Raw genomic sequence first — 113,547 nt, forward strand, 5'->3', positions numbered from 1 at the left:
CTCGATCAGCACGCGGTCGCGCATCGACACCATGACCTGGTCGCGCAGCGCCGGGGACAGCTCCCGCAGCCCGAACAACGCGACGACGAACACCGCGAGCGCCGCGATGCCCGAGTAGGTCAGCTCGTCCTGCCAGGTGGAGCTGTCGAGGGTGTGGCTGGTCACGGTGGTGACGACGAGGCTGCCGATGACCGGGCCCATCGTCCAGTAGCCCATGGCGGTGGCGCGGCCGAGCTGGGGGGAGAAGTCGCGGATCAGCGCGGGGGTGGCGACGAGCACGATGCCCTCGATGAGGCTGAGCACCGCGAACAGCACCAGGTACACGCCCTTGTTGGGGGAGTGCGGCAGCACGAGCACGATCACGCCCGCGATCAGCAGGCCGTACACGACCAGGTTCGCGCGCCCCCACCGGTCGGCGAGGCCGGCGAACAGCGACGCGAACGCGCCGATCGCGTTGCCGATCACCGACAGCATGATGAAGTAGCCGAAGGTCATGCGGTAGTGCTCCATGATGGAGGTCGCCACCGCGTACTGGATGTAGAGCAGGTAGTACAGGACGATCGTGGTGAGCACCACGATGCCGAGGTAGAGGTAGCGGCGCCCCGTCTCCGGGTAGTGCGGCAGGTCGCGCCGCCACAGCCGTGCCGCGAGGCCGGGCGGTGCCGCCGCGCCGCCGGGCGCGACGCCGTCGTTGGTGGACGATGAAACGGACATGTAAGGAACTCCTCCGGGCGCTGGTCTCCCCCGAGAACCGGTCCTAGAAAGGGAGCGGGCGGGCCGCGGATCCGCCGGCCAGGGCCGGGCCGTGTCCGCGTCCGTGACCGCTCCCGCCGTGGGCGATGGCGGGTGCCGCGTCGCCGCCGTCATGGCGGACGGCGGCACCTACGGGGCCGATGACCTCCTCCTGCTCGATGACCTGGAGGGCGCCGGCGGCCGACGACCGGGCGCCGCCGGCGCACGGCCGGCCGCGGGTGTGCTCGGGTTCGGTCGTCGTCATCGGTCGGTCCCTCGGCCACGGTGGCGAAGCTCACACCGCTTCGCGTCGTGCGGCAAAAGTAATGCCGCCGACCGAGAATGGCAATGGGATTCGGCTATTGCATACCAACTGGTCGGTATGGTGTCATCGGCGCACCGATGCCTGCCTGGTGGGGGCGCAGACCGGGAGCCTCCGGCTCATCGCGGTGAGCGTTCCCATCTCGTTATCTTGCGCCATACCGACCGGACGGTACAAGTGCTTCGATCGGCCAAGGAGGGCGCATTGCGGGTATTCGAAGACGGGGACGTCCCGGGCCTGCCGCTCGACCGGTTCCGCCGCCACCTGGAGCGGTCCGCGACCGGCGCGCCGTGGCCGGCGGACGCGGGCCCGCTGCGCGCCCGCGTCGTCGCCGGCGGGCGCTCGAACCTGACCTACGAGGTCACCGACGGGACCCGCTCCTGGATCGTCCGGCGCCCGCCGCTCGGCCACGTCCTGGCGACGGCGCACGACATGTCCCGCGAGTACCGGGTGATGACGGCGCTGGCCGGCACCGCGGTCCCGGTTCCCGAGACCTACGCGCTCTGCGAGGACCCGGACGTGCTCGGCGCCCCGTTCTACGTGATGGAGATGGTCGAGGGCACCCCGTACCGCACCGCGTCCGAGCTGGTCCCGCTGGGCGCCGAGCGGGTGGCGGCGATCGCCGGGCGCATGGTCGACACTCTCGTCGACCTCCACCGCGTCGACCCGGCCGAAGTGGGACTGGCCGATTTCGGACGGCCGGCCGGTTTCCTCGAACGCCAGGTGCGCCGGTGGAAGAAGCAGCTCGACGCGTCCCGCAGCCGCGAGCTCGACGGCGCCGACGAGCTGCACGCCCTGCTGGAGGCGAACATCCCGCCCGAGTCGCCCCCGGCGATCGTGCACGGCGACTACCGGCTCGACAACCTCCTCGTCGGCGCGGACGACCGGATCGCGGCCGTCCTGGACTGGGAGATGGCGACGCTCGGCGACCCGCTCACGGACCTGGCGCTCCTGCTGGTCTACATGCGGCGGACGACGCCGTCCTCCGCCGAGGCCGACGCGACGCGGGCCCCCGGGTTCCCGTCGCCCGAGGAAGTGGTGGCCCGCTACGCCGAGCGCAGCGGCCGCGACCTGTCGGCGATCGGGTTCTACGTGGCGCTGGCCTGCTTCAAGCTGGCGGTGATCTCCGAGGGCATCCACTACCGCTACCTGCACGGCCAGACCGTGGGGGAGGGGTTCGACGCCATCGGCGACGCCGTCGAGCCGCTGCTGCGCTCCGGCATCGGCGCGCTCAAGGGCGTCTGAGCCCTCCGGGCGCCCGCTCCCGACGTTGCATACCAACCGGTCGGTATGTTGTCATCATGGCGTCCACGGAGCGGGCGCGCGCCCGGCGGAGGAGGTAACGCGGTGAGGACGTTCAAGGGCATCGACGAGTACGAGAAGGCCGTCGGCACCCAGCTCGGCCACAGCGAATGGCACACGATCACGCAGGAGCAGGTGAACGGGTTCGCCGACGCGACCGGCGACCACCAGTGGATCCACGTGGACCCCGAGCGCGCGGCGAACGGCCCGTTCGGCGGCACGATCGCGCACGGCTACCTCACCCTGTCCCTCATCCCCATGCTGATGTCGGAGATCTCCCGGGTCGAGGGCCTGCGGATGGGCGTCAACTACGGCTCGGACAAGGTCCGCTTCCCCGCGCCCGTCCCGGTCGGGGCGCGGGTGCGCGCCGGCGCCGAGCTGGTCTCGCTGGAGCGCACCGCGCAGGGCGCGCGGGCCAAGGTCCGCGTCACGATCGAGCGCGAGGGCGGCGACAAGCCGGTCTGCGTCGCCGAGGTCCTGTCCGTCCTGGTCGGCTGACCGTGGCGCGGACGAGCGACCCCCGCCACCCCACCCACCCCGGAGACACCGCCATGATCCCCAGCACCATGCAGGACTTCCCGCTGTCGGTCGCCGCGATCCTGCGGCACGGCCGCCGCGTCTACGGGCGCAGCGAGTGCGTGACGTGGACGGGCGGCGGCGAGCCGCGCCGCGCCACGTTCGCTCAGGTCGCCGAGAACGCCGAGCGCCTCGCCGCCGCGCTGGAGCGGCTCGGCGTCCGGCAGGGCGGCCGCGTGGCGACCTTCTGCTGGAACAACCAGGAGCACCTGGAGGCGTACTTCGCGGTGCCCGCCATGGGCGCCGTCCTGCACACCCTCAACATCCGGCTGTTCCCCGAGCAGCTCGCGCACATCATCAACCACGCCGACGACCAGGTGATCATCGTCGACGACAGCCTCGTCCCGCTGCTGGCTCGGGTGGTGGACGAGCTGCCCGCCGTCGAGGCGTTCGTCATCGTCGGCGACGGCGACGGCGCGCCCCTCGAAGCCAACCGCAACGGCGCCCCCGTCCTGCGCTACCACGAGCTGCTCGCCGGCGAGGAGCCCGGCTACGAGTGGCCCGAGGTGGACGAGCGGTCCGCCGCGTCCATGTGCTACACCAGCGGCACCACCGGCGACCCCAAGGGCGTCGTGTACTCGCACCGCTCGACGTTCCTGCACGCCATGGCCGTGCAGTCGGCGTCGCTGGTCGGCATCACCGAGGCCGACCGGGTGCTGACGATTGTCCCGATGTTCCACGTCAACGCCTGGGGCCTGCCGTACGGGGCGTTCCTGTCCGGTGCGACGCTGCACATGCCGGGCCCGTTCATGCAGCCGCAGCACCTCACCGAGTTCATCGCCCGCGAGCGCAGCACGCTCGCCTCCGCCGTCCCGACCATCTGGAACGGCATCCTCACCCACGGCGAGCAGCACGAGCTGGACCTGTCGTCGCTGCGCGCCGGGACGTCCGGCGGCGCCGCCGCGCCCCGCTCGCTGCTGGAGGCGTTCGAGGAGCGGTACGGGCTGCGCATCATCCAGGGCTGGGGCATGACCGAGACCAGCCCGCTCGGCGGCATGGCGTTCCCGCCGCAGGAGGTGGAGCCCGGCACGCCGGAGGAGATGGACTGGCGGATGAAGTCCGGCCGCGTCGCCGCCGGCGTCGAGATGCGGATCGTCGACGACGCGGGCCGAGAGCTGCCCTGGGACGGCGAGTCCGTCGGCGAGATCGAGGTCCGCGGCCCGTGGATCACCGGCGCCTACCACCGCGACCCCGCGCCGGAGAAGTTCCACGACGGCTGGCTGCGCACCGGTGACATCGGCACCATCGACGACCGCGGCTTCTACCAGATCACCGACCGCGCCAAGGATGTCATCAAGTCGGGCGGCGAGTGGATCTCCTCCGTCGAACTGGAGAACCACCTGATGGGCCACCCGGCCGTGGCGGAGGCCGCCGTCATCGGCATCCCCGACGCCCGCTGGGACGAGCGTCCCCTCGCCTGCGTCGTCCTCCGCCCGGACGCCACCGCGTCCGCCACCGAGCTCGCCGACCACTTGGCCTCGAAGGTCGCCCGCTGGCAGGTCCCCGAGTACTGGACCTTCATGGACGAGATCCCCAAGACCACGGTCGGCAAGTTCGACAAGAAACCCCTCCGCGCCCGCCACCGAAGCGAGGACCTGAAGATCGAGCGCATCACCCGCTGACCCACCATCGGGGCGCCCGGCTGGACAACTAACGGAGGGCCAGAGCCCAGCCACGGCCACGGGCAGGCCCGCGGAGCGAGTGCAGCGAGCGCAGCGGGCCTGCCCGCCGGTCGTGAGGCTGTTTCACCGCGGAGCTCTAGCGGAGCGGTGAAACAGCCTCACGACCGTGACGGGGGTTCCAGGGGGTCGTCCCCCTGGGTAAGGGAGTCGCCCCCCTGGGTGATGCCGCGCAGGAAGAGGTCGACGTAGTGCTCGGCGATGGTGCGGGTCTTCAGGCGGCCGCCGGGCCGGTACCAGGCGCCGATCTGGTGGACGGTGCCGAAGAAGAAGTGGACGGCGATGTCGGCGGGCGTGTGGGTGCGGAAGGATCCTTCGCGCTGCCCTTCCTCGACCAGGTGGCGGAAGCGCTCGTGGTAGCGGCGGCGTTCCGCGCGGACGGCCTCGCGGCGGTCGCGGGGGAGCAGGTGGGTGGAGCGGAAGAAGACGGTGAAGTCGTCCAGGTAGAGGAACGAGGTCTCCAGGACGTCGAGGGCGGCGGCGCGCAGCCGCTCCTCGGCGCTGCCGGTCCCGTCGGCGATCTGCTCCAGCCGGCGCATCTGCAGGCCGAGCAGCCGGTGGTAGATCTCGTAGAGGAGGTCGTCCTTGGAGCCGAAGTAGTGGTACATGGCGCCCTTGGTGACGCCGGCGGCGTTGACGATCTCCTGGACCGAGGTGCTCTCGAAGCCCTTCTCGGCGAACATGCGGGTGGCCACGGCGAGCAGCCGGTCGGGCAGGGGCACGTCGTCGGACAGCCGCCCCACTGAGGTCTGCGTCAACACTCCACCTCCTCCGGGGCCGGGGCCCCGCGCCGCCACGCCGCCGCCCGTGATCAGCCGCCAGCCTACCGGGCGGGACGCGGTCCAAGAACGGCGCCGGTCGGGGCGGACGAGTCCGGCTGTTGACGGCGCCGCCCCCCGATTCTATCTTCAGTGGAATCCGACCAGTCGGTATGTGTAAATGGCCTCGGGGGAAAGTCGCGCGAGTTCTCGTCCGGCGAGGTGACGTGACATGTCCGGCGGCCCGTCGCAATCCCTGGAACTACGAGAGGTGACCGTCCGCTTCGGCGGGCTGGTCGCGCTGGAGAAGGTGTCGCTGTCGGCGCCGCCGGGCCGGGTCACGGGCGTGATCGGGCCGAACGGGGCGGGCAAGACGACCCTGTTCAACGTCGTGTGCGGGTTCGTCCGGCCGCGGTCGGGCGAGGTGCGCTGGCGCGGCCGGGCGCTCGGCCGGCACCGCCCGCACCGGCTGACCCGGCTCGGCATCGCCCGCACCCTGCAGGGGCTCGGGCTGTTCCCCGGCCTGACGGTGCTGGAGAACGTCATGGTCGGCGCCGACCGGCACGCGCGGGCCGGGTTCGCCTCCGGGCTGCTGGCGCTGCCGCGCGCCGACCGCGACGAGGCCGCGCTGCGCGAGCGGGCCCTGGCGCGGCTGGACGAGCTCGGCGTCGCCGGCGAGGCGGCGCGGCGGCCCGGCGAGCTGCCCTACGGCGCGCAGAAGCGGGTCGCGCTGGCCCGCGCGCTGGTCGCCGACCCGGACCTGCTGCTGCTCGACGAGCCCGCCGCCGGCCTGTCGGCGGCCGAGATCGAGGAGCTGGCCGCGCTGATCAGGGGCCTGCGCGGCGGTCCGGCCGTGGTGCTGGTCGAGCACCACATGGACCTGGTCATGGGCGTGTGCGACGAGGTCGTGGTGCTGGACTTCGGCAAGGTCATCGCCTCCGGCCCGCCCGCGGAGGTCCGCGACGACCCGGCGGTGCTGGACGCCTACCTCGGCGAGGAGGTCCGCGATGCTTGAGGTCGCGGGCCTCACCGCCGGGTACGGCGCCGTCCGCGCGCTCGACGGCGTGGACCTGACGGTCGAGCAGGGCTCGCTCACCGCCGTGCTCGGCGCGAACGGCGCCGGCAAGACGACGCTGCTGCGGACCGTGTCCGGCCTGGTCAGGCCGCGCGCCGGCCGGATCGCGCTGGACGGCCGCGACCTCACCCGGATGCCCGTGGAGGAGATCGTCCGGCTCGGGGTGGCGCACGTGCCGCAGAGCGGCGGCGTCATCACCGAGCTGACCGTCGCGGAGAACCTGCGGCTCGGCGGGCTCTGGCGGCGCGACCGCAGGGCGCTGGCCCGCCGGATCGCGGAGATGTACGAGCTGTTCCCGCCGCTGGCCGAGCGCCGGTCCCGCGCCGCCGCGACGCTGTCCGGCGGCGAGCGGCAGATGCTCGCGCTGGCCCGCGCGCTCGCCGGCGCGCCCCGGCTGCTGCTGGTCGACGAGCCGTCGCTCGGCCTGGCGCCGCGCGTCGTCGCCCGCCTCATGGCGGTGCTGCGCCGGCTCTGCGACGACGACGGCCGGACCGTCCTGCTCGTCGAGCAGAACGCGCGCAGCGCCCTGTCGGTCGCCGACCGCGCCGTCGTGCTCGACCTCGGCGCGGTGGTGGCGGCCGAGCCCGCCGCCGTGCTCGCCGCCGACGCCCGGCTCCGCCACGCCTACCTGGGGTTCTGATGATCCGATTCGTCAATCTCACGCTCGCCGGGATCACCCAGGGCGCGGTGTTCGCGGCGGTCGCGCTGGCGCTGGTGCTGATCTGGCGCGCCACCCGCGTGGTGAACTTCGCGCAGGGCGGCATGCTGATGTTCACCACGTTCCTGGCCTGGACGGTCGTCCACGACGGCGGCTCGTACTGGCTCGCGCTCGCGGTCGCGCTGGTGTCCGGGCTGGTCATCGGCGCGGTGGCGGAGCGGGTGCTGGTGCGGCCGGTGGAGGGCAAGCCGCCGCTGAACGCCGTGATCGTCACGCTCGGGCTGTACGTGCTGCTGCAGGCGGCCGCCGGCATGATCTGGGGCGACACCCCGCACTCCTACCCGCCCGCGTTCACGATCAAGGGGCTGTCGGCGGGCGGGACGCGGCTGCTGCTGTCGCCGTTCGACCTGTTCGTCATCGGCGCGGTCGCCCTGGTGACGGCGGTGCTGACCCTGCTGTTCGTCCGCACCGGGCTCGGGCTGAAGCTGCGGGCCGCCGCGTTCGCGCCGGAGATCGCCCGGCTGCAGGGGGTGCGGGTCGGCCGGATGCTCACCCTCGGCTGGGCCCTCGCCGCGCTCGTCGGGTCGCTCGCCGGGGTGCTGATCGCCCCGTCGGTGTTCGTCGGGCCGTCGCAGTTCGACGCGATGCTGGTGTTCGGGTTCACCGCCGCCGTGATCGGCGGGCTGGACAGCCCGGCCGGCGCCGTCGCCGGCGGGCTGCTGCTCGGCTGCGCGCTCAGCTACGTGTCCGGCTACGTCAGCTCCGACCTGGTCACCTTCGGCGCGCTCGCCGCGCTGATCACCGTGCTGATGGTCCGGCCGAACGGGCTGTTCGCCGCGCGCGCCGGACGGAGGGTGTGACATGGGCGCCTTCCGCTCCACGCTGGTGCGCCACCTCGCGGGCGCGGCGGCCGGCCTGCTCGCGCTGTACGTCCTGACGACGTCCGTCGGCCCGTACCGGGACCTGCAGATCGCCCAGGCCGCCTACCTCACCTGCGCGGTCGCCGGCCTGACCGTGCTCACCGGGCTCGGCGGCCAGATCTCCCTCGGGCACGGCGCGTTCATGGCGGTCGGCGCCTACACGGCCGCGCTGGTGTCCGCGCACTGGGGCTGGCCGCTCGCCGCGATGCTCGCCGCGGCGGCCGTGGTCACCGCCCTCGCCGGGGTGCTCGTCGGCTCGGTCGCCGCCCGGCTGCAGGGCCCCTACCTGGCCGGGGCCACCCTCGCGTTCGCCGTCGGCCTGCCCGGCCTGGCCAACTACTCCCACCTCACCGGCCTGCTCGGCGGGCAGAACGGGCTGACCGTCACCCCGCCCGTCCCGCCGGCCGCGCTCGGCGAGACGTTCCCGCTGGAGCGCTGGCAGGCGTGGATCGCCTGCATCGGCGCGGTCGTGACGCTGTTCCTGCTCGCCAACCTCACCGGCGGCCGGTTCGGGCGGACGCTGCGCGCCGGCCGCGACGACGAGATCGCCGCCGCGCTGTGCGGGCTGCGCGTCGCGCGGCTGCGGATCGCCGCGACCGTGGTGTCGGCCGCGTGCGCGGGCCTGGCCGGCGGGCTGCTGGCGGTCGTGGCGACCCTCGCCGCGCCCGGCGCGTTCCCGCTCACCCTGTCGCTGCAGCTCATCGCGGCGATCATCATCGGCGGTCTCGGCACTCTGCCGGGCGCGGTGTGGGGCGCGCTGATCCTGGTCTTCGTGCCGTCGTGGGCGTCCGACGCCGCCTCGTCGTCCGGGCTGTCGCACGACGTCGCCTCGAACCTGCCCCTCGCCATCTACGGCCTCGTCCTCATCGCGGTGACGCTGGCCTTCCCGCGCGGCCTGCAGGGCGGGCTGCGCGACATCGGCGGCGCCGTCCGGCGCCGCCTCCCGCCGCCCGTCCGGCGGTTCGCGCCGGGCGGCGGCGCACCGGGGGTACCGGCAACGCATCGAGGAGGAGCAGATGAGCCGACCACCGAGCGAACGGACGCATCGGGGCCCGCAGGGCCGGACGCGGCGCGCGGTCGCGCTGACGACGGCGGCGACGGTGCTGGCGGCCACGGCGAGCGGCTGCGGCGGTAGCGGCGGCGGGGACGGCAAGTCGTCCGCGCCCGGCGTCACCGGCACCACCGTCACGATCGGCAGCCACCAGCCGCTCACCGGCCCCGCCGCGCCCGGCTACAGCGCGAACTCCGCGGCGTCCAAGGCGTTCTTCGACTACGTCAACGCCCACGGCGGCGTGCACGGCCGCAAGATCGTCTACAAGTACGTGGACGACGCCTACAACCCGACGCAGACCGTCAGCGTGGTGCAGAAGCTCGTCCTCCAGGACAAGGTCTTCGCGATCTTCAACGGGCTGGGCACGCCCACCCACTCCAAGGTCGTCGACTACCTCAACGCCCAGCGCGTGCCGGACCTGTTCGTCGCGTCCGGATGCGGCTGCTGGGACGAGCCGAAGAAGCACCCGCAGACGTTCGGCTGGCAGGTCGACTACATCCGCGAGGGCAAGATCCTCGGCGACCACATCAAGAGGACCTATCCCGGCAAGAAGGTCGCCTACTTCTACCAGAACGACGACTTCGGCCAGGACGGCGTCAAGGGCCTCGACAAGTACATCCCGTCCGGGCAGGTCGTGTCGCGGCAGACCTACCAGCCGGGCGCCACGGACGTCAGCGCGCAGGCCCAGGCGATCGCGCAGGCCAAGGCGGACGTGGTCGTGCTGTTCAGCATCCCGACCTACACCGCGCTGTTCCGGCTGGCGTCGCTGAAGCTGAACTACAAGCCGACGTTCGCGGTCAGCAACGTCGGCTCGGACCCGATCACCCTCGACGGACTGCTGGAGAGCTTCGCCAAGTCCGGTGGGACGAAGCTGCAGGGCAGCCCGCTGATCCAGGGCATGGTCACCGACGGGTACCTGTCGTCGCCGGGGGACGCGTCCAACAGCTGGGTCCAGCTGTTCCGCAGGATCCACGACCAGTACATCCCGAAGCTGCCGTTCAACGGCAACATCGTGTACGGGATGTCGGCCGCCTACACCTTCGTCCAGGCGCTGCAGAACGCCGGGCAGAACCCGACCCGCAAGAGCCTCGTGGACGGCCTGGAGAAGACGAAGCTGACCGGCCCCGGCCTGGTCCCGTTCGCCTACAGCGCGCAGTCGCACGCCGGGTACACCGGCGCCCAGATGGGCGTGATCAAGGGCGACGCGATCGTCCCGCAGGGGCAGCCGGTCACCACCGACGACGGCGACGGCCCCATCCAGCCGTACACCGCCCCGCAGCCGCAGGCGCCCGCCAACGGCGTCCCGCCGGCGGGGTGACCGCCCCGCCGCCGTCCCGCTCGGACCGCCCCCCGGCCGCGGGACGGCGGCGGCCCCGCAGGAGTCGAACCGCCCCTGACCGGGAAGGATGCCGGGATACCAGCGTCCGGACGACCGAGGAGCGGGGATGGGCATCGTCTCGCCGGGCTTCCACGGCAGGCGGCGGTCCGACGTCGAACTGCCGCCCGGCCAGTACCTGACCGAGGACTTCCCGGTGCTGTCGGCGGGCCCGACGCCCCGGGTCGGCACCGACGAGTGGGAATTCGTCGTCACCACCGAGACGGGGGCGCGGCACCGGTGGTCGTGGGCGGAGTTCCGCGCGCTCCCGGCCGAGACGCCCACCGTCGACATCCACTGCGTGACCAAGTGGTCCAAGCTCGCGACGACATGGACGGGCGTGTCCCTGGACACCCTCCTCGCCGACGTCGAGACCACGGCCGACTACGCCCTCGCCCGCTCCTACGGCGGCTACACCACCAACCTCCCCTTGCAGGACCTGCTGGACGGTCAGGCATGGCTGGCCTACCGCTTCGACGACGAGGACCTGCATCCCGAGCACGGCGGCCCGGTACGGCTGCTGGTGCCCCATCTGTACTTCTGGAAGTCGGCCAAGTGGATACGGGGCCTCGACCTGCTCACCGAGGACCAGCCGGGCTTCTGGGAGACCGCCGGCTACCACGACTACGGGGACCCATGGCTGGAACAGCGGTACCAGGGGGACTGAAGCGGCTGAAATGGCGGGTCGCGCGGCTGGCGGAGACCCGCGACGAGACGCCCACCGCGCGGACCCTCGTGCTCGACGTCCCCGGATGGCCGGGCCATCTGGCGGGCCAGCACGTGGACGTCCGGCTCACCGCGGACGACGGGTACAGCGCCCAGCGCAGCTACTCGCTCGCCGCCCCGGCCGATGGCGACCGCATCGAGCTGACCGTGCAGAACGTCCCGGACGGCGAGGTGTCCCCGTACCTGACCGAGGTGTTCTCCACCGGCGACCCGGTCGAGGTCCGCGGCCCGGTCGGCGGCTGGTTCGTGTGGCGCCCGGACGACCCGTCGCCCGTCACGCTGATCGCGGGCGGGGCCGGTGTGGCGCCGCTGATGGCGATGGTCAGGGCCCGGCGCGCGGCGGGATCGAAGGTCCCGTTCCGGCTGGTGTACTCGGTCCGGGCGCCCGGCGAGCGGTGGTACGCCGGCGAGCTGCGGCGCCCCGACCCGGGCGTCGAGGTCTTCCCGCTGTACACGCGCGCGGCGCCGGACGGCTGGCCCCGGCCGCCGGGACGGCTGGCGAAGGCCGACCTGGCCGCGTCGGTGTGGCCGCCGGAGTTCGGCCCCGCCTGCTTCGTGTGCGGGCCGACCGGGTTCGTGGAGGCCGCGGCCGACCTGCTGGTCGCCCTGGGACACGACCCGCGCAGGATCAGGACCGAGCGCTTCGGACCGAGCGGAGGCTGACATGCAGGCGGAGGAACCGGGCCGGCAGGCCGTCGTCTACGAGGACACCGGCGCGTACCAGGACGGCAACGCGCTCGCCGGGCCGCTGAGCGAGGTGTTCGGCGTGGACGTGACCCGAGCCGCGGTGCGGTGCACGGCGTGCGGGCTGGCGGGGCCGCTGCCCGCCCTGCGCGTCTACTCCCGTGCGCCGGGCGCCGTCGCCAGGTGCCCGGGCTGCGAGAACGTGGTGCTGCGCCTGGTCATCGGCGACGGGACGGCCTGGCTCGACCTGCGCGGAACCGTCTGCCTCCGCATCCCCCTCGCGTAGCACGCGGCCGTGCGGCGGCGGCGGGGCTAGGGCTTGCGGGCGACGCCGCTGAACTCGTCCACGTCCTCGGCGCCCACGGCCGACGGGTGCGGCCGCCAGCGGTTGCACGGGACCACGCCCGGCTCCAGCAGGTCGAGGCCGTCGAAGAACCGGGTGATCTCCGCGCCGCTGCGCAGCGTCATCGGCGGCTTCACGCGCTCGTTGCGCATCCGCACGACCTCCTCGGTCGCCGCGCCGTGGACCTCGCTGGTGCTGTGCGCGATCACCAGATGGCCGCCGGAGGGCAGCGCGTCCTTCAGCGTCCGGACGATCGAGTACGCGGTGGGCGTGTCGTCGATGTAGATCAGCACGCCGAGCAGCATGATCGCGACCGGCCGGGAGAAGTCCAGCGTCCGGGCCGCCTCCTCCAGGATCCGTTCCGGGTCGTGCAGGTCCGCGTCGATGTAGGCGGTGGCGCCCTCGGGGGTGCTGGTCAGCAGCGCGCGGGCGTGCGCCAGGACGAGCGGGTCGTTGTCGACGTACACGATCCGCGACTCGGGGGCGAGCGCCTGCGCGACCTGGTGGGTGTTGTCGGCGGTCGGCAGCCCGGTGCCGATGTCGAGGAACTGCCGGACGCCCTCCTCCAGCACCAGATGCCGGACCGCGCGGCCGAGGAACTCCCGGTCGGCCCGGGCCAGCCGGACGATGCTCGGGTACATCGCGGCCATCTGGTCGCCGACGCGGCGGTCGGCGGCGTAGTTGTCCTTGCCGCCGAGCCAGTGGTTCCAGATCCGCGGGGCGGCCGGCACGGTCGGGTCGATCCCCTCCGGTGCGGTCTCCTCCGGCGGCGGGACGTCGGTCACGGCTGCGGCCCCTTCTCGGTCGCGGGCGCGGTCCGCCCGGGAACCCCAACGTAGATCATCGGCGTCCGGCGGGCCATCGACTTCACGGGAAAGGTCCTGGTCGAGGTGGTTCTGTGGGGCCGCGTCGGGGAACGGCGGCGATCGGCCGCCCCCCGCATGGTCGTCGCGATCGATCGTGGGGAGGATGATCGAAGGGGGTGGTGCGATGGCCGAGGCGGGAGGAGCGGCGTGACCCGGTGCGAGGCGGCCCCGTCCGGTGCGCGCGAGGAGGGGCGCGGGCGCGCGGCCGCCGCGGCGCGGGAGATCGCCGGCGGGCTGGTCGTGCTGGCGGTGTACCTGGCGTTCACGCACGCGTTCGCCGGGGCGCGGGCCGTCAGCGACGCCCATGGCCGGTCGCTGCTGGCCCTGGAGCGCTGGGCCCACCTGGACGTCGGGCCCGAGCTCAACGGCGTGCTGATCCGGCACGGCTGGCTCGGCGCCCTCGCCGCGTGGGAGTACGCGACCACCTACGTGCTCGCCACGTTCGGGTTCCTCGGCTACCTGTGGTGGCGGCGGAACCCCGCCTACCCGTGGGCCCGCAACCTGCTGATCTGGATCACCTTGATCGCGATCTGCTGCTTCGCGGCGTGGCCGTCGACGCCGCCGCGGCTGCTGCCCGGCGAGGGGTACACCGACATCATCGCGCTGCACCATCCGCCCGCCACCTGGGGGACCGGCGCGGTCTCGGCGGGCGCGAACCCGTACGCGGCGATGCCCAGCCTGCACATCGGCTGGGTGGCGTGGATCGGCGTCGCGGCCGTCCGGGCCCGGTGCGGGGCCGCCGTCGCCTGGCTGTGCGGGCTGCACCTGGTGGTCACCGGCCTGGTGATCGTCGCGACCGCCGCGCACTACGTCGTGGACATCCCGGGCGGGTTGCTGCTCGTCCCGGCCGCGGCCGGCGCCGAGGCACTGCGCGCCCGGTTCGTGCGCGCGTTCTCGCCGTCCGCCGAAAGCCCGGGTGCGCCGCAGGTCGTGGGAGCCGTCGCGGAGTTCGCCGGGCCGGGGCCCGCGGCCGGGCGCGTGCGGGCGCTGCTGGCCGAACGGCTGCCGGACGTGCCCGCTCTCACCCGCCTGTCCGGCCTGCGCCGCACCCGCGGGGAGGTCGACCTGGTCTGGCACGTCCGGGAGTGCGCGGTGCCTGCGCCCGGTGACCGCCGCGCTCTGGACGGCCTGGTCGCGCGGCTGGCCGCGGAACCGTTCGACCCCGTCCGTCCGCCGTGGCGGCTCCACCTGGTGCGCGGCGGCGGGGAGCTCCCGGACGCCGTGGTCGCCCTCGTCCGCCGCTCTCCTGCGGACGGCGCGCGCCTCCTCGATCTGCTGCGCAGCGTCCTCGAACGTCCGTCGGAACAGGCCGGGTCCGGTGAGGCGTCCCGTAAGGCCGTGCTGCCCGCACCCGCCCCGTCCGACCTGGCCGTCCCGGCGGCCGTCGGTGCGCCGGGCCCTGGGTACCTCTTCGGAACCGTCACGCTGCCGCTCGAACGGGTCCGCGACGTCGCCCGCGCCGCCGGCGTCCGGGTCGGTGACCTGCTGGCGGCGCTCACCGCCGAGGCCGTCGGCGGGCGGGGGACCCAACCGCCGGGCGGGCGGACGCTGCGCGTGGCCGTCCCGTCGAAATTGTGGCCGGACGGCGGGCACCCCGCGCTCGACGGATCCGCCGGTGTGCGGTGGCTGGACGTTCCCATCGACGCCAGGCCGTTCCGGGAACGACTCGAGGAGATGCGAGCCCGAGAACGCGCCGGCCCGGCACGGCCCGCAGCCCTGCGATCGGCGGGCGTGCTGCGACCCGCATCGCCTGCGAGTGCGGATGCCGGCGAGTCCGGGGATCCGCTCCCGGGCGCCATGGTCGTGAACGTGCGCGGACCGTCCGGGCCCCTGCTGGCGGCCGGGACGCCGGTCCGCGACGTGCACCTCGTCCTGCCGCCTCCCGCGGGCCTTCCGGTGGCGGTCACCGCGTTGAGCAAGGACGGGGCCCTGCACGTCTCCGTGATGGCCGAGGCCCGGGCGCTGCCCGAGCCGGACCGGTTCGCCGACGGCCTGCTGCGGGCCTTCGAGAAGCTGGCGGCGGAATTCGGTGCCGACACCGGGCCCGGCCGCAGCGGCGAGCGGACCGGAACGCCTTGATGGCATGGTCCGCCGCGTTCAGCCTGCTGGCCGCGCTGCTGTTCGCGGGGGCCGCCGCGCTGCAGTACCGGGCGGCGCGGCGCGCGGTCGGCGAGGGCAAGGGCCGGGTGCGGGCCGTGCGGCTGATCGGGGCGCTGCTGCGCGACCCGGTGTGGCTGGCCGGCTGGGCGTCGAACCTGGCCGGGTTCGTGAGCCAGGCCGCCGCTCTGCATCTGGGCTCCACCGCGCTCGTCCAGCCGCTGCTGGTCACCCAGCTGGTGTTCACCATCCTGCTCGGCACCGCCGGCACCGGCCGCCGGCCGGCCCGCGGCGACCTGGTCGGCGCGATCGCGGTCACGGCGGGCCTCGCCGTGCTGTTCACCGTGCCGGGCGCGATCCCGTCGCAGGGCGAGCCGTCCCGGCCCCGGCTGATCCTCGCCGGGCTGGTCGCCGTGCCGTTCGTGCTGGCGCTGTCGCGCGCCGCGAACATCCGCCGGGGGACGGTCCGGGCGGTGCTGCTCGGCGTCTGCTCCGGCCTGATGTTCGCGGCGACCGCGGTGCTCATCAAGCTGACCACCGCCGACCTGGTCGAGCGCGGCGTCGCCGCGACGGCCCTGGACTGGCCCGGGTACGCCCTCGCCGGGTCGACGCTGATCGGGCTCGTGCTGGAGCAGAAGGCGTTCGCGGCCGGGTCGCTGCCCGCCGCGATGACCGCGATGACGATGACCAACCCCGTCGCGTCCTACGTGCTGGCCGTCTTCGCCTTCCACACCGAGCCGCCGCGGTCGGCGTCGGCGTTCGCCGCGGTCGGGCTGAGCGCCCTCCTGCTCACCGCCGGGGTGTCCGTGCTGTCGCATTCGCAGTCCGCGCCCGGCCGCGCCGACGAGGCCGCCGCTTCCTGACCGGGCCGAGCGCCTCCGTGCGCCGAAAAGCGGCGTCGGAGGAACCTTTCCGGCTTTCCGGAGATCCAACCGGGCGTCGGATCCCTCCCGGAAGGACGTCCCGTGATCTCCAGACGCGCGCTGCTGATCGGCGGCCTCGGCGGGCTCGGCGCCTTCGCGGCGGCGGGCGGGACCGGCTATGCGCTGGTGGAGAACGACGTCCTGCCCGGCCGGGTCCGCCTCGACCGCGCGCTGGGCCGGTGCGGGGACGTGCCGGCGCCGCCCGCCGCGTCCACCGCCGTCCGGCGGCTGAGCTGGCATTCCGCGCACCGCCGCACCGACGTCACCGCGACCGTGGTGCTGCCCGCGGCGAACCGGTCACTGCGTGGCCTGCCGGTCGCCGTCGCCCTGCATGGCAGCGGCGGGGACGGCGCGTCCGCCGTCCGGTCGCTCGCCCTGGACCACTACCTTCCGGACGCCGTCGCGAACGGCGGCGTCCCGCCGTTCGCGATCGCCGCCATCGACGGCGGCCCCGACTCCTACTGGCATCCCCGGGCGGACGGCGAGGACCCCATCGGCATGATCGTGGACGAGCTGCTTCCCCGCCTGGGCAAGGAGGGCGCCGAGGCCGGGCGGATCGGCGTCATCGGCTGGTCGATGGGCGGCTACGGGGCGCTCGTGCTGGCCCGGCGGCTCGGCGCGAGCCGGACGGCCGCCGTGGTCGCCTCATCGCCCGCCCTCTTCGCCTCCTACGGGGACGCGCACCGCACCAACGCGCGGTCCTTCGACGGCGCCGCCGACTTCGCCCGCAACGACGTGTTCACCGGCCTGGACGCGCTGAAAGGCATCCCGGCCCGCGTCGACTGCGGCACGAGCGACCCGTTCGCGCCGATGGTCCGCAAGCTCCGCGACCGGATCCATCCGGAGGGCTCCATGGGCGGCGGATGCCACGACGGCGGCTTCTGGCGCCCGCGCCTCCCCGCGCAGCTGGCCTTCCTCGGCCACCACCTCGCCGGTTAGCGCGGCGGGGACGGCTCAGGCGGGCTCCTCCGCGCGCCCGGTCCGCACCAGCCAGCTCAGCATCAGCAGCACGTCGAGCCGGTCGTCGAGGCCGGAGAACCGGCCGCCGGTCAGCTCGGCGATGCGCCGCAGCCGGTACCGGACGGTCTGCTCGTGGATGTGCAGCCGCTCCGCCGCGACCACCGCGTTGTCGCCGGACTGCAGGTAGGTCAGCAGCGTCTCGGCGAGCGGCTGCCGGCGCGCCGGCGCGAGGTCCAGCAGCGGGCCGAGCACGGCCGCGGCGGTCGCGCCGACCAGCTCCTCCGCCGCCAGCGTCGCCAGCGAGGCGATGTGGTCGACGCACCGGACGGGCTCGCCTGGCGGCAGCAGCCCCCGCTCGACCAGCGTCAGCGCGTGCCGCGCCCACCGCAGCGACACCGCGCCCTGCGTCGGCGGCACGGTCGGCCCGATCGCGGCGGTGCCGAGCCTGCGCAGCGCCGGCCAGATCCGGTCCTGCCCCGGCCCCTCGGGGTCGGGGACGACCAGGAACGGCACGGGCGCGTCCCAGGCGGCCAGCACGGCCGGCGGCAGGATCCGGGCGCCCGCCGGGGCGCCGGCGGGCAGCGCGACCAGCCCGATGCTGCGCGGCGGGTCCCAGCGGGCCGCGATGGCCAGCTCGGTGATCGCCTCGTGCCCCGGCGACGGCTCCGCCACCAGCGCGTCCCGCAGCCGCTCGCGGCGCCGCTCCCGCTCGCTCGCCAGCTGCCCCAGCTCGCGCGCGTATCCCTGCGCCGCGGCGTCGGCGACCCGCGCCACCAGCATGAACAGCGAGTCGGTCAGCCGGCCCAGCGTCTCGCGGGACCAGCCGAGCCGGTAGGCGTCCTTGATGAAGCGGCGGCAGGCGATCTGGCTGCTCACCCGCATCGCGTTCTGCAGCGCCTCCAGCCCGCGCCCCTGCCGGGCCTCCTGCTCGCCGAGGTGCATGTACAGCTCGGTGAGATGGCGCGCGTCGGCGTCCGGGTGGTCGACCGAGTCGACGAAGAACGCGACCGTCTCGCTGACCGTCCGCTCCACCCGCAGCGCGTACTCGCCGTCGTCGTGGCCCGCGTACTCGGGGACCTGGTCGCGGATCTCCCGCTCCATCTCCTCGACGGCGGCCTGCAGGTGCTGGCGCAGCAGGTCGGGGAGCTCGGCGGGCATGGGTCCTGGTGCCATCCGGTGTCCGTTCGGCAGGGGACTGACCATGGGACCTCCCTCCGGGAGGGTGATCCGGCCTCACCCTAGGCAAGAAAGTGATCGCTGTCACCGTCCGGGCCGCACGCGGTGGAGGGGTGCGTCCGGACGGGAGGCATCCGGCGGGATGCCTCCGTCATGCGTATCACGTGCCCCGGCGTCTCCGGCCGTGCCCCCGGCGGCTAGGGCGCGACGGGCTCCGGCCGGGCGGCGGGCGGAAGCGGGGGCGGCCCGGCGGGCGGTTCCGGGACGGCGCTCGCCCGCCGGGACAGCCGGCGGCCGAGGCGCTGCGCGGGACGCTCGATGTAGCGGTGCGCGAGCCCGGCGGCGACGAGGACGGCGGCCACCAGCACGCCCTCCCAGGCCAGCCGCAGCCAGAGCGGCATGCTGTCGCGGTCGCCGGCGATCCGCCAGACCGTCTGGACGACCATCGGATGCAGCAGGTAGACCGAGTAGCTGACCAGTCCCAGCCACATCAGCGCGCGCGGCATGCGCCGGCGGCGCAGGGCGAGGCCGCCGAGGAAGGTCAGCCAGGCCGCGGCCACGGCGAGCGACCAGTCGACGCCCGGCGGCTGCGCGGGGCCGTACCCGGTCCAGGGGTCCGGCGAGCGCAGGCCCGCCAGCAGCGTCAGCACCGGGACGACCGCGATCATCGCGGCGGCGCGCCGGGCCGGCAGCCGGCCGTCCTGGATGCCGCGCACCGCCGTCCCGGCGAACATCGTGGCGATGATGCACAGGCTCTCGACTCCGCCGATCCGGCTGTCCAGCACGAGCAGCGTCAGGGCCAGCGCCGCCACGATCGCGACGCCCGCGCGGCGGACGGCCCGGCGGCCGCTGACCATGGCCGCGATGCCGGCCGCGAGGGCGAGCGCCGCGACCGTCGGCGTCCCGCCCGGCCACCGGGCGGCCAGCAGCCCCGACGGCAGCGACACGCCGAGGATCGCCGCGGCCACGCCGAAGCCGAGCGAGACCCGCGCGCTCGCGCCCTTCACCCCGGCGATGAACATCGCGGTGATGAGCAGGTAGAACACCATCTCGTAGGAGAGCGTCCAGAAGACGTTGACGACGTTCGGGACGCCGAGCAGGTCCTGGAGCATGGTCAGGTGCGCGACCGCCGAGATCCACGGCCGGTCGCCGAGGCCCTGCGGCAGCCCCCACGACACGCCGGTCGCGCCGAGCGCCAGCATCAGCCCGACGGCCGCCAGCCAGGCCGGGTAGAGCCGGAACAGCCGGCCGATCCAGAACGTGCGGACGCTGCCCCGCCGGATCAGCGAGAACGACACCACGTAGCCGCTGACCAGGAAGAACAGGAAGACTCCGTAGCGCCCGAAGTCGAACCACGGGCTGGCGGTCCGGCGGACCTCGGGGAGCAGCACGTCAAGGGAGTGCTCGAACACCACCGCCAGCGCGGCCACGCCCCGCAGGGCGTCCAGCCAGCCCATCCGGGGCGCCGTGGCCGGGGGCGCGCCGTTCGCCGTCTTTTCCGTCGTTTCCGTGGTGAGAGTGTTCGTCGGCATCCGGGCCACCCTAGGGGCCGTTCCTCCGTGTTCTCCACAGACCCCCTGAACATCACCTGAACGCGGTGTGACCGGCATGCGGCGTTCGGCCACGTCCCGCGCGGGCCCGCCGCGAGCCCGTCCGGGTTAGGACCGGATCCCGACGCCCGCGTACAGGACGGCGTCGCCGGGCGGCGGAGGTGCGCTCCCGTGTCCCCATTGCCCGGCCGGGACGAGGCCCGGGGGCAGCGGGGCGAACGGGCCGAACAGGCGGGCGAGCTCGGCGGCGCCGCGGGGGACCAGCGGCCCGGCGCCCGCCGCCGCGAACCGCCGTGCCGCCTCGGCGACCGCGGCGGGCGCGTGGTCGGCGGTGGCGTGCGAGACGACCAGCGCGCTGCCCGGCGCCGCCGCGGCGCCCAGCGCCGCCACCGGGACGCGCGGGTCGGGCAGGAAGTGCAGGACGCTGGAGAACACCAGCGCCACCGGCTCGGCCGGGTCGATCAGCCGCCGCACCTGCCGGGCGCCCAGGATCGCCTCCGGGTCGCGCAGGTCGGCGTGGAGCGCGGCGATGTTGCCGCCCTCGATCAGCAGCGCGCGGGCGTGCGCGATGACCAGCGGGTCGGCGTCGACGTAGACGACGCGGGTCCCGGCCGCGTGCCGGGCGGCCATCTGGTGCAGGTTGTCCGCGGCGGGCAGCCCGCAGCCGAGGTCGAGGAACTGCCGGATGCCGCGCTCGGCGCAGGCGCGGACTGCGCGGGCGAGGAACGCCCGCCCGTCGCGCGCCGCCGCGGCGGCCTGCGGCAGGACCTCCAGCACCCGCCGCGCGAGTTCGCGGTCGGCGGCGTAGTTGTCCTTGCCGCCGAGGAGGTGGTCGTGCACGCGGGCGGTGGCGGGCCGGTCCAGGGCGAGCGGCGCGTCCCCGGACACGTCCCCGGACGGCTCGGCCGTCAGCGGGGACACGGCGGCGGAGGCCCGGGTGCCCACGGCGGGAACGCTCATGTCCATGCCGTCCGGGCCCCGGGCGCACGCCGGACGGAAGCGGTGCGGCGGCGTGCGCGGGGGAGGCGGGTGCGGGACGGCGGGCGGGACGTCGTCATGGGCGGTTCACCAATCGTGGGGTGGCTACTCCTCGACGGTAGGCCGATCGGGTCGCGGCGCGGCGGCCGCGTCCGCCGGTCCGGCCGCAAACCGCCGCCGGCATGACCGCATCGGGTCAACCGCGTTTGGCGGTGTTCCCCGGTTCCCGCGAGCGCAGGTGACGGGCATCAGGGATGCTGCAAGACGACGCACCGTCGCCGGACGCGCACGCTCGCGAGCACCGCCCTCCCAGCGATGGCCGTTTCCGGTCATGACAACGGCTTAACCGCAAGTGCACACGAGTGTCGGGAGCCGGTCAGCCGCCGTCCGGGTCCCGCCACATCAGCCAGACGGGCGGGCAGCCCTTACCGGGCATGGCCAGCTCCCGCGTCACCCGGAACCCGAACCGCTCGTAGTAGGGGACGTTCTGCTCCTTGGAGGATTCGAGGTAGGCCGGGACGCCCTCGGCGTCGCAGCGGTCCAGCCGCGAGCGCAGCAGCGCGCCGCCGAGCCCGTGGCCCTGCGCGGGCGGGTCGGTGCCGAGCACCGCCAGATACCAGTGCGGTTCCTGGGGATGGTGCTTCTCGATAGCGCCGAGGGCGCGCAGCGCCGCCGGCACCCGCCGGCCGAGCGCGCGCAGCAGCGGGACCGCCTGCGCCGCCTGCGCCGTGACCGGCACGCGCCACAGGCCGGGCGGGTCCCACAGGGCGGCGGCCTCCACGCCCGGTCCGCGGCCGGCCGTCTCGGTGCCCTCGTGCCGCAGGTGCACGCGCCGCAGCAGGATGCCGAACACGCCGGTCAGCCTGCGGACCCGCGAGGCGTCGTCGGGCAGGATCCAGCGCCAGACCGGGTCGTCGTCGAACGCGCGCCCGAGCACCGCCGCGATCGCGTCGGCGTCGGTGCCGCCCGCCGCGCGGACGAGCGGGGACGGCTGGGGCTGGGACGTCATGGCGCGGCCTCCTCGGGACGCGCCGATCCTCGCCGCGCGACCGCGCCCCCGTCAAGGCGCACGGTCCTCAGGGGATGCGCGCGGTCCTCACCAGGATGCGCGCGGTGCCCGCCGGGTTCCGCGCGGTCAGCGGCGGGTGCGGCGCTCCTCGCGGGCGCGGCTCAGCTCCTCGAGCACCAGCGTGGCGCCGATCCCGGCGAGCCAGGAGTCCTTGGCGAGCGGGATGCCCTGCTGGGTGGGGCGCAGCCCCTCGCGCATGCCGGGAATCCGCACGTAGAGGCCGAGCAGCCCGCCCGCGAAAGCGGTGAGCGCGGCGCCCGCGAGCATCGTCGGCACCAGCGGGGTGATCAGCGCGGTGCCGAGCGCGACCTCAGCGGTGCCGAGCTTGCGGGTGAAGTCGTTCTTGTCCTGGGCTTCCAGGAACGGGTAGGCGGTCTTGGCGGTGCCGTGGATGTAGTCGGCCGTGCCCTCGTCGCCCTTGAGCTTGGACAGGCCCGAGTTCAGGACGAACGCGCCCACGATCAGCCGGACGGGCATCTGGTGCGCGCGAGCAAGAAAACGCATCGTTCCCCATAACGATCGGGAGATTACGGGCGCAGGGATCATTCCCCGGCGCCGCCCGCTCCACGCGAGGGACGGGTCAAGTCTCGGCATCGGCCGCCGCCCGGCACGTTCAGGAGGCCTGGCGGTCCTCCATGAAGCTTCCGGCGGCGGCCCGCAGCGCCTCCACGCACGCGTCGACGGCCGGGCCGCCGGCCACCGTGCGCCACGCCACGTAGATCTTGCGGCGGACGACCGGGCGGGTGGCCAGCATCCGGACGCCGGACGGGACCGGGTCGCGGCCGAGCCGGGGGATCAGCGCGGCGGCCAGCCCGGCTGCGACGAACGCCAGCTGGGTCGGGTAGTCGGCCACGTTGCAGGCGACCTCGGGCTCGGCGTTGTGCTCGCGCAGCGTCTGGACCAGCTGCCGCTCGCACGTCCCGCCCCGCGTCCAGCACGCCCAGCGCATGCCGCGCAGCTCGTGCAGGTCGACGGTGCGGCGCCGGGCGAGCGGGTGCGCGGCGGGCAGCGCCAGGTCGATGACGTCGGAGGACAGCAGGACGTTCGACACCGAGGCGGGGAACGGGGTCGGCATGGTGTCCCAGCTCTCCACCATCGCCACGTCGATGTCGCCGCGCGCCAGCGCGGGCAGCACGTTCTCCGCCTCGCCCTCCTCCAGGGTGGGGGACAGGCCGGGGTGCCGCTCGCGCAGCGCCGCGAGGGCGGGAGGCAGCACCGAGCGGGCGGCGGTCACGAACGCGCCGAGGCGGACCGGCCCGGTGACGTCCTCGCGCAGCCCGTCCAGTTCCGCGGCGGCGGCCGACAGCTGGGCCAGCACCCGCGCGGCGTGCCCGGCCAGGACGTGCCCGGCGCGGGTGAGCCGCACGCCGCGCCCGTGCTGTTCGAGGAGCCGGTGGCCGGTCTCCCGTTCGAGCTTGGCCAGCTGCTGCGACACCCCGGACGGCGTCACGTGCATCGCCTCGGCCGCCGCCGCGATCGTCCCGTGCACCGACACCGAGTGCAACGCCCGGAGGCGTTCGATGCTCATCGTCACGGTAGAGATGCTACCGATTTTCGCTCAAGAACATTCGCTTGTGCTACTGGAACCGGGGCGGCAGCGTGGGAGGCGTGCGAAGGATCGACCCGCGTCTGCTCGCGATCGCCGGTGCCGCGTTCATCTCGGTCTCGGCGATCCTGTTCCGCCTGTCCGGCGTCTCGTCCGGGACGGCCGCGTTCTTCCGCTGCGCGCTGGCGCTGCCGGTGCTGGCGCCGCTCGCGCTCTGGGAGCGGCGCCGGGTGGGGCCGCGGCGGCACGCGGCGGTCGATGTGGCTGCCGGGCTGCTGCTGGGAGCCGACCTGGTGCTGTGGGGAGCGTCGATCGACCGGGTCGGTGCCGGGATCGCCACCGTGCTGGTGAACGTGCAGGTCGTCGTCGTTCCGCTGCTGGCACTGGCCGTCTTCGGGGAGCGCCCGTCCCGCCGGTTCACGCTGGCGGTCCCGGTGATGCTGGGCGGCGTCGCGCTCGCCGGCGGCCTCGCGGGGCACGGGACGGGCGCGGATCCGGTCACCGGCATCGCGTTCGGCGCGGGCGCCGGCGCCGCCTACGCGGGTTACCTGTTCCTCACGCGCGTCGCCGGGCGCGGGCAGGGCCACCGGGCGCAGCCCGTCCTGCTGGCGACCTGCGGCGCCGGAGCCATGGCCGTCGTGCTCGGCGGACCGTGGCAGGGCGTCGACCTCACACCCGGCTGGGCGGCGCTCGGCTGGCTGGCCGCGCTCGCGCTGACGGGCCAGGTCTGCGGCTGGATGCTGATCGGCGCCGCGCTGCCGCGGCTGCGCGCCGAGGAGGGCGGGACGCTGCTGCTCCTCCAGCCGGTCCTGGCCGTCGCCTTCGGCGCGGCGGTGCTCGGCGAGCGTCCCGGGGCGTGGCAGATCGCGGGCTGTGCGCTGGTCCTCGTGGCGGTCCGCCTGGCCGGACGCGCTCACGGCGGGCGGCGGGCGTCGCGGCCGGGTACCGTTCCGGGGCGTGACGACTCCGCCGCAGGGACCGCCGCCCGCCCCCGAATGGGCGCCCGAACATGAGGTCACCGCGGACGCGGCGGCCGGGCTGATCGGCACGAGGTTCCCCGAGCTGGCGGGCGCGCCGGTGGAGCCGCTCGCCGTCGGATGGGACAACACGGTCTTCCTGGTCGGCGGCGCATGGGTGTTCCGCTTCCCGCGCAGGCGGATCGCCGTCCCGGGCGTCGAACGCGAGATGGCGGTGCTCCCCGCCATCGCCCCGCGCCTGCCGCTGCCGGTCCCCGTGCCGCGGTTCGCGGCCGGGCCCTCGGAGGAGTTCCCCTGGCCGTTCTGGGGCGCGCGGATGATCCCCGGCCGCGAGCTCGCCGACGTAGCCCCCCGTGATGAGGACCGGACGGACCTCGCCGCGCAGATCGGCGCCTTCCTGCGGGCCCTGCACGACCCGGCGCTCGCCGCGGAGGTCGGTGGCGGGCTGCCGCACGACCCGATGGCGCGGGCGGACCCCGCCGCCCGCGCCGCGCGGACGCCGCCCCGGCTGGACTCGCTGGTCCGGCTCGGCGTCTGGGCGCGCGATCCCGCCGTGACGGGCTTCCTCGCCGAGGCCGGCGAACGGCGCCCGCCCGCCGGCGACCCGGTGATCGTCCACGGCGACCTGCACGTCCGGCACCTGCTGCTCGACCCCGCCGGACGGGCCGCCGGGGTGATCGACTGGGGCGACGTGTGCCTGGCGGACCCGGCGCTCGACCTGTCCATCGCCTACGCCGGGTTCTCCGGCGCCGCCCGGGCGGCGCTGCTGGCCGCGTACGGTCCCGTCCCGCCGGACCGGGAGGCCGCCGCGCGCGTGCTGGCGCTGAACCTCAGCGCGACGCTCGCCGAATGGGCCGCCTCCACCGGACGCGGGGCGCTGCTGGCCGAGGCGCTCGCCGGCATCGGCCGCGCCCTCGCCGGCTGAGCGGCGCGTCAGACCCGCTTGTAGATCCGGATGGCGGTGCCGTCCGGCCCGGTGTGCATGCGGACGAGGTCCGCGAGGTGGTTGACCAGCAGGATCCCGCGCCCGCCGGACGGGCTCATCTCCACCGGGCGCCGCCCGGCGAGCGGGTCGGCGATGGTGCCGGCGTCGCTGATCTCGCAGACCACGTGGCCGTCCTCGGACCAGATCCGCGCCGTCCCCGACCCGCCGCCGTGCAGGCAGGAGTTGGCGGCCAGCTCGTGCACGGCGATCTCGAGGTCGCCCGCCCGGTCGGCGTCGAGGCCGAGGTGCCGCGCCCACCGGCAGGTGAAGTCGCGGACGCGGGGGAGCGCGTCCAGGTCGAAGCTCATCCGGGCGGCGCGGGGCGGCTCGGGCAGCGGCCGGTTGTAGGAGCCGATCACGCGCTCCGGCGCGTAGTCGTCGCTGGCGCGCTCGCCGTCCCGGTCGATGACGACCGGATGGGTGGCGTAGGCGTCGGAGATCGCGGCCGAGTCCAGCCCGCCCACGTCGTAGGGGCACAGGATCGATACCTCGCGGCCGGCGAACGCCAGGTTGATCAGCGCCTCGTGCTGGGCGCAGGCGGGGTACTCGGTGTCGGTGCGGCCGGGCCAGATCGGCTCGCCGATGATCCGCACCCGCCCGTCCCGGTGCCGGTCGGCGAACGCGCGCAGCACCCCGGGGATGATCCGGCCCGGGTTGCGGCCCGCCTCGGCCATGTCCAGCCACCGCACGTCCCCGGCGGCGTCGCCGAGCGCCTCGCGCAGCACGCCGAGCCGCGGCCCCGGGACCGCGACGGCGACGGGCTCGGCCGCGTCCAGGCCGGCGCGGACGAACGGCACCGTGCCGTCGAGGTACTCCTCGTCGCCCTTGTAGAAGAGGGCCGGATGGACGAACGGATCCCCCGTTGACGCGTCGTCCGGATCCATGTCCTTATGGCCCCCAAGCGGTCAAGCGGTCGGTAAACGCGGTTCACCTCGACGGTTACCCGCAAACGAGCAGGTAAAAACGGGGTGAACTATGTCATTGCGCTCACACAGTGTGCCCTGCTTCACGACCGCAGGAGCGCGGCGTCCACCACGTCGGTGAGCCGCCCCCTCCTGCGGTAGGCGGTGCGCTGCCGCTCCGCGCCCGTCCCGCCGGTGATGAGCCGCCGCACGCCCGCCGCGACCCGGTCCAGGTCGCCGCTGTCGCGCAGCGCGGGCAGCACATGGGCGAGCAGGTCCCCGGCCAGCCCGCGGAACGTCGCCGGGCGGCCCGTGCACACGTCGACGCCGTCGCCCGCCAGGCCGTTGCGGGCCGCCAGCCAGTACGCCGCGCGCAGCATCTCCTGGGGCGGCTCCGGGGCCGGTTCCCCGGCCTCCACCGCGCGCACCGACATCTCCACCAGCGCGCGGACCAGCGCCGCGAACGCCGACGCGTCCGCCGCGGTCGGCGCGACGTCACCCAGCCGCACCTCGATCGTGGGCAGCCGCGCCGACGGCCGGACGTCCCAGAAGATCGTCCCGGCGTCCATCAGCGCGCCGCAGCCCAGCAGCGTGCCGACCAGGTCCTCGTAGTGCGCGTACGACGCGAAGTGCGGCGGCGGCCCCGCCACCGGCCAGCGCGCCCACGTCATGACCCGCCAGCAGGCGTGCCCGGTGTCGCGTCCGGCCCAGTACGGCGAGTTGGCGGCCAGCGCCAGCAGCGTCGGCAGCCAGGGCCGCAGGTGGTTGCTGACCGCGACGGCGCGTTCCCGGTCGGGCATCTCGACGTGGACGTGGCAGGAGCAGATGCTCTGCTCGTCGTCCAGCGCCCGGTACGTCGCCAGGCTCTCGGCGTAGCGGGCGCCCTCGCTGATCGGGGCGGGCACGAGCTCGCCGAGCACGGGCGTGCCGGTCGCGGCCAGCCGCACCCCCTCGGCCGCCGCGGCGTCCGCCATCGCGGCGCGCATCGACCCGACCTGCTCCTCCAGCTTGTCGAGGTCGTCGCAGGGCGGGGTCTTCGCCTCGGCCAGGAAGTCGACGAGTTCGGTGGAGGCGCGCTCGCCGAGCGCCCGCTCCGCGCGCCGCACCACGGCGGCGGCACGGGGGACGACCTCCCGGGAACCGGGATCGACGACGAAGTACTCCTCCTCGATTCCCATTCGCAGGGCCATCCCACCACCTCGGGGTCGGGGGCTCGCAGGCGGCCGCGTCACTTAGACGGTACGTTCTCGCGGCCCGCTTCGCATCCGCCGGGCGCGGCCCCGGCCCCGGAAAGAGATCTTCTTGACGCTCTTTTGACCCGCCGCTCAGCGGGCAGCGTTGACAGGGGACGCGCGCGACGGCGAAGGCGGAAACGACAGAGGAAGGTGATCCGGATGCCGGGATCGGCTCCGATCGGCATGCTCGCGCTCGTGGTGGCGATCGCGGTGCTCGTGCTCGTCGGCCTCATCTACTTCGGCGGCCGGCGGCAGGGACCGCCCGACGGGATGAACAGGGACCGCCGCTGACCGGCCCGGCGGCGGGCGGTCCGCGGCGGGCTGCAGCGGTGCCGGGGTGCTACTGGCGCGGCTCGTCGACCACGACGTCGGTCATGATGTCGACCGCGAGGGCGATGATCCCGCCGATCACGGCGACCGCGGCGCCCGCCCCGAACACGATCCAGTCGGGGCCCATGGCGATGCCCACGCCGCCGATGACGAAACCGACGAAGATGATGGCCACGGCGACCCAGGACTTGGGACGCCCGGCGTGGCTGCCAGTCGACATGCGCAGTCTTCTCTTTCCGCGTTCGGTGGGGGACGGCGGCCCGCGTGATCGGGCCTCCGACGCCGAACTCTAGCAACGCCCGCCCCGCACGGCCGCGCCGGGTGCCGCGGCGGCGCGGCGTGCCCGCGCGGGTGCCTGCGTATCAGACGAAGGCGCCCTGCCCCGTCGCCGCGCGCCCGACGATCAGCGTGTTGATCTCCCGGGTGCCCTCGTAGGAGTAGAGCGCCTCGGCGTCGGCGACGAACCGTCCGATGTCGTAGTCGAGGACGATCCCGTTGCCGGCCATCAGCTCGCGTCCCCAGCCGACCGCCTCGCGCATGCGGCTGGTGCAGTACGCCTTGGCGAGCGCCGAGTGCTCGTCGCGGTAGAGCCCCTCGTCCTGCAGCTGCGCCAGCCGCACCACCATGCCGAGCGAGGCCGTCGCGTTCCCGAGCATCTTCACCAGCAGGTCCTGGACGAGCTGGAACTTGGCGATCGGGCGGCCGAACTGCTCGCGCTGCACCGCGTACTCGCGGGCGATCTCGTAGGCGGCGAGCATCACCCCGACCGCCTGCCACGCGACGCCGCTGCGGGTGCGGCGCAGGATCGCGGCGGTGTCCTTGAAGCCGCGCGCGCCGGGCAGCCGGTCGGACTCGGGCACCGGGCAGTCCTCGAACCGCAGGTCGGCGTTCTGCACCGTCCGCAAGGCGATCTTGTTCTCGATCCGGGTCGCGGTGAAGCCCGGCGCGTCCTTGTGCACCACGAACCCCTTCACCTGGTCGTCGGCCTCGTCCCGGGCCCACACCACGATCAGGTCGGCGAACGTGCCGTTGCCGATCCACCGCTTGGCGCCGTTCAGCACCCAGTGGTCGCCGTCGCGGCGCGCGGTGGTCCGCAGCCCCAGCGCGACGTCGGACCCGCCCTCGGGCTCGGTCAGCGCGAACGCGCCGACCTTCTCCATCCGCGCCATCGCGGGCAGCCACCGCTCGCGCTGCTCCGGGGACCCGCACCGGCCGATGCTGCCCATCGCCAGCCCGGTGTGCACGCCGAAGAACGTGGCCATGGACGGGTCGACGCGCGCCATGTCCATCGCCAGGAACCCGGCGAGCAGGCTGCTGGGCTTCTCGCCCGGGCACTCGTCGTAGGCCAGCCCGGCGACGCCCAGCTCGCCGTACTGCGGGACGAGGTCGAAGGGGAACTCCGCGCGCGCCCAGCAGTCGTTCGCGATCGGCGCGACCTTCGACTCCAGGAAGGCGCGCACCCGCCCGAGGACCTCCTTCTCGCGCTCGTCGAGGAGCTCTTGCATGTGGTACAGGTCACCGGGCAGCGCATCCAACGTCATGCGGTGGCCTTTTCCCCGAGGCCGGACCGCTAACCGGTGCCGCATTCCGGGCGAATCGGGTTCTGGTGAACGGGACCCGGTCTCGGACGGGATGTAGGCGTGCGCTTACCATCCAGGGCATGACGGTGCCGCCTGAAGAACTCGAACTGGCCGCCGCCTTCCCCTCCGCCGAGCGGGACCGGTGGCGGGAGATGGTGAAGGGGGTGCTGCGCAAGTCCGGCGCGGCGACCGAGGAGACCCCCCTCGGCGAGATCGAGAGCCTGCTCACCCGCGAGTCCTACGACGGAGTGCCGATCGCCGCGCTCTACACCCGCGACGACGCCCCGCCGGGACGGCCCGGGCTGGCGCCGCTCGTCCGCGAGGTGCGGCCCGACGGCGAGGGCCTGGCCGGATGGGACGTCCGGCAGCGGCACACGCACCCGGACCCGGCCGTCACGCGCGCGGCGGTCCTCGCCGACCTGGAGAACGGCGCCACCTCCGTGTGGCTGCGGCTCGGCGACGCCGGGACGCCCGTCGACGCGCTCCCCGAGGCGCTGCGCGGCGTGCTGCTCGACCTCGCGCCCGTCGTGCTGGACGCGGGCGACCGCACGGCCGAGGCCGCCGAGGCGTTCCTGGCGCTGGTCACCGAGCGCGGGAACGGGCCGGCCGCGTCCGGCAACCTGGGCGCCGACCCGCTCGGCCGGCAGGCTCGCACCGGGACCGCCGGATCCCTGGACGAGGCGGCGGCGCTGGCCGTCCGGTGCGTCCGGGAGTTCCCGCGGCTGCGCGCGATCGTCGCCGACGGCATCCCCTACCACGACGCCGGGGGCAGCGACGCGGAGGAACTGGGCGCCGCGGTCGCCGCCGGCGTCGCCTACCTGCGCGCCCTCACCGGCGCCGGGCTGAGCGTCGACGAGGCGTTCGGGCAGATCGAGTTCCGGGTCGCGGTCAATGCCGACCAGTTCTCCTCGATCGCCAAGCTGCGCGCGCTGCGCCGGCTGTGGACCCGCGTCGCCGAGGTCAGCGGCGCCGCCGAGGGGACGGCCGCGCGGATCCACGCGGTCACCTCGTCGGCGATGATGACGCGCCGCGACCCGTGGGTGAACATGCTGCGCACCACCGTCGCCGCGTTCGCCGCCGGGGTCGGCGGCGCCGACGCCGTCACCGTGCAACCGTTCGACGCCCGTCTCGGCCTGCCCGACGACTTCGCCCGCCGCATCGCCCGCAACACCCAGACGCTGCTGCTGGAGGAGTCGAGCCTCGCCCGCGTCGTCGACCCGGCCGGCGGCTCCTGGTACGCCGAGAGCCTCACCGAGGGCCTCGCCCAGGCCGCCTGGACCTGGTTCACCGAGATCGAGAAGGCCGGCGGCCTCGCCGCCGCCCTCGGGTCCGGGCTGGTCGCCGACCGGATCGCCGCGACCTGGGCGCGCCGCCGCAAGGACATCGCCCGGCGCAAGGCCCCGCTCACCGGCGTCAGCGAGTTCCCGAACCTCACCGAGAAGCTGCCCGAGCGCGAGCCCGCGCCCATTCGGCCCGGCGGCGGGCTGCCCGTCGTGACGTACGCGCAGGACTTCGAGGAGCTTCGCGCCCGGTCCGACGCCCACGCCGAGGCCACCGGCGCCCGCCCGAAGGTGTTCCTCGCCACGCTCGGCCCCATCGCCGTGCACACCGCGCGCGCGTCGTTCGCCGCCAACCTGTTCCAGGCGGGCGGCATCGAGACGGTGACCGGCGCGCCCGAGGAGTTCGCGGCGTCCGGCACGTCCGTCGCCTGCATCTGCTCCAGCGACAAGGTGTACGAGGAGCGGGCCGCCGAAGCGGCGCGCGTCCTGAAGGACGCCGGTGCCGTGAAGGTCTGGCTGGCGGGTAAGGGAACCTACGAGGGGGTCGACGCCCGCGTGCACGCCGGATGCGACGCGATCGAGGCGCTGGAGACCACCCTCCGCGATCTGGGAGTGAACGAATGATCCCCGACTTCACCGAGATCGAGCTCGGGACGGCGCCCCCCGCCGGCGAGGCGGCCGAGCGGTGGCGCGCCGCCGTGGCCGACGGCACCGGCAAGGACCCCGAGGCCTACACCTGGGACACCCCGGAGGGCATCGGCGTCCCGCCGCTCTACACCGCCGACGACCTCGCCGGCCTGGACTTCCTCGGCACCCTGCCGGGCATCGCCCCGTACCTGCGCGGCCCGTACCCGGCGATGTACGCCACCCAGCCGTGGACGATCCGCCAGTACGCCGGGTTCTCCACCGCCGAGGAGTCCAACGCCTTCTACCGGCGCAACCTCGCCGCCGGGCAGAAGGGCCTGTCGGTCGCGTTCGACCTGGCCACCCACCGCGGCTACGACTCCGACCACCCGCGCGTGGCCGGCGACGTCGGCATGGCGGGCGTGGCGATCGACTCCATCTACGACATGCGGCAGCTCTTCGACGGCATCCCGCTGGACAGGATGAGCGTGTCGATGACCATGAACGGCGCGGTGCTGCCCGTCCTGGCGCTGTACATCGCCGCGGCCGAGGAGCAGGGGGTGAAGCCGGAGGGCCTGGCGGGGACCATCCAGAACGACATCCTCAAGGAGTTCATGGTCCGCAACACCTACATCTACCCGCCGACGCCGTCGATGCGGATCATCTCCGACATCTTCGCGTACACCTCGCAGCGGATGCCGAAGTACAACTCCATCTCGATCTCCGGCTACCACATCCAGGAGGCCGGGGCCACCGCCGACCTGGAGCTGGCCTACACCCTCGCCGACGGCGTGGAGTACATCCGCGCGGGCCGGGAGGCGGGCCTGGACATCGACGCGTTCGCGCCGCGCCTGTCGTTCTTCTGGGCGATCGGGATGAACTTCTTCATGGAGGTCGCCAAGCTGCGCGCCGCCCGCCTGCTGTGGGCGAAGCTGGTGAAGCAGTTCGACCCGAAGAACCCCAAGTCGCTGTCGCTGCGGACGCACTCCCAGACGTCCGGCTGGTCGCTGACCGCGCAGGACGTGTTCAACAACGTCGCCCGCACCTGCATCGAGGCGATGGCCGCCACGCAGGGCCACACCCAGTCGCTGCACACCAACGCGCTGGACGAGGCGCTCGCCCTGCCGACCGACTTCTCCGCCCGCATCGCCCGCAACACCCAGCTGCTGCTCCAGCAGGAGTCCGGCACGATCCGGACGATCGACCCGTGGGGCGGCAGCAACTACGTCGAGCGCCTCACCTACGACCTGGCCCGCCGCGCCTGGGGCCACATCACCGAGGTCGAGAAGGCCGGCGGCATGGCCAGGGCGATCGACGAGGGGCTGCCGAAGCTGCGCATCGAGGAGGCCGCGGCCCGCACCCAGGCCCGCATCGACTCCGGCCGCCAGCCCGTCATCGGCGTCAACAAGTACCGCCCGGACGTCGAGGAGCGGATCGAGGTCCTCAAGGTCGACAACGCCTCCGTGCGGGCGCAGCAGATCGAGAAGCTGCGGCGGCTGCGCGAGGAGCGCGACGACACCGCGACGCAGGCCGCGCTCGGCGCGATCACCGCCGCCGCGGAGGCCGCCGAGAACGGCACCCGCCCGTCCGACCTCGGCCACAACCTGCTCGCCCTCGCCATCGACGCCGCCCGCGCCAAGGCGACCGTCGGCGAGATCTCCGACGCGCTGGAGAAGGCGTACGGGCGGCACGCCGCGCAGATCCGTACGATCTCCGGTGTGTACCGGGAAGAGGCGGAGGCGGGTTCGGGCGGTGTAATGAGTAGGGTGTCGAGCATCGAGAAGGCGCGCGCCGCGACCGCCGCGTTCGAGCAGCAGGAGGGCCGCCGGCCCCGCATCCTGGTCGCCAAGATGGGCCAGGACGGCCACGACCGCGGCCAGAAGGTGATCGCGACCGGGTTCGCCGACCTCGGCTTCGACGTCGACGTGGGCCCGCTGTTCCAGACGCCGGGCGAGGTCGCCCGGCAGGCGGTCGAGGCCGACGTGCACATCGTCGGCGTCAACTCCCTCGCCGCCGGCCACCTCACCCTGGTCCCGGCGCTGCGCGAGGAGCTGGCCGCGCTCGGCCGCGACGACATCATGATCGTCGTCGGCGGGGTCATCCCGCCGCAGGACTTCGACGAGCTGCGCGCCGCCGGCGCCGCCGCGATCTTCCCGCCCGGCACCGTGCTCGCCGACGCGGCGATCGGCCTGCTGGACGAGCTGACCGCCGCACTGGGGCATTCCGGGCGGTGAAACCGGAGCTCCAGGACTACGTCTCCGGGGTCCGGGACGGGTCGCGGGCGTGGATCGCGCGGGCGATCACGCTGGTCGAGTCGGCCCGTCCCGACCACCGGGAGCTGGCGCAGCGGCTGCTGGTCGAGCTGACCCCGCACGCCGGGAACGCCCGCCGCGTCGGGATCACCGGCGTGCCGGGCGTCGGCAAGTCCACCTTCATCGACGCGCTCGGCACGAGGCTGACGGGGGAGGGGCACAAGGTCGCGGTGCTGGCCGTCGACCCGTCCTCCACCCGCACCGGCGGCAGCATCCTCGGCGACAAGACGCGCATGCAGCGCCTCGCCGCCGACCCGGACGCCTTCATCCGCCCCTCGCCGACCGCCGGGACGCTCGGCGGCGTCGCCAAGGCCACCCGCGAGGCGATGGTCGTCATGGAGGCCGCCGGGTACGACGTCGTCCTCGTCGAGACGGTCGGGGTCGGGCAGTCGGAGACGACCGTCGCCGAAATGGTCGACTCGTTCCTGTTCCTCACCCTCGCCCGCACCGGCGACCAGCTCCAGGGCATCAAGAAGGGCGTCCTCGAACTGGCCGACGTCATCGCGGTCAACAAGGCCGACGGCGACCACGCGATGGAGGCCAGGCGCGCCGCCCGCGAGCTGTCGGGCGCGCTGCGGCTGCTGCGCAGCGACGAGCGCGTCCGCGACACCCGCGTCCTGACCTGCAGCGCGCGCGAGGGCACCGGCCTCGACGAGGTGTGGGACGAGATCGTCGGGCATCAGGAGCGGCTGCGCGAGTCCGGCGAGCTGGAGGCGCGGCGGCGCCGCCAGCAGGTCGGCTGGACGTGGGCGATGGTGCGCGAGCGGCTGCTCGGCGAGCTGCACGCCCACCCGGCCGTCCGCGACCTCGCGCCCGGCCTGGAGAAGAGCGTCGCGGACGGCGCCCTCACCCCGGCGCTCGCCGCCGAACGCATCCTGGAGGCGTTCTCGCGCGGCCGCTGATCGGCCTTCCAGACGTCCGAAACCACGGGTTGCCGGGGTGCCCGGTCGCGGCGGACGGGGATCAGGTACAACAGTCGGATGGACGTCATCGCGCTCGATGATCCGACGGACGCGCAGATCCGGGAGTGGCACGGCGTGCTGTCGGCCGTGCACGCCGCCCACCCGGCGGGCGAGCCCGCGCCCGAGCCGGAGCAGACGGCCGAGCGGCTCCTCGGCGCCGAGCCCGGGTCCCGGCAGCGGCTGTGGGCGGTCCCCGCCGGCGGCCGGCTGGCCGCCGTCGCCGCGCTGCGGCTGCCCGGCGAGCCGGGCGCGGACCGTCCCGCCGAGATCGACATCCAGGTCCGGCCGGGGCACCGCCGCCGCGGGCTCGGCCGCCGGCTGCTCGCCGCCGCCGCCGAGGGCCTGCGCGCCGACGGCCGCACCAGCGTGATCGCCCAGGTCCACGCGGGCACCCCCGCCGTCCCGTTCCTGGAGTCGCACGGCTTCGAGTGCGTGCTCACCCTGCGCGGCATGCTGCTGCGGCTCGACGAGGTCCCCCCGGACCGGATCGCCCGGCTGGTCGCGGACGGCCCCGAGGGCTACCGGCTGATCCGCTGGCAGGGCGTCGTGCCCGACGAGCACGCCACCGCCCTCGCGCACGCCAAGCACGCCATGGCCGACCTCGCCGAGTACGAGGGCGCCCCCTGGGACGCGCACCGCGTCCGCGAGACGGCCGAGGTGGTCGCCAAGCGCGGCGACGACCTCTACACCGTCGCCGCCCTCGACGCCTCCGGCGCGGTCGTCGCCGGCTTCACCGAGATCGTCGTCCCGCACGACGCCGCCGGCCGCGCCGCCCAGTACGACACGGCCGTCGCCCCCGAGCACCGCGGGCGCCGCCTCGGCATCTGGGTGAAGGCCGCCATGCTCCAGTGGCTCGCCGGCGAGCGCCCCGAGGTGCGCGAGATCGAGACCGACAACCTGGGCGACAACGAGCACATGCTCGCGGTCAACGAGGAGCTCGGCTTCCGGGTGGAGCGCGAGTCCCTGGAGTACCAGGCCCCCGTGTCCGCCCTCCCCTGACCCCTCGGCCGGACTTTTCCACAGAACCCCGTTCCAGTTCCGTCCGCCTGCGCCCGCGGCCACGCTGAAACCCTCAGATGCGGCGAGCGGGGAAGGCGGCCTATGGGCGGGCGGTTCGAGCTGGAGGTCCCGGAGACGGTGACCACGCGGTTCCTGGTGGCGACGCAGTCCAGGACGCTCCCCGGGCCCGGTCGCCTCCCGGACGCCATCGGCGACGGCGCCCTCGCGCGCGAGGCCGCCGCGATGCTGGAATCGGCCCGCCTCGTCGTCGAACCCGTCACGCGTCCGTCCGGTGAGCTGAAGACCCGGTTCCACCGGCTCGCCGCGCCGCCCGGCCGGCTGGGGACGGTCGTCGGCGCCCGCCGGCACATCGCGGTCACCGCCGCCGGCCCGCCCGCCGGTCAGCCGCGGTCCGCGCAAGCCGCCCGGCTGGCCGCCCGCGCCCTTGCCACCGCAGTGGACGGCACCGTCGCCGACCTGGACTCCCGGCAGATCCTGCCCGGCTCCGCCTCGCCCGCCGAGCCGGAGGGGTTCGCCCTCGGCCGCGCGTGGGTGTCGGTCTTCGTCACCCTCGACCCGGACGACGGCGCCCGCGCCCGCGTCGACACCGCCGGCCTGCACCGCTTCGGCCTGCCGGAGGTCGCCGCGCGGCACGTCCCGTACGCGAGCATGCTCACCGCCGCCAACCTCGTCCGCGGGCTGACCTGGCAGCTCGTCGCCGAGCAGGCCGCCTGGCTCGGCTGTGGCCACCGCGACCGCACCCGCGCCACCCGTTGCGAACGCGCCGTGTCCGCCGCCGACGTCCTGCGCTTCTGGGGCGCCGGCCCGCCGGGCCGCGCTCCCGGCGACTCCGGGTCCGCCACCGTCCGCCTCGGCTGGACCGGCACCGACTGCCCCGACTGCCCCGCCGCCATCGAACTCATCCCACCCGCCCGCCTCCCACCGGCACCCCGCGCATCACCCCCACCCGCTGCCCCCGCAGAGGACCGGTGGTGGCGCAAGGTAGCCGAAGCGATGCCCCAGATATCCCGCCCCACCCCACCCCCCTAGCCACCACACGCGAAGCGGGTGGGAAAAAGCGTTGCCTTTGCGGGGGGTGCGTCGGCATTCTGATGGGGGCTTCCGGGAAATGCCCGGAAACCGGAGAATTTCCGTACCATTGTCTCGTAGTTCAACGGCAGAACGCCGCACTGTTAATGCGGATATCCAGGTTCGAATCCTGGCGGGACAGCGGCCCGGGGTGGGAGGTGACCCGGTGAACGTGCTCGTCCTGAACGCGTCGTACGAGCCTTTACAAAAGGTGGACCTGCGGCACGCCATCCGCATGCTGGTCCGCGAGGTGGCCGTCGTGGAGGAGGCCGAGGAGGGCCGGACGATCGGCCGCTTCCCGGTGCCGCGGGTCCTCAGGCTCGTCCGGTACGTCGCGATGCGCTGGCGGCACGGGCGCCGTCCGCCCTGGAGCAAGCGCGGCGTCTACCTGCGCGACCGGGGCCGGTGCGGATACTGCGGGCAGCGCGGCAACACGATCGACCACGTGCACCCGCAGTCGCGCGGCGGCGGGAACACCTGGGAGAACACCATCCTGGCGTGCGGCCGGTGCAACAACCGCAAGGGGGACCGGACGCCCCGCGAGGCCGGGCTGCGGCTGCGCTGGGAGCCGCGGGTCCCGCGCTGGGAGGACCTCGTCGGGATCTGAGGGGACCCGCCGGCCCGGGGGAGGGGCCGGACCGCCAGTGGGCGGTCCGGCCCTTTCATGGTTTGAGTGATGATTGAGTGACGTTGTGTGATCAGCCGAATGTCTGATGGTTTCTGGTGATTGTGGTAGCGTGCCCGCCAATCTTGGCGTCTGTTATACGGGAGTGATCTGTGGCGGCCCTCGGTCCCTTCGGCAGGACGGCGCGCCCCGCCGGCGGGCGCCGGACGGCGCGGCGGCTGGCGGTGCTGGTCCTCGCGGTGGGGATGTCGGCGGCGCTGCCCCCGGCGGCGGGCGGAGCCGCCCGCGTCCCGGCCGAGCCGAAGAAGGACCTCAAGAAGGAGTACGCGAAGCTCAAGAAGCGCTCGGAGACGCTGTCCAAGCAGTACCGCGGCGAGCTGATCTCCCTGGAGGAGGCGAAGAAGGCCGCCGAGCGGGCGGACGCCGACGCCGAGCGCGCCGACAAGGAGTACGGCGCGGCGCGGCTGTCGGTCGCCCGGATCGCCTCCACCAGCTACATGACCGGACGGCTCGACGTGATCCCGATCGTCACCTCCGGCGACCCGGTCTCGGCGCTGCGCGACGCTTCGGTGATCGAGCACATCAGCCGCGACAACGGCCGCCGCGTCGAGGGCCTGGAGGCGCTGAACGCCAAGGCGGCGCAGTCGCACCGGGCGGCGCAGGCCAAGCTGGACGGGGTGCGCAAGGAGATCGACGACCTGGAGGGCCAGCGCGCCCGCGTCAAGAAGCTGCTCGCCAAGTACAAGCCCGAGGCGCCGAAGGCCCCGGCGGGCGGCGGGAAGCCCGACGGCGTGTCCGGCACCAAGTCGCCGATCGTCGGCAACTCGATGACCGCGCGGATGCGGACGGCCCTGCAGGAGATCGACGGGAAGTTCGGGCCGTTCCCCACGATCGGCTGCTCGCGCCCCGGCGACCCGCAGGACCACGGCTCCGGCACCGCCTGCGACTTCATGGAGAGCACCGGCGGCAAGATGCCGAGCGCGTCGGCGCAGGCGCACGGCGACCGCGTCGCCCAGTACGTGATCGACAACGCGTCCCGGCTCGGCATCAAGTACGTGATCTGGCGGCAACGCATCTACGACATGCGCGGCAGCGGCGGATGGCGCCAGATGGAGGACCGCGGCAGCGTCACCCAGAACCACTACGACCACGTCCACGTCTCCGTCCTGTGATGCGCGGTGGCATGCTCCCGGCATGGTTTATGACATCGCGGAGCCGTACGGGCCGCTGATCGGGACGACCTGCCGGGTGGCGACCTGGAACGTCTGGGACCGCTACGGCCCCCACCGGGAGCGTGAGGCGGCGATCATCGCGACGCTCCGCGGCGCGGCGCCCGACGTCCTCGTCCTGGTGGAGGCGTGGGAGGACGACGACGACTCGCTGGCGGCCCGGCTCGGCGAGGCGCTCGGCCTCCCGCACCGCGTCTTCGGCGGGTCCGCCTACGGAGCGGCGGCCGGCGGCCGCTCCGGGATCGCGGTCCTGTCGCGCTGGCAGCAGGACCGGACCGGCGAGCGGCGGCTCGGCGACCCGGCCGGTACCGACGGCGGCCTGGCCGTGTCCGCCACGGTCCGCGGCCCGCGCGGCCCCCTTCACGTGTTCGGTGTCGCGCTGGGCTACAAGCTGGGCCACAGCGGGCAGCGGCAGGAGCAGGTCCGCGACCTCACCGCCTACGTGCGCGAGACCGCGGCACGGGACGCGCCGGTCGTGGTGGCGGGCGACTTCAACGCGGGGCCGGACTCAGACGAGATCCGCATGCTCACCGGGCAGGCCGCCGTGGGTGCGCCCGGCGTCGTCTTCTACGACGCATGGGAGATGGCGGGCGACGGGACGCCGGGCCACACCTGGAGCAACGCGAACCCTTGGGCGAGGCCCGTCCTGTGGCCGGACCGCCGCATCGACCACATCTTCTCCGCGTGGCCCCGCCCGGGCGGCGCCGGGCATCCCGTCCACTGCGAACTACTGGGCGTCGAGCCGGTGGACGGCGTCGTCGCGTCCGACCACTACGGCGTGCTGGCCGATCTCCGCTACTGACCGGCGCGCTCGCGGACGGCCCGGGGGCGGGTCATTTCGGACGCGTGTCGACGACGGCGCCCTCGCGGGCGGAGCGGAGAGCGGCCTCGATGACCTCCAGGCCCGCGATCGCGTCGGCGAGCGTGACCGGAGGCGGCGCCTCGCCGCGCAGCGTGCGCGCCACCGCCGCGTAGAACTCGTGGTAGGCGCCGGGGGCGGTGGCCTCGACGCAGTCGTCGCCCGGCGTGCCGACCCGCCCGTACGACTCGGGCGGCGCGATGCCGTAGCCAGGGTCCTTCGGGGTGAGGCCGGCGCGCAGCGCGTCCTCCTGCCCGTCCATGCCGCTCACCGTGTAGGAGGCGCGGCTGCCGAGGACGCGGAAGCGCGGGCCGAGCTGCGCGGCGGTCGCGCTCGCCCACAGGTGGGAGCGGACCCCGCCGCGGTGCTCCAGCGCGACGAACGCGTCGTCGGGCGCCGCGGCGCCCCGGCGGCGCGTGTCGATCTCGGCGTAGACCCGCTCGGGGCGGCCGAACAGCGCGATCGCCTGGTCGATCAGGTGGGATCCGAGGTCGTAGAGGATGCCGCCGGCGTCCCGCGGGTCCGCGCTCTCCTTCCAGCCCGCCTTCACCTCGGGCCGCCACCGCTCGAACCGGGACTCGAACCGCAGCACGTCCCCGAGCGCCCCGGACCCGGCGAGCCGCCACACGGTCCGGTAGTCGCCGTCCCAGCGCCGGTTGTGGAACGGGATCACCGGCAGCCCCCGGACGGCGCTCAGCGCCGCCAGCGACCGGGCGTCGGCCGCCGTCGCCGCGACCGGCTTGTCCACGACGACCGGCAGGCCCGAGGTCAGCGCCGTGCGGGCCAGCGGAACGTGCTGCCGGTTCGGCGCGGCGACCACCACCAGGTCATAGCCCCCGGAGGCCTCCCAGAGCCGGTCCGGGCTGCCGAGGACGCTGGTCTCCGGGTAGCGCTCCGCGACGGCGCGCGCCCGCTCCGGATTCCCCGTGACCACGGCGGCGAGCCGCAGGCCCGGCACCGCGGAGATCAGCGGCGCGTGGAACACCGAGCCGCCGGTGCCGTATCCGATCAGCGCAACACGCAGGTCCATGCGACGATCATTACCGATGCGGTCCCGGCCGCGGGGCGCCGGGGTCGCGGCCGGGCGGCACGGAGGACGCGGGCGGACGCGGCGGGTCCGGGCCACGTAGGCTTTTGCCCGGGGATGTCATGGGATGAGGGGGACGCGTTGTCCAAACCAGTGCTGCTGACGGTCGACGACGATCCGGGCGTGTCCCGGGCGGTGGCGCGCGACCTGCGCCGCCGGTACGCCGAGTCGTACCGGATCGTCCGCGCCGAGTCGGGGCGGCAGGCCCTGGAGGCGTTGAGCGAGCTGCGGCTGCGCGGCGACGACACGGCCGTCCTGCTCGCCGACTACCGGATGCCCGAGATGAACGGCGTGGAGTTCCTGGAACGCGCCATGGACCTGTTCCCGTACGCGCGCCGGGTCCTGCTGACCGCCTACGCCGACACCGACGCCGCGATCCGCGCGATCAACGTCGTCGACCTGGACCACTACCTGCTGAAGCCGTGGAACCCGCCGGAGGAGAAGTTCTACCCGGTGATCGACGCGCAGCTGGACGCGTGGGGGCGCACCGACCGGTCCCGGCCCGCCGAGCTGCGGGTCGTCGGGCACCGCTGGTCGGCCCGCTGCTACGAGGTCCGCGACTTCCTGGCCCGCCACCAGGCCCCCTACACCTGGCTGATGGACACCGACCCGGAGGGCGCCGAGCTGGTCGCGGCGGCGGGCTCGCCGGAGCTGCCGCTGGTCGTCACGGCCGACGGCAAGACCCTGTGCGCGCCGACGGACGCGGAGCTGGCGTCGGCGATCGGGCTGCCGAGCACCCCGTCCACCGGCTTCTACGACCTGATCGTCGTCGGCGGCGGACCGTCCGGGCTGGGCGCCGCGGTGTACGGGGCGTCGGAGGGGCTGAAGACCGTCGTCGTGGAGCGGCGCGCCCTCGGCGGCCAGGCGGGACAGAGCTCGCGGATCGAGAACTACCTCGGCTTCCCCGACGGGGTGACCGGCGCGCAGCTCGCCGACCGGGCCCGCCGGCAGGCCGACCGGTTCGGCGCGGAGCTGCTGCAGGCCGGGGAGGTCGTCGGGCTGGAGGCGCGCGGCACCGCCCGGGTCGCCCGGCTCGCCGACGGCTCCGAGATCGCGGCGCACGCCGTCATCCTCGCCAGCGGCGTGTCGTACCGGCGGCTGAACGCCGAGGGAGTGGAGGACTTCGTCGGCCGCGGCGTGTACTACGGTGCGGCGCTCACCGAGGCGCCGTCCTGCGCGGACGAGGAGGTCGCCGTAGTCGGCGGCGCGAACTCCGCCGGGCAGGCCGCCGTCCACCTGGCCAAGTACGCCAAGAAGGTGCACATCATCGTCCGGGCGGACGGCCTGGAGAGGTCGATGTCGCACTACCTGATCGAGCAGATCGAGCAGACGCCCAACATCGAGGTGCACACCGGCAAGACCGTCTGCGCCGCGGAGGGCGCCGACCGGCTCGAACGCCTCACCTTCGCCTGGCCGGGCGGCAAGAAGACCATCGACGCGCACTGGCTGTTCGTGTTCATCGGCGCCGAACCGGGCACGGACTGGCTGGACGGCTTCGTCGAGCGCGACGAGCGCGGGTACGTCGTCACCGGGCCCGACCTGGTCGCCGGCGGCCGCCGCCCGGCCGGGTGGCCGCTCGCCCGCCAGCCCTATCACCTGGAGACCAGCGTGCCCGGCGTGTTCGCCGCGGGCGACGTCCGCGCGGAGTCGATGAAGCGCGTCGCGTCCGCCGTCGGCGACGGCGCGATGGCCGTCGCGCTGGTCCATCGCTACCTGGAACAGGCATGAGCGAAGCGAACCGGGGGGCGCGGGGGGTCGTCCCCCCTCAGGAGGCACGCATGACGACCATCACCGCATCGCCGGAGGAGCTGTGCTCGCTGTTCCTCTTCGAGGACCTCGACGACCAGAAGCTGGAGTGGCTGTCGGCCTGCGGGACCGTCCAGGAGATCCCGGCGGGCGGGCTGATCTGCGCCCAGGGCGAGCCGGCCGAGTTCCTGTACGTGCTGCTGGACGGCGAGATGGTGATGAGCCAGCTCGTCCGCGACCACACCGTCGAGACCAACCGGACCTCGCGTCCCGGCACCTACGGCGGCGCCGTCCAGGCCTACCTGGACGACCAGATCGAGCAGAAGTACCAGCACACGCTGCGGGCGACGCGGCCGTCGCGGGTGTTCGTGCTGCCGGCCCGCAAGTTCAGCAAGGCCGTCCGCAAGTGGTTCCCGATGGCCACCCACCTGCTGGCCGGGATCTTCTTCGGGATGACGAACCTGCGGCGCGCGGTCGACCAGCGCGAGCGGCTCACCGCGCTCGGCACGATCACCGCCGGCCTCACCCACGAGCTGAACAACCCGGCGGCGGCCGCCGCGCGGGCCAGCGCCGAGCTCGGCGACCGGCTGCTCGCGGCGCAGAAGAGCCTCGCGGACCTCGCCGCGCAGGGCGCCGACTGCACGCGGCTGGCGGCGCTCGTGGCGCTGCGGCCGACGCTGCCCGCGGCGCCGCCGGGGGCGCGGCGCAGCCCGCTGGAGGTCAGCGACGCCGAGGACGAGCTCGGCGACTGGCTGGAGGACCGCGGCGTCGAGGACGCCTGGGACCTGGCGCCCGGCCTGGTCTCCGCCGGGGTCGGCGTGGAGCAGGCCGAGGAGGTCGCGCAGGCGGCCGGCGAGCACCTGCCCGCGGCGATCCGGTGGCTCGCGGAGGTGATGGAGGTCGGGCAGCTCCAGGCGGAGATCTCCGAGGCGATGGACCGCATCACCGCGCTGCTGGACTCCGCCCGCCAGTACTCCCAGCTCGACCGCGCCGCCTACCAGCGCGTCGACCTGCGCGAGCTGCTGAACAGCACGCTGACGATGCTCAAGCGCAAGTTCGGGCCCGGCGTGACGGTGAAGACCATCTACGACGAGTCGCTTCCGCTCGTCCCGGTGTACGCGGCGGAGCTGAACCAGGTCTGGACGAACCTGATCGTGAACGCGCTGTACGCGATGGAGGGCCACGGCACGCTCACCATCCGGACGGCCCGCGTGAACGACCAGGCGATGGTGGAGATCGCCGACACCGGCTGCGGCATCCCCGAGGAGAACATCGACCGGATCTTCACGCCGTTCTTCACCACCAAGCCGGTGGGGCAGGGGACGGGCCTCGGGCTCGACATCTCCTGGCGGATCGTCGCGGACCGGCACGGCGGCGACATCAAGGTGGAGTCGCTGCCGGGCGACACCCGCTTCCAGGTGCTGCTGCCGCTGGCCGAGCCGTCCCGCAAGGACGACTGACGGCGCCCCGTCCTGTCAGTCGCCTGCGGGGTGGCGCGTTCCTTTTCGTCGATGGGGGACAAGCGTCCGCCCCCGCGTGCGTGATGTGCTGTGCGCACGGGCTCACACCGGGATCGGCCCGGCGGGGCGTCCCTCCGCCGGGCCGAGCGCCTGCCCGGGTGCCTGTCGGGGTGTTCGCGGAGCCGGGGACGCCCGATCAGTACGACTGGAGTTCCAGCAGGTTGCCGGCGGGGTCGCGCAGGTGCGCCGTCCGGAGCCCCGGCCCCCATTCCGGACGGTCCGCCGGTTCGGTGACCGGGACGCCGCCGAGCGCGGTGAGCGCGGCGGCGGCCTTGTCGACGTCGTCCACCCGGAACACCAGCATCGAGCCGTCCTGGCCGGACGGTGCGGGCAGGTCCGCGGTGCCCACCGCCTCCGCCATCCGGGCCCGTCCCATGAGGACCAGCACGCATTCGCCGCCGAGGTCCCAGTTGGCGTACTGGGCGTCGGGGAGCAGCTTGACCGGCCGGACGCCGAGCAGCTCGTCCAGCGCCGCCTCGTAGAACCGGGCGGAGACGTCGAAGTCGTCCACTAGAAGCCGGGGGTAGAGCGCGTCCATGGCGCCCCTCCTATTCATGGGTGTTCACCAATGATTGGGGTAACCCTACAATAGGTGGATGGACGACACCGCCGGGCCGCTGCCGCCGCGCCTCCTGGGCATCACCACGTTCGTGCTGGCCCAGGTGGGACGGGCGGGCCGGGTCCGGATGGGCCGGATGATGGACGAGCACGGCCTCGGGCTCTGGCACTTCGCCGTGCTGGCCGCGCTGGACGACTCCGCCCCCGCCTCGCAGCGGGAGCTGGGCACGCGGCTGCGCATCGACCCGAGCGACCTGGTCGAGGTGGTCGGCCGGCTGGAGGCGGCGGGGCTCGTGCGCCGCGAACGCGACCCGTCCGACCGGCGCCGCTACGTGGTCGAGCCGACCGCCGAGGGCCGCGCGGAACTGGACGAGGTCACCCGCCGCGCGGCGGAGCTGGACGACGATCTGCTGGCCCCGCTCTCCGCCGCGGACAGGGCCGCCTTCGAGCGCATGGCCCGCGTCCTGCTCGCCCACCACGACCCACGGGCGCGCGAACGCTGAACCCGGCCGCGCTCGCACGCCGGGCGGGCATGCGACGGCCCCGGTGCGAACGGGGGTGCACCGGGGCCGTCGGGTACTGGGCGATCTAGTCGAACAGGTCGGGCTGCTCGCGGGTGATCTGGTCGTAGAGCGGCTGGTAGTTGATCCAGCCGACGAGGTCGTTGCCGATCTGCTCATGGGTGAGGACGGCGTTGTCGTGCTCGATCGGGACGACCTGCCCGGCGGCCTTCGCCAGCAGCTGCACCTGGCACGAGCGTTCCATCGTGATGAACCACCACGCCGCGGCGTCGACCGTGTCGCCGACGGTGAGGAGGCCGTGGTTGCGCAGGATGACGGCCTTGTGGTCGCCGAGGGCGGCGGCGATGCGCTTGCCCTCCTCCAGGTCGGTGACGACGCCGGTGTAGTCGTCGAACAGGCCGTGGTCCTGGTAGAAGGCGCACACGTCCTGGGTGATCGGCTCCAGCTTCTGCCCGAGCGCGGAGATCGCGCGGCCGTGCGTGGAGTGGCTGTGCGCGGCGGCGACCACGTCCGGGCGCGCCTGGTGCACCTGGGAGTGAATCGCGAACGCGGCCTCGTTCACCGGGTAGCGGCCCTCGACGACCTGGCCCTGATGGTTGACGAGGATCAGGTCGCTGACCTTGATGTGCTTGAAGGACATCCCGAACGGGTTGACCCAGAAGTGGTCGGGGCGCTCGGGGTCGCGGGCGGTGATGTGCCCGGCCACGCCCTCCTCGAAGCCGAACTTGCCGAAGATCCGCAGCGCGGCGGCGAGCCGCTCCTTGCGGTGCCGGCGCTCGTCCTCGACGTCGTCGAAGGTCGGCGGCAGCCGGAAGATCAGGTCGGTCGGCAGCTTTTCCAGGAACTGCTCGTCATCGGGCATCGGCGAACTCCTCGGGCTGTGTGACACCGCCGGACACTGCCTCCACCGAACACCACCCGGCGGGCCGTCCGCTAGGGGCGGCCCGCCCAAGCGGCCCGGGTCCCGTTGTCCGGCCGGGACAACGAGGGGTCACAATGGCCCCATGGAGCCCAGCGAGGGCGACCGGTTCCTGCGGTTGCTGATCGAGCACGGCGACGACCCGCGGCTGCTGGAGACGACCGTCAGCGCCGCGCGCGGCAAGTCCGACCTGGTGGCGGCGCTGCCCGAGGAGGAGACCCGGCGGCACACCCGCGCGCTGGTGCGCGGCGTGCTCGCCGCGCTGGAGGGCGGCGGCCCCGGCGAGGAGGTGCTCGCCGCCGCCGAGCGGCTCGGCTCCGACCGGGCCCGGCAGGGCGTGCCGGTCGCGGCGTTCCTGGACGGCTTCCAGGCGGGCCGCGCCCACCTCGTCCGCACGCTGATCGAGGACGGCCGGCGGGCGGGGGTGCCGGACGCGCTGCTGCTGGACGGCGTCACCCGCATCGACGAGATCACCACCGCGCTCGTGCACCGGATGGTGCACGCCCACCGGGTCGCGGAGCTGGAGATGGCCCGCACCCGGCGGGAGGGCCACATACAGACGCTGCGGCAGCTGCTGCACGGCGAGTCCGTCCCGGTGCCGGCGCCGCTCGACGGCGGCGCCGAGTACCACTGCGTGGTGTCGGACGTCAGCGATCCGGCGGTCGCGGCGCGGCTGGAGACGCGGCTCGTCGCGGCCGGCCCGGGACTGTGCGGGCTGGTGGACGGACGGCTCGCCGCGCTGGTGGCGCGGCTGCCGGCCCTGCCGGCGTCCGGGCCGCTGCTGGTCGCGGCGCCGCCCGCCCGGCCCGCGGGCGTCGCGCCGCTGTACGAGCTGGGCCGCCGCGCCCTGCGGGCCGGGGCCGCGGCGGGCCTCACCGGGCTGCGCGAACTGGCCGACCTCGCGCTGCTCACCGCGACCGAGGCCGAACCGGAGCTCGGCGTGCTGCTGGCGGAGCGGCTGCTGGCCGGGCTCGACCGCGACGACCCGTTCCACCGCGGGCTCGCCGAGACGGCGCTGGCCTACCTCGACCACGGCGGCCGGATCGAGCCGACCGCCGCCGCGCTGCACGTCCACGGCAACACGGTGAAGTACCGGGTGCGGCGGTTCCAGGAGCTGACCGGCCGTCCGCTGGCCGACCCGTCCGGAGGGGCGGCGGTGGCCCGGACGGCGCACTGGTGGTGGGCGCTGCGCCGGTGGCTCGCCGCCGCCCGCGCGTGACCGGATGTCCGGCCCGGATGATGGGATGGGAGTGCCCCGGGAGGCGGGGCGTTCCGGACGAGAACGGGGGAGCAGTGACCGCACCGCGGATCAGCACGGTGATGTGGCCGATGCAGTCGTGGCCGGAGGCCGGGGGCCTGTGGCGGCGCGCCGACGAGCTGGGGTTCCACCACGCCTGGGTGTACGACCATCTGGCCTGGCGCGGGACGACGCCCTGGTACGACGCGTACACCACGATGGCCGCCGCGGCGGCGGTCACCTCCCGGGTCCGGCTCGGCACCCTGGTGACCTCGCCGAATTTCCGGCATCCGGTGCCGACCGCGCACGCTATCAAGACCATCGACCACGTGAGCGGCGGGCGGCTCACGATCGGGATCGGCTCCGGCGGCACCAACCGCACCTCCGACGCCGGCGTCCTCGGCGGCGACTGGACGTCCGGCGAGCGCGCGGACCGGTTCGCCGAATGGGTCGAGCTGCTCGACAAGGTGCTGCGCGGCCCCGAGACGACCTCCGAGGGCGCGTTCTACACCGCGCGCGAGGTGGTCTCCGAGCCCGGCTGCGTGCAGCGGCCGCGCGTCCCGTTCGTGATCGCCGGCAACGGCCCGCGCGGCATGCGGCTGGCCGCCCGGTACGGGGCGGGCTGGGTGACCAGCGGCCGCGCCGAGGGCCGCGCGCCGCTGGACGTGGTGCGCGAGCGCCTCGAAGCGCTCGGCAAGGCGTGCGAGGCCGAGGGCCGCGAGCTGGCCGACCGCGTCCTGCTGACCGGGTTCACCGACGAGCCGTGGCTCGCCTCGCCGGAGGCCTTCGCCGACCTCGCCGGCCGGTACGCCGAACTCGGCATCACCGAGATCGCGCTGCACTGGCCGCGTCCGGGCACGCCGTGGGCCGCCGACATGAAGGTCTTCGAGGCGATCGCCGCGCAGGCCGCCTGAAGAGGCCGCGAACGCGCCCCGTAGACTCCTGCGATGCCGTACGTGCTGCTGGCCTTCGCCATCGCCTTCGAGGTCACCGCCACGCTCGCGATGCGCGCCTCGGAGGGGATGACCAGGCTCGGCCCTTCGGTCCTGGTGGTCGCCGGGTACCTGATCTCGTTCGTGTTCATGGCGAAGGCGCTCACGTCGCTGAACGTCGGGCCCGTCTACGCGATCTGGTCCGCGCTCGGCACCATCGGGGCGTTCGCCGGCGGCGTGCTGCTGTTCGACGAGCAGGTCAGGCCGCTGACGATCGCCGGCGCGGTGATCATCGTGCTGGGCGTCATCGTGATGAACCTCGGCGGGGGAGTGAGCCGGGGCTAGGCTCCGGCGCGCGCCCGGGGCCGGCGTGGCCGGTGGGGCCGGCGGCGACGGCGCGCCGCGCGCGCGAGCGCCGGGTGTACTCCTGGCCGAACGCGAACAGCAGCCAGGTGAGCGCGGTGGCGTCGTCCACGACGCCGACCGGCAGGAACACGTCCGGGATGAGATCGATGGGCGACACGATGTACAGCACGGCCACGACCATCGCGACGATCTTGCCGGTGGACGTCCGGTAGTACGCCTGCGGTCCCGCGGCGACCGGGCCGAGGCGGCGCCGGCGGCGCAGCCGCAGGATCGCCACGACCAGCAGGAATGCGCCGGCGGCGAGCGCGACGGCGCCCGCGAGGGTGAGGTCGACGCCGCCGAGGCGTCCGTCGGCGGTGAGGACGGTGGCGCCGCCCGCGACGAGCAGGACCACTCCGAGCCAGGCCATCGTGCACCTCCGGGGGGAATCGTCTGCGGTATTTCCGCTCAGGCCCGTTCCATGCGCCCGGTCGGCGGGCGTCGCTGGAGGGCCGCGGTCAGGCGGGCTCGGGCACGGTGGTGACGCGCTGCTGCTCCAGTTGCCCGCCGAGCAGTTCGGACGGCGTGCACCCCGACAGCGCCCGGAACTCCCGGTTCAGGTGCGCCTGGTCGTAGTAGCCGCTGAGCGCGGCGGCGTCGGCCAGGACGAGGCCGTGGCGCGACAGCAGCTCGACGGCGCGCTGGAAGCGCAGGACGCGGCCCATTACCTTGGGCGGCAGCCCGGCCTGCTCGGTGAACCGCTGGGTGAGGTGCCGGCGGCTCCAGCCGACGTCCTCGGCGAGCCGGGCGACGCCGACGGCGCCGTCGCTGCCGCGCAGCAGCCGCCACGCCCGGGCCACCTCCGGGTCCGGTTCGGGACCGATCTCGAAGCGGCGCAGCAGGAAGGCGTCCAGCAGGTCGAACCGGCGGGCCCAGGACGGCGTCGCGGAGAGCCGCTCCACCAGCGCCGCCGCCTCCGGCCCGAGCAGGTCGGCCAGCTCGACGGCGGCGTTGGTGATCCGGGCCATCGGGACGCCGAGGAGCGTGTACGCGCCGAGCGGGCTGAGGTCGAGCTGCACGCCGTGCTGCCCGCCCGGCGTGCTGTAGGCGCCGTGCCCGTCGTACATCCCGGCGGCGAACGACCCCAGCTCGGCGGCGGCGCCGGGGCCCGGCACCTCCAGCCGCATCGGCGGGCCGAGGTTCACGATGACGACGACAGTGCGGGTCGGGAGCGTGCGCATCCGGGACGGGACGGCCTCCGGCTCCCAGTAGCCCTGGTAGGCGCGCAGGAACGGGCGCAGCGCGCGGTGCGGGCGCCCGCTCGCCTCCAGCCAGCCGCCGCGGTCGCGGATCTGGACAGGCCTGCCGTCCATGCCCCCAGTCCTACCACCGGCCGCCGACAGAACGCCGCCCTCGAGCGGGCGAACGGCTCACTCGTACATCTGCCCGCACACCGCGATCCGCGCCAGGTCGCCCCAGGTCATCTCGGTGATCTCGCGGACGTAGGAGCGGGCCGGCGGCTGCCCGGCCGCGGTGGGGAGCGGCACCCGCGCGCCGTCCGCCGCGTCCCAGCCGCCGAGGCTGCCGGCGACCGCGCACTCCAGGTACGTCGCCGGGTCGAAGTTGTACCAGCGGGCCGGGGTGGCGCGGGCGCCCGAGCCGGGCGGGCGCGGCGCGTCGACGCCGAACCGCGCCTGCGGGCCCGGCGGGCTGACCAGGAACTCCTCCAGGTCGGCGAGCTGGGACAGCACGACCCGCTCCCAGTCGGCGTACCCGTCCGGCTCGTCGCCGGGCAGCGACAGGTCCTTGGCGCTCCACGCCGGGTCGAACTCGGCGGGCGGGGTGGTGGACGCGGCGGCGAACATCGCCGCGACGTCGTCGGGCGCGAGCCGCTCGTGGTCACGCAGCGGAGCGGACACCTTCCACAGCGCCCGCAGGAACGCCGACAGCGACCACGACGCCGCCCGCGCCTCCTGCCCGAGCTGCAGGAAGATCAGGTACAGGTCGCGGTTGGTCCGCACGGCCGGGCCGGGCGGACCCTGCACCCAGTAGGCCTGCTTGTGCGGGACGCCGCTCTCCAGCGCCAGGACCTGCGCGAGCGCGGAGACCCGCGAGTCGTGCGCGGCCACATGGAACTCGTTGCCGAGGTCGTCCTGGCGCATGACGTCCCATGTCTGCATCCGGCCCCTCCACGGTCGGCGGTGCGGTCCCCACGGCCCCCGCCCAGAAAGTGTCCCATTCCGGCGGCGGACCGCCAGTAGTGGTGATGTCACTTTCCGGACTCGAAGTCGTGACTTAACGCACATGTCGCTCGAAAGCGGAGGCGGTAGGGGAGGGCCGGCTCCGTCCCGCTGGCCCTCCCCTTCGGGCGCTCAGTGCTTGGAGCGGTGGATGACCTGCATCTCGGTGAAGCCGTACAGGCCCCACGGGCCGTTCTCGACGCCGACGCCGCTCCACTTGAAGCCGCCGAACGGCTGGTGCGGCGCGAGCGCGAGGTGGGTGTTCACCCAGGCGGTGCCGCACTCCAGCTGCGCCGCGACCTCCGCGGCGCGGTCGGCGTCGGCGCTCCACACCGACCCCGAGAGCCCGAAGTGGGTGCCGTTCGCGCGGGCGAGGGCGTCGTCCAGGTCGGTGTACTTGATGACCGGCAGCGCGGGACCGAACTGCTCCTCGTCGACGATCCGGGTCCCGTCGGAGACGTCGGCGAGGATCGTCGGCTCGAAGAAGTAGCCGGGGCCCTCGATCGGCTTGCCGCCGGCGGCCGCGCGGGCGCCGCCCGCGAGGGCGTCGGCGACCAGCTCGCTGACCCGCTCGAACTGCGGCCGGTTGTTGATGGGCCCGTACTGGACGCCCTCCTCCATGCCGTTGCCGACCCTGGCGGCCCGCGCCTGCTCGGCGAGCGCGTCCACGACGTCGCCGTACAGCGCCTCCGGCACGTACACCCGCTTGATCGCCGAGCAGACCTGGCCGTTGTTCTGGAAGGCGCCGCCGAACACCTTCGCGGCGACCGCCGCCGGGTCGGCGTCGTCCAGCAGGATCGCCGGGTCGTTGCCGCCGAGCTCCAGCGTGACGCGCTTGAGGTCGGGGGCCGCCGCCGCGGCGACGCGCTTGCCGGTGGCCACGCTGCCGGTGAAGCTGATCTTGCGCGGGACGTCGTGCGCGGTCATCCAGGCGCCCAGCTCGTCGCCGCCGGTGACCACGTTGAGCACGCCGGGCGGCAGCACGTCGCGCAGCACCTCGCCGAGCTTCAGGCTGGACAGCGGGGTGAACGGGGACGGCTTGAGCACCATCGTGTTGCCGGCCAGCAGCGCCGGCGCGAGCTTCCAGATCGCGAGCAGCAGCGGGTAGTTCCACGGGGTGATGGCGGCGACGACGCCCATCGGGCGGCGGACGACCTCGACCACGGCGTTGTCGTCGTCCTGGATGATCTCGCGGGGCAGCTCCAGCTCCGCGAAGTACTTCAGCCAGACCCCGGCGCCGACGACCTCCATGGTCGCGTCGCCCAGCGGCTTGCCCTGCTCGAGGGTCAGGATGCGGCCGATCTCCTCCGACCTCGCGAACATGACGTCGGCGGCGGCCAGCAGCGCCTTGCGGCGCGCGGCCTCGTCGCGGCGCCACCGCGGGTAGGCGGCCTGCGCGGCGGCCATCGCCGCGTCGAGCTGCTCGCGGGAGGCGTCGGGCGCCTGCTCGGCGACCTCGCCGGTCGCCGGATCGATCACTCCGAAGGTGGCGGGCGCGTCCACCGCCGCGCCGTCGATGGTCATCGCGAAGTTCTCGGACACCGTGCTCCTCCGCTCGGGGGACGTCTAACCGAATGACGTTCAGTATTCACCCTCGGGCACCCTCTTGACGAGGAGCGCCGGCGGCGGATGATCAGCTCATGCGATCACGTCTCACCGCGGCGCTCGCCCTCGCGCTCGCCCTCGCCACGACCGGCGGGGCGCCGGCGGCCGCCGCCACCCACGCGCCCGGCAGAGCGCCCCGGCTGGGAGACCCCCATCCCTGTGCGGACCAGCCGGGTTATACCTGCTCCACGCTGACCGTCCCGCTCGACCACCGGGACCCCACCAAGGGCACCCTGAAGCTCCAGGTCGCCGCCGGCGACAACGCCGGGGCGCCCAAGGGCGTGCTGCTCTTCCTCACCGGCGGGCCCGGGCAGCCCGGCGTCCCGTTCATCCGCCGGATGGCCGAGGAGCGGCTTCCGGAACTGGCCAAGAACTACCGGTTCGTGACCATCGACCAGCGGGGCACCGGCGAGTACGGCGCCATCGACTGCCCGAAGTTGCAGGCCGAGGTCGGCAGCAGCGACATCGAGCCGCCGACTCCGGACGCGGTGGACGAGTGCGCCCGGATCCTCGGCGACCGGCGGAGCTACTACACCACCGAGCAGACCGTCGGCGACCTGGACCTGCTGCGCCGCGCCCTCGGCGTCCGCACGATGGTCGTCGACGGCGTCTCCTACGGCACCATGACCGCGGCGAGCTACGCCGTCGCCCATCCGCACAACGTGAACAAGATCGTGCTCGACTCGGTGCTGCCGCACGTCGACCCGCAGCACGACGACATGCTCTACCTCACCGAACTGCGCGCGACGGCGCGCGTGCTGCGCGAAGCGTGCAAGACCGCGCCCGCCTGCGGATTCGACCCCGTGCAGGACCTCGCCTGGCTCGCCCGGCACCGCTCCGACGACGTCCTCATCTTGGACATGCTCGTCAGCTACGAGTTCTTCGATCCCACCTACCGCAACCCGAACCCGGGCGGCGGCCTGCCGGACGGGTCGGGCGACGTCGTCACCGCCATCCACCGGGCCAGGCACGGCGACCCGGCCCGGCTGGACGCGCTGCTGCGGATGATGAACTCTGGCGGCGACCCGGTCGCCGGTTACAGCTCCGGGCTCCACATCGCCACGGTCTGCGGCGACGGCCACTTCCCCTGGGGCACCTCCGAGGCGCCGCTCGCGGGCCGGCAGGCCGCGCTGGAACGCGTCCGCCGGACCCTGCCGGCCCGTGCGACCTGGCCGTTCACCGCGGACACCGCCGTCGGGAACGGGTTCGTCCAGGAGTGCCTGCACTGGCCCTGGGCCCGGCACACCGCCGAACCCCGCCACGACCGCCTTCCCGCCGTCCCGACCCTGCTGATCAACGGCGACCGCGACCTGTCCACCCCGCTGGAATGGGCCCGCGAGGAACTCGGCCGGGCCCCGCGCGGCGCGCTCGTGGTGGTGAAGGGGGCCTCCCACTCCATCCAGAACCGCGAGCGCGGCACGCAGGGCCGCGAGGCCGTCTACCGGTTCCTCAACGGCTGACCGGTGCCCCGGCCGCCGCCGGGGTCAGGCAGAGAAGATCCGGTCGAGCAGGTCCCGGTACCCGCGCAGCGCGAGCCGGAGCCGCTCGGTGTCGGGATCATCGTGCTTGTCCATGTCCTCCGACAGGGTGCGGCGGTGCGCCGCGACCGAGGCGCTCAGCGCGTCGACGACCTCGGCCGCGAGCGTGTCGGCCTTGCGGACCGACTCGGCGGGGTCGTCGACGAAGGCGGACTGCACGTCCCGCCAGCGCTCCCGGAACCGCTCGGCGTCCGCCGGGTCGAGCAGCCGCTCGGGGACGCCGCCGAGGCCGGCGGCGGTGGGGTGCCGGCCGGGCCGCGCGCCGCCGGCGCCGGCGCTCGGGAAGCCGGTGGCCACCTCGTCCGGGGCGAGCCCCGTCGCGGGGCCCGTGTCGGGGCCCGCATCGGAGGTCGGGTCGGAGGTCGGGTCGGAGGTCGGGTCGGAGATCGGATCGGAGATCGCGTCGGGGGAGGTGTCCTCGGCCGCCTCCGGGGCCGGCGCGGGGGGAGTGGGCGGCGGGCCGGCGACGTGGGTGTCGCCGGCCACGCTCGGATCGGACGTCCCGGCGGCGCGGGCCCGCTCGTCCGCGGCCGTGCGGCCGGCGGGGGTGGCCGCCTGCTCCGGTCGCTCGTGCTGCATCGGTGGTCAGCTCCTCGGGGTCTGCTCGTCGTCGCGTTCGGCCGCGCGGTCGCCCGTGCGGTCGGCGGCGTGGTCGCCCGTGCGGGGGCCGGGCACCCGGGCGCCCGCTTCGGTGCCCGGACCCGTGCCGGCGTGCCGCCCGGACGCGGCGGCCTCCGGCTCGGGCTCGGCCGGGGTGCGCGGCGCGTCGTTGCCGGCGTCCTCGGTGGCGGTGCTCTGGGCCGGGACCGACAGCAGCTCCTCGAACAGGGCCCGGTAGTGCACCATGGCCTGCCGCAGGTCCTCGGTCGAGGCCTGCTTGCCGGCGGCGCGCCCGCTGATGTCGTGGGCGCGCCGGTAGTGGTCGAGCGTCCGGCCGTGCTCCACCGACAGGTGGGCGACCTTCTCCTCGAACCCGTGCGTGGGGTAGCCGCGCTCTCCCATCACCACGGTGACCAGCCCGTCGGCCTGCTCCACGGCCGACTCGGGGGCGTCGACGAAGCGCTCCTGGACCCGCACCCACTGCTCGCGGTACTCCTCGCGGCGGCGGGGGTCGAGATCGCGCAGCTCCAGCTCCTCGTGTCGCCGCTCGCGGCCGAGCAGCTCGCGTTCGGCCGCGGTGCGGCCGCCGTGCTGCTGGACGGCCCGCTCGTACTCGGGGCCGAAACGCCGCTTCAGTCGCCGGGTCCGGGCCTGCTTCCAGGCCAGGAACGCGACCGCGGCGACGGCGGCGACGATGATCACGGCGATGACGACCATGATGGCGGTCGACATTGTCTGTCCTCCAACGTGCGTCGGATCGAATGGAGCGCCGATGCCCGGACAGACACGGTCGAAACAGCCCTAAGGGGTATGCCCTGGTCGTTGGGGGAAGACGCAGATCAGGCCGCCGACCTTTCGCCGCCCCCCGAAGCCCGCCTGTTCCAGCAGCACCAGCCCGTACCGGTCGTGCGGGCGCGCGCAGGCGACGGCGACGCCGGCCCGGCGCAGGGCGCCCTGCAGATCGGCGAGCGCGGGCTTGCGGCCGCCCGGCCTGCGCACCGCCGCCGTCAGCACGCGCCGGTCGTCGACGAACCGGGCCGGCACCGGCAGGTTCCTGAGGTAGTGGCTGTTGGGGTTGGCCGCGTGGACGCGGGCCGTGAGCAGCGGCACCGCCCGCATGTAGCCCTGCGGCATCACCACCACGCCACCGGGCGGCGCCAGCCTCACCACCGCGCGGGCCGTCCCCACCTGCGCGGGGGGAAGTTTCCAGGACGGTCGCGACGCGACGACCGAGCCGTTGGACGCCGACCACACCGGCGTCCCGCCCGCGACGAGCGTGACCGCCAGCGCGGCGGCGGGCACGAGGGCGGCGAGGGCGCCGGCCGTCTGGTGCCGCGCGCCTGCCGGGAGAGGGATGCGCACCGCGGCGAGCAGCCCGATCAGTACGGGCGCGGGCACGACCCACATCGTCCGCCAGAGCACCTGCCCGGCCCCCGTCACGTGCGCCGCGAGGTCCAGCACGCCCGGCAGGAAGAGGAGCGTGACCACGGTGGCGACGCCGGCGCCGATGAGCGCGGGGGCGCCGCGCCGCGCCGTCCAGGGCGCCAGCCACAGGGCGCAGCCCGCGAGGACGCCCGGCGCGGCGTGGAGCAGCACCCACCGGAAGTCGTCGGAGGCGGCCCCGACCCAGCCGGTGACGGTGGTGTCGCGGTGCAGCAGCGTCACCGCGAGGCCCGCGCCGACGGGGTAGGCCAGCGCCGCGCAGGCGGCCAGGCCGTCGCGGACGCGTCCCGACGCGATCAGCGGGACGGCGGCGGCGCCGACGACCAGGGGCAGGACGAACGCGGCCGACGAGGTGAGCCCGGTGCCGGCGACCCCGCAGGCGGCGAGCATCGCCAGGTCCCGCCGGGTGCGCCGCTCCGCCCATCGTGTCAGGTGCACGTACAGCAGCGGGATCAGCGCCGACACCATCACGGCCTTCCCCTGCCACATCCGCAGCAGGTGGAACGACCCGAGCGACGCGGGACCGAGCCCGGACCACAGCAGGTACACCGCGGCGATGGCGAAGCACGGCAGGGCGCGGCGCGGCGCCCACGCGCGGGTCAGCCGCCACACCGCCCACACCGCGAGGAAGGTGACCGCGGGCAGCATCAGGTAGTACACGAAGGAGGCGGCCGGCACCCCGGCGACCCGCGCGAGGCTCCCGGCGAGCACCTCGATCGACGAGACCGGCGGCTCACCGGCGATCGGCCCGGTGTCGCCCGAGGTGAAGATGACGTCCTTGAACGGGATGCGGCCCATCGCGGCCGTCGCGACCGACCGGGAGACGAAGTAGGCGTCGTCGCCGTCGGAGTTGACGATGAACAGCGACGCGACGGAGAACCCGGCGGCGGTGGCGAGCGCGAGCGGCGTCCCCCACCGGCTCGCCGCCGCGGGCACATCCCTCTCCTCCGGACGGTCGGCTCCGGGCGCCGCGGCCTCGGCCGTCCGGGTGCCCCCGGGCGCGGGTTCGGTGGCGGGAGGGCGGTGGCGCAGCAGGCAGGCACCGGACGCGGCTACGCTGACCAGCCCGAACGCCCAGGCGCACCACCACGGTGCGCCGGAGGTGTGCAGGCCCGCGCTGGTGCCCGCCGCGATCGCCGCCACGACGGCGGTCAGGGCGAGCGCGCGCGGGACGGTGGAGACCCCCGGCCCGGGCCGCTCCGGCCACAGCGGCTCGGGTGCGACGCGGTCCCGCAGCCCGCGGGACGCGCACACCGCGGCGATCGCCGCGGCGGCGCCGAGCCAGCAGGCGAGCAGCACCCAGGTCGGCGGCCGTACCAGCAGGCCGAGGTGGTAGACGACCGTCCACACCGCGAACAGCAGGACCGCGGCGTCGACCGCCGCGTCCACGGCGCGTTCGGTCCGGCCCGCTCTCGGCGCGCCGCCCCGGATCCCGCCGGTGGCGGGCTCCCTCAATCTGATCATGTGTCCCCCGACTGCGTTCCGGCGAGCGGCCCTTTCCTGTTCTGTCCGCCGTGGAGGCGGAACGGGTTCACGCCACCGCACACGTGATCTTGTTGAGGGTTGGGACGCCCGGGCGGACGCGGTGGTTGGCGTTCGGCGGGGGATTCCTGAACGCCGGCTGACAATCCGCTGGACGCCGTGCCCGTCATCGACCTAAGCGGTGTAATAAGTCCGGATTTACTGCGGTGTGCACGGTGCGCATGTTGTGATGGACGGGTACCGGAACGGCGCGCGTTCGATGGGATGTGATGCGCGGTGCGCCACGCGTTCGGCTTCGTCCTCGGCGTCCTGCTCACCCCGGCGCTGGCGTACGGCGCGGCCTGGGGGTTCGTGCAGGGCGACCAGTCCTTCGACGGGACCGGCCAGGAGATCACCGACCGCACCCGGATCTACGGCGCCTTCGCGCTGCTCGCCGCCGTCGGCCTGGTGACGGGCGTGATCATCGTGGCGCGCTGGGCGTCGCCGCTCGTCTCGCTGGTGCCCGCGCTGGCGCTGCTCGGCTTCTCGGTCGCCTTCCTGCTCGACCCCGGCCGGATCCTGGACCTGCCCGCCAAGGTGCCGCCGTCGGGCGACATGGACGACGGGCTGCGCACGCTGCTCGGCTCGGGGGTCTACGCGATGATGGGCTTCGCGCTGCTGGTCCCGACCTGGGCGCCCCGCCGGTGGGGCTCCGGCCGCCGCGACGACGAGGCCGCCGACATGGACTTCTACTCCGCCGCCGGCCGCGGACCGCGCAGCTGACCGGAGCGCGGCGAAACGGCGGCGGCCCCTGAGCCGCAAGCAAGCGGGCCGGACCTCCGCGCAAGGTCCGGCCCGCGTTCTCCGCCCCCGCACCGGGGGCGGCCTGCTGTGTCAGGACTGCTGTGTCAGGACTGCTTCGCCTTGGTGACGAACTGGGTGGTGTAGGTCTTCGACAGGTCGATCTCGTCCTTCTTCTCGCTCACCTCGGGCGAGAACTGCGCCAGCACCTTCAGGGCGTTCTGCGCCGCGTCCGGCTTCATGACGCCGTCGCCGTTGAACATGCTGATCGAGTCGCCGATCGCCTTCTCGTACAGCTTCGGGTCGCCGCCCGAGTAGTCGGCCGGCATCTTCGCGGCGATCTCCGCCGGCTTGTGCTGCTTGATCCAGCCGAGAGTCTTGACGAAGGCGTTCGCGAGCTTCTGGACGGTCTCGCCGTGCGACTTCACGTAGGCGCAGTCCATGTAGAGGGAGCTGGACGGGTAGAGGCCGCCGAGCGCCCTGCGGGTGCCCTCCTCGGTGCGCATCTCGACCATGACCTTCGCCTTGCCGGTGCCGACGAGCTTGGCGATCGTCGGGTCGGTCGTCATGCCGGCGTCGATGCCGCCGTTGTCCATGGTGGAGATGAACGTCTGGCCCGCGCCCGCCTTCACCGTCGCGTAGTCGGAGGTCTTGACGCCGTTCCGGACGGCCAGCGCCCGGGTGAGGAAGTCGGTGGACGAGCCCGGGCTGGTGACGCCGAGCTTCTTGCCCTTGAACCCGGCCGGGGACGTCAGCGAACCGGCCTTGGCGGTCGCGACCATCTCGGCCTCGCCCGGGACGTCGGCCATCTGCACGACGCTCTGCACGCACTTGCCCTTGGTCTGCAGCTGGATGGAGTGGTCGTAGAAGCCGACGACGCCCTGGACGCCCCCGCTGATGAGGACGTTCTCGGCCTGCGCCCCGGCGGGCTCGGTGAGCAGCTGCACCTTCAGGCCCTGCTCCTTGAAGTAGCCGAGCTGCTCGGTCAGCTTGGCCGGCAGGTAGATGACCTTGTCGATCCCGCCGACCATGATCTTGACGGTGCCGCCGTCCGTCCCGCCGCCGCCGCCGCGCGAGTCGCGGCAGGCCGACAGGGACAGGGCGGTGAGGGCGGCGGCCGCGGCGGCGGCCGCCCGCATCGGGGTGGTGGTGCGCATGGTGGTTCTCCTGGTCGTGCGAGGGGTGGGAAGGGCCCGGTCAGATCTGCGCGTCGGCGCCGGCGGCCGGCGGGCGCCAGCGCAGCAGCCGGCCCTCGAGCAGGGTGAGCAGCCACTCCGCGAGCAGGGCCAGCACGGTGATGATGATCATTCCGGCGTAGATCCCGGCGGAGTCGAACACGCCCTGGGAGTGGTTGATGAGCAGGCCGAGGCCCTTGTCGGCGCCGGTGTACTCGCCGACGATCGCGCCGATGATCGCGAACCCGAACGCCGAGTGCAGGGACGCCAGGATCCACGAGGTGGCGCTCGGCACCACGATCGTCCACAGCACCTGCAGCCGCCCGGCGCCGAGGATCCGCGCGTTGTTCACCAGGTTCCGGTCGACCTCGCGGGCGCCCTGGAAGGCGTTGAAGAACACCGCGAAGAACACCAGCACGAACGCCGTGGCGATCTTGGACTCCATGCCGAGCCCGAACCAGATGATGAACAGCGACGCCAGGATGATGCGCGGGATCGCGTTCACCGCCTTGATGAACGGCGCGCACACGTCCGACAGGTAGCGGCTGCGGCCGAGGACGATGCCGAGCACCACGCCGCCGGCGGCGCCGAGCACGAACCCGGCCACCGCCTCCTGCAGCGTGTAGGAGATCTGCTCCCAGATCGAGCCCTGCGACGTGCCGTCGGTGAACCAGCCGACCAGCCGGTCCCAGATCCTCGACGGCATGGAGTAGTAGAACGGGTCGATCCAGGTGCGCGCCGCCAGCTCCCAGGAGCCGAGCCACGCCGCGATCAGCAGGGCGCGGACGGCGTTGACGCCGATCCGGCGGCGCAGCCCGGCCGTCCGCATCCGCGCGATCGCGGCCGTGTCGTCCCGCCCGCCCGGCGCGCCGGCCGGGGCGGTCCCACCTGCGGGCATGCCCGTGCCGTCCGCCTGCGCGGGCGGCGCGGCGGGCGCGGTCTCCGGTTCACGCGGCATGGCCGGCCCCCCTCTGGCGGGTGATCTGGACCTCTTCGCGCAGCGAGTCCCAGACCTCCCGGTAGATGTCGAGGAACTCCCCGGTGAGCCTGACCTCCTCGGCGTCGCGCGGCCGCTCCAGCGGCACCGCGAACGTGCCCTTGATCGTCGCGGGCCCGGCCGTCATCACCACGACCCGGTCGGCCAGGACGATCGCCTCCTCCAGGTCGTGGGTGACGAACACGACCGCCGCGCCCGACCCCGACCACAGCCGCAGCAGCTCGTCCTGCATGAGGCCGCGCGTCTGCACGTCCAGCGCCGAGAACGGCTCGTCCATCAGCAGCACCGTCGGCTCGTTCACCAGCGTCTGGGCGAGCGCGACCCGCTTGCGCATCCCGCCGGACAGCTGGTGCGGGTAGTAGCCCTCGAAGCCGGCGAGGCCGACCCGCTCGACCCAGCCGCGGGCGCGCTCGCGGGCCTCGCGCCGGGACGCGCCGCGGTAGCGGGGGCCGGCTGCGACGTTGTCCAGGACGGTCCGCCACGGCAGCACGGCGTCGTTCTGGAACATGTAGCCGACCCCGTCGGGGATGCCGTCGACCGGCCGGCCGTGCACCAGCGCCCGGCCCTGCGACGCCGGCTCCAGGCCGGACACCAGCGACAGGGTGGTCGACTTCCCGCAGCCGGTCGGCCCGACCACGGCGACGAACTCGCCGGCGCGCACGGTCAGGTTCAGGTCGCGGACGGCGGTGTGCACGCCGCCGGACGAGCGGAAGCGCTTGGTGGCGCCGCGCAGCTCGATGACGGCGCCGCCGGCGTGCGCGCCGCCGCCGTCCGCGTCTCGTGGGGTGGTTCCTCGCTTGGGCATGGCGGCACGGTAGGGAGGTGGCGCGCGCCACCGGAACCCTTGCTCGCGATGTGCTCGCAAGCCGCGAATTGCCACGTTGAGCGCGTATTCCGAGGTTCTGCTCATTCTGCTCACCGGGGTCTGGGCGGCGGTGCCCGGCGTGGTCTACGGTGCGGGCATGTCCGTCCGGCCCCGCATCCCCTTCGCCCGGCAGGTGCTGATTCTTCAGGTGGCCGTGGTCGTCGTGGTGGCCTGCCTCGGCTACGGGCTGGTCGCCTGGATGCTCGACGGCGAGCTGCGCGGCCAGTACGGCCAGCGGGCCCTCACCGTCGCGCACGCCGTCGCCGTCGACCCGCAGATCGAGGCCGCGGTGGCCGCGGGCGATCCCGGGCACATCGTCCAGGACCGCGCCGAGCGCGTCCGGATCCGCACCGGCGCGCTGTTCGTCGTGGTGACCGACCGGCGCGGCATCCGCTACTCGCACCCGACGCCGTCCGAGGTCGGCAAGCGGGTGAGCACCGACCCGTCCGCGGCGCTCGCCGGGCACGAGGTCGTCAACGTCGAGCGCGGCACCCTCGGGCTGTCCGCGCGCGGCAAGGTCCCGCTGTACGGGCCGCAGGGCGGCGTCCTCGGCGAGGTCAGCGTCGGGTTCGACGCCGGCGCGATCGACCGGGAGCTGCGCCACCTGCTGCGCGACCTCACGCTGTTCATCGCCGGCGCGGTGCTGCTCGGCGTGCTGGCCTCCGCCGCGATCGGGCGCCGGCTGAAGCGGCAGACGCTCGGCCTGGAGCCCTACGAGCTGGTCGAGCTGGTCCAGGAGCGGGAGGCGGTCCTGCACGGCGTCGGCGAGGGCGTGGTCGCGGTCGACACCGCGGGGCGCGTCGCCGTCTGCAACCACGAGGCGTCCCGGCTCCTCGGCGCCACGTGCGAGCGGGGGGCGGACGCCGCCGGGCTCGCCCCCGAGGGCGCGCTGCGGGACGTGTTGGCCGGGCGGCGCGAGGCGGCCAACCTGTTCGTCACCGCGGGGGAGCGGGTGCTGGTGGTGAACCGGCGGGAGGTCAGCCGCGACGGCCGCGACCTCGGCGCCGTGGTCACCCTGCGGGACCGCACCGACCTGGAGACCCTGGCCCGCGAGCTGGACTCGGTCAGCACCCTGTTCGACGCGCTGCGCGCGCAGCGGCACGAGTACGCCAACCGGCTGCACACCCTGTCCGGGCTGCTCCAGCTCGGGCACGCCGAGGAGGCCGCCGGCTACCTCGGCACGCTGATGGAGGACGCGGCGGGCCGGCCGCTCGCCGACGACGGCCTGCCCGACCCGCTCACCGACCCCTACCTGCGGGCGTTCCTGGCGGCCAAGTCGGCGGTCGCCGCCGAGAAGGGCGTCCGGCTGGACGTCGGCTCGGCCAGCTACGTGCCCGGCCGGGTCGCCGAGCCGCTGGACGTCACGACGGTCGTCGGCAACCTCGTCGACAACGCCGTCGAGGCCGCCCGGCTGGGCCGCCGGCGCCCCGCCCGCGTCGAGGTGGAGCTGCTCGGCGACGGCCGCGACCTGCACGTCACCGTCGCCGACTCCGGCGACGGGCTGCCGGAGGGGCTGCGCGAGGCCGTGTTCGACGACGGGGTGTCCACCCGCGAGGCGGCCGGCGGCCGGGCGCGCGGCCTCGGCCTCGGGCTCGCGCGCCGCACCGCCCGCGCCCGCGGCGGCGACGTCGCCTTCGTCGACCCGGGCGGCGGCGGGACCGGCGCGGTCGCGGTCGCCCGCCTGCCCGGCGTCCTCGGCGCGGAGGCGGCGCTATGACCCGCCGCGGAGGCGGCGCGGTGATCGGCGTCCTGGTGGTCGACGACGACTTCCGCGTGGCGCAGGTCCACGCCGGGTTCGTGGCGGGCCTGGCGGGCTTCGCCGTCGCGGGGCTCGCGCACACGGCCGCGCAGGCCCGCGCGATGGCCGCCGAGCTGGAGCCCGACCTGGTGCTGCTGGACGTCTACCTGCCGGACGAGCCGGGCCTGGCGCTGCTGACCGAGCTGGCCGCGGACGTGATCATGGCGACGGCGGCGGCGGACCCCGGCGTGGTCCGGGAGGCGCTCGCGGGCGGCGCGCTGCACTACCTGATCAAGCCGTTCACCGCCGCCGCGCTCGGCGAGCGGCTCACCGCCTACGCCCGGTACCGGGCGGCCCTGTCGGGCGGGAGCGAGCTGTCCCAGGCCGCGCTCGACGGCGCGCTGCGCACCCTGTACGCGCCGCTGCACGCCGAGCCGGCCGCGCCCAAGGGCCAGTCGCCGGTGACCGCGCGGCTGATCACCGAGGCGCTGCGGGCGGCGGACGAGCCGCGCTCCGCGGCCGAGGTCGCCGACCTGGTCGGCATCTCCCGCGCCACCGCCCAGCGCTACCTCGCCGGGCTCGCCCAGGCGGGCCGGGTCGTGGTGACGCTGCGCTACGGCGCGACGGGCCGTCCCGAGCACCAGTACGCGTGGTCGCCCCGGTAGAGCGCGGCGAGCACCTCCTCGATGCCGGCCTCGCGCAGCGAGATGTCGCGCACCTCGTAGCGCTGCGCGAGCGCCGCGACCAGCGCCGCGGCGTTCTCCTCGCGGGGGATCCGCAGCCACTGCCGCGTCCCCTCGACCCGGCCGGCCTCGATCTCCCCGAGGACGATCGGCGGCGCCGGAGCGGCCAGCTCGACCACCAGCGTGCGGTCGGCGTCGACGGTGCGGCGCAGCTCGTCCAGCCCGCCGTCGTAGGCGAGCCGGCCCCGGTCGACGATCATGACGCGGCGGCAGAGCCGCTCGATGTCGCCGAGGTCGTGGGTGGTCAGCAGGATCGTGGTGCCGCGCTCGCGGTTGATGCGCTCCAGGAAGTCGCGGACGGTCGTCTTGCTCACCACGTCCAGCCCGATCGTCGGCTCGTCCAGCACCAGCAGCTCCGGGTCGTGCAGCAGGGCGGCGGCCAGGTCGCCGCGCATCCGCTGGCCGAGGCTGAGCTGCCGCACCGGGGTGTGCAGGAACGGCTCCAGCTCCAGCAGCGCGGTCAGCTCCGCCAGCCGCGCCCGGTGCGCCGCCGCGTCGACCCGGTACAGCCGCCGGACGAGCGCGAGGCTGTCGCGCAGCGGCAGGTCCCACCACAGCGTCGTGCGCTGCCCGAACACCACGCCGATCCGGCGCGCGAGGGCCGTCCGGCGGCGCGAGGGGTCCAGCCCGCACACCCGCAGGTCGCCGGACGAGGCGGTCAGGATCCCGGTGAGCATCTTGATCGTGGTCGACTTGCCCGCGCCGTTCGGCCCGAGGTAGCCGACGAACTCGCCGCGCTCGACGGAGAACGACACCCCGTCCACCGCGCGCAGCGTCGTGCGGCCGCGCCGCAGCACGCCGGAGCGGGTCCGGACGGTGAAGGTCTTCACCACGTCCGCCGCCTCGATCATCGGCTCGGCCCCCGTCATCGCGCTCAGCTCCCCGTCGATCGGTAGTGCCGGATCCCCGCCCGCCAGGCCAGCGCCGCCGCGGCGCACAGCGCGGCGCCGACGGCGGGCGAGGCGAAGCGGGCCGCCGCCGGGAGGCCCAGCGGGTCCGGCCGGTCCAGGACGTACAGCGCCGGCTGCCAGTTGACGAACGCCAGCGGCACGACGAAGGTCACCCCGCGCACGAAGTCGCGGGCGAACATTGTCATCGGGTACTGCGTGAGGTACGCGCCGCCGTAGGTGAGCGCCTTGGAGGCGCCGTGGCTGTCGACGACCGCGAACTGCACGGCCGCCGTCAGCACCCACAGCCCCGCGAAGATCGCCGTCCCGGACGCCACCATCAGCGGGACCATCGCGGCCCGGCCCGGCGTCCACGGCGCGTCCAGCCGGGGCAGAGCGAGCGCCAGGACCGTCACCGCCGGCAGGAGCTTGCCGAGCCGGCGGGGCGAGAACTGCTCGGTCGCGATCTGGATCAGCGGGCTGACCGGGCGGACCAGCACCGCGTCCAGGGTGCCGAGCCGCACCCGCTCGCCGAGCTGCTCGGTCGTGCCGAGGACGATGTCGCTGATCGCGAACGACAGCGCGCTGGTGCCGTACAGGAACAGCACCTCGGGCGCGGTGAAGCCGGCAATGCGCGGGGCGCGGGAGAACAGCACCAGGATCGCCACCGCGTCCAGGCCGCTGACGATCGCGGTCGCCAGCGCCAGCAGCGCCATCGACACCGGGAACTGTGCCGCCGCCCGCAGCCATGTCCACGCCAGCAGCGCGTACGTCCGTACCGGACGGGCCCGAAGCTCAGCCACCGTGCACCACCAGCTTCCGCCGCGCCGCGCGGGTCAGCAGCCACCCGGCGGCGAGCAGGACGGCGGCCCACCCGGCCTGGAACGCCAGCGCGCCGAGCAGCCCCGCACCGGTGCGGCGGCCGAGGAACACGTCGGCGGGCACCTGGATCTGCGCCGACCAGGGCAGCGCGAGCGCGATGTCGCCGAGCCGTCCCGGGAAGACCACCAGCGGAAGGATCATCCCGGAGAAGAACAGTGACATCACCAGCGTGATCGCGTTCAGGCCCCGGTCGTCGTGCAGCCAGAACATGCCGAGCGCCACCAGGTAGCGGATCGCGAAGCTCACCAGGGCGCCCAGCGCGACCGCCGCCGCGAACGCGGCGAACCCGACCGGGCCGGGCCAGTGGAACGGGAACAGCAGCGCGCCCGCGAGCAGCGGCGGCCCGGCGCGCAGCAGCAGCGACCCGGTGGCGCGGCCGAGGTCCTCGGCGAGCCACCAGCCCTGGAGCCCGACCGGACGGTGCAGGTCGATCGCGACGTCGCCGTTGCGGATCCGCTCGGTGAGTTCCATCCCGCCGAAGATCTGCACCGGGCCGATCAGCGCCTGGGTGATGAAGCAGAACGTGACGGCGTCGGCCGCGTCGTAGCCGCCGAGCGCGGGGCGGGCCTCCCAGAGCGCCAGCAGGACATAGGCGCGGACGAAGCCGAACGCGGTGTTGGTCAGCGACTCGGCCAGGGATCCGAGCGGGTAGGCGGCGTGGCGGCGCAGGCCGTACCACCACACCCACGGAAGGACGCCCACTTGCCGGAAGCCTAGACAAGGACCGGCCCGGCGACCACGTACTTTCGCACAGTGCGGGCCGCCGGGCCGTCCACCCGAACCACGTTCAATTGCGGCGAGTCGTCGTTATGAGCGCCGCCATAACGACGACTCGCCGCAAGTCGACGATGTCGTGCCGGTCAGCCCTGGGGGAGGTCCGGCTTGATCGGGGAGTACAGCCAGTCCTTGAAGAACTGCGTCAGGTCCTGGCCGGAGACCTTCTGGGCCAGCGCGGTGAACTGCTCGGTGGTGGCGTTCCCGTACTTGTGCTGCGCGTACCAGGTGCGCAGCAGCGTGAAGAACTTGTCGTCACCGATCTTCTCGCGCAGGAACTCCAGCGCCATCCCGCCGCCGCTGTAGACCCGCTGGTTGAACATCGTGTCGCGCTGCGGGTCGGCGGTCACGACCGACCAGAACGGGCGGCCGGCCGGGTCCGGGAACGGCCGCGAGTTGTAGGTGGTGCGGGCCTGGTCGTGGACGGTGGCGCCGCCGTGCTTCTCGTTCCAGTACCACTGCGCGAAGGTCGCGAAGCTCTCGTTCAGCCAGACGTCCTTCCAGCGCTGCGGTGAGACCGCGTCGCCGAACCACTGGTGCGCCAGCTCGTGCGCGATGGTGGAGGTGTTGCGGACGGCGGAGTACACCGGCTTGCTCTGCGTCTCCAGGGAGAAGCCGAGCGGCTCGCCGTTGTAGCGGGCGTCGTCGCCGATCGCGCCGGTGGTCTCGAACGCGTACTTGCCGAACAGCTTCGACCACAGGTCGGTGGCCTCGCTGGTGGTGTCGAAGAAGAAGTTCACCGCGTCCGGCTGGTCGGCCAGCAGCACCGGGTCGACGGCGGTGTAGTTGTTGATCCCGCCGGGCGACTTGCCCTGCTTGACGTCCCACTTGCCGATGTCGATGGTGGCGAGGTAGCTCGCCATCGGGTAGCGCTCGCGCCACTTGAAGGTGCTGGCGGCCGTGGCGGCGGCGCGGCGGCTGAACGTCGCGGTCTCGTTGCGCTGCCCGTCGGGCAGGCCGTTGGCGACCACGCTCAGGCCCTTCGGCACCGTGATCTTGAAGTCGTAGGTGGCCTTGTCGCTCGGGTGGTCGTTCACCGGGTACCAGGTGGACGCGCCGTTGGGCTCGTCGCCGACGAATGCGCCGTCCGGGGTGTGCAGGAAGCCGTAGGGGGAGCCGAAGACGATCGGGGAGCCGACGATCGTCTGGGGGACGCCGCCGTAGGTGATGACGGTGGTGAACGTCGCGCCCTTGCGCAGGCCCTTGCGCGGCGTGATGACGAGTTCCTGGCCGCGCCGCTTGTAGTCGGCCTTGTGCCGGTCGACCTTGACGCGCTGGACGTCCATGCCGGACAGGTCCAGGTCGAAGCTCGACAGGTCCTGCGTGGCCCGCGCCGTCATGGTGACCACGCCGTCGAGCTGGTCGTAGTCGGGGTCGTAGGTCAGGTCGAGCGCGTAGTTCTGCGCGTCGTAGCCGCCGTTGCCCTCGAGCGGGAAGTAGGCGTCGCCGACGCCCTGGGAGCCGGGGGTGTAGCGGTGCTGGCGCGCGGCGGCGGACGCCGCGGGGGCGAGCGCGACGACGCAGAGGGCGGCGACGGCGATCGGGAGCGTGCGTCCGGGGGTCGCCCGGAACCGGGGTGGGCGGGGGTGGCGCTGCGCCATCGGAAGGATCCTCTCCCTTGAGCGATCACAGGCGTGCTTACGATGCCCCCAATAGCGGTAGATGTCGAGACTTGTCGCTCGATTGACCGATCTTGGTCCGGGCATCAGAAGGCCCCCGCGGGTGTAGGGACGCGGGGGCCTTCTGCCTGGATCAGGCCTGGGGCGACAGGCCTGGATCAGCTCAGTGGAACTGGCCCTCCTCGGTGGAGCCCTTGAGCGCCGTGGTGGAGGAGTCCGGGTTGATCGCGGTGCTCACCAGGTCGAAGTAGCCGGTGCCGGCCTCGCGCTGGTGCTTGACCGCGGTGAAGCCCTTCTCGGCCGCCGCGAACTCGCGCTCCTGCAGGTCGACGTAGGCGGTCATGCCCTCGCGGGCGTAGCCGTGCGCCAGGTCGAACATGCCGTAGTTGAGCGCGTGGAAGCCGGCCAGCGTGATGAACTGGAACTTGAAGCCCATGTGGCCGAGCTCGCGCTGGAACTTGGCGATGGTCGCGTCGTCCAGGTGCGCCTTCCAGTTGAAGGACGGCGAGCAGTTGTAGGCCAGCATCTGGTCGGGGTGCTCGGCCTTGACCGCCTCGGCGAACTTGCGGGCCTGCTCCAGGTCCGGGGTGCCGGTCTCCATCCAGATGAGGTCGGAGTAGGGCGCGTAGGCCTTGGCGCGGGCGATGCAGGGCTCGATGCCGTTGCGGACCCGGTAGAAGCCCTCGGCGGTGCGCTCGCCGGTGATGAACTCGCGGTCGCGCTCGTCCACGTCCGTCGTGATCAGGGTCGCGGCCTCGGCGTCGGTCCGCGCGATGATCAGGGACGGCACGCCCGAGATGTCCGCGGCGAGGCGCGCGGTGTTGAGGGTCTTGATGTGCTGCGAGGTCGGGATGAGGACCTTGCCGCCGAGGTGGCCGCACTTCTTCTCGGAGGCCAGCTGGTCCTCCCAGTGCACGCCCGCGGCGCCCGCGGCGATCATGCCCTTCATCAGCTCGAAGGCGTTCAGCACGCCGCCGAAGCCGGCCTCGGCGTCGGCCACGATCGGGGCGAGGAAGTGCGTGTCGCCCTCACCCTCGGCCCACTGGACCTGGTCGGCGCGCAGCAGCGCGTTGTTGATGCGGCGCACGACGGCCGGGACCGAGTTCGCCGGGTAGATGCTCTGGTCCGGGTAGGTCTGGCCCGCCAGGTTGGCGTCGGCCGCGACCTGCCAGCCGGACAGGTAGATGGCCTTGAGACCGGCCTTCACCTGCTGGACGGCCTGGAGCCCGGTGAGCGCGCCGAGGGAGTGGACGTAGTCCTCCTCCTGCAGCAGGGTCCAGAGCCGCTCGGCGCCGAGGCGCGCGAGGGTGTGCTCCTCCTGGACCGAGCCGCGGATCCGCACGACGTCCTCGGCGGAGTAGGTCCGCTCGATGCCCTTCCAGCGCGGGTCGGTCTCCCACTGCCGCTGCAGCTCCTCGGCCGCGCCCTTGAGGCGACTGTCGCTCATCGTGTTGCCCTTCCGTGTCGTCCCCTGGGTGCTTGGTCACGACTATGCCCGGACTTCAACCCCTTAATGAACTCGTGAGTAACAGAAGAATCGCGAAATTTCCGCTATCATGAAGCCGTGACGACCTTGCGGCCAGAAGAACCCCTCAACTTGACGAGTGACGTCGACCTCGTCACCTTCGGCCAGCGGCTCCGCCACCTCCGGCGCGGCCGCGGCATGACGCTGTCGGACCTCGGCGAGCGCGTCGGCCGCGCCCCGTCCCAGCTGTCGCTGCTGGAGAACGGCCGGCGCGAGCCCAAGCTGTCGCTGCTGCAGTCCCTCGCCGCCGCGCTGGAGTGCCCGGTGGAGGAGCTGCTGCGCCGCCAGCCGCCGAGCCGCCGCGCGCAGCTGGAGATCCAGCTCGAGGAGGCGCAGCGCGACCCGCTGTACCGCACGCTCGGCCTGTCGCACCTCAAGGTCGGCAAGCGGATGCCGAACGAGGTGATCGAGCACATCCTCGCGCTGTACGGGGAGCTGAAGCGCAGCCGGACCAAGCCCACCGCCAGCCCGGAGGAGGCGCGCAAGGCCAACGCCGAGCTGCGCCGCCAGATGCACGAGCGCGGCAACTACTTCGGCGAGATCGAGAAGGTCGCCGCGCAGACCCTCGACGCGGTCGGCTACCGGGGCGGCGCGGTCTCCCAGGGCATGCTGATGACCCTGGTCGGGCACTTCGGCTTCAGCCTGCAGTACGTCCAGGACCTGCCGCGCTCGGTCCGGTCCGTCACCGACCTGCGCAACCGGCGGATCTACCTGGAGCGCGAGCAGCTCGGCATGCACACGCCCCGGACGATCCTGCTGCAGACCCTCGGGCACATCGCGCTCGACCACGACCAGCCCCGCGACTTCGCCGACTTCCTGCGCCAGCGCGTCGAGGCGAACTACTTCGGCGCCGCGATCCTGATGCCCGAGCGCAGCGTCGTGCCGTTCCTTCAGGAGGCCAAGGCCGCGCGCGAGCTGTCGGTCGAGGACCTTGCCGACGTGTTCTCGGTGTCCTACGAGATGGCCGCGCACCGCTTCACCAACGTCGCGACCCACCACCTCGGGCTGCAGCTGCACTTCACCAAGAACGACGAGAACGGCACGATCTACAAGGCGTACGCCAACGACGGCCTGGCGTTCCCGCAGGACGAGGACGGCGCGATCGAGGGCCAGCGGATGTGCCGCGAGTGGGCCGGCCGGCACGTGTTCGGCGCCGCCGACCGCTTCTCGGTCTACTACCAGTACACCGACACCCCGAACGGCACCTACTGGTGCCTGTCGCACATCGACCCCAGCCACGAGCGCGACTTCGCCATCACGCTCGGCGTCCGGTTCGAGGACTCGCGCTGGTTCCGCGGCCGGGAGACCACCCGCCGGGTCAAGTCGGCCTGCCCGGACGGCGACTGCTGCCAGCGCCCGCCCAAGGAGCTGGCCGAGCGGTGGGAGGGCATGGCCTGGCCGTCGGCCCGCGCGCACTCCCACGTGCTGTCGGTGCTGCCGCCCGGGGCCTTCCCCGGGGTGGACGACGCCGACGTCTACGAGTTCCTCGACAAGCACGCCGCCGAATGACGGGTGTGTTGCGCCCGTGTCAACTCTTCGGGTCGGTCGCCCGCTCGCCGCGCGGACGGTGAATGATCTGGACGTGTCCGGTGTTTCCTCATGGTGAGGGCCGGTCGCGGGACCGTCCGCACGGGAGGGAGAGCGCGTGCTGCCAGAGGTCGCGTCGTGGTTGCGGCGCCGCACGAGCGCGGCCGGGGACTGGCCGGCGCACGTCCTGCTGGACGCCAAGGGGGCGGCCAGGATCAGCGTCGTGCTGCCCGCGCGCGACGAGGAGGCGACCGTCGGCGCGATCGTCGCCGCCGTCCGCACCGACCTGATGGAGCGGATCCCGCTGGTCGACGAGATCGTCGTGGTGGACTCCCGCTCCAGTGACCGGACCGCCGCCGTGGCCGCCGCCGCCGGCGCCGAGGTCGTCGCGCAGGACGACGTGCTGCCCGGGCACGGCCGCATGTCCGGAAAGGGCGAGGCGCTGTGGAAGTCGCTCGCCGCCACCTCCGGCGACCTGATCGTGTTCGTGGACGCCGACCTGCGCGGCTTCACCTCCTCCTACGTGACCGGGCTGCTCGGGCCGCTGCTGACCGACCCGTCCGTCGGCTACGTCAAGGGCTGCTACGACCGCCCGCTGATCGAGGGGGAGCGGCGGGTCGAGGGCGGCGGCGGCCGGGTCACCGAGCTGGTCGCCCGGCCGCTGATCAACCTGCACTGGCCGCTGCTCGCCGGCGTCATGCAGCCGCTCGGCGGCGAGTACGCGGGCCGCCGCGCGCTGCTGGAGCGGCTGCCGTTCGTCACCGGCTACGGCGTGGAGCTCGGCCTGCTCCTGGACGTCTACCAGGACGCCGGGCTCGACGCGATCGCCCAGGTCGACCTCGGCCGCCGGGTGCACGCGCACCAGTCGACCGAGGCGCTCGGCGCCATGTCCGGCCAGATCATGCTGACCGCCTGGTCGCGGCTGGAGCGGCACGGCCGGATGATCCCGCTCGGCGCGCCCGCCACGGCGCTCACCCAGTTCCGCCGCTCCGCCGCCGGGCACGACGCGCGGACCAGCGACGTCGCGGTGGGCGAGCGGCCGCCGATGATCGAGGTGCCCGGCTACGCCGCGGCGCGCTCGTTCTCCTCCGGCCGCGGCTGACCCGTTCCCGCGCACCCGTTCCCGCTGTGACTCCGGCCACGGTGTTACCCGTGGTAGCACGCGATCCTGCTACCGTTGGTAACACGCGGATATTGGAGAAAGGGTCAATTACATGACGAGCGCGGAGTCCACGCCGTTCTCGCTGGAGCTCAGCGAGGACGTGCGCGAGGTCAGGGACTGGGTGCACGAGTTCGCCAAGGACGTCATCCGCCCCGCCGCCGAGGAGTGGGACGAGCGGGAGGAGACGCCCTGGCCGCTGATCCAGGAGGCGTCCAAGGTCGGGATCTACTCGCTGGACTTCTTCGCCACCCAGTGGCTGGAGCCGACCGGCCTCGGCATCCCGGTGGCGTTCGAGGAGCTGTTCTGGGGCGACGCGGGCATCGCGCTGTCCATCGTCGGCACCGGGCTGGCCGCCGCCTCCGTGGCCGCCGTCGGCACCCCCGACCAGGTCAGCGAGTGGGTGCCGCAGATGTTCGGCACCACCGACGAGGTCAAGCTCGGCGCGTTCTGCGCCTCCGAGCCCGACGCCGGCAGCGACGTCGGCTCCATCCGCACCCGCGCGACCTTCGACGAGGCGAAGGACGAGTGGGTGATCAACGGCACCAAGACCTGGGCGACCAACGGCGGCATCGCCGACGTGCACGTCGTCGTCGCCTCGGTCCACCCCGACCTCGGCACCCGCGGGCAGGCCAGCTTCATCGTCCCGCCGAACACCCCCGGGCTGAAGCAGGGCCAGAAGTTCAAGAAGCACGGCATCCGCGCCTCGCACACCGCCGAGGTCATCCTGGACGACGTGCGCATCCCGAGCCACCTGATCGTCGGCGGCAAGGAGAAGTTCGACGAGCGCATCGCGCGCGCCCGCGAGGGCAAGAGCAGCAAGGGCCAGGCGGCGCTGAAGACGTTCGAGACCACCCGCCCGTCCGTCGGCGCGATGGCCATCGGCGTCGGCCGCGCCGCCTACGACTACGCGCTGCAGTACGCGCAGGAGCGCGAGCAGTTCGGCAAGAAGATCGGCGACTTCCAGGCCGTCGCCTTCAAGCTGGCCGACATGAAGACCCGCCTGGACGCCGCCCGCCTGATGGTGTGGCGCGCCGCCTGGATGGCCCGCAACGGCAAGGACTTCGAGAACGCCGAGGGCTCGATGGCCAAGCTCATGGCCAGCGAGATGGCGGTGTACGTCACCGAGGAGGCGATCCAGATCCTCGGCGGCAACGGCTACACCCGCGAGTACCCGGTCGAGCGGATGCACCGCGACTCCAAGATCTTCACGATCTTCGAGGGCACCAGCGAGATCCAGCGCCTGGTCATCGGCCGCACCGTCACCGGCCTGCCGGTCCGCTGACGGGCCGGCGAGCCGATGGGGCCGCCACGGGACGGCCGGGACCGCGCGCCGCGCGCCCGGCCGTCCCGCTCCACGTGGACACCGCGCAGGCCGGCGGTGTTGTCACCGGGTAACACCCGCGGATACCGTTCGGTCCATGCCCGCACGCCCGCCCTTCACCGGGACCCCCGCGCGTCCCGCCCGCACCGCCCGGCTACGGTGATCGCACCATGACGGGCGAGGCGGGCGGACGGGCACCGGGATCCAGGCGCGATCCCGGCCGCCGGCGCGCCCTGCTGGAGGCGGCCGACCGGGTCATCCAGCGCGAGGGGCCGGAGGCCTCGATGGCCGCGATCGCCGCCGAGGCGGGCATCAGCAAGCCGATCCTGTACCGCCACTTCGGCGACAAGAGCGGGCTGTACCAGGCGCTCGCCGAGCGGCACACGCGCAAGCTGATCGAGGGCATCCGGGAGGAGTTCTCCCGCGACGACACGATCCGCGCGCGCACCCGGTCCACCATCGACACCTACCTGGCGACGATCTCCAAGAACCTCAACCTCTACCGCTTCCTGATGCACCGGGCGAGCGCGGAGGACACCGCCACGCACAGCGCGATGAGCACCATGATCCGCGACGTGAGCCGGGAGCTGGCCGAGGTGATGGTCGCCGAGGGGGAGATGGCGGACCGCACCCGCGCCTACGTGTGGGGCCACGCGATCGTCGGCATGGTGCAGACGGCCGGCGACTGGTGGCTCGACCAGGCCGACGAGGTGCCCCGGGAGGCCGTCGTCGACGGCCTCGCCGACCTCGTCCTCGGCGGGCTGCCGGCGGCCGCGTCCGGCGCCCGCGTCCCGCAGTTGTCCCCCGACCCGCGATCCCCGAGGTGACCGTGCAGACCGACGTGCCCGTGCAGACCGACGCCCGCGCGCAGGACGACGCGCCCGCGCAGCCCGCCGCCCCCGCGCCGCAGGGCGGGCGGCCGGAGCCGGACGTGCTGACCGAGCGGCGGCCCTGGGGCGCCTTCGAGCAGTTCACGCTGAACGAGCCGTCCACCGTGAAGATCATCCACGTGGAGCCGGGGCAGCGGCTGAGCCTGCAGCGGCACCGGGACCGCGACGAGCTGTGGGTGGCCCTCGACCCCGGCGCGGTGTTCGAGGTGGCCGGCCGCCGGACGCTGCCCGAGGTGGGCGAGCGGGTGCTGATCCGCGCCGGGCAGACCCACCGGCTGGGCTCCGACGGTCCCGCGGTGCGCGTCATGGAGATCGCGTTCGGGCACTTCGACGAGGACGACATCGAGCGGCTCGAGGACGCCTACGGCCGCGCCTGACCGGGCCGCGTTCCGACGGGGCCGGGGCCGCGTTCCGACGGGGCGGGCGGGTCAGCCGCGCGTCCGGCGGAGGCGGGACCGCAGCAGCGCCGCCCCGCCGGTGCCCGCCGCGCCCGCCGCCAGCACCAGCGCCACCGACGTCCACGGCACGTCGAGCTCGTCGCCGCCGCCCATGGCCCAGCCGTGGGGGCGGGGGCGGTGCGGCCGCCGCACGTCCAGCGGCGCCCGCCCGGCCTTCCCGGACGGCGCGCAGCCGACCGTCACGGGCCGGCGGCCGGTCTCGCCGGTCACCCGCGCCTCGACGCGGAACCGGCCGCCCCGCACCGCGCCCTCGCCGGTCGCGGCGCCCGTCACGCGCACGCCCCGGTCGCCGGCCGGGCACGTGCCGGACACCGCCACGGTCTCCCCGGGCCGGGCGCGGGACGGCGTGACGACCGGCCCGGCCGCGAGGGCCGCGGGCCCGGCGCCGCAGGCGATCGCGCCGCACACGACGGCGCCGGGCAGCAGCCCGGCGCGCACGATGGCTCTCACAACGCGGATGATGCCCGGCGGGCCGCCCGGCCAAGGCGAGCACCCGCCGTCTTTGCCGACTCTTGGCGTCGACAGGGCCGGGTGCCCGGCCGCCTCCTGCGAGGGACGGCCGGACACCCGGTGCGGTGCGGCTACTGGAGGAGCGTCCAGTGGCCGGGGGAGCGGTCGGGCTCCGCGCCGCTCCCGGGACGGACCGCCCGGTAGATCTCACCCTGGTAGTTGACCAGGGCGCCGGGACGGTAGGACGTGCCGGCCTGCCAGTGGGGAAGGCCGACGGGTGACAGGCGGCTGGTGCGGCCGTCCGCGCTGCGGGTGCGGGTCAGCGCGGTCGCGCCCACCTTCACGGGGCCCCGGTTGGGCAGCCAGTGCGCGCCGTCCGTGGAGTACTCGACGGCCAGGCCCGGGTCGCGGACGTTCGCCGTGAGCGTGCCCCCGGAGATCTGCGCGCCCGGCAGCGGGACGCGGTAGTCCACGCCGGTGCCGCGCAGCCCGACCGGCTTGTAGAACGACAACAGCGGGAACGTCTTCTGGCCCAGCGTGTTGGTGAACACGTTCCACGCGGCGCCCATCTGGTCCGGGGCCGGGGTGTCGCGGTTCCAGGCGCGCTCGGCCACGCCGAGCAGCTTGGGGAATGCCTGGTACTCGCGGATCTGCGGCGTCATGCCGTTCTCGCCCCACAGCTGGGCCTCGATCCCGAGAATGTTCTTCCTGCCCTCGGGCGTGAGCCTCGTCCAGGACGGGCTGGGCTGGATGGGGTTGCCCCAGCGGTCCTGCGTCGCGTTCGCGTACACGTCGAACGGCTGGTAGGTGAACGTGCTCTTCTCGTCGACGTAGTTCGCCCAGTAGTAGCCGGGCTCGTCGGGGTCCTTGTTGTAGGCGAGGTCCATGTAGAGGTTGGTGGCGTGCGCCAGGACGACGGGGGTGCCCTCGTTGGCGAACCGGTACGCCCAGTCCTCGCGCCCCCAGCCCCAGACGTTCTGCCAGGGCAGCGGCGTGAACCCCTTGAGGCGGAACGAGGTGGTCGGGTCGGTGACGTCCTCCCATCCGGCGGTGCGGGGCGCGAACCGGTGCGCGATGTCGTTCCACCGGGTGAAGAACAGCTCCTTCAACTGCTCGCCGGACTTGCCGGCGGTGTCCGCGCCGTTCTTGCAGGCGGGCGACCCCGACCACCAGCCGTCCGGCGGGCCCGGCGGCTCGTCGCCGCCGAGGTTGATCTCGCCGAGCGGGACGTGCGCGCCCGTGTACATCTTCGCGACCTCGCCCGCGACCTTCTCCAGGAACGCGTAGGTGCTGGTCAGGCACGGGTTCGCGAGGTTGTCGGTGTAGTACTGGGTGCTGACGTGGCGGCTGGTGTCGGCGGGGTCGAGCAGCCGGTACGTCGCGTCGTGGGTGGTCTGGTAGCGGCGTTCCATCGACTGGACGGCGGCGCGCGCGTGCGCCGGGAAGTTCAGTTCGGGGATCACCTCGATGTGCCGGGTGTCGGCGTACCGGAGGATCTCCTGGAAGTCGCGGACGGTGTAGTAGCCGGTGCCGTCGCCGACGAAGTTCTGGACGTCCTGCTCGAAGCCCTGGTAGGCGGGCCTGCGGCCGAGGTTCGCCTCGGTCTGGCTTCGCGCCTTGCCGCTGATGCCGTCGCCGCCGCCGAGGTCGTTCGTCGACCCCATGCCCTGGTGGAGCGCGCCCGTCTCCTTCAGGTCGAACGCGCGCCTGGAGCCGAAGCCCGTCAGCTCGGGCAGCCCGGGGATCTGCAGCCGCCAGCCCTCGTCGTTGGTCAGGCTGAAGTGCAGCTTGTCGAGCTTGAGGAAGCTCATCAGGTCGAGGAACTTCTCGACCGTCTCCTTGCTCGCGAAGTGCCGGGAGACGTCGATCTCCATGCCGCGGTAGCCGAACAGCGGGGCGTCGGCGATCGCGGCGCGCGGCACCTCGGCGGTGCGCGGGCGGTGGCCCGCCGCGGCGGCCTTGTAGGCGTCCGCGGGGATCATCTGCCGCAGCGTCTGGACGCCGTGCAGCACGCCCGCCGCGTCGGCGCCGGTGATCCGCACGCCTGCCGCCGTCGCGTCCAGCGTGTAGCCCTCGGCATCGGGCTTGCCGTCATGGTCGACGTCGAGTTTCGGATCCACGCCCAGCGTGATCGGCGCGCCCTGCCCGCCCGTGACGTCACGCAGCGCGGACCGCAGATAACCCGCCTCGCGGCCCAGCGTGCGCGGGGCCGAGATCCGGGATCCGCCGCCGACCGCGACCGTCCCGCCGGACGCCGTCGCCGACAGCGGCTGCGGCACGATGCTCTGCCGCAGGGTGAGGTCCTGTTTCGGCGAGGTGTTCTCGGCGTACCGCGTCGCCGCCGTCTGCACCGGACGCTTGTCGCCGGAGAACGCGGTGGTCTGCTTGGGGTCGGTCGGGTCCAGCAGCGTCTTCGCCGGCATCCACGCGGGCCTGCCGCCGTCGTAGGCGAGCGTCCAGCCGGCCGGGCCGTCGGTCTTCTGCACGGCCCACAGCTCGAAGGCGATGTCGATGACGCGGCGCTCGCCGGGCTCGACGGGCTTGAACCCGGCCGCCGGCTTCAGCGTGTAGAAGTCGCCGCTCTGCGCCGCGTCCGCCCGGGCCACGGCCAGCCCCTGATCGGCGAGCTGCCTGCGGGCGGTCTCGCCCGTCGCGCCCGCGAGGACGGCCGCGGGCTGCCGGACCGCGTTGAAGTACATCGCCCACCCGGCGGCGGGCAGCGCGCACCGGCGGTCGTCGTTGCCGAGGGTCAGCCGGGCGCGGTAGTAGACCGCGTCGGCGACGGTGTGGTCGACCGGCTGGTAGGTCATCAGCAGGTCGCGGGCATCGGGACGGCAGGCCGCCGACGCCGTGCCGGACGCGAGCGCCGCGGCCGGCGCGGCGGCGAGCGCGGCGGCCGCCAGCAGGGCCGCATGCCTGGTTCTGGTCTTCATGCTGCGAGTACCGCTCTCCTGGTTTCGGGGGGAGGAGCAGGAGGGACCGGCGCGGGCCGGTGGACGGGCGCACGCGGGCGGGGCGGGCGCGCTGGACGCGGCGGTGCGGCGGGGGCGGTGGCGGCCGGGCCGTCCCGGGGCCGGACCGGCGTTGATCGCGGCAGCATGGACAGGAAAGTAACCTGTTTGATTCGCCGGGTCCCGGCGCCTGATCCGGCCATCGGCGAACGCCCAGGCAGCGTCCGCCGACCGGACCCGGACGCCGCCCCGCCTTGACGCGGGCGCCCCGGGCCGGGCGCGCACACGGAACCGGCCCGCGGCGCGCACGACGCGCCGCGGGCCGGGAGGGATCCGGAACGGGCCGGGATCAGGTGCTGCTGGACAGCTCCAGGTCCTTGACCTTCGGGTCGCCCTCGTCGGCCAGGTAGTCGGCCGTGCGGGTGGCGTCCTCGCCGTCCTTGAGCCTGGCCGCGCGGCAGACCAGGGTCCCGACCACCGCGACGACCACGTTGACGGCCAGCGCGAGCATGCCGACGTAGACGGTCTTGTCGGTGTCCAGGCCGAGGTCGCTCAGCTGGAACGCCGAGCCGCCGAAGTGCGCCTTGTGCTTGGCCGGGTTCGGGATGTCGTACAGCATCCACAGCCCGGTGACCAGCCCGGCCGCCCAGCCGGCGATGAGCGCGCCGCGGTGGAACCAGCGGGTGATCAGGCCGAGCCCGACCGACGGCAGCGTCTGCAGGATGATGACGCCGCCGATCAGCTGCAGGTCGATGGAGAACTGCGGGTCCAGCGCCAGGATGCACAGCACCGCGCCGACCTTGACCACCAGCGACACCAGCTTGCTGACCAGCGCCTCCTGCTTCTCGGTCGCGTCCTTCTTCAGGTACTCCTTGTAGATGTTGCGGGTGAACAGGTTCGCCGCCGCGATCGACATGATCGCCGCCGGGACGAGCGCGCCGATGCCGACGGCGGCGTAGGCGACGCCCGCGAACCAGTCGGGGAACATGTGGTCGAACAGCAGCGGCACCACGGTGTTGGTGTCGGGGCTGCCGTCGGTGACGACCGGCTTGACGCCCGCGGCGATCGCCATGAAGCCGAGCAGCGCGATCAGGCCGAGCACGAAGCTGTAGGCCGGCAGCGCCGCCATGTTCCGCTTGATCACGTTGCGGTTCTTGCCGGCCAGCACGCCGGTGACGCTGTGCGGGTAGAGGAACAGCGCCAGCGCCGAGCCGAGCGCGAGCATCGCGTAGTTCAGCTGGTTGGTGCCGTTCAGCAGGACGCCGTCGGTCGGCGCGGGGCTCTTGGCGAACTTCGCCTGCGCCGCGTCGAAGACGTCCCCCCAGCCGCCGAGCTTGGACGGGATGTACAGCACCGCCACGATGATCACCAGGTAGATCAGCACGTCCTTGACGAAGGCGATCAGCGCCGGCGCGCGCAGTCCGGACTGGTAGGTGTAGGCCGCCAGCACGATGAACGCGATGATCAGCGGCCAGTGCCCGTTCACGCCCATCGTCTTCAGCACGGCCTGGATGCCGACCAGCTGCAGCGCGATGTAGGGCATCGTGGCGACGATGCCGGTGATCGCGATGGCGAGCGCCAGCGTCGGCGAGCCGAACCGGGCCCGGACGAAGTCCGCCGGGGTGACGAAGCCGTGCACGTGCGACACCGACCAGAGCCGGATCAGCACGAGGAACACCAGCGGGTAGACGACGATCGTGTAGGGGACGGCGTAGAACCCGGCCGCGCCCGCGCCGAACACCAGCGCGGGGACGGCGACGAAGGTGTAGGCGGTGTAGAGGTCGCCGCCGATCAGGAACCAGGTGATCCAGCTGCCGAAGCTGCGGCCGCCGAGGCCCCACTCGTCCAGCGAGTGCATGCTGTCGGGCCGCCGCCACCGGGCGGCGACGAACCCGAGCCCGCTGACCAGCAGGAACAGCGCCACGAAGACGACCAGTTCGGTCCTGTGCCCGTCTGTCATGGTCAGTCCCTCTTCCGGGTCATCAGGTACACGACGACGGTGCAGGCGACGCCGAGCGGGATGAAGGCGAACTGGATCCAGTAGAAGGCCGGGAACCCGGCGAGCCGCGGCCCGTCGTCGTTGAACAGGAAGGTCAGCAGCGGGACGACGACGGGAACCACCAGCAGCCAGTTCCACGGGCTGCGGTCGGAGCGCGCGGCCGGCTCCGGCGGGTCTTGCGAGGCCAAGGGGATCCTCCTCGTGCGTGCGGCGCGCGGCCCGTCCGGATCGCGAGACGGGCCGTGCCCAGGGGTGAAGCCGGGAAAGGCTATCCAGCAGCGATAACAGCCCGATATCAGCCACGGCACGACTCAGCTGGACCGTTCCACCCACCCCGACCCCCAGCTCAGCCCCCAAACCGCCCCACCCCGCCGCCCAAGGTGAACCCCCGGAGCATGAACCTCAGCCACCGGTCCACGGGCAGGCACGCGGAGCGAGCGCAGCGAGCGGAGCGGGCCTGCCCGCCGGCCGACAGGCCGTTTCGCGCGGAGCGCCAGCGGAGCGCGAAACGGCCTGTCGGTCGCAACGGGGGTTCCAGGGGGTCGCCCCCTGGGTTAACACAGCCGGGGGTTCCAGGGGGTCGCCCCCCTGGGTAAGCACTGCTAGCATCCCTCTCATGCGAACCGCGACCCGCCGGTGGTGGTGGCGCCGCTGAGGCGGCGCCGGTTCGTGCATGTCCTGACCAGGCGACCGCCCTCACCGGCGGTCGTTTTTCGTTGTCCGCCGGATGCAGGGCCCGAAAACGAGGGGCCACCGCGGTGGAGACCGTCTCACAGCAGGCCGACGCACCCCAGGCCGGGGTCGGCGAGTTCGTCACGGCCGGGGGCGTGCGGGTGACCCGTACGGCCGTCCCGGTCGACTCCGAGCGCAAGTCCGACGTGCTCAACGCCCTCGTCGCCGCCGTGGGGGAGCGGCGCGGCGGCGTGCTCAGCTCCGGCATGGAGTATCCCGGCCGCTACAGCCGCTGGCACATGGCCTATGTGGACCCGTGCCTGGAGATCGTCGCGCGCGGGCGGAACGTGACCGTCCGGGCGCTGAACGGGCGGGGACGGGTCGTGCTGCCGGCGGTGGCGGGGGCGCTGCGTCCGGTCGGCGAGGTCCGCGCGGACGCGCCGGAGGTGTTCGAGGTCTTCGTCCCGCCGACGGAGGAGTTCTTCACCGAGGAGGAGCGCAGCCGCCAGCCGACCGTGTTCACGGCGCTGCGCGCGCTGGTCGAGCTGTTCCGGTGCGACGACCCGCATCTCGGGCTGTACGGGGCGTTCGGGTACGACCTGTCGCTGCAGTTCGAGCCGCTGCGGACGCGTCTGGAGCGGCCCGACGACCAGCGCGACCTCGTCCTGCATCTGGCCGACGAGATGGTCGTCGTGGACCGCAAGCGGGAGACCTCGCACCGCATGTCGTACGAGTTCGAGGTCGGCGGGGCGAGCACGGCCGGGCTGCCGCGGGCCACCGAGCCGACGCCCGTCCCCGTGCGGGGGGAGCTGCCACCGCAGCCGGTGCCCGGCGTGTACGCGCAGATGGTGCGGGACGCCAAGGAGCGGTTCGTTCGCGGCGACCTGTTCGAGGTGACGCCCGGCCATGCCATGTACGGGCGCTGCGACGCGCCCGCGGCGTTCTTCGAGCGGCTCCGCGAGACCAATCCCGCGCCGTTCGAGTTCATGTTCAACCTCGGCGACGGCGAGTACCTGGTCGGCGCGTCGCCGGAGATGTTCGTGCGGGTCGCCGGCGACCGGGTGGAGACCTGCCCGATCGCCGGGACGATCAAGCGCGGCGCGGACGCGCTGGAGGACGCCCGGCAGATCCGCGCGATCCTGTCGTCGGCGAAGGACGAGTCGGAGCTGACGATGTGCACCGACGTCGACCGCAACGACAAGTCGCGGATCTGCGTGCCGGGCAGCGTGCGGGTGCTCGGCCGCCGGCAGATCGAGCTGTACTCGCGGCTGATCCACACCGTCGACCACATCGAGGGCCGGCTGCGCCCGGGGTTCGACGCGCTGGACGCGTTCCTGACCCACATGTGGGCGGTCACGGTCACCGGTGCGCCCAAGGCGTGGGCGATGCAGTTCATCGAGGACCACGAGGACTCGCCGCGCCGCTGGTACGGCGGCGCCGTCGGCTGCGTCGGCTTCGACGGGTCGATGAACACCGGGCTGACGCTGCGCACCGCGCAGATCCGCGACGGGATCGCGACGGTGCGGGCCGGTGCGACGCTGCTGTACGACTCCGACCCCGACGAGGAGGAGCGCGAGACGCACCTGAAGGCGAGCGCGCTGCTCGGGGCGCTGGAGAGCTCGCAGCGGCAGGCCGCCGGGGCGCCGGCGGGGGAGCCGGCGGAGGCGCCGGACCTGCCGGGCGAGGGGCTGAAGGTGCTGCTCGTCGACCATGAGGACTCGTTCGTCAACACCCTCGCCGACTACTTCCGGCAGCAGGGCGCCGAGGTGGTCACGCTGCGGCACGGGTTCCCGGCGCGGATGCTGGACGAGCAGGGGCCGGACCTGGTGGTGCTGTCGCCCGGCCCGGGCCGTCCGGACGACTTCGCGACCCGGCGGCTGCTGGACGCGCTCGACGAGCGGGACCTGCCGGTGTTCGGGGTGTGCCTCGGGCTGCAGGCGATGGTCGAGCACGCGGGCGGGGAGCTGACGCTGCTGCCGGAGCCGTCGCACGGCAAGCCGGGCCGGGTGCGGGTGACCGGGGGAGCGCTGTTCGAGGGGCTCGCCGGTGAGTTCACCGCGGCCCGGTACCACTCGCTGCACGCCACCCCGGAGCGGGTGAAGGGCTTCGAGGTGACGGCGCTGACCGGGGACGTCGTCATGGCGATCGAGGACGCGGAGCGGCGGCGGTGGGCGGTGCAGTTCCATCCGGAGTCGATCCTGACCGCGGCGGGCGGTGCCGGGCACCGGATCGTGGCGAACGTGCTGCGGCTCTGCCGGGACCGGTGAGGCGCGGCGGCGGTGCTCGTTCGGGGTCAAATGTCAACCCGCCCGCGCAGGAGCCGGGTCTCGTCCTGAAGCACCATCGCGGACGTCCGGAAATGGTCCCGTGGTTCCTGGCCCGGCCGCGGCGGGCGCGGAAGACTCGGTGACCGGCCACCGTGCCGTCCGGCGCGCGTGATCGCCGTTATCCCGGCGGAGGGGGGATCCGTCCCCCCTCCGCCCGAAACACCGGTTCGGGCATGACCGAATCAAGAAGGTGGTTTTGCCGGGTTCATTCCGGGGATCCCCGACGCCATGATTGCACTTCTGTCCATCATCGCAGCCATCCTGGTGATCGCCGGCATCTACGTGATCCTCGCCCGGCGCGAGCTGATCTGGGGCATCGTCCTCATCGTCGTCGGGCTGCTCGTCGGCCCGGGCGGGGTCAGCATCTTCACCTGATCCGGAAGAACGATACGCCGGGGACGCGAAGGCTGACGCGGGCTGTCAGGTTTCCGCGCCAGCATCGTCCCCATGAACCGTGAACCGAAAGGCACCATCGCACTAGTCGCGGGCGGGACCCGCGGCGCCGGCCGGGGCATCGCCGCCGAGCTGGGCGCCGCGGGCGCCACCGTGTACGTGACGGGCCGCACCACCCGGGCGCACCGGTCGGAGGTCGGGCGTCCCGAGACCATCGAGGAGACCGCCGAGCTCGTGACGGCCGCGGGCGGCGAGGGCATCGCCGTCGCGGTCGACCATCTCGACCCGGCGCAGGTCTCCGCGCTCGTCCGCCGGATCGACGAGGAGCAGGGACGGCTGGACGTCCTGGTCAACGACGTCTGGGGCGCCGACCACCTGTTCGAGTTCGGCAGGCCGCTGTGGGAGCAGTCGCTGGACGACGGCCTGCGGATGCTGCGGCTGGCCATCGACACCCATGCCATCACCAGCCACCGCGCGCTGCCGCTGCTGATCCGCGAACCGGGCGGCCTCGTCGTCGAGATGACCGACGGGACCGCCGAGTACAACGCCCGCTACCGCGCGGACGTCGGGTTCTTCTACGACCTCGCCAAGAGCGCCGTCCTGCGGATGGCGCTGGCCCTGTCCGTGGAGATCGCGCCGCACGGCGCAACGGCCGTCGCGCTCACGCCCGGCTGGCTGCGGTCGGAGGCGATGCTGGAGCACTTCGGCGTCACCGAGGACACCTGGCGGGACGGCATCGCCAAGGAGCCGTCCTTCGGCATCTCCGAGTCGCCCGCGTTCGTCGGGCGGGCCGTCGCCGCGCTCGCCGCCGACCCCGACCGGGCCCGCTGGAACGGCGCGTCCCTGTCCAGCGGCGGCCTCGCCGAGGTATACGGCTTCACCGACACCGACGGCAGCCGTCCCGACTGCTGGCGCTACCTCACCGACGGCCGTCCCGCCGACCTCACCGGCTACCGGTAGCCCCGCGCCCGCCGCGCGCCCGCGCCGAGCGGGCGGCGGGTCAGACCAGGCCGTCGAGCTGGTCGGTCAGCCGGACGAGGGCGGGCAGCGCGTCCCGGATGGCGGTGCGGTCGGTCTCGTCCAGGCCCTCCAGCGCGGTGTTCAGCCGCCGCTCGTGCGCGCGGGCCCACGCGGCGAGCTGGTCGCGCCCGGCGTCGGTGAGGGTGACCGCGGACGCCCGCCGGTCGGCCGGGTCGACGGCCCGCGCCACCAGCCCCGCGCTGATCATCTGGCCGACCAGCCCGCTGACGGTGCTGGTGGCGAGGCGCTGCCGCGCGGCGAGGTCGCCGATCCGGACGGGGGAGCGCTCGGCGAGCACCTGCAGCAGCTCGACCTGCGCCATCGGCAGCGTCTCCCACGGGTACTCGGTGCGGATCGAGGCGCGCAGCGCCCGCCGCAGCCGGGTCACGGTCTCGGTGAGCAGGCGCGCGTCCGTCGCGCGCGCGGGCGTGCCGGGTTCGGGGCGCGGCTCCTGGGGCATGCGCGCAACTCTAGCCCGGCCCCGCCCGCCCGCCGCTCCGCCCGCTCGTCGCCGCCCAGGCCGCCGCCACCGTGGCCGCCGCCGCCGCGAGCAGCACGGCGATCGCCCAGTGCGTCCCGTCGAAACTCCCGCCGCCGGGCCCGAGGTGCAGGGCCAGCGTGACGAACGCGACTCCGAGCGCGGTCCCGAGGCCGCGGGCCATGTTGACCAGGCCGCCGCCGGTGCCCGACCATCGCGCCGGGACGGCCTTCATGATCAGTGCGTTGTTGGCGGGGGTGAACACGCCCAGCCCGAGCCCGAGGACGGCCGACTGCGCCGCGAGCCAGCCGGGGGACAGCGGCACGACGAGCAGCGCCGCGAGGGACGCCGCCGCGACCCCGGCGCCGAGCACGCCGCGGGCCCGGTCGCCCATGCCGCGCAGCAGCGGGTCGCCGCCGACCGCGCCGATCCCGAACCCGGCGGGCAGCGCGGTCAGCACCAGCCCGGCCAGCAGCTCCGACGAACCGCGGCCGGTCAGCACGATCGGCACCAGCACCAGCGGCCCGAACAGCACCAGGTACGCGCCGAGCGCCCCGGCGAGCCCGGCCGACACCGCGCGCACCCGCAGCAGGCCGAGGTCCAGCAGGGGAGAGGGCGCCCTGCGCTGCCGGGCCGCGAACGCCCAGCCGGCCGCGGCCGCCACCGCGAACAGCGCCGCGACGCCCCACGCCGGGATTGGCAGCCCGGACGCCGCCGAGACGCCGAGCAGGCCCGCGGTCGTCGCGACCGTGAGCAGCACCGCGCCGGCGCGGTCCAGCTCGCGGGCCTCGTTGCGCTCCCGCGTCCGCGGCAGCAGGTAGTGGCCCGCGACCAGCGCGACGACGCCGATCGGCACGTTGATGCCGAACACCCAGCGCCAGCCCAGCGTGGACACCAGCGCCCCGCCCACCGTCGGCCCGAGCGCCAGCCCGAGCGCCTGCGCGGCGGCCTGCACGCCCAGCGCGCCGCGCGCCCGGCCGGACGGCGCGCTGGTCACCACCAGCGCCACGCTGTTGGCCTGCATCATCGCCGCCCCGGCGGCCTGCACGACCCGGAACACGATCAGCGTCCACAGCGACGGCGCCAGCCCGCACGCCGCCGACGCGACCGCGAACACGCCGAAACCGTGCAGGTAGAGCAGCTTGCGGCCGCGCGCGTCGGAGAACCGGCCGACCGGGATCAGCAGCGCGACCAGCGTGAGCAGGTAGGCGAGCGACACCCATTCCACGGCGGCCAGGGAGGCGCCGAACTCCGTGCGCAGGCTGCCGTAGGTGAGGGTGACGATGCTGGCGTCGAGCTGCCCCATGAACGCGCCGAAGCAGACCGTGGCGACCGCCAGCCACCAGGCGCGGGGATGCTCGCGGACCCGGTCCGGCCGCGCCCGCTCCCGGACCAGCACGGCGGGCAGCCGCCCGGGGACCGGTCGTTCCGCCAGTTGATCGCTCACGTCACCTCCGGCCGCGGGCGCGTCTCGGCGCCGCGGCGCCTCTCGCCGTCGTCCGCCGCCTAACTTACATCGGTTACCGAAATATTCGGGGACCGTTCCATGTGCGCATGGTCACAGTGGGCGCGCGGCGCGAGGTGATCGAAACGGGAGCTCAGCCGGTGTAGAGGGCGGCGAGCCGGGCGGCGGCGTCCGCCATGCGCGCCCGCAGCTCAGGCGGGCCGAGGACCTCGACCTCCGGCCCCAGCCGCATCAGCTGGGACGCGGCGACCTGCAGCGATTCGACCCGCAGGGCAGCGGGACGCCAGCCCCGCTCGTCGGGCTCCCCGGCCGTCGCGGCGGCCTGCTCGGCCGCCACCGGCTCGACCGCGAAGCGCAGCAGCCGCAGGCCGTCCGGGCTGAGCCGCACGGTGATCTCCTCGCGCAGCATCGACCGGACGAACGCCGCCGCCTGCTCGTCCCAGTACCGGGCGAGGTCGAACGCCTCGTCCCGCTCGAACACCGCGCCCGCCGGATCCACCGCCGTGACCCGGTCCACCCGGTACGTGCGGAAACGCCCGCCGACCCGTCCCACGAGGTACCAGGTGCCGTTCTTCAGCACGAGCCCGTACGGGTCGACGGTCCGGGTGACCTCGCGGTCCTTGCGGTAGCGCAGCACGACGGTCTCGTCCCGCCACACCGCGCGCGCGAGGCCGCGCAGCAGCGGCGGGGTCGCGGCGTCGCCGAACCAGCCCGGAGCGTCCAGGTGGAAGCGCTGCCCGGCCCGCGCCGGCGCGTCGCGCAGCGTCGACGGCAGTGCCGCGAGCACCTTCAGCTCGGCCGCCGCGACGGCGTCGCCGAGCCCCATCTCCCCGGCCGGGCCGGGCAGCCCGGACAGGAACAGCGCCTCCGCCTCCTCCCGGCTGAGCCCGGTGAGCCGCGTCCGGTACCCGCCGACGAGGCGGTATCCGCCGTTGCGGCCCTGGTCGGCGTAGACGGGGACCCCGGCCGCCGACAGCGCCTCGACGTCCCGGTACACGGTCCGCTCCGAGACCTCCAGCTCCCGGGCCAGCTCGCCCGCCGTCATCGTCTCCCGCGACTGCAGGAGCAGGATCAGCGAGATCAACCGGGCCGCGCGCATGCTCCCATTCTCGCCCGGCCCGAACCCCTGTCGGCCGTTTCTGACAATCTTGTGGCAGGTTGGCCGGATTTCGCTGTTCCGGTCGGCCGGACGGCTGTTAGCTTCGCGGCGTGCTGACCGGAACATCCCCCATCGAGGCGTTCATCGACGCCCTTCCGAAGGCCGAGCTGCACGTCCACCTCGTGGGCTCGGCCTCCGTCCCCACGGTCCTGGAACTGGCCCGCCGCCACCCCGACGGCCCCGTCCCGCCGGACGAGCGCGGGCTGCGCGCCTTCTACGAGTTCCGCGACTTCCCGCACTTCGCCGAGGTGTACGAGGCGGTGTCGAGCCTGGTCCGGACCCCGGAGGACGTCGGGACCCTCGTGCTCGGCACCGCCCGCGACCTCGCCGCGCAGAACGTCCGGTACGTCGAGCTGACCGTCACCCCCTACACCCACCAGCGCGCCGGCATGCCGATGCCCGCGATCACCGAGGCCCTCGACCACGCCGTCCGGGAGGCGCGCGACCGGCACGGGATCCGCGTCGCCTACATCTTCGACGTCCCCGGCGAGTTCGGCGCCGACGGCGCGCGCGGCACCCTCGACCACGCGCTCGCCCACCCGCCCGAGGCGCTCGTCGGCTTCGGTCTCGGCGGCATCGAGCAGTGCCGCCCGCCGCACCGGGACGCGTTCCGCGACGCCTTCCGCGCCGCCCGCGCCGCCGGGCTGCGCAGCCTCCCGCACGCCGGCGAGATGACCGGCCCGGAGACGATCTGGGAGGCCCTCGACGGGCTCGGCGCGGAGCGGATCGGCCACGGCACCAGCTGCCTGGACGACCCGCGCCTCGTCGGCCGCCTCCGCGAGGCGCAGATCCCGCTGGAGGTGTGCCCCACGTCGAACCTGCGCACCGGCCAGGTCGCCTCGCTCGCCGGGCACCCCCTGCCGCGGATGCTGGAGGCGGGCCTGTTCGTCACGCTGAACAGCGACGATCCGCCCATGTTCGACACCACGCTCACCGGCGAGTACCGCGTCGCCGCCGACGTGTTCGGCCTCGGCCGCGCCGAACTCGCCGCGCTGGCCCGCAACGCCGTCACCGCCTCGTCCCTCGATGAGGCCGGACGGCGCGCGATCACGGCCGAGATCGACGCGCTCGCCGCCGGTTGATCCTCGCCGCCGGTTGACCTCGGCCCGGCTAGCCCCAGGCCATGCGGCGCCAGGGGCTGGCCGGATCGTCGACGAGGATGCGGTGGCCGGCGAGGGAACGGTCGTACCACTCACCGAACTCGCCCTCGTCGAACCGGAGCATCCGGCCGAGGACGTAACCGGCCGAGAACGACGTCCACGACGGGTACACGCGGTTCGCGTGATGGCCCGCCCGCAGGACGCACTTCTCGGCCTCCTCGGCATCGCAGTACCCGGCGTTCAGCCCCCAGCGGGCCATGTTCACCGCGCGGCCGAAGTCGTAGCCGTACACGCTCTCGACCAGGCCGTCCGGCGCCAGCAGCCCGTCCGCGCGGAACCGGGCCTCGTACCGCCGGATCAGCTCCGCCAGCGCGACGCACTGCTCGACTGTGCCGTCGGAGATGTCGCGCTCCCGGCACCAGGCGACGATCGCCGACCGCCAGGCGTGCGGATCGGTGCCCCGGCCGCGCTGGTCGAGGACCATCTGGATGGCCGGGTCGCTGTTCTCGGCGTTCAGCAGCCGTTCCATCTGCTCGCGCCAGCCCGCCGTGTCGGTGATGCCCCAGTCGCGTTCGAGCAGGACCCGGTCGTCGCGGGCGCCGTCCGGGGTGGCGAGGGAGTTCCAGGGGACGCCGTTGCCGACCGCCAGATGCGCGCCGACGCCGAGCGCCGCGGCGAGCCGTCCCCACGCGGCGCTGCCGGGATCGGTGATCAGGACGTCGTAGTCGCGGTCGGGGCGCCGCTCGGCCTCGGCGAGCAGCGCGGCGACCTGCCGGTGCCCGTCGCCGCCCGGCGGCATCTTCGCCAGCAGGTCGCGCAGCGGGCCCAGCGCTCCGCGCGGTCCCGCGTCCTTGACGATCAGCCGCGCCGCATGCACGCACGCGACGTCGGCGCGCTTGTGGTCCTGTACCGAGCGGAAGCCCGCCATCGCGCCCCACGCCCGGCGCGCCGCGTCGCCCGTCCTGCCGGCGGCGGCCAGCACGTGCGCCGCCTGCCCGTCCAGCACCGCGCGGACCTCCGGTCCGCCGGGCAGCGCGGCGGCCGCCCGCTCGGCGCCGTCCAGCACGCGGAGCGCCTCGTCCACCCGGCCCGCCGCGGCCAGCGCGCGGGCCTGCCGGGCCCGCACGCCGACGGCCGACGCCCGGTCGCCGCGCGCCTCGGCGTCCTGCGCCGCGGACGCGTACGCCCCCGCGGCCTCCTCCGAGCGGCCCTGCCGCTCGTACTTGCGGGCCCGGTCCAGCATGGCCTGAAACGTCATCGATCCCTCCGTAAGGCGCATACGGTATCGGGACGCCGGTCAGCCGGCCGCGCTGATCTCCACGCGGGTGTCGTGGAACACCGGGCCGCCGCCGAGGTCGGTGGCGCGCTCGTCCACGACCGCGTTGGCGTTCGACCCGCCGGCGAACCTCGGCCAGTGGCCCTTGGCCGTCGCCGCGACACCGGGCCTGACCTGGTCGGTCACCCGCAGGACGGCCTCGAAGGAGCCGCGGTCGTTGCCGACCCGCACCCGCTGCCCGTCCGCCAGGCCGCGGGACGCCGCGTCGTCGGGATGCACCCGTACCGTCAGCTCGCCCGCGCGTCGCCGCAGCTCCGGGTTGTTGCCGAACTGGGTGTTGAGGAACTCGTGCGACGCCGCCGAGATCAGCGCGAGGGGGTAGCGCTTCGCGCGCTCGGAATCGGCGACCTCGGCCGGCGGGACGTAGCCGGCGAGCGGGTCCGCCCCGGCGCCCGCGGCCCGCGCCGACCGGAACTCCAGCCGCCCCGACGGCGTCGGGAACCCGTCCGCGTACGGGACGAACGGCTCCGGCACCGCCAGCCGGACGAACCCCTCCTTGCGCAGCCGGTCCAGGGTGATTCCCGCCATCCACGGATGGTCCGAGGCCAGCAGTTGCTCCGCCAGCCGTTCGTCGGAGTCGTACACGGCCTGCTCGTCTATGCCCATTCTTCGCGCGAGCCGCCGGAACGTCTCCGACGTCGGCAGACACTCGCCCGGCGGCGTCACCGCCGGTTCGTTCCAGGTCAGGTACAGGTGCCCGTACCCCTCGTGCAGGTCGGCGTGCTCGTGCTGCGCCGTCGCGGGCAGCACGATGTCGGCGTAGTCCACGGTGTCGGTCGGGAACTGCTCCAGCACCACGGTGAACAGGTCCTCGCGCGCCAGGCCCCGCCGCACCTTGTTCTGGTGCGGGGTGCTGCCCGCCGGGTTCGCGGCGATGACGAACAGCGCCTTGACCGGCGGGTCCTGGACGTCCAGCAGCTCCTCGCCGAGCCTGCTCATCGACAGCTTCCGCACCGGGCCCGGGCGCAGGTCGTCGCGGTACAGCGCCGCCTTGTTCAGCTTGATGTGCCCGGACGTCGAGAACGCGAGGCCGCCGCCGCGCAGCCGCCAGTCGCCGGTGACCGCCGGGATCCCAGCCAGTACGCGGAGCGTCGCGCCGCCGCCGGAATGCCGCTGGATGCCCTGCGTCGCCCGGATGGCGGTGGGACGGGTGCGCGCGATCCGCTCGCCCAGCGCGACGATGTCCTCGGCCGGAACGCCGGTGATCTCCGCGGCCCGCTCCGGCGGGAACCCCGCGATCCGCTCCCGGAACTCCTCCCAACCCTGCGTGTGGTCGCGGAGGAACGCCTCGTCCTGCGCGCCGAGCCCCACGATCACGTTCAGCAGCCCCAGCGCGAGCGCCGCGTCGGTGCCGGGCAGCGGAGCCAGGTGCTCGTCGGCCTGCTGCGCCGTCCGCGTCCGCACCGGGTCGATCGCCACCAGGTGCGCCCCGGCCTTGCGCGCGTCCTGGACGAACTTCCACACGTGGTGGCCGCTGGTCAGCGGGTTCGTCCCCCACAGCAGGGCCAGCTTCGCGTGCGCCAGGTCCTCCGGGTCCATGCCGCCCGCGGACCCGATCGTCGCCTTCAACCCGGCCGCGCCGGCCGCCGAGCAGATGTCGACGGCGTGCGCCGACGCCCCCAGCACGTTGAAGAACCGCCGCCCGCCGTAGCCCTCGCAGCCCTGCAGGTAACCGAGCGTGCCCGTGCCCCAGTACGGCCAGACCGCCTCGCCGCCGTGCTCGTCGATGACGCCGCGCAGCCGTCCCGCGATCTCGTCCAGCGCCTCGTCCCAGGTGATCCGCTCGAACCGGCCCTCGCCCTTGGCGCCGACGCGCCGCATCGGGTACAGGATCCGGTCGGGTTGCTCCGCGCGCTCCAGCCACCGGTTGACCTTCGTGCACAGAGCCCCGCGCGTGTACGGGTGGTCGGGGTTCCCGCGCAGCCGGACGGCCTTCCCGTCCCGGACGGTCACCACCCATGAGCAGCCGTCGGGGCAGTCCAGCGGGCACGCACCCAGCACCTTCAGCTCGGCCGCCATCCGTCCTCCCCTTCGCGTCGATGGCCGGGTCTCCGAGGTAACCACATGACCATCACCACAATTCACCCATGACACCTGCTCAGGCGTGCGGGCGGGTCGCGGCGGCCGCGCCGGGGTGGTTTCCTAAGAGGCGAAGAGACGAACCCTTGGGGGGAGCAGAGTGAAGAGCGTCGAGCCTGAGGTGTTCCTCGTTGCGCGGCCCGAACTGGACTACGGCGAGGTGGCCCGGTACCTGCGCGACGTGGGCGGGGAGAGCTGGCTGGAGCGGCTCGACCGGGGCGACCTCGACGGCGAGCTGAACGACCCCCAGAACCTCGCGGAGTTCGCCGGGCGGCTCTGCTACCGCTCCTGGGAGCCGGGCCTCAACCCGAATGTCACCAAGGTCCGCACCGACTCCTCCGCCTACCTGGAGAACATCCTCCGGAGCCTGCACGGGTCGGTCCTGGAGCACGTCAGCTTCAGCTTCGTCCTGCACAACGTCAGCCGGGTGCTGACGCACGAGCTCGTCCGGCACCGGCCGGGCGTCGCCATCTCGCAGGAGTCGCTGCGCTACGTCCGGCTCACCGACATCCCGTTCTGGTTCCCCGAGTGGGCCCGCGAGGACGCCGAGCTGATGAAGCGCGCCACCGCCATGCTGGAGCAGATGGAGGAGTTCCAGGGGTGGATGTCCGGGCACTTCGGGCTCGACGAGGAGGGCGTCCCCTTCAAGGAGAAGAAGCACAAGACCTCGTTCATGCGCCGCTTCGCCCCCGAGGGCGTCGGCACGGGCCTGGTCTGGACGGCCAACGTCCGCAGCCTGCGGCACACCCTGGAGAACCGCACCGCGCCCGGCGCCGAGGAGGAGATCCGCCTGCTCTTCGGGAGGATCGGCGAGATCATGCGCGCGGAGGCGCCCGACCTGTTCGGCGACTACGAGATCGAGGACGGGGCCTGGGTCCCGAAGTGGCGCAAGGTCTGACGGCCCGCCGGAACCGGCTCGCGCCGGGGTCTGTACGTACGGTGTACGCCTGCGGCAGGATGCGGTGGCATGGCCGACATCATGATTCCCGCCGGCGCGCGGGAGCTGCCCGGGTACCTCGCCGTCCCCGAGGGGGAGGGGCCGTGGCCCGCCGTGGTCATCGTCTTCGAGGCGCTCGGCGCCACCGAGGACATGCGCGCGCAGGCCGACCGGTTCGCCGCCCGCGGCTACCTGGCGCTGCTCCCGGACCTCTATGACGGGGAGCCGTGGCTGCGCTGCGTCCGCAAGGCGATGCTGCAGATGCGCGCCGGGCGCGGCCCGGCCTACGACGCGGTGGAGGCGGCGCGGGCGTGGCTGACGGCCCGCGACGACTGCACCGGCGACGTGGGCGTGTGCGGCTTCTGCATGGGCGGCGGGTTCGCCCTGGTCGCCGCGGCGAAGTACGACTTCGCGGCCGCCGCGGTCAACTACGGCATCCTGCCGAAAAGGCCGGAGGAGGCGCTGCGCGGGGCGTGCCCGATCGTCGCAAGCTACGGCGCCGAGGACCGGACGCTGCGCGGCGCCGCCGCGAAGCTGGACCGCATCCTGACCGCCGCGGACGTCCCGCACGACGTCAAGGAGTACACGGGCAGCGGGCACAGCTTCCTCACCGACACCGAGATGCCGGGCCTCCTCGGCCCCGTCATGAAGATCGTCTTGGGGATGGGCAAGGGCCGCGAGAACGCGCCGGACGCCTGGGAGCGCATCTTCGCCTTCTTCGACGAGCACGTCGCCAAAAAATCTACAACGTAAAGGCGGTGGCTTGGCGCGCTGTTCCCCAGCGACTCGTCCCTTCGACCAGAATCGGCCGCCGCCGCCCCTCCGGCCAGATCTGGAGCGCATGGGCGGCCCGCTCGGGGTCGTCGGCGTCACGGACCTGGTAGCGCAACCGGTAGTCCGCGTAACCCGCCGGCAGCGGCGGCAGGGCGTGGGCGGTCCCGCCGAGTTCCTGGATGAGCACGTACCCGGTCGTCCGCGGGAAGGCGATCTCGACGGTGTCGTACCCGCCGCCGCTCGCGCCCGGATCGCGCGGCGCGATCGTCACGGCGAGCCGGATGCGGCCGGTGCGAACCGGCGTCCAGAACACGGCGGCACCCGGACGAGCGTCCGCGAGGCCATACACCCGCCTCTCGCTCGGCAATGCGAGGGATCGTGCCAGAGCGGTCCGACAAAGCCGGAACAGGCGGTGAACGGCCTGGTCAGGGGCCGAGGACGGCCTGGGTCTGGGTGACCTGGGCGACGCGGCGGTCTTTGCCGTCGTAGAGGTCGGTCTGGACGACGATCGAGGTCCGGCCGGTGTGCAGCGGATGCGACACACCGCGCACCCGGCCCTCCCTCACGCCCCGGAAGAAGTTCGTCTTCGACTCCAGCGTCGTCGTGGACGCGCCGGGCGGCAGATTGAGAAAGGCGCAGGCCGCGCCGAGAGTGTCGGCGAGCGCCATGAGCGCGCCGCCGTGCATCAGCCCGCCGGCCGTGCACCGGTCCGCCGCCCAGTCGAGGTGACCGGTGACCTCCTCGGGTGCGGCCTCGTCGATCTCCACCCCGAGCGCGCGGGCGAACGGCATGGCGTCGGTGATCTGGTCGGGGGTGAGCCCGGTCGTCATAGATTCCTCCTCGAACGGCTGCCGGAACCTGTCCGCCCCACCTTCGCGATCACATCCTCGGCCGTCCATTACCTCCCGCGTAAGACCGAGGCATCCGATCACGTCGGAGGAAGTCGACCGAGGGCCTCCTACCTGCAGTGATGCACTGAGGAGGTCGCGGCAGATCGTGAGGTGTTCGAGCACGCTGGCTCCCTGCTCTGGCTCCCGTGGCTCCCTGTCCGAAGCAGCGGACGCCTGCGGCAGGTGACACCCGCAGTCACGAGGAGCGATCTCGCTTGCATTGGCGGGGGCGCCGGCTGCCGATCGCGTTCGGAGAACGCCGCGCTCGACACGCGAGCTGAACATGAGGCGAGTGCTTTGTGGCGACGGCACCCCGGTTCGCCGCCGACGGTGAGATAGGGCCGATCGGCCGGCACCTGGCGAGCATTGTCGCTCGCTTTGTAGAACTGCGGCGTCGGACGGGTGACGGCTCTGCCGCCTGGCCCGCTTCTCTGGGTGCCTCGCTGAACTTGCGGTGGCACAGTGAGGGGATGCGCGTCGCGATTCTCGGGCCGTTGTCGGTCACCGATCAGAGCCGGGACGTCGCGGTGGGCGGTGCCCGGTTGCGGGTGCTGGTGGTGAGGTTGGCGTTGGAGCCGGGCCGGGCGGTCGCGGTGGATTCGCTGGTACGGGCGGTGTGGCCGGACGGTGGTCCAACCGACCGTGTGCACGCGTTGCAGGCGCTGGTCTCGCGGTTGCGGCGAGTGCTGCCCGAGGGGCGGCTGCGGTCGCTGTCTGGGGGATATGTGCTGGACGTCCCGAGCGAGGCGGTGGATGCGCTGTCCTTCGAGCGGCTGGCCCGCGATGGCGCCCGGGCCTTGCGGGAAGGCGACGCCGTCCGTGCGTCCGCCGTCCTGCGTGAGGCCTTGGAGCTGTGGCGAGGCGACGCGCTGGCGGACGCGGCGGGCCTGCCGTTCGCCGACGCCGCAGCCGTCCGGCTGGAGGAGTTGCGGCTCTCGGCGACGGAGGACCGGGTCGCCGCGGATCTCGCCGCCGGAACCGATCCGTCGGGGCTTGTCGCAGAACTGGAGGAGCTGGCGGCACGGCATCCGCTGCGCGAGCGGACCCGGGCGCTGGCCGTCCGGGCCCTGCACCGCGCGGGACGACCCGCCGAGGCGCTCGCGGTGTACGAGCGGTTCCGGGAGGTGCTGGGCGAGGAACTGGGCACCGACCCTGGGCCCGAGTCGCGGGAGGCCTACCTCGCCGTGCTGAGGTCGTCCCCGCCGGAGCGGCCGTACGGGAACCTGCGCGCCCCGTCCACCAGCTTCGTCGGGCGGGAGGACGAGCGCGCCTGGATCGGGCGGCGGCTCTGGGAGGGGCGGCTGGTCACCCTCGTCGGGCCGGGCGGCGCGGGCAAGACGCGGCTGGCGACGACCGTCGCGGCGGAACTGGCCGGGCGGTTTCCCGGCGGTGTCTGGCTGGTGGAGCTGGCGGCGGTCGCCGGTCCCGCCGAGGTGCCGCGCGCGGTCGCCCGTGCGCTCGGCCTGCGCGACGGTGCGGGCCGGCGCAGCGCGACGGAGCTGCTGGTCGACGCCCTGTCGCCGGACGAGACGCTGATCGTCCTGGACAACTGCGAGCACGTGGTGGCGGCCGCCGCCCGGCTCGCCGACGACCTGCTCGGCCGGTGCCCCGGCCTGCGGGTCCTCGCGACCAGCCGGGAACGGCTCGGGCTGTGCGGGGAGGCACTGTGCACGGTCCCGCCGCTGGACACGGCGGAGTCGGTGCGGTTGTTCGGTGACCGGGCGGCGGCGGTCCGGCCGGGCTTCGAGGTCGGCGCTGAGAACACGGCCGTGGTCAGCGAGATCTGCCACCGCCTGGACGGGTTGCCGCTGGCGATCGAGCTGGCCGCGGCGCGGCTCCGCGCGATGCCCGGCGAACAGCTCGCCGCGCGGCTGGACGACCGGTTCGCCCTGCTGGGCGGCGGTGCCCGCACGGCCCTGCCGCGGCATCGGACGCTGCGCGCCGTCGTCGCCTGGAGCTGGGACCTGCTGGACGGGCCGGAGCGCCGGTTCGCCGCGCGGTTGTCGGTGTTCCCCGGCGCGATCACCCCGGACGGTGCGGCACGGGTCGGCGGACGCGCGGACGCCCTCGAAGCCCTGGACGCGCTGGCGGACCGGTCACTGCTCCAGGTGATCGACGGTCCGCGGCCCCGGTTCCGGATGCTGGAGACGATCCGCGAGTACGGGCTGGAGCGGCTGGCGGCAGCGGGGGAGACCGGCGCGGCGAAGGCGGCTCACCTGGCCTGCTTCCTCGACCTGGCCGAACGCGCGGAACCGCACCTGCGCGGCGCCGGTCAGCTTCCCTGGATCGAGGCGCTCGCCGACGAGTGCGACAACCTGCCCGCGGCTCTGACGTGGGCGGTCGAGTCGGGCGACGCCGCGTCCGCCGTCCGCCTGGGGGCGGCCCTCGCCTCGTTCTGGATGATCGAGGGCGACCACGCCGAGGCGGCGCGCCGGTTGCGCCCGGCGCTCGAAGCGCGGCGGGAGGGCACCGCTCCCGGCGATGGCGTATCCGAAGAGGCCGTCGCGGTCGCGCTGGGCGGGTACGCGTTCAACACCGTCCTGTCGGGCGGTGACGCGCGCGATGATCCTCTGCTGGGGTGGTCCGGGCGGGTGGCGGGCGCCGCGCATCCGCTCGCCGCGCTGGCCGAACCGTCCGCCGCGCTGCTCGACGACGACCCCGTCCGCGGTCTCGCGGCCGTCGACCGCCGCCTGGCCGCCGAGCGGGACCTCTGGGCGCGTGCCGCGCTGCACCTGGTACGGGCGATGCTGAACGGCAACCGCGGCGCGATGGACGAGGCCGCGCATGACATCGCCGCGGCTCAAGCCGCCTTCCGGCAGTCCGGTGAGCGGGCCGGGCTGGCGCTGGCGCTGATGTTCTCCGCGGAGGCGCGGACGGCCGCGGGCGACTTCGAGGCGGCGATCGCCGAACTGGAGGAGTCCGTCGCGCTGCTGCGCGAACTGGGGCAGGAGAGCGGCGCGGGGATGCAGCGCGTGATGCTCGCGGTGGCGCGGGCCCGCTCCGGTGACGTCCGGCGGGCCCGGGACGAACTCGCCGCGATGATCGCTCCCGGTGCGGCGACGCCGGTCCGGCATCTGGTCCCCGCACACCTCGCTCTCGGCGACCTCGCGCGGCAGGACGGCGATGCGGATCAGGCCCGCAACCACTACGCAGCCGCCGCGCGGCACCTCGGCCGCATCCCCTCCTACCCGCAGTTCGGTGCGCTCCTGGAGACCGCGATGGCGCATTTGGCGATCTCTGCGGGTGACCTGGGCGCGGCTCGCGGCCGTCTCCGCACGGCCCTCGCTCTGGCCCTGGACGCGCCCGATCTGCCGATCGCCGCGGTCGTCGGCATCGCGGTCGCGCGGCTGGGCGTTGCGTCGGCGCCCGAGACGGCGGCCGAGACCCTCGGTGCGGCATCGGTCCTACGCGGCGTGCCCGACGCGTTCAACCCCGATGTCGTCCAGGCGTCCCGGCAGCTGCGGCGCGCCCTGGGGGAGCGCGTCTACCGGGACGCCTACACCAAGGGCGCCGCCCTCAAGGTCACGGACGCGCTCACCCTCCTGGACGGTCAGCTGTGCCGCCGGTAGGCCGCCACCGCCAGCGGCGCGAACACCACCAGGAACGCCGCCGACCACACCAGCGTCAGCATCGCCTGATGCGCGACCGGCCCGCCGACCAGCAGGCCGCGGCAGGCGTCCACGGCGTGGCTCACCGGGTTCACCTTCACCCACGCCCGCAGCCAGCCGGGCAGTGTGCGGGTCGGCACGACCATGCTCGTCCCGAAGGCCAGCGGGAAGATGCCCAGGAACGCCACCGACTGCACGATGACCTCCTCCCGGATCAGCACGCCGATCAGCACGGTGATCCAGCTCATGCAGAACCCGAGCGTCACCGCAAGCGCCGCTGCGCCGAGCGCCCGCAGCGGCCCGGTCTCGACGCGGAAGCCCAGCAGGTATCCGGTGGCGAACAGCACCACCACGGCGACGGCGTAGCGGATCAGGTCGCCCAGCACCGAGCCGGCGAGCGGCGCGGCCCGGCCGATCGGCAGGCTGCGGAACCGGTCGAACACCCCCTTCTTGATGTCGGTGTTGATGCTCAGCCCGGTCGCCAGCATCCCGACCAGGATGGTCGTCATCACGAGCACGCCCGGGAAGATGTACTGCAGGTACCGGTGCGTCGAACCCGACACCGCGCCGCCGAACAAGTACACGAACAGCAGCAGGAAGACGATCGGTACGAACAGCGCGTCGCTGAGGAGCCCCGGGTTCCGCCGGTTCTTGGTCAGGCTGCGGCCCGCGAGCAGCAGGCTGTGCCGGACGAGCCCGTACGGCCGTCTCGCCGGCGCGGCGATCGTCCCCGTGGTCTCGACGGTCGCCGTCATGCCGCCTCTCCTTCGCTCGTGTCGCCGGTGCGGTGGCCGGTCAGGGTGAAGAAGACCTCGTCCAGGCTGGGCAGCCGCAGCGACAGCTCGGTGACGGAGATCCCCGCGGCGCCCAGGCGAGCGACGGTCTCGGCGAGCACGCGGTCCCCGCCCTCGCCCACGACCGGAGCGATGAGCACGCCCCGGCCGGGCGACTCGGCGTCGCGGCCGGTCACCGCGCCCAGGACCGCCGCGGCCTCCGCCAGCCGCCCGGGATCGCGCGGCCGGACGGTGAGGGTCTGCCCGCCCGCGATCCGCTTCAGCTCCGCGGGCGTCCCCGCCGCGACCACCCGGCCGTGGTCGATCACCGTGATCGCGTCGGCGAGCGCGTCCGCCTCCTCCAGGTACTGCGTGGTCAGCAGGACGGTCCCGCCGTCGGCCGTCATCGACCGGATCAGCCGCCACGCCTCCTCCCGGCGGCCCGGATCAAGGCCGGTCGTCGGCTCGTCCAGGAAGATCACCGCAGGTCGGGCGATCATGCTGGCGGCCAGATCGAGCCGGCGCCGCATCCCGCCCGAGTACGTCGACACCTTCCTTCCCGCGTCCTCGGTCAGGCAGAACCGTTCCAGCAGTTCGGCGGCGCGGGCGCGCGCCTCGGCCTTGCGCAGGTCGAGCAGCCGCCCGATCAGCACCAGGTTCTCGGCGCCGGTCAGGTCCTCGTCCACGGACGCGTACTGCCCGGTCAGGCCGATGAGCCGTCGCACCCTCGCGGCGTCGCGCACCACGTCCAGCCCCCGCACTTCGGCCCGTCCCGAATCGGGCCGCAGGAGCGTCGCAAGGACCCGCACCGCCGTCGTCTTCCCCGCGCCGTTCGGCCCCAGCAGGCCAAGGACGCTCCCCGGAGGAGCGGCCAGCTCCACACCGTCCAGCGCGATCGTCTTCCCGAATCTCTTGACCAGGCCCTCGGCCCGGATCGCGTCATCCATACCGGCGACGGTGCCGCAGGCCGCTCACAGATCGCTCACAGCGGTCAGATCACGTGAGCAGCCGGCTGTCGGGCAAACCGCGCGGCCCGGCGCGGCGCATCAGTGACAAGGTCAGGCCTACACGTGGACTCCGGATGGTTCCTTTGGTGGCATCGTCGCCGTTCGCGCCGGGTGCCTGATGGTGACGACCTTTGGTGCGTGGAGGGTGCGGAGGACCGCCTGGTGGGTGACCCAGCCGACCAGGGCGGAGCGTTCGGTGTCGAGGACGGGCAGCCCGGTTCCGTCGGTGGTGGTCAGGTGGTGGAGGGCGTCGGCGAGGGGCATGTCGGCGGTGAGCGGGGCGGGCATCTCGGCCAGCGCGCCGACGGTTGCCGTATGGCCGCTCTCGGTGCCGCGGGTCTCGGGACCGGCCAGGGCCTCGGCCGCGGCTCGTGCCGTGACCAGTCCCTGGTAGGCGCCTTGGTCGTCGATGACGGGCAGGGCACCGTGGGCGGACAGGGCCAGGCGTTGAGAGGCGTTCGCGATGGTCAGCGTGGCGGGCAGGGGTTCGGGGACCGGGGCCATGACGGTCGCGACCGGGGCTGTCATGCGCGGGTCCACAGGTGGTGCGTCCAGGTCGATGCCGCGGCGGCGAAGCTTGAGGGTGTAGATGGTGTCGGGTGTCAGATGCCTGCTGATGAGGGCGGCGACGACGATGGCGGTCATCATCGGCAGGATGATGGAGTACTCGCCGGTGAGCTCGAACAAGATCACGACAGCGGTGATCGGCGCGCGGGCGGCGCCGGCGAAGACCGCTCCCATGCCGACCAGGGCGTAGGCGCCCGGCGAGGTGGTCAGGGACGGGGCGGCGTGGTGGGCGACGGCGCCGAAGGCGCTGCCGAGCATGGCGCCCATGAACAGGCTGGGAGCGAACACCCCGCCGGAGCCGCCGATCCCGATCGTCAGGCTGGTGGCGGCGATCTTCGCCACCAGCAGCACGAGCAGGAACGCGACGGCGTACTGGCCGTTGACGGCGTTCTGCAGCACCGGATACCCGACTCCGTACATCTGGGGGACCGCCAGCAGCAACAGCCCGAGAAGCAGGCCGCCGGCGGCGGGGCGGAGCCATTCGGGGCCGCGCCAGGCCCAGTCGCACAGGTCCTCGACGAGATACAGGACGCGGGTGAAGCCGACACCGGCCAGCGCGCCGAGCAGGCCGAGCAGTGCGAACAGCGCGTACTCGACGGGATGGGAGACCTCGAAATGGGGCGGTGACATGAACGGTGCCGAACCGAGGATGGCGCGGCCGATGACGCTGGCGGTGACGCTGGAGAGCACCACGACGCCGAACGACTCGACGGTGTAGTCGCGCAGGATCAGCTCCATCGCGAAGAACACTCCGGCCATCGGTGCGTTGAAGGTGGCGGCGATGCCGCCGGCGGCGCCGCAGGCGACCAGGATCCGCAGCCGGTTCTCGCTCAGGCGGGCGAGCCGGCCGAGCGTGGAACCGAGCGCCGCGCCGATCTGCACGATGGGGCCCTCGCGTCCGACCGAGCCGCCCGACCCGATCGTCAGGGCCGACGCCAGGGACTTGACGATGGCGACCTGGGCGCCGATGCGGCCGCCGCGCTGCGCGACGGCGAACATGACCTCGGGGACGCCGTGCCCACGGGCCTCGGGGGCGAACCGGTGCACCAGCGGTCCGTAGACCAGCCCGGCCACTACGGGGACGATCAGGACGAAGAACGGCCCGAGCCACGGCAGGTGCGGATTCGCCCAGTTGCCGGCGGACGAATAGTCCGCGTGTCCGGTGAACAGATGGGTGAACGCCACGATGAGCTTGCGGAACACGACCGCGCCCAGCCCTGCCCCGCAGCCCACCAGCAGTGCCAGGACGACGAGACCGCCCTGCGTCTCACGGAGCCGCGTGACGAGGCGGGCGCCTGTCTCGACGGGTATCTCACGACGGTCGGCCGGGTTGCCCACTGTTGAGTCGTCCCTCCCTGTTCGTCCCAAAACCATTGCAGTATGCAACACTTTCGTCGCGAATGACATCTCCAGGCGGAAGCGGGCCGGCACGGAGCGCAATCGGCGCCCTTGCTGCAGGTGAGGGGTAGAAACGTACTTCGCCGCGGTGATGGACCGCTGGAACACCGCGGCCGCCGCCACCTGGAACCGGCACCTGTCCGCGCCGGCCTCCTTCACCACCTGGGCGCAGCGCAACGAGGTCCTGGCCACCGACCCCGCCCGGCGGCTTCCGCGCCGCAGGCCCGCCCGTCGCGGCGACCGCTCCATCCCCGCCGCCCGCCTCGACAAGCCGTTCACCGATAGCAGCCACCCGCGGAGGCGGTCATCCTCGACCTGCTGGGCCCCCTGCCTACCAGGGCGTGGACGAGCGCCCAGGTCACCCGTTCGGGCATATCGGGCGAACGCCGGGCGGTCGCCCAAGCGGTGCGGCGGCTCGGCCATGGAAGCAAGCCGACGGCGCTTAGCACGATGAGGAGCGACCAAGGCGGGATGCTTGGAGGCGAGGCCATTGGACACACCGGTGGCACCATCGGGCCTCCTTGTGCTTCGTCGCGCTTGTTCTCGCGCCGGATCCGGCGATGGCCTCGCGGTTGGCGGTGGTGGTCAGCCAGGCGCCAGGGTTGGGCGGTACGCGGTCGGCCGGCCACCGCTGCACGGCGGTCGCGAACGCCTCGGCGGCCGTCTTACGGACGTCGACCACGAGCTCACACGTCCTGGAACGGCCGCACCTCGACCCGCCGGTTGCAGTGCTTGGACCCCTCGGCGGCGAGCTTGAGCGCCACGTCTAGGTCGGGGGCCTCGATGACCCAGAACCCGCCGAGGTATTCCTTGGACTCCAGGAAGGGCCCGTCGCTGAACACCGGCTGCTCGCCCCGGTTGTCGATGACGGTGGCCGTGCCGGGCGCCGCGAGGCCGCCGGCGAAGACCCAGTGGCCCGCGGCTTGGAGGCGGTCGTTGAACGCGCCGGTGGCCGCCAGTTCGGCAGGGGTGGGGGAGCTGGACTCGTCGTCGATCACGGAAACCAGGAACTGCATCTGAAGACCCTCTCCTAGGGTTGGGGCGGCGCCCCTCGTGGACGGCCACTCACCTTGCTACGAACACTTCTGGCCTGATCCGACACCGTTTCCCGGGCGTGCGTCGAGGGCTTTCTGGTGCATGGTCGTCGTCACGCAGCCGCGGCGGGCTTCGTCCTTGGTGGCCGACGTGGCATCGGGCTCCGGGTCGGTCTTCTCGTCGTTCTTCGTGGTGTCGTGTTCGCCGCCGTGTGAGTTTCGCACGTGCTTGAACGCCTGCAGGGCGAGTACGGCCAGGCCGGCGTAGAAGACGGCGCTGACGATGCCCACCACGTGCACTCCGGAGGTGAACGCGTCGCGGGCCGCGGCCAGCAGTTCGCCGCCCTGCTCTGCCGGCAGGTGACCGGCAGCGGCGACCGCACGGTCGATGCTTTCCCGGGCGGCGTCCGCCGCATCGGGCGGCATATCGCCGAGCGCGCCCTCAACGTTGCTGCGGTACACCGCGGTCCCGAGCATGGCGAGCGTGGCGATGCCGAGCCCGAGCCCGAACTCGTTGGTCGTCTGCACGATCGACGCCCCGGAGCCGGCCTTGTCCGGCGGCACGGCCCCCATGGCCAGGTGGTTGCACAGCGCGGCCAGCGGCCCGGTGCCGAGCATGACGACGCACATCGCGATGACGATCATCGCAGGGCCGGACGTCGAGTCGGCCAGCGTGAAGATCAGATAGCCGGCACCCGCGACCAGCAGCCCGCCTGCGATCAGGTACGCCGGACGGATGTGGTCCGCCAGCAGTGGAGTGCCCAGGTTGCCGATGATCAACAGCACGTTGGGCACCACCAGGAGCAGACCGGCCGCCAGCGGAGTGAGGCCGGTGACGTTCTGCAGGTACAGCGTGACGAGTAGGAGGGTGCCGGTGCCGGCCACGCTGGTCACCAACATCAGGGTCAGCGCGGAACTGAACGTGCGGTTGCCGAACAGGCGCAGGTCGAGCAGGGGGTGCTCCAGGCGTTGCTGCCGCCGGACGAACACCACCCCCGCTGCGATCCCGACGACCAGCGCCACGGCGGGGAGCCACTGCCAGCCGTGGCGAGCCAGCTCCTTGAGTCCGTAGATGGTCGGCAGGATCGCCGCGAGGGACAGCACGACGCTGACCGGGTCGAGCCCGCCCGCCTGCGGCGCCTTCTGGTCGGGGAGCAGGAAAGGACCGAAAACCAGCAGCAGCACGATCCCCGGCACGGACACCAGGAACACCGATCCCCACCAGAAATGCGCCAGCAGCACGCCACCGACGAGCGGGCCAAGCGTCAGCCCGGCCATGAAGCAGGTCAGATAGATCGCCAGGGCGCGGCCGCGCTGCTTCGGGTCGTTGAACATCCCGGTGACCAGGGCCAGCACCGACGGCATCACCGCCGCGCCCGCCACGCCGAGCAGCGCGCGGCTGGCGATGAGCATCGCCGGGCTTGTGGAGAACGCCGCCGCCACCGAGGCGATGCCGAACACGGCGGCGCCGATGAGCAACAGCTTCTTGCGGCCGATCCGGTCACCGATGGTGCCCATGGTGACCAGGAAGCCCGCGATCAGGAAGCCGTAGATGTCCAGGATCCACAGCTGCTGGATGCCGCTCGGTGCGAGGTCGGCGGTCAGGTGCGGGACGGCCAGGTACAGCACGGAGAAATCCATCGTGACCAGGAATGTGGGCAAGCCGAGCACGGCCAGTCCCACCCATTCCCGTCGCCCGGCTCCGAGCCTGGTATTCACCGTGGACATGATCTGGTCCTGTTCGTCGTCGGCGCGGGAGGCCACCCCTCATAGGCGGCCACTCACTCCTGCTACGAACACCTCTGGCCCGATCCGACACCGCCACCCGGGCCTTTTTTCGAACCGGTGGTGAATACGTGACCTACCAGATCTCTGGGTGACGGCAGATCGGTCCGCAGCGGTGTAGCGGTGGTTGTAGCCCAGGACGGCCAGCTACGGCAGCTGATCGGGGAGCTCGCCGACTTCCCCGCTGTGGCGCGGGTCGCCGACCTGGCCATCCGGGCAGCGGTCAGTGCGCCGACCGAGGGCCGAGTACTGTACGCCGGGCTCCGGGCGCTCGAGGTTCCCGAGGAGCCGGTGACCAGGCTCTGGCATGCGACGACGCTGCTGCGCGAGTACCGCGGGGACGGCCACAATGCCGCCCTGGTCCGCAGTGCCGGCTGCGGGCGCGCCGGATGCCGTCGCCGGAGGCGAGCGATCTCAACGGGCAGCCGTACCCGGCGCCCTGGGATGTCCGGTTGTTGAAACGGCTAGTCGTTAGGCGGCCAGGGCGCGGGGGCAACCGACGTTCGTCGTGTCGCTGCACTCCTGCGTCCAGGCCCTGTCTGGACGCCGTCCAACGCCGCTGTCCATCTTCATATTTTTTTTCCGCGACGATGTCGAATGGCGTCGAGTTCGTTCGTAGCCAAGGTGAGAGGCCGGCAAGGAGCCGGTCGCCGCACACCGGAGGCTCACGATGTCCATCGCCACCACCACGGCTCCCGTCTCTGTGAAGGCCCTGATCGCCGGTGGCCTGACCGCCGCGGCGCTGGCCGCCGTGACGACCGCGGCCATCGCCGCAGTGGGCAAGTCCGCCGGGATCAGCGTCGCTGTCGGCGGCGCGCCGATCCCGGTGTCGGGGTTCGCCACGTTGACCGCCGTCTTCTCCGTGGTGGGCCTGGTGCTCGCCCTGGCACTGGCCCACTGGGCGCGCCGTCCACGCAAGGCGTTCGTCCGCACCACGATCGTGCTCACCGCGCTGTCCCTGGTACCGGATGTGCTCGCGGACGCGTCCGCGGCCACGAAAGCGCTGCTGATACTGACGCACCTGGTCGCCGCCGCGATCGTGATCCCGGCCATCACCCGCCGCCTGGCCGCCTGAGATGGCAGGGGACGTGCACACCATGAGCCACGAGAACGTAAGCGCCACCCTGACCTTCCCCGTGCCCGCTGCGCCCGCCGCGCCCGCCGCGCGAGTGTTCGCGGTGCCGGCGGACCCGACGACCAAGGCCGCGACCGATGGCGGGATCTGGGGATACGACCTGACGCCGCTCGGCCCGTCCCGGACCGAGGCCACGCTCACCCACGACTGCTCGGCGGTGCCGCAGTACATCCGCGAGTACGGCATCCGGTTCCCGCCGTTCGGCCCCGATCATCTCATCAACTCACTGCACCACCTGGCCCAGCCGGCCGGATCTGCCGCACCGATGTCCCGGACCTGAAGGCCCGGACACCTCCGCACCGACGCCAGACCAGCAACGAACGGGAGAACCCCATGAACACCACCGACGACACCAGCGCCGCCGGCTCGCAGACGCCTGAGGGCTGGGCCCCCGGCACCTGGACCATCGACCCCGCCCACACCACGGTGAGCTTCTCGGCGCGCCACCTGATGAGCCGGGTGCGCGGAACGTTCAACGATGTCAGCGGACAGATCGTCACCGACCCCGACCCCGCACGCTCGAGCGTCACCGCCGTGATCGGGACCGCCTCGCTCAACACCGGCAACCAGATGCGCGATGACCACCTGCGCTCGGCTGACTTCTTCGACGTCGAGCGGTACCCGCAGATGAGATTCGACAGCCGCACACTGCGCCGGGCGGCCGGCTCCTGGGTGCTCTCAGGTGAACTGACAATCCGTGATGTCACCCGGCCGGTGGACCTGGAGGTCGATTTCCTCGGCTCGGACCCGACCGGCCTCCAGGGCGAACCACGAATCGGCTTTTCCGCTCAGACGACCGTCAGCCGCCGCGACTTCGGCATCACCTTCGGCCTGGTCGCCGACGGCACAAAGATCATCATTGCGGACAAGGTCGACATCGCGCTGGACGTCCAGGCGTTCCAGACCTCCTGAGACGCCGATTCACGAAGGGACCCGGAGCGGCGACAACGATGAGGCCTTCGAATCCGGCCCGCTGGCCGACGCCGGCACGTCGAAGGGCTGGTCATTCTCGCCGGGGCCCCGACCATCCGCGCCTGGGACCATCCCGTCCATGTGGAGGACGTGGTCCAGGCGGCGGTAGCGGAAGTCGAGGATTACGCCCGGGTCCGGGTGACCGGTTCCTCACCGGATGCGGTCGACGGCGCGGTGGCCGCGGACGTGGTCCACCTGCTGGCCGAGCTGATCGAGAACGCGGCGGCGTTCTCCCCGCCCACCGCGGAGGTGACCATCACGTTCGCCACCGTCTCCCAGGGACTGGCGATCGAGGTGGTCGACCGCGGCGCCGGGCTGCACCCGCTGGAAAGGGCCGAGTTGAACCGGCGGCTTTCCTGCGGCACGGAGTTCGATCTCGCCGACACCGAACGGCTCGGCCTGTTCGTCGTCGCCCGGCTGGCGCGGCGACACGAGATCGGGGTGGAACTCGAGCCGTCGCCATATGGAGGAACGACGGCAGCCGTGCTGATCCCGGGAGCACTGGTGGCCGCCAGCGGCTCGGAGGCCCGGGCAGCTGGCGCGGCGAAGCCGGCGAAGCCCCCCGCGCAGGAGGGACAGCGCCTCGGCCGGCCGAATCGACCGGCGCCAGGAGCGCGCCCGTCCGAGCCCTTGAACGGCGTCCTCGCGGCTTCCATCGAACCCGCCGAGAACTGAGCGAGATGACCCCGAGCCCGCGCAAACCAGCGAAGTGTTCGGACGGCTTCGGCAACCACAGGCTGTCCGGTAATGGTGGAGGGGGCCACCGGGCGTGCTGCTGGTGACCTGTCGCCTGAGCAGGCGGACGGCGCCTCCCCGAGGTCGCCCACCGCACCGCGGAAAAGACCGCCGCCCACGTCATGAAGGCGCGAGGTGTGGTCCCGGACACAACCGAACTGGACGAGGATGACGACGGCGTCCCGGTGTGAGCCAGGAGGCGGTGATCGAACCGCCAGGTCCGGTACGGGTGACAAGTCCACCGGGTGTGACTGCCAGGCCCGCTACCGGTTAGGGCGTGGGTGGCGGGGTGAACAGGGCCTGGAGGGTTCGGGTGGCTGTTTCGCGCAGCCAGGTGTGGGCGGGGTCGTTGTCGTGGCGTTGGTGCCAGAGCAGGCAGAGGGGTACGTCGGGCATTTCGAGCGGCAGCGGCAGGGTGGTCAGGCCGAACTGGTGGCGGATGGAGCGGGTGGCCGCGTCGGGGAGGGTGACCACGAGGCCGGTGTCGCGGGCGAGTTGCAATGCGTTGACTGTGGTGGGGGCGGAGGCGATGACGCGGCGCTCGTGGCCCTGCGAGGCCAGGGCGTCGTCGATCCGGTCGTGCAGGCGCCCGCGTCGGGAGACGGTGAGGTGATCGGCCGCCGCGTATCTTTCGGCGGTTACGGGCTGTCCGGTGAGCGGGTGGCCTGGGCGGACGGCGAGGACGAGCCGGTCATGGCCGATGAGGCGGTGGCGGATGTCGGGCTGGGATGGTGGGCCCGCGCTTGAGGCGAGGTCTACCGCGCCGCGGCGCAGCTCGGGGGTGTCGTCGCCCGGTTCGGCGGTGAGGCGGAGTTGCACCCCGGGGGCCTGGCGGAGCACTGCGGCGATCAGGTCGGTCCCGCACGTGGTGGTGAGGGCGTCGTGCCAGCGGACGGTGAACACCCGTTCCAGGGTCGCCAGGTCGAGTTCTGTCTGAGGGGACAGCAACTGGTGGGCCTGCTGTACGAGGGCGTGGACCTGGGTGCGTATGGCCAGCGCGTGGGTGGTTGGGGTCATGTGGCGTCCGGTGCGGACGAGGATCTGGTCGCCGGTGGCTTTGCGGATGCGGCCCAGCGAGCGGCTCATCGCGGGTGCGGTGACGTGGAGGCGGGCTGCGGCTCCGGCCACGCTGCCTTCTTCCAGCAGGGCGTCCAGGGCGGTGAGCAGGTTCAAATCCAGTTGCATGAGAGTAACTGTACGAGTGAAAACCATGCACTTGTTGTTAATGGTTGGGGCCTCTACCTTCGAGGTGCGGGGCCCAGGGAAGAGCCCAGCACCGCCCCGTTTCTGACGAATCCAAGGAGTACGCCATGAGCACAGCCATGCCTTCTGGCCAAGACGCCGCGCTTGTGTCCGAGGTGACCGATGTTGTGGAGGCCGCCGGGCGCACCCTGCGGGAGCGCTACACGACCCATGCCCGGGGCGTGAGCCTGGAGGAGGTCGTCGGTGAGATCCACGCGAATGACGACGCGGTCCTCGCCGTCATGCGCGAGCCGCTGCTGAAGGCGAGGCCTGGTTCGCAGTGGGCGGAGGACGAGTTGGCAGGCGGGGCGCTCCCGGCGGGGGAGTGGTGGGTCGTCGACCCGGCCGAGGGCAACATCAACCACGTCCACGGCATGCCCGACTGGGCCGTCACCGCCACCCTGGTGCGCGACAACCAGTCGGCCCTCACGGTCGTTCACCTTCCGCTGACCGGCGACACCTACACCGCTACCGCCGGTGGCGGCGCCCACCTCAACGGCCGTCCGCTGACCGTGTCGGCCAAGAGCGACCTGCGCGCCGCCCTGGTCGGCACCGGACAGGCCCGGCCGGGCGAGAGCACCGACACCTTCGGCCGGATCGGCGCATCGGTCACCGCCATGCTCACCGCCGGCCTCGTCGTGCGTGTGTCGGTCCCGGCCACGCTGCAGCTCATCCACGTCGCCGCCGGACGCATGGACGCCTTCTGGCAGTTCTCCGACGTCCGCTCCGGCCTCGTCGCCGGCGCCCTGCTGGTCACCGAGGCCGGAGGGACCGTCACCGACCTGGACGGCGAGCCCTGGAGTGCGGCCAGCCGCGACTTCCTGGCCGCCGCCCCCCGCATCCACACCGCCGCGCTCGACGTCCTGGCCTCGATCTGACAGCCCCCCGGACCACCCCCTCCCAGACCGCAAGGAGCATCACCTCATGACCAGCATCGGCATCCTGGGCGCCGGCCGCGTCGGCACCAACCTCGCCCGCGCCCTCACCGCCGCGGGACACCACGTCACCCTCGGCCGCCGTCAGAACGGCGGCGAGACGGGCGTGCCGCCCGCGAAGGGAACCGCCATCCGCTATGCCGATCACTCCACCACCGCCCGCACCGCGGACATCGTGATCAACGCCACCCCCGGCGGCAGCACCCTGGAACGGCTCACCGCCCTGCGTCCCGAACTCGCAGACAAGATCCTCATCGACGTCTCCAACGCCACTCACGACGCCGCCGACGGGCTGCCCGGCGACCTGTGCTACCCCGGCAGCAGCCTCGCCGAACAACTCCAGGCCGCCCTGCCTGACACCCACGTCGTCAAGACCCTCAACACCATGCTGTTCATGGTCATGACCGCCCCCGGGTCCCTGACCACCCCGCCCACCGCCTACCTCTCCGGCAACGACGAGCAGGCGAAGAAGACCGTCACCGGGCTTCTCGGCGACCTCGGCTGGCAGCCCGCCTGGATCGAAGACCTCGGCGGTATCACCACCGCCCGCGCCACCGAAGCCATGATCCTCATCGTCCCCCACATCCTGCGCCGCAACGGCTTCACCCCCTTCGCCGTCTCCCTCGCCCGCTGACCCCTCCGTCAAAGCTGACCGAGATCATGGCCTATACCGACTTCGCGACCAGCGCCCCGACAACCGTGCAGGAGGCCCTGGGGCTTGACGCGTTGTACGTCGGACCGATGCAGGCGCTGGCCATCCGTGAGGATTCGAGCCACTTCTTCAACCGGGCAGGCGGCTTCGGCGCCGGCGGCCGTCCGATCACCGCCGACGACCTGACCCCGGTGTGCGACTTCTACCGGGAGCAAGGGGTGGCACGAGGCTCGCTCATGTTTGCGCCCTCGGTGCTGCCGGCCGACTGGGCCGCCGTAGTCTCGAAACTGGGCCTCACCGAAGGCAGCCGCTACACCAAGCTCAGTCGCGACACCGAAACGGTGTCCACGACCGTCGGCCTTTCCGTGTTGGACCCGGGCTGGTGAGTCGGCGTCGTCGAGGCCTGACAAGCCCACGAGTGGGCCACCGTCATGATGACCACCTTCGGGTTCACCGCACCCGAGATGATCGAGATGGCCGCGTCCTTCATAGGAAAGGCGAACTGGCGGCAGTACGCGGTCTGGGCCGACGAGCGGATCGTCGCGGTCGGAAGCGTCTTCCTCAACGGCGAGTGCGCCCACATGTTCGCCGGGGCCACCCTCCCGCACGCACGCGGCCGCGGAGCCCGGTCCGCGCTGCGGCTGCCCGCCTCCAAGCAGCTGCAACCGAGGGCTGCCGATGGATCGTCGCGGAGACCTCGGCGGAGAGCCCCGGCGATCACAACCCGTCCCTGCACAACATGCTGGGGCCGGGGCGGCTGCGGGGGCGGGGTCGCCGGCGCGTGCGGCGGCGATGCGGCCGACGAGGTCGGCGGCGCTGGTAGTGGGGTCGTCGAGGCGGCGATACAACCCCTGCCCTTGTCCTGGTCCGCCTCTACCCAGGTCACCGCAACCTGCGCACCCGCCTGGTCGGAGCCGTCGGATTCGCGTTGCTGGCCGGCTTTGCCGTCGGAGCCTTCTGCGGTACGCCACCGGTTCCCTCGACGGCGACACCCTGCTCACTTCTCACTCGGCCTGTCCCTGGGCATGGCGGTGCTCTCGCCGATTTTTCTCGGTCTTGAGTCCTTGACCGGATCCGCCGGCATCGGCCTCGGAGGAGGTGTTGCCATGTTCCTGGGCAACCCGCTGTCCGGCCTGTCCACCGGTCCACACTGGCTGCTCGAGACCTGGGCGACGATCGGACAGTTGCTCCCGCCCGGCGCCGCCGGCAGTCTCCTACGCGCCAACGCCTACTTCGACGGCATCGGAGACCTGCAGCCCATTGTCACCCTCACCGCCCGGGTCGTCTTCGGCCTGGTTCTGGTCGTAATCGCCGACCAACGCTGGCGCAGTGCTCGCCGCCACGCCGAGCACCGCAGCTGAACAGTCCTCGACGATTCAGGGGGAGGCGGGACGGGTGATGCGGATCATGGCGCGGTAGAGGGCGCGGGGTCGTGGGGGACGAGCACGCCACCCAATCGATCCGGGACGGGCAGCGGATCCGCGTGGACGGGACGAACGGACACGTGGAGATCCTGCCTTAGCACTCCGATCGCATCCGGCGACCGATGGGGCACATCGCCGTTCGGGCATGCCGTCCATACCGGAACGGCTCGCGACTCGGCGCAGACGGTTGGCGACCAGGTGCTGCACATCCTCTGGAGCCTGCCGGGCTGCAAAGCCGTCTCAACTAGGTCGTCCATTTGAGATGCAAAAGGGGTTCAATGCAAGGCGTGATCAGCTACCGGGTACTCGGCTCGCTCGAGGTGGCGCGGGGAGACCGGATCCTGCCGATCGGCTCACCGCGGCAGCGGACGGTCCTCGCCTGCCTTCTGCTTCGCGCCGGACGCCCCGTCCCGGTGGAGCGGCTGGTCGACCTGCTGTGGGACGAGGCACCCCCGGACACGGCGCGTGCCGCGACGCACGTCCATGTCGGGCGGCTGCGCCGCACGCTCGGCGACGCCGTACGGATCGAGACTCGCCCGGACGGCTACGTCCTCGACCCACCGAAGGAAGCGGTTGACCTGCTGATGTTCGACGACCTGGTGGCACAGGCCGGTGCGCTGGGCGACACCGAGCCGGACACGGCGCTGGCACTGCTGCGGGAGGCGGTCGGGTTGTGGCGCGGGCCGATCCTTCCAGACGTGCCGTCGGCCACGCGGCACCGCGAGGAGATCGCGCCGCTGACCGAACGCTGCGTGGAGGCGGCGGTGCAGTGTTATGACCTGGAGGTGGCGCTGGGGAATCATCGGGGCGCCGTCTCGGGACTCACCGCGCTCGTGGCGGCGCATCCGCTGCGCGAGCGCGCTCGCGCCCAGCTGATGCTCGCCCTGTACCGGTCCGGTCGCCGGGCCGAGGCGCTCGAGGTGTACCGCGACACCGCCGTGCTGCTGCGCCGGGAACTCGGCCTGGATCCGGGCGAAGAACTGAGAGAGCTGCACGCGGCGGTCCTCGCTGACGCAGTGCCCGCGCCGTCCTTGCTGGCGGCATCCCGGGTCACTCCGGTGGCGCCCCGCACGCAGGGCGGTATGGCCGGTGCGGATCCGTGGCCGGCGCCGACCCAGCTGCCCTACGACGTGGCGGCGTTCACCGGCCGCCAGGAGCAACTGGGTAGGCTGCGCGAGCTGATCGCCTCACGCGACGGCACCGCGATCGTCGCCGTGGCCGGAATGGCGGGCGTCGGCAAGAGCGCCCTGGTCGTCCATCTCGCCCACCGGTTGAAGCAGGACTTCCCGGATGGCCAGCTGTTCGTCAATCTGCGCGGCTTCGAGGAGGCTGATCCGCTGCAGCCGTGCGAAGTGCTCCAGCGCTTCCTGAGGGCCCTTGGCGCCCCCGGCGAGCACATCCCGACTGAAGCCGACGAGCTGGCCGCGGCCTTCCGGTCGCGGGTCGCGGGGAAGAGGCTTCTGATCGTCCTGGACAACGCGCGCTCGTCGGAGCAGGTGAGGCCGCTGCTTCCCGGAGAACCGGCATGCCTGGTGCTGATCACCAGCCGCCGCCGTCTCGACGGGCTGGTGGCCCGCGAGGGTGCGCGGCAGCTTCTGCTGGACGCGATGCCGCCCGGCGAGGGCGCGCGGCTGCTGGAGAGGCTGGTCGGCAGGGAGCACACCACGGCCGATCCGAGAGCGACCCGGGCGCTGGTCGAGCTGTGCGGCGGGCTGCCGCTGGTGCTGCGCATCGCCGCGGCCCGCCTGCAACAGCACCCCGGCCGCCCCCTCGGCGATCT

106 protein-coding genes and 1 tRNA gene (2 of these 107 only partly in view) are annotated in these 113,547 nt (G+C 73.5%); 58 read left to right on the top strand and 49 right to left on the bottom strand.

Annotated elements, in window-relative coordinates:
- Both QP089_RS22640 and QP089_RS22645 read right to left on the bottom strand, forming a co-directional pair.
- On the bottom strand, nt 1-714 hold the start of the coding sequence (locus QP089_RS22640; RefSeq protein WP_285913752.1) for an MFS transporter. The gene continues 969 nt to the left of window position 1, outside the view; the window shows 714 of its 1,683 coding nt (coding positions 1-714); its start codon is at nt 712-714; the stop codon falls past the left edge of the window.
- Between the two features lie 43 nt (nt 715-757).
- Nucleotides 758-997: a hypothetical protein gene (locus QP089_RS22645; RefSeq protein ID WP_285913753.1), complete on the bottom strand. Its 240-nt coding sequence runs from the start codon at nt 995-997 to the stop codon at nt 758-760.
- A 261-nt stretch (nt 998-1,258) separates the two neighbouring features.
- Between QP089_RS22645 and QP089_RS22650 the strand changes: the two genes are divergently transcribed.
- The 3 genes from QP089_RS22650 (at nt 1,259) to QP089_RS22660 (ending at nt 4,554) form a co-directional block, all read left to right on the top strand.
- A complete protein-coding gene (locus QP089_RS22650; protein WP_285913754.1) occupies nt 1,259-2,299 on the top strand; it encodes a phosphotransferase family protein in 1,041 nt (346 codons plus the stop codon).
- A 102-nt stretch (nt 2,300-2,401) separates the two neighbouring features.
- The gene (locus QP089_RS22655; RefSeq protein ID WP_285913755.1) at nt 2,402-2,854 is read left to right on the top strand and encodes a MaoC family dehydratase; all 453 of its coding nucleotides are present in this window, start codon (nt 2,402-2,404) and stop codon (nt 2,852-2,854) included.
- A 53-nt stretch (nt 2,855-2,907) separates the two neighbouring features.
- Nucleotides 2,908-4,554, top strand: a complete 1,647-nt coding sequence (locus tag QP089_RS22660; RefSeq protein ID WP_285913756.1) for a long-chain fatty acid--CoA ligase — start codon at nt 2,908-2,910, stop codon at nt 4,552-4,554.
- 158 nt (nt 4,555-4,712) lie between these two features.
- On the opposite strand, the gene QP089_RS22665 is transcribed toward QP089_RS22660, so the two are convergent.
- A complete protein-coding gene (locus QP089_RS22665) occupies nt 4,713-5,369 on the bottom strand; it encodes a TetR/AcrR family transcriptional regulator (protein ID WP_285913757.1) in 657 nt (218 codons plus the stop codon).
- A gap of 232 nt (nt 5,370-5,601) precedes the next feature.
- On the opposite strand from QP089_RS22665, the gene QP089_RS22670 reads away from it, so the two are divergent.
- The 8 genes from QP089_RS22670 (at nt 5,602) to QP089_RS22705 (ending at nt 12,144) form a co-directional block, all read left to right on the top strand.
- On the top strand, nt 5,602-6,384 hold the full coding sequence (locus QP089_RS22670) for an ABC transporter ATP-binding protein (RefSeq protein ID WP_285913758.1): 783 nt from the start codon (nt 5,602-5,604) through the stop codon (nt 6,382-6,384).
- The gene (locus QP089_RS22675; RefSeq protein ID WP_285913759.1) at nt 6,377-7,084 is read left to right on the top strand and encodes an ABC transporter ATP-binding protein; all 708 of its coding nucleotides are present in this window, start codon (nt 6,377-6,379) and stop codon (nt 7,082-7,084) included. Before QP089_RS22670 ends, QP089_RS22675 begins: the two co-directional genes overlap by 8 nt.
- A complete protein-coding gene (locus tag QP089_RS22680) occupies nt 7,084-7,962 on the top strand; it encodes a branched-chain amino acid ABC transporter permease (protein ID WP_285913760.1) in 879 nt (292 codons plus the stop codon). Before QP089_RS22675 ends, QP089_RS22680 begins: the two co-directional genes overlap by 1 nt.
- Nucleotide 7,963: 1 nt before the next feature.
- Nucleotides 7,964-9,157, top strand: a complete 1,194-nt coding sequence (locus QP089_RS22685) for a branched-chain amino acid ABC transporter permease (protein ID WP_285913761.1) — start codon at nt 7,964-7,966, stop codon at nt 9,155-9,157.
- On the top strand, nt 9,039-10,391 hold the full coding sequence (locus QP089_RS22690; protein ID WP_285913762.1) for an ABC transporter substrate-binding protein: 1,353 nt from the start codon (nt 9,039-9,041) through the stop codon (nt 10,389-10,391). Before QP089_RS22685 ends, QP089_RS22690 begins: the two co-directional genes overlap by 119 nt.
- A 127-nt stretch (nt 10,392-10,518) precedes the next feature.
- Nucleotides 10,519-11,115, top strand: a complete 597-nt coding sequence (locus QP089_RS22695) for a sulfite oxidase-like oxidoreductase (RefSeq protein WP_285913763.1) — start codon at nt 10,519-10,521, stop codon at nt 11,113-11,115.
- Complete coding sequence (locus QP089_RS22700; protein ID WP_285913764.1) at nt 11,085-11,837, top strand: ferredoxin reductase; 753 nt, start codon at nt 11,085-11,087, stop codon at nt 11,835-11,837. Before QP089_RS22695 ends, QP089_RS22700 begins: the two co-directional genes overlap by 31 nt.
- A 1-nt stretch (nt 11,838) precedes the next feature.
- Nucleotides 11,839-12,144 (top strand): DUF6510 family protein, encoded by a 306-nt coding sequence (locus QP089_RS22705; protein WP_285913765.1) that lies wholly within the window; start codon nt 11,839-11,841, stop codon nt 12,142-12,144.
- Nucleotides 12,145-12,170: 26 nt separating this feature from the next.
- Here QP089_RS22705 and QP089_RS22710 read toward each other — a convergent pair whose 3' ends face one another.
- Nucleotides 12,171-12,986 (bottom strand): SAM-dependent methyltransferase, encoded by an 816-nt coding sequence (locus tag QP089_RS22710; RefSeq protein WP_285913766.1) that lies wholly within the window; start codon nt 12,984-12,986, stop codon nt 12,171-12,173.
- Between the two features lie 228 nt (nt 12,987-13,214).
- Between QP089_RS22710 and QP089_RS22715 the strand changes: the two genes are divergently transcribed.
- From QP089_RS22715 to QP089_RS22725, 3 genes are all read left to right on the top strand, one after another.
- Nucleotides 13,215-15,146 (top strand): bifunctional phosphatase PAP2/O-acyltransferase family protein, encoded by a 1,932-nt coding sequence (locus tag QP089_RS22715; RefSeq protein WP_285913767.1) that lies wholly within the window; start codon nt 13,215-13,217, stop codon nt 15,144-15,146.
- Nucleotides 15,146-16,027 carry a DMT family transporter gene (locus QP089_RS22720; RefSeq protein ID WP_285913768.1) on the top strand — a complete coding sequence of 294 codons (882 nt, stop codon included), beginning with the start codon at nt 15,146-15,148 and terminating at the stop codon, nt 16,025-16,027. The genes QP089_RS22715 and QP089_RS22720 overlap by 1 nt, the downstream gene beginning before the upstream one ends.
- A 102-nt stretch (nt 16,028-16,129) precedes the next feature.
- Complete coding sequence (locus QP089_RS22725) at nt 16,130-17,026, top strand: alpha/beta hydrolase (RefSeq protein ID WP_285913769.1); 897 nt, start codon at nt 16,130-16,132, stop codon at nt 17,024-17,026.
- 15 nt (nt 17,027-17,041) lie between these two features.
- On the opposite strand, the gene QP089_RS22730 is transcribed toward QP089_RS22725, so the two are convergent.
- The 6 genes from QP089_RS22730 to QP089_RS22755 all read right to left on the bottom strand — a co-directional run bounded on the left by QP089_RS22730 (nt 17,042) and on the right by QP089_RS22755 (nt 23,348).
- A complete protein-coding gene (locus QP089_RS22730) occupies nt 17,042-18,220 on the bottom strand; it encodes a PucR family transcriptional regulator (RefSeq protein ID WP_285913770.1) in 1,179 nt (392 codons plus the stop codon).
- A 200-nt stretch (nt 18,221-18,420) separates the two neighbouring features.
- Nucleotides 18,421-19,755 (bottom strand): acyltransferase family protein, encoded by a 1,335-nt coding sequence (locus QP089_RS22735; protein WP_285913771.1) that lies wholly within the window; start codon nt 19,753-19,755, stop codon nt 18,421-18,423.
- A 126-nt stretch (nt 19,756-19,881) separates the two neighbouring features.
- The gene (locus QP089_RS22740) at nt 19,882-20,733 is read right to left on the bottom strand and encodes an SAM-dependent methyltransferase (RefSeq protein WP_285913772.1); all 852 of its coding nucleotides are present in this window, start codon (nt 20,731-20,733) and stop codon (nt 19,882-19,884) included.
- 394 nt (nt 20,734-21,127) lie between these two features.
- Entirely contained in the window at nt 21,128-21,760 is a 633-nt protein-coding gene (locus QP089_RS22745) for a GNAT family N-acetyltransferase (RefSeq protein ID WP_285913773.1), read from the bottom strand.
- A gap of 126 nt (nt 21,761-21,886) precedes the next feature.
- Entirely contained in the window at nt 21,887-22,324 is a 438-nt protein-coding gene (locus QP089_RS22750; protein WP_285913774.1) for a hypothetical protein, read from the bottom strand.
- A gap of 109 nt (nt 22,325-22,433) precedes the next feature.
- Nucleotides 22,434-23,348, bottom strand: coding sequence for a LysR family transcriptional regulator (locus QP089_RS22755; RefSeq protein WP_285914050.1), 915 nt, complete (start codon nt 23,346-23,348; stop codon nt 22,434-22,436).
- Between the two features lie 80 nt (nt 23,349-23,428).
- Here QP089_RS22755 and QP089_RS22760 point away from each other — a divergent pair, with 80 nt between their 5' ends.
- On the top strand, nt 23,429-24,379 hold the full coding sequence (locus QP089_RS22760) for a DMT family transporter (protein ID WP_285913775.1): 951 nt from the start codon (nt 23,429-23,431) through the stop codon (nt 24,377-24,379).
- Complete coding sequence (locus QP089_RS22765) at nt 24,324-25,268, top strand: phosphotransferase (RefSeq protein WP_285913776.1); 945 nt, start codon at nt 24,324-24,326, stop codon at nt 25,266-25,268. Before QP089_RS22760 ends, QP089_RS22765 begins: the two co-directional genes overlap by 56 nt.
- An 8-nt stretch (nt 25,269-25,276) precedes the next feature.
- On the opposite strand, the gene QP089_RS22770 is transcribed toward QP089_RS22765, so the two are convergent.
- Both QP089_RS22770 and QP089_RS22775 read right to left on the bottom strand, forming a co-directional pair.
- A complete protein-coding gene (locus QP089_RS22770) occupies nt 25,277-26,212 on the bottom strand; it encodes an anti-sigma factor RsbA family regulatory protein (protein WP_285913777.1) in 936 nt (311 codons plus the stop codon).
- A 122-nt stretch (nt 26,213-26,334) separates the two neighbouring features.
- Nucleotides 26,335-27,420: a carboxylate-amine ligase gene (locus QP089_RS22775; protein WP_285913778.1), complete on the bottom strand. Its 1,086-nt coding sequence runs from the start codon at nt 27,418-27,420 to the stop codon at nt 26,335-26,337.
- Between the two features lie 204 nt (nt 27,421-27,624).
- Between QP089_RS22775 and QP089_RS22780 the strand changes: the two genes are divergently transcribed.
- Nucleotides 27,625-27,756: a hypothetical protein gene (locus QP089_RS22780; protein ID WP_285913779.1), complete on the top strand. Its 132-nt coding sequence runs from the start codon at nt 27,625-27,627 to the stop codon at nt 27,754-27,756.
- Between the two features lie 49 nt (nt 27,757-27,805).
- Here the strand turns inward: QP089_RS22780 and QP089_RS22785 are convergent, their stop codons facing one another.
- Together QP089_RS22785 and QP089_RS22790 are read right to left on the bottom strand one after the other, a co-directional pair.
- On the bottom strand, nt 27,806-28,015 hold the full coding sequence (locus QP089_RS22785; RefSeq protein WP_285913780.1) for an HGxxPAAW family protein: 210 nt from the start codon (nt 28,013-28,015) through the stop codon (nt 27,806-27,808).
- 142 nt (nt 28,016-28,157) lie between these two features.
- On the bottom strand, nt 28,158-29,336 hold the full coding sequence (locus tag QP089_RS22790; RefSeq protein ID WP_285913781.1) for an acyl-CoA dehydrogenase family protein: 1,179 nt from the start codon (nt 29,334-29,336) through the stop codon (nt 28,158-28,160).
- A 119-nt stretch (nt 29,337-29,455) separates the two neighbouring features.
- On the opposite strand from QP089_RS22790, the gene QP089_RS22795 reads away from it, so the two are divergent.
- The 9 genes from QP089_RS22795 to QP089_RS22835 all read left to right on the top strand — a co-directional run bounded on the left by QP089_RS22795 (nt 29,456) and on the right by QP089_RS22835 (nt 39,297).
- Nucleotides 29,456-31,279 carry a methylmalonyl-CoA mutase subunit beta gene (locus tag QP089_RS22795; RefSeq protein WP_285913782.1) on the top strand — a complete coding sequence of 608 codons (1,824 nt, stop codon included), beginning with the start codon at nt 29,456-29,458 and terminating at the stop codon, nt 31,277-31,279.
- Nucleotides 31,276-33,513: a methylmalonyl-CoA mutase gene (gene scpA, locus QP089_RS22800; protein ID WP_285913783.1), complete on the top strand. Its 2,238-nt coding sequence runs from the start codon at nt 31,276-31,278 to the stop codon at nt 33,511-33,513. The genes QP089_RS22795 and scpA overlap by 4 nt, the downstream gene beginning before the upstream one ends.
- Entirely contained in the window at nt 33,510-34,493 is a 984-nt protein-coding gene (gene meaB, locus QP089_RS22805) for a methylmalonyl Co-A mutase-associated GTPase MeaB (protein ID WP_285913784.1), read from the top strand. Before scpA ends, meaB begins: the two co-directional genes overlap by 4 nt.
- Nucleotides 34,494-34,571: 78 nt before the next feature.
- Complete coding sequence (locus QP089_RS22810; RefSeq protein ID WP_285913785.1) at nt 34,572-35,552, top strand: GNAT family N-acetyltransferase; 981 nt, start codon at nt 34,572-34,574, stop codon at nt 35,550-35,552.
- A 102-nt stretch (nt 35,553-35,654) separates the two neighbouring features.
- Nucleotides 35,655-36,602: a hypothetical protein gene (locus tag QP089_RS22815; RefSeq protein WP_285913786.1), complete on the top strand. Its 948-nt coding sequence runs from the start codon at nt 35,655-35,657 to the stop codon at nt 36,600-36,602.
- Between the two features lie 110 nt (nt 36,603-36,712).
- Nucleotides 36,713-36,783, top strand: a tRNA-Asn gene (locus tag QP089_RS22820).
- Nucleotides 36,784-36,807: 24 nt separating this feature from the next.
- A complete protein-coding gene (locus QP089_RS22825) occupies nt 36,808-37,248 on the top strand; it encodes an HNH endonuclease (RefSeq protein ID WP_285913787.1) in 441 nt (146 codons plus the stop codon).
- A gap of 170 nt (nt 37,249-37,418) precedes the next feature.
- On the top strand, nt 37,419-38,438 hold the full coding sequence (locus QP089_RS22830) for a coiled-coil domain-containing protein (RefSeq protein ID WP_285913788.1): 1,020 nt from the start codon (nt 37,419-37,421) through the stop codon (nt 38,436-38,438).
- Nucleotides 38,439-38,460: 22 nt separating this feature from the next.
- Nucleotides 38,461-39,297 carry an endonuclease/exonuclease/phosphatase family protein gene (locus tag QP089_RS22835; RefSeq protein WP_285913789.1) on the top strand — a complete coding sequence of 279 codons (837 nt, stop codon included), beginning with the start codon at nt 38,461-38,463 and terminating at the stop codon, nt 39,295-39,297.
- A gap of 31 nt (nt 39,298-39,328) precedes the next feature.
- Here QP089_RS22835 and QP089_RS22840 read toward each other — a convergent pair whose 3' ends face one another.
- Nucleotides 39,329-40,384: a Gfo/Idh/MocA family oxidoreductase gene (locus QP089_RS22840; protein WP_285913790.1), complete on the bottom strand. Its 1,056-nt coding sequence runs from the start codon at nt 40,382-40,384 to the stop codon at nt 39,329-39,331.
- 138 nt (nt 40,385-40,522) lie between these two features.
- Here QP089_RS22840 and QP089_RS22845 point away from each other — a divergent pair, with 138 nt between their 5' ends.
- Nucleotides 40,523-42,169, top strand: coding sequence for an NAD(P)/FAD-dependent oxidoreductase (locus tag QP089_RS22845; protein ID WP_285913791.1), 1,647 nt, complete (start codon nt 40,523-40,525; stop codon nt 42,167-42,169).
- Nucleotides 42,170-42,219: 50 nt separating this feature from the next.
- Complete coding sequence (locus QP089_RS22850) at nt 42,220-43,647, top strand: ATP-binding protein (RefSeq protein ID WP_285913792.1); 1,428 nt, start codon at nt 42,220-42,222, stop codon at nt 43,645-43,647.
- Nucleotides 43,648-43,843: 196 nt separating this feature from the next.
- On the opposite strand, the gene QP089_RS22855 is transcribed toward QP089_RS22850, so the two are convergent.
- Entirely contained in the window at nt 43,844-44,245 is a 402-nt protein-coding gene (locus tag QP089_RS22855; protein ID WP_285913793.1) for a VOC family protein, read from the bottom strand.
- A 58-nt stretch (nt 44,246-44,303) separates the two neighbouring features.
- Here QP089_RS22855 and QP089_RS22860 point away from each other — a divergent pair, with 58 nt between their 5' ends.
- Nucleotides 44,304-44,768, top strand: coding sequence for a MarR family winged helix-turn-helix transcriptional regulator (locus QP089_RS22860; protein WP_285913794.1), 465 nt, complete (start codon nt 44,304-44,306; stop codon nt 44,766-44,768).
- 85 nt (nt 44,769-44,853) lie between these two features.
- Here QP089_RS22860 and QP089_RS22865 read toward each other — a convergent pair whose 3' ends face one another.
- Nucleotides 44,854-45,648, bottom strand: a complete 795-nt coding sequence (locus tag QP089_RS22865; RefSeq protein WP_285913795.1) for a class II aldolase/adducin family protein — start codon at nt 45,646-45,648, stop codon at nt 44,854-44,856.
- Between the two features lie 142 nt (nt 45,649-45,790).
- Here QP089_RS22865 and QP089_RS22870 point away from each other — a divergent pair, with 142 nt between their 5' ends.
- From QP089_RS22870 to QP089_RS22880, 3 genes are all read left to right on the top strand, one after another.
- Complete coding sequence (locus QP089_RS22870; protein ID WP_285913796.1) at nt 45,791-46,924, top strand: RsbRD N-terminal domain-containing protein; 1,134 nt, start codon at nt 45,791-45,793, stop codon at nt 46,922-46,924.
- Nucleotides 46,925-46,998: 74 nt separating this feature from the next.
- Nucleotides 46,999-47,856, top strand: coding sequence for an LLM class flavin-dependent oxidoreductase (locus QP089_RS22875; protein WP_285913797.1), 858 nt, complete (start codon nt 46,999-47,001; stop codon nt 47,854-47,856).
- Between the two features lie 33 nt (nt 47,857-47,889).
- A complete protein-coding gene (locus QP089_RS22880) occupies nt 47,890-48,219 on the top strand; it encodes a DMT family transporter (protein ID WP_285913798.1) in 330 nt (109 codons plus the stop codon).
- On the opposite strand, the gene QP089_RS22885 is transcribed toward QP089_RS22880, so the two are convergent.
- The 4 genes from QP089_RS22885 to QP089_RS22900 form a co-directional block, all read right to left on the bottom strand.
- The gene (locus QP089_RS22885) at nt 48,179-48,649 is read right to left on the bottom strand and encodes a YkvA family protein (RefSeq protein ID WP_285913799.1); all 471 of its coding nucleotides are present in this window, start codon (nt 48,647-48,649) and stop codon (nt 48,179-48,181) included. The two genes, QP089_RS22880 and QP089_RS22885, sit on opposite strands and share 41 nt — an antisense overlap.
- Nucleotides 48,650-48,737: 88 nt before the next feature.
- On the bottom strand, nt 48,738-49,592 hold the full coding sequence (locus QP089_RS22890) for a helix-turn-helix domain-containing protein (protein WP_285913800.1): 855 nt from the start codon (nt 49,590-49,592) through the stop codon (nt 48,738-48,740).
- 57 nt (nt 49,593-49,649) lie between these two features.
- Nucleotides 49,650-50,399, bottom strand: a complete 750-nt coding sequence (locus QP089_RS22895) for a hypothetical protein (RefSeq protein ID WP_285913801.1) — start codon at nt 50,397-50,399, stop codon at nt 49,650-49,652.
- 192 nt (nt 50,400-50,591) lie between these two features.
- Nucleotides 50,592-52,001, bottom strand: a complete 1,410-nt coding sequence (locus QP089_RS22900; RefSeq protein ID WP_285913802.1) for an aldehyde dehydrogenase family protein — start codon at nt 51,999-52,001, stop codon at nt 50,592-50,594.
- A gap of 98 nt (nt 52,002-52,099) precedes the next feature.
- On the opposite strand from QP089_RS22900, the gene QP089_RS22905 reads away from it, so the two are divergent.
- Nucleotides 52,100-53,524: an alpha/beta fold hydrolase gene (locus tag QP089_RS22905; RefSeq protein ID WP_285913803.1), complete on the top strand. Its 1,425-nt coding sequence runs from the start codon at nt 52,100-52,102 to the stop codon at nt 53,522-53,524.
- Nucleotides 53,525-53,548: 24 nt separating this feature from the next.
- Here QP089_RS22905 and QP089_RS22910 read toward each other — a convergent pair whose 3' ends face one another.
- From QP089_RS22910 to QP089_RS22920, 3 genes are all read right to left on the bottom strand, one after another.
- Nucleotides 53,549-54,181, bottom strand: coding sequence for a hypothetical protein (locus tag QP089_RS22910; protein WP_285913804.1), 633 nt, complete (start codon nt 54,179-54,181; stop codon nt 53,549-53,551).
- Nucleotides 54,182-54,187: 6 nt separating this feature from the next.
- Nucleotides 54,188-54,934: a hypothetical protein gene (locus QP089_RS22915; RefSeq protein WP_285913805.1), complete on the bottom strand. Its 747-nt coding sequence runs from the start codon at nt 54,932-54,934 to the stop codon at nt 54,188-54,190.
- Nucleotides 54,935-55,003: 69 nt separating this feature from the next.
- Nucleotides 55,004-57,109 carry a DUF6077 domain-containing protein gene (locus QP089_RS22920; protein WP_285913806.1) on the bottom strand — a complete coding sequence of 702 codons (2,106 nt, stop codon included), beginning with the start codon at nt 57,107-57,109 and terminating at the stop codon, nt 55,004-55,006.
- Between the two features lie 294 nt (nt 57,110-57,403).
- Here QP089_RS22920 and QP089_RS22925 point away from each other — a divergent pair, with 294 nt between their 5' ends.
- A complete protein-coding gene (locus QP089_RS22925) occupies nt 57,404-57,889 on the top strand; it encodes a hypothetical protein (protein ID WP_285913807.1) in 486 nt (161 codons plus the stop codon).
- A gap of 125 nt (nt 57,890-58,014) precedes the next feature.
- Here the strand turns inward: QP089_RS22925 and QP089_RS22930 are convergent, their stop codons facing one another.
- Genes QP089_RS22930 through QP089_RS22940 form a run of 3 tightly spaced genes read right to left on the bottom strand, consistent with a single transcriptional unit; the run spans nt 58,015 to nt 60,884 of the window.
- Nucleotides 58,015-59,064, bottom strand: coding sequence for an ABC transporter substrate-binding protein (locus QP089_RS22930; RefSeq protein ID WP_285913808.1), 1,050 nt, complete (start codon nt 59,062-59,064; stop codon nt 58,015-58,017).
- Nucleotides 59,065-59,104: 40 nt separating this feature from the next.
- The gene (locus tag QP089_RS22935) at nt 59,105-60,040 is read right to left on the bottom strand and encodes an ABC transporter permease (RefSeq protein WP_285913809.1); all 936 of its coding nucleotides are present in this window, start codon (nt 60,038-60,040) and stop codon (nt 59,105-59,107) included.
- Nucleotides 60,030-60,884, bottom strand: a complete 855-nt coding sequence (locus QP089_RS22940; protein ID WP_285913810.1) for an ABC transporter ATP-binding protein — start codon at nt 60,882-60,884, stop codon at nt 60,030-60,032. Before QP089_RS22940 ends, QP089_RS22935 begins: the two co-directional genes overlap by 11 nt.
- A 76-nt stretch (nt 60,885-60,960) precedes the next feature.
- Between QP089_RS22940 and QP089_RS22945 the strand changes: the two genes are divergently transcribed.
- Nucleotides 60,961-62,661, top strand: coding sequence for an ATP-binding protein (locus tag QP089_RS22945; RefSeq protein WP_285913811.1), 1,701 nt, complete (start codon nt 60,961-60,963; stop codon nt 62,659-62,661).
- On the top strand, nt 62,658-63,347 hold the full coding sequence (locus QP089_RS22950) for a response regulator (RefSeq protein WP_285913812.1): 690 nt from the start codon (nt 62,658-62,660) through the stop codon (nt 63,345-63,347). Before QP089_RS22945 ends, QP089_RS22950 begins: the two co-directional genes overlap by 4 nt.
- Here the strand turns inward: QP089_RS22950 and QP089_RS22955 are convergent.
- The 5 genes from QP089_RS22955 to aceA form a co-directional block, all read right to left on the bottom strand.
- Nucleotides 63,296-64,294: an ABC transporter ATP-binding protein gene (locus QP089_RS22955; protein ID WP_285913813.1), complete on the bottom strand. Its 999-nt coding sequence runs from the start codon at nt 64,292-64,294 to the stop codon at nt 63,296-63,298. The two genes, QP089_RS22950 and QP089_RS22955, sit on opposite strands and share 52 nt — an antisense overlap.
- 5 nt (nt 64,295-64,299) lie before the next feature.
- Complete coding sequence (locus QP089_RS22960) at nt 64,300-65,115, bottom strand: ABC transporter permease (RefSeq protein ID WP_285913814.1); 816 nt, start codon at nt 65,113-65,115, stop codon at nt 64,300-64,302.
- Nucleotides 65,108-65,896, bottom strand: a complete 789-nt coding sequence (locus tag QP089_RS22965; RefSeq protein ID WP_285913815.1) for an ABC transporter permease — start codon at nt 65,894-65,896, stop codon at nt 65,108-65,110. The genes QP089_RS22960 and QP089_RS22965 overlap by 8 nt, the downstream gene beginning before the upstream one ends.
- Before the next feature lie 158 nt (nt 65,897-66,054).
- Complete coding sequence (locus QP089_RS22970) at nt 66,055-67,569, bottom strand: M1 family metallopeptidase (RefSeq protein ID WP_285913816.1); 1,515 nt, start codon at nt 67,567-67,569, stop codon at nt 66,055-66,057.
- A 181-nt stretch (nt 67,570-67,750) separates the two neighbouring features.
- Nucleotides 67,751-69,034: an isocitrate lyase gene (gene aceA, locus QP089_RS22975; RefSeq protein ID WP_285913817.1), complete on the bottom strand. Its 1,284-nt coding sequence runs from the start codon at nt 69,032-69,034 to the stop codon at nt 67,751-67,753.
- Between the two features lie 150 nt (nt 69,035-69,184).
- Between aceA and QP089_RS22980 the strand changes: the two genes are divergently transcribed.
- The 5 genes from QP089_RS22980 to QP089_RS23000 all read left to right on the top strand — a co-directional run bounded on the left by QP089_RS22980 (nt 69,185) and on the right by QP089_RS23000 (nt 74,389).
- The gene (locus QP089_RS22980) at nt 69,185-70,621 is read left to right on the top strand and encodes an XRE family transcriptional regulator (RefSeq protein WP_285913818.1); all 1,437 of its coding nucleotides are present in this window, start codon (nt 69,185-69,187) and stop codon (nt 70,619-70,621) included.
- A gap of 136 nt (nt 70,622-70,757) precedes the next feature.
- Nucleotides 70,758-71,741 carry a glucosyl-3-phosphoglycerate synthase gene (locus QP089_RS22985; RefSeq protein WP_285913819.1) on the top strand — a complete coding sequence of 328 codons (984 nt, stop codon included), beginning with the start codon at nt 70,758-70,760 and terminating at the stop codon, nt 71,739-71,741.
- 112 nt (nt 71,742-71,853) lie between these two features.
- The gene (locus tag QP089_RS22990) at nt 71,854-73,083 is read left to right on the top strand and encodes an acyl-CoA dehydrogenase family protein (protein WP_285913820.1); all 1,230 of its coding nucleotides are present in this window, start codon (nt 71,854-71,856) and stop codon (nt 73,081-73,083) included.
- A gap of 209 nt (nt 73,084-73,292) precedes the next feature.
- Nucleotides 73,293-73,949 (top strand): TetR family transcriptional regulator, encoded by a 657-nt coding sequence (locus tag QP089_RS22995; protein ID WP_285913821.1) that lies wholly within the window; start codon nt 73,293-73,295, stop codon nt 73,947-73,949.
- Nucleotides 73,946-74,389, top strand: a complete 444-nt coding sequence (locus QP089_RS23000) for a phosphomannose isomerase type II C-terminal cupin domain (protein WP_285913822.1) — start codon at nt 73,946-73,948, stop codon at nt 74,387-74,389. The genes QP089_RS22995 and QP089_RS23000 overlap by 4 nt, the downstream gene beginning before the upstream one ends.
- Nucleotides 74,390-74,440: 51 nt before the next feature.
- On the opposite strand, the gene QP089_RS23005 is transcribed toward QP089_RS23000, so the two are convergent.
- The 4 genes from QP089_RS23005 to QP089_RS23020 form a co-directional block, all read right to left on the bottom strand.
- A complete protein-coding gene (locus QP089_RS23005; protein ID WP_285913823.1) occupies nt 74,441-74,920 on the bottom strand; it encodes a hypothetical protein in 480 nt (159 codons plus the stop codon).
- A 131-nt stretch (nt 74,921-75,051) separates the two neighbouring features.
- Nucleotides 75,052-77,853, bottom strand: coding sequence for a family 20 glycosylhydrolase (locus tag QP089_RS23010; protein WP_285913824.1), 2,802 nt, complete (start codon nt 77,851-77,853; stop codon nt 75,052-75,054).
- 367 nt (nt 77,854-78,220) lie between these two features.
- Nucleotides 78,221-79,831: a monocarboxylate uptake permease MctP gene (gene mctP, locus QP089_RS23015; protein WP_285913825.1), complete on the bottom strand. Its 1,611-nt coding sequence runs from the start codon at nt 79,829-79,831 to the stop codon at nt 78,221-78,223.
- Between the two features lie 2 nt (nt 79,832-79,833).
- Nucleotides 79,834-80,058, bottom strand: coding sequence for a DUF3311 domain-containing protein (locus QP089_RS23020; protein WP_285913826.1), 225 nt, complete (start codon nt 80,056-80,058; stop codon nt 79,834-79,836).
- A 570-nt stretch (nt 80,059-80,628) separates the two neighbouring features.
- On the opposite strand from QP089_RS23020, the gene QP089_RS23025 reads away from it, so the two are divergent.
- The 3 genes from QP089_RS23025 (at nt 80,629) to QP089_RS23035 (ending at nt 84,222) form a co-directional block, all read left to right on the top strand.
- A complete protein-coding gene (locus QP089_RS23025; protein ID WP_285913827.1) occupies nt 80,629-82,809 on the top strand; it encodes an anthranilate synthase component I in 2,181 nt (726 codons plus the stop codon).
- Between the two features lie 288 nt (nt 82,810-83,097).
- Nucleotides 83,098-83,244 (top strand): GPGG-motif small membrane protein, encoded by a 147-nt coding sequence (locus QP089_RS23030; protein WP_285913828.1) that lies wholly within the window; start codon nt 83,098-83,100, stop codon nt 83,242-83,244.
- Between the two features lie 72 nt (nt 83,245-83,316).
- Complete coding sequence (locus QP089_RS23035; RefSeq protein WP_285913829.1) at nt 83,317-84,222, top strand: SDR family oxidoreductase; 906 nt, start codon at nt 83,317-83,319, stop codon at nt 84,220-84,222.
- A gap of 40 nt (nt 84,223-84,262) precedes the next feature.
- On the opposite strand, the gene QP089_RS23040 is transcribed toward QP089_RS23035, so the two are convergent.
- The 3 genes from QP089_RS23040 to QP089_RS23050 form a co-directional block, all read right to left on the bottom strand.
- Nucleotides 84,263-84,742, bottom strand: coding sequence for a MarR family winged helix-turn-helix transcriptional regulator (locus tag QP089_RS23040; RefSeq protein ID WP_285913830.1), 480 nt, complete (start codon nt 84,740-84,742; stop codon nt 84,263-84,265).
- 10 nt (nt 84,743-84,752) lie between these two features.
- Nucleotides 84,753-86,207 (bottom strand): MFS transporter, encoded by a 1,455-nt coding sequence (locus QP089_RS23045; protein ID WP_285913831.1) that lies wholly within the window; start codon nt 86,205-86,207, stop codon nt 84,753-84,755.
- A gap of 151 nt (nt 86,208-86,358) precedes the next feature.
- On the bottom strand, nt 86,359-87,324 hold the full coding sequence (locus QP089_RS23050) for a helix-turn-helix transcriptional regulator (RefSeq protein WP_285913832.1): 966 nt from the start codon (nt 87,322-87,324) through the stop codon (nt 86,359-86,361).
- Between the two features lie 110 nt (nt 87,325-87,434).
- Between QP089_RS23050 and add the strand changes: the two genes are divergently transcribed.
- Nucleotides 87,435-88,466: an adenosine deaminase gene (gene add / locus QP089_RS23055; RefSeq protein WP_285913833.1), complete on the top strand. Its 1,032-nt coding sequence runs from the start codon at nt 87,435-87,437 to the stop codon at nt 88,464-88,466.
- 28 nt (nt 88,467-88,494) lie between these two features.
- Here add and QP089_RS23060 read toward each other — a convergent pair whose 3' ends face one another.
- On the bottom strand, nt 88,495-89,742 hold the full coding sequence (locus QP089_RS23060; RefSeq protein ID WP_285913834.1) for a DUF1266 domain-containing protein: 1,248 nt from the start codon (nt 89,740-89,742) through the stop codon (nt 88,495-88,497).
- Between the two features lie 39 nt (nt 89,743-89,781).
- Nucleotides 89,782-91,839: a molybdopterin-containing oxidoreductase family protein gene (locus QP089_RS23065; protein ID WP_285913835.1), complete on the bottom strand. Its 2,058-nt coding sequence runs from the start codon at nt 91,837-91,839 to the stop codon at nt 89,782-89,784.
- 160 nt (nt 91,840-91,999) lie between these two features.
- Between QP089_RS23065 and thyX the strand changes: the two genes are divergently transcribed.
- The gene (thyX, locus tag QP089_RS23070) at nt 92,000-92,797 is read left to right on the top strand and encodes an FAD-dependent thymidylate synthase (RefSeq protein WP_285913836.1); all 798 of its coding nucleotides are present in this window, start codon (nt 92,000-92,002) and stop codon (nt 92,795-92,797) included.
- 69 nt (nt 92,798-92,866) lie between these two features.
- The gene (locus tag QP089_RS23075) at nt 92,867-93,589 is read left to right on the top strand and encodes a dienelactone hydrolase family protein (protein WP_285913837.1); all 723 of its coding nucleotides are present in this window, start codon (nt 92,867-92,869) and stop codon (nt 93,587-93,589) included.
- Here QP089_RS23075 and QP089_RS23080 read toward each other — a convergent pair.
- Both QP089_RS23080 and QP089_RS23085 read right to left on the bottom strand, forming a co-directional pair.
- Entirely contained in the window at nt 93,579-93,923 is a 345-nt protein-coding gene (locus tag QP089_RS23080) for a hypothetical protein (RefSeq protein ID WP_285913838.1), read from the bottom strand. The two genes, QP089_RS23075 and QP089_RS23080, sit on opposite strands and share 11 nt — an antisense overlap.
- 112 nt (nt 93,924-94,035) lie before the next feature.
- The gene (locus tag QP089_RS23085) at nt 94,036-94,440 is read right to left on the bottom strand and encodes a PaaI family thioesterase (protein WP_285913839.1); all 405 of its coding nucleotides are present in this window, start codon (nt 94,438-94,440) and stop codon (nt 94,036-94,038) included.
- Nucleotides 94,441-94,970: 530 nt separating this feature from the next.
- Between QP089_RS23085 and QP089_RS23090 the strand changes: the two genes are divergently transcribed.
- Nucleotides 94,971-98,069, top strand: a complete 3,099-nt coding sequence (locus tag QP089_RS23090) for an ATP-binding protein (protein WP_285913840.1) — start codon at nt 94,971-94,973, stop codon at nt 98,067-98,069.
- On the opposite strand, the gene QP089_RS23095 is transcribed toward QP089_RS23090, so the two are convergent.
- From QP089_RS23095 to QP089_RS23115, 5 genes are all read right to left on the bottom strand, one after another.
- On the bottom strand, nt 98,051-98,863 hold the full coding sequence (locus QP089_RS23095) for an ABC transporter permease (RefSeq protein WP_285913841.1): 813 nt from the start codon (nt 98,861-98,863) through the stop codon (nt 98,051-98,053). The two genes, QP089_RS23090 and QP089_RS23095, sit on opposite strands and share 19 nt — an antisense overlap.
- The gene (locus QP089_RS23100; RefSeq protein WP_285913842.1) at nt 98,860-99,828 is read right to left on the bottom strand and encodes an ATP-binding cassette domain-containing protein; all 969 of its coding nucleotides are present in this window, start codon (nt 99,826-99,828) and stop codon (nt 98,860-98,862) included. Before QP089_RS23100 ends, QP089_RS23095 begins: the two co-directional genes overlap by 4 nt.
- Before the next feature lie 117 nt (nt 99,829-99,945).
- Nucleotides 99,946-101,793 carry a chloride channel protein gene (locus QP089_RS23105; RefSeq protein ID WP_285913843.1) on the bottom strand — a complete coding sequence of 616 codons (1,848 nt, stop codon included), beginning with the start codon at nt 101,791-101,793 and terminating at the stop codon, nt 99,946-99,948.
- Nucleotides 101,794-102,539: 746 nt separating this feature from the next.
- Entirely contained in the window at nt 102,540-102,869 is a 330-nt protein-coding gene (locus tag QP089_RS23110; protein ID WP_285913844.1) for a YciI family protein, read from the bottom strand.
- Between the two features lie 57 nt (nt 102,870-102,926).
- On the bottom strand, nt 102,927-104,651 hold the full coding sequence (locus QP089_RS23115) for an MFS transporter (protein ID WP_285913845.1): 1,725 nt from the start codon (nt 104,649-104,651) through the stop codon (nt 102,927-102,929).
- Between the two features lie 144 nt (nt 104,652-104,795).
- Between QP089_RS23115 and QP089_RS49040 the strand changes: the two genes are divergently transcribed.
- The 5 genes from QP089_RS49040 (at nt 104,796) to QP089_RS23135 (ending at nt 107,454) form a co-directional block, all read left to right on the top strand.
- Nucleotides 104,796-105,131: a helix-turn-helix domain-containing protein gene (locus QP089_RS49040; RefSeq protein WP_446474077.1), complete on the top strand. Its 336-nt coding sequence runs from the start codon at nt 104,796-104,798 to the stop codon at nt 105,129-105,131.
- A 211-nt stretch (nt 105,132-105,342) separates the two neighbouring features.
- Entirely contained in the window at nt 105,343-105,747 is a 405-nt protein-coding gene (locus QP089_RS23120) for a DUF6069 family protein (protein ID WP_285913846.1), read from the top strand.
- 22 nt (nt 105,748-105,769) lie between these two features.
- On the top strand, nt 105,770-106,087 hold the full coding sequence (locus QP089_RS23125; RefSeq protein ID WP_285913847.1) for an SRPBCC family protein: 318 nt from the start codon (nt 105,770-105,772) through the stop codon (nt 106,085-106,087).
- A 53-nt stretch (nt 106,088-106,140) separates the two neighbouring features.
- Entirely contained in the window at nt 106,141-106,719 is a 579-nt protein-coding gene (locus QP089_RS23130) for a YceI family protein (RefSeq protein ID WP_285913848.1), read from the top strand.
- A 141-nt stretch (nt 106,720-106,860) separates the two neighbouring features.
- Nucleotides 106,861-107,454, top strand: a complete 594-nt coding sequence (locus tag QP089_RS23135) for a sensor histidine kinase (RefSeq protein WP_285913849.1) — start codon at nt 106,861-106,863, stop codon at nt 107,452-107,454.
- 330 nt (nt 107,455-107,784) lie between these two features.
- On the opposite strand, the gene QP089_RS23140 is transcribed toward QP089_RS23135, so the two are convergent.
- Nucleotides 107,785-108,699, bottom strand: a complete 915-nt coding sequence (locus QP089_RS23140; protein WP_285913850.1) for a LysR family transcriptional regulator — start codon at nt 108,697-108,699, stop codon at nt 107,785-107,787.
- Nucleotides 108,700-108,824: 125 nt separating this feature from the next.
- On the opposite strand from QP089_RS23140, the gene QP089_RS23145 reads away from it, so the two are divergent.
- From QP089_RS23145 to QP089_RS23165, 5 genes are all read left to right on the top strand, one after another.
- Nucleotides 108,825-109,634: an inositol monophosphatase family protein gene (locus QP089_RS23145; protein WP_285913851.1), complete on the top strand. Its 810-nt coding sequence runs from the start codon at nt 108,825-108,827 to the stop codon at nt 109,632-109,634.
- A 46-nt stretch (nt 109,635-109,680) separates the two neighbouring features.
- Nucleotides 109,681-110,325, top strand: coding sequence for an NADPH-dependent F420 reductase (locus QP089_RS23150; protein WP_285913852.1), 645 nt, complete (start codon nt 109,681-109,683; stop codon nt 110,323-110,325).
- Between the two features lie 26 nt (nt 110,326-110,351).
- The gene (locus QP089_RS23155) at nt 110,352-110,729 is read left to right on the top strand and encodes a hypothetical protein (RefSeq protein WP_285913853.1); all 378 of its coding nucleotides are present in this window, start codon (nt 110,352-110,354) and stop codon (nt 110,727-110,729) included.
- Nucleotides 110,730-111,368: 639 nt separating this feature from the next.
- Entirely contained in the window at nt 111,369-111,704 is a 336-nt protein-coding gene (locus QP089_RS23160; protein WP_285913854.1) for a hypothetical protein, read from the top strand.
- A gap of 350 nt (nt 111,705-112,054) precedes the next feature.
- Nucleotides 112,055-113,547, top strand: the 5' portion of a protein-coding gene (locus tag QP089_RS23165) for an AfsR/SARP family transcriptional regulator (RefSeq protein WP_285913855.1). Its footprint extends 1,354 nt past the window's final position; the window shows 1,493 of its 2,847 coding nt (coding positions 1-1,493); the start codon lies at nt 112,055-112,057; its stop codon lies beyond the right edge, outside the window.

This window comes from Actinomadura opuntiae (genome assembly GCF_030283205.1).
Lineage (GTDB): Bacteria > Actinomycetota > Actinomycetes > Streptosporangiales > Streptosporangiaceae > Spirillospora.

Bases quoted from the DNA above. Each gene is read 5' to 3' on its own strand.
- QP089_RS22810 (WP_285913785.1), top strand. From the start codon at position 34,572: ATGGACGTCATCGCGCTCGATGATCCGACGGACGCGCAGATCCGGGAG.
- QP089_RS23010 (WP_285913824.1), bottom strand. From the start codon at position 77,853: ATGAAGACCAGAACCAGGCATGCGGCCCTGCTGGCGGCCGCCGCGCTC.
- QP089_RS22910 (WP_285913804.1), bottom strand. From the start codon at position 54,181: ATGCAGCACGAGCGACCGGAGCAGGCGGCCACCCCCGCCGGCCGCACG.
- QP089_RS22695 (WP_285913763.1), top strand. From the start codon at position 10,519: ATGGGCATCGTCTCGCCGGGCTTCCACGGCAGGCGGCGGTCCGACGTC.
- QP089_RS23095 (WP_285913841.1), bottom strand. From the start codon at position 98,863: ATGACGGCGACCGTCGAGACCACGGGGACGATCGCCGCGCCGGCGAGA.
- QP089_RS23050 (WP_285913832.1), bottom strand. From the start codon at position 87,324: ATGCGCGCGGCCCGGTTGATCTCGCTGATCCTGCTCCTGCAGTCGCGG.
- QP089_RS22865 (WP_285913795.1), bottom strand. From the start codon at position 45,648: ATGCCCGATGACGAGCAGTTCCTGGAAAAGCTGCCGACCGACCTGATC.
- QP089_RS22780 (WP_285913779.1), top strand. From the start codon at position 27,625: ATGCCGGGATCGGCTCCGATCGGCATGCTCGCGCTCGTGGTGGCGATC.
- QP089_RS22970 (WP_285913816.1), bottom strand. From the start codon at position 67,569: ATGGCGCAGCGCCACCCCCGCCCACCCCGGTTCCGGGCGACCCCCGGA.
- QP089_RS22890 (WP_285913800.1), bottom strand. From the start codon at position 49,592: ATGGACGGCAGGCCTGTCCAGATCCGCGACCGCGGCGGCTGGCTGGAG.
- mctP (WP_285913825.1), bottom strand. From the start codon at position 79,831: ATGACAGACGGGCACAGGACCGAACTGGTCGTCTTCGTGGCGCTGTTC.
- QP089_RS22795 (WP_285913782.1), top strand. From the start codon at position 29,456: ATGACGGTGCCGCCTGAAGAACTCGAACTGGCCGCCGCCTTCCCCTCC.
- QP089_RS22930 (WP_285913808.1), bottom strand. From the start codon at position 59,064: ATGCGCACCACCACCCCGATGCGGGCGGCCGCCGCCGCGGCCGCCGCC.
- QP089_RS23160 (WP_285913854.1), top strand. From the start codon at position 111,369: ATGGCGGTGCTCTCGCCGATTTTTCTCGGTCTTGAGTCCTTGACCGGA.
- QP089_RS22675 (WP_285913759.1), top strand. From the start codon at position 6,377: ATGCTTGAGGTCGCGGGCCTCACCGCCGGGTACGGCGCCGTCCGCGCG.
- QP089_RS22915 (WP_285913805.1), bottom strand. From the start codon at position 54,934: ATGTCGACCGCCATCATGGTCGTCATCGCCGTGATCATCGTCGCCGCC.
- QP089_RS22870 (WP_285913796.1), top strand. From the start codon at position 45,791: ATGGAGCCCAGCGAGGGCGACCGGTTCCTGCGGTTGCTGATCGAGCAC.
- QP089_RS23125 (WP_285913847.1), top strand. From the start codon at position 105,770: ATGAGCCACGAGAACGTAAGCGCCACCCTGACCTTCCCCGTGCCCGCT.
- QP089_RS22770 (WP_285913777.1), bottom strand. From the start codon at position 26,212: ATGGATCCGGACGACGCGTCAACGGGGGATCCGTTCGTCCATCCGGCC.
- aceA (WP_285913817.1), bottom strand. From the start codon at position 69,034: ATGAGCGACAGTCGCCTCAAGGGCGCGGCCGAGGAGCTGCAGCGGCAG.
- QP089_RS23130 (WP_285913848.1), top strand. From the start codon at position 106,141: ATGAACACCACCGACGACACCAGCGCCGCCGGCTCGCAGACGCCTGAG.
- QP089_RS22855 (WP_285913793.1), bottom strand. From the start codon at position 44,245: ATGGACGCGCTCTACCCCCGGCTTCTAGTGGACGACTTCGACGTCTCC.
- QP089_RS22880 (WP_285913798.1), top strand. From the start codon at position 47,890: ATGCCGTACGTGCTGCTGGCCTTCGCCATCGCCTTCGAGGTCACCGCC.
- QP089_RS22920 (WP_285913806.1), bottom strand. From the start codon at position 57,109: ATGATCAGATTGAGGGAGCCCGCCACCGGCGGGATCCGGGGCGGCGCG.
- QP089_RS23150 (WP_285913852.1), top strand. From the start codon at position 109,681: ATGACCAGCATCGGCATCCTGGGCGCCGGCCGCGTCGGCACCAACCTC.
- QP089_RS22670 (WP_285913758.1), top strand. From the start codon at position 5,602: ATGTCCGGCGGCCCGTCGCAATCCCTGGAACTACGAGAGGTGACCGTC.
- QP089_RS22745 (WP_285913773.1), bottom strand. From the start codon at position 21,760: ATGACGTCCCAGCCCCAGCCGTCCCCGCTCGTCCGCGCGGCGGGCGGC.
- QP089_RS22720 (WP_285913768.1), top strand. From the start codon at position 15,146: ATGGCATGGTCCGCCGCGTTCAGCCTGCTGGCCGCGCTGCTGTTCGCG.
- QP089_RS22815 (WP_285913786.1), top strand. From the start codon at position 35,655: ATGGGCGGGCGGTTCGAGCTGGAGGTCCCGGAGACGGTGACCACGCGG.
- QP089_RS22730 (WP_285913770.1), bottom strand. From the start codon at position 18,220: ATGGCACCAGGACCCATGCCCGCCGAGCTCCCCGACCTGCTGCGCCAG.
- QP089_RS23075 (WP_285913837.1), top strand. From the start codon at position 92,867: ATGGCCGACATCATGATTCCCGCCGGCGCGCGGGAGCTGCCCGGGTAC.
- QP089_RS23035 (WP_285913829.1), top strand. From the start codon at position 83,317: ATGAACCGTGAACCGAAAGGCACCATCGCACTAGTCGCGGGCGGGACC.
- QP089_RS22905 (WP_285913803.1), top strand. From the start codon at position 52,100: ATGCGATCACGTCTCACCGCGGCGCTCGCCCTCGCGCTCGCCCTCGCC.
- QP089_RS22755 (WP_285914050.1), bottom strand. From the start codon at position 23,348: ATGAGCATCGAACGCCTCCGGGCGTTGCACTCGGTGTCGGTGCACGGG.
- QP089_RS22685 (WP_285913761.1), top strand. From the start codon at position 7,964: ATGGGCGCCTTCCGCTCCACGCTGGTGCGCCACCTCGCGGGCGCGGCG.
- QP089_RS22790 (WP_285913781.1), bottom strand. From the start codon at position 29,336: ATGACGTTGGATGCGCTGCCCGGTGACCTGTACCACATGCAAGAGCTC.
- QP089_RS23100 (WP_285913842.1), bottom strand. From the start codon at position 99,828: ATGGATGACGCGATCCGGGCCGAGGGCCTGGTCAAGAGATTCGGGAAG.
- QP089_RS23110 (WP_285913844.1), bottom strand. From the start codon at position 102,869: ATGCAGTTCCTGGTTTCCGTGATCGACGACGAGTCCAGCTCCCCCACC.
- QP089_RS22735 (WP_285913771.1), bottom strand. From the start codon at position 19,755: ATGCCGACGAACACTCTCACCACGGAAACGACGGAAAAGACGGCGAAC.
- QP089_RS22885 (WP_285913799.1), bottom strand. From the start codon at position 48,649: ATGGCCTGGCTCGGAGTGGTCCTGCTCGTCGCGGGCGGCGCCACCGTC.
- QP089_RS22850 (WP_285913792.1), top strand. From the start codon at position 42,220: ATGACGACCATCACCGCATCGCCGGAGGAGCTGTGCTCGCTGTTCCTC.
- QP089_RS23090 (WP_285913840.1), top strand. From the start codon at position 94,971: ATGCGCGTCGCGATTCTCGGGCCGTTGTCGGTCACCGATCAGAGCCGG.
- QP089_RS22775 (WP_285913778.1), bottom strand. From the start codon at position 27,420: ATGGCCCTGCGAATGGGAATCGAGGAGGAGTACTTCGTCGTCGATCCC.
- QP089_RS23060 (WP_285913834.1), bottom strand. From the start codon at position 89,742: ATGACGTTTCAGGCCATGCTGGACCGGGCCCGCAAGTACGAGCGGCAG.
- QP089_RS22895 (WP_285913801.1), bottom strand. From the start codon at position 50,399: ATGCAGACATGGGACGTCATGCGCCAGGACGACCTCGGCAACGAGTTC.
- QP089_RS22785 (WP_285913780.1), bottom strand. From the start codon at position 28,015: ATGTCGACTGGCAGCCACGCCGGGCGTCCCAAGTCCTGGGTCGCCGTG.
- QP089_RS23040 (WP_285913830.1), bottom strand. From the start codon at position 84,742: ATGCCCCAGGAGCCGCGCCCCGAACCCGGCACGCCCGCGCGCGCGACG.
- QP089_RS22750 (WP_285913774.1), bottom strand. From the start codon at position 22,324: ATGCGTTTTCTTGCTCGCGCGCACCAGATGCCCGTCCGGCTGATCGTG.
- QP089_RS23065 (WP_285913835.1), bottom strand. From the start codon at position 91,839: ATGGCGGCCGAGCTGAAGGTGCTGGGTGCGTGCCCGCTGGACTGCCCC.
- QP089_RS23145 (WP_285913851.1), top strand. From the start codon at position 108,825: ATGAGCACAGCCATGCCTTCTGGCCAAGACGCCGCGCTTGTGTCCGAG.
- QP089_RS22950 (WP_285913812.1), top strand. From the start codon at position 62,658: ATGACCCGCCGCGGAGGCGGCGCGGTGATCGGCGTCCTGGTGGTCGAC.
- QP089_RS23140 (WP_285913850.1), bottom strand. From the start codon at position 108,699: ATGCAACTGGATTTGAACCTGCTCACCGCCCTGGACGCCCTGCTGGAA.
- QP089_RS22645 (WP_285913753.1), bottom strand. From the start codon at position 997: ATGACGACGACCGAACCCGAGCACACCCGCGGCCGGCCGTGCGCCGGC.
- QP089_RS22690 (WP_285913762.1), top strand. From the start codon at position 9,039: ATGAGCCGACCACCGAGCGAACGGACGCATCGGGGCCCGCAGGGCCGG.
- QP089_RS22990 (WP_285913820.1), top strand. From the start codon at position 71,854: ATGACGAGCGCGGAGTCCACGCCGTTCTCGCTGGAGCTCAGCGAGGAC.
- QP089_RS22700 (WP_285913764.1), top strand. From the start codon at position 11,085: ATGGCTGGAACAGCGGTACCAGGGGGACTGAAGCGGCTGAAATGGCGG.
- QP089_RS22680 (WP_285913760.1), top strand. From the start codon at position 7,084: ATGATCCGATTCGTCAATCTCACGCTCGCCGGGATCACCCAGGGCGCG.
- scpA (WP_285913783.1), top strand. From the start codon at position 31,276: ATGATCCCCGACTTCACCGAGATCGAGCTCGGGACGGCGCCCCCCGCC.
- QP089_RS22660 (WP_285913756.1), top strand. From the start codon at position 2,908: ATGATCCCCAGCACCATGCAGGACTTCCCGCTGTCGGTCGCCGCGATC.
- QP089_RS22955 (WP_285913813.1), bottom strand. From the start codon at position 64,294: ATGACGGGGGCCGAGCCGATGATCGAGGCGGCGGACGTGGTGAAGACC.
- QP089_RS22860 (WP_285913794.1), top strand. From the start codon at position 44,304: ATGGACGACACCGCCGGGCCGCTGCCGCCGCGCCTCCTGGGCATCACC.
- QP089_RS22995 (WP_285913821.1), top strand. From the start codon at position 73,293: ATGACGGGCGAGGCGGGCGGACGGGCACCGGGATCCAGGCGCGATCCC.
- QP089_RS22840 (WP_285913790.1), bottom strand. From the start codon at position 40,384: ATGGACCTGCGTGTTGCGCTGATCGGATACGGCACCGGCGGCTCGGTG.
- QP089_RS22740 (WP_285913772.1), bottom strand. From the start codon at position 20,733: ATGAGCGTTCCCGCCGTGGGCACCCGGGCCTCCGCCGCCGTGTCCCCG.
- QP089_RS22705 (WP_285913765.1), top strand. From the start codon at position 11,839: ATGCAGGCGGAGGAACCGGGCCGGCAGGCCGTCGTCTACGAGGACACC.
- QP089_RS23155 (WP_285913853.1), top strand. From the start codon at position 110,352: ATGGCCTATACCGACTTCGCGACCAGCGCCCCGACAACCGTGCAGGAG.
- QP089_RS22935 (WP_285913809.1), bottom strand. From the start codon at position 60,040: ATGCCGCGTGAACCGGAGACCGCGCCCGCCGCGCCGCCCGCGCAGGCG.
- QP089_RS22940 (WP_285913810.1), bottom strand. From the start codon at position 60,884: ATGCCCAAGCGAGGAACCACCCCACGAGACGCGGACGGCGGCGGCGCG.
- QP089_RS22835 (WP_285913789.1), top strand. From the start codon at position 38,461: ATGGTTTATGACATCGCGGAGCCGTACGGGCCGCTGATCGGGACGACC.
- QP089_RS23085 (WP_285913839.1), bottom strand. From the start codon at position 94,440: ATGACGACCGGGCTCACCCCCGACCAGATCACCGACGCCATGCCGTTC.
- QP089_RS23120 (WP_285913846.1), top strand. From the start codon at position 105,343: ATGTCCATCGCCACCACCACGGCTCCCGTCTCTGTGAAGGCCCTGATC.
- QP089_RS23030 (WP_285913828.1), top strand. From the start codon at position 83,098: ATGATTGCACTTCTGTCCATCATCGCAGCCATCCTGGTGATCGCCGGC.